The organism is Geobacillus sp. G4 (assembly GCF_040327975.1).
GTDB classification, from domain to species: Bacteria; Bacillota; Bacilli; order Bacillales; family Anoxybacillaceae; genus Geobacillus; species Geobacillus thermoleovorans.
The window spans coordinates 1-115,343 of the sequence record NZ_JBEPJY010000008.1; the positions used below are offsets into that span (position 1 = coordinate 1).

At 53.9% G+C, this 115,343-nt stretch carries 116 protein-coding genes and 1 pseudogene; 23 read left to right on the forward strand and 94 right to left on the reverse strand.

The window, feature by feature from the left end; translation table 11 throughout:
• Positions 1-155: 155 nt before the first annotated feature.
• From ABS784_RS10965 to ABS784_RS11200, 48 genes are all read right to left on the reverse strand, one after another.
• A complete protein-coding gene (locus ABS784_RS10965) occupies positions 156-605 on the reverse strand; it encodes an Lrp/AsnC family transcriptional regulator (protein WP_015376050.1) in 450 nt (149 codons plus the stop codon).
• Between the two features lie 206 nt (positions 606-811).
• Positions 812-1,699, reverse strand: coding sequence for a stage II sporulation protein SpoIIQ (gene spoIIQ / locus ABS784_RS10970; protein WP_021321921.1), 888 nt, complete (start codon positions 1,697-1,699; stop codon positions 812-814).
• A 188-nt stretch (positions 1,700-1,887) separates the two neighbouring features.
• Entirely contained in the window at positions 1,888-2,919 is a 1,032-nt protein-coding gene (gene spoIID / locus ABS784_RS10975; protein ID WP_011232807.1) for a stage II sporulation protein D, read from the reverse strand.
• A gap of 568 nt (positions 2,920-3,487) precedes the next feature.
• Positions 3,488-4,792 carry a UDP-N-acetylglucosamine 1-carboxyvinyltransferase gene (murA, locus tag ABS784_RS10980; RefSeq protein ID WP_014196941.1) on the reverse strand — a complete coding sequence of 435 codons (1,305 nt, stop codon included), beginning with the start codon at positions 4,790-4,792 and terminating at the stop codon, positions 3,488-3,490.
• A gap of 31 nt (positions 4,793-4,823) precedes the next feature.
• Positions 4,824-5,579 carry a YwmB family TATA-box binding protein gene (locus ABS784_RS10985; protein ID WP_011232809.1) on the reverse strand — a complete coding sequence of 252 codons (756 nt, stop codon included), beginning with the start codon at positions 5,577-5,579 and terminating at the stop codon, positions 4,824-4,826.
• 260 nt (positions 5,580-5,839) lie between these two features.
• Positions 5,840-6,079 carry a DUF1146 family protein gene (locus ABS784_RS10990; protein WP_014196942.1) on the reverse strand — a complete coding sequence of 80 codons (240 nt, stop codon included), beginning with the start codon at positions 6,077-6,079 and terminating at the stop codon, positions 5,840-5,842.
• Between the two features lie 378 nt (positions 6,080-6,457).
• Positions 6,458-7,951, reverse strand: a complete 1,494-nt coding sequence (gene nuoN, locus ABS784_RS10995; protein ID WP_014196943.1) for an NADH-quinone oxidoreductase subunit NuoN — start codon at positions 7,949-7,951, stop codon at positions 6,458-6,460.
• 4 nt (positions 7,952-7,955) lie between these two features.
• Positions 7,956-9,533, reverse strand: a complete 1,578-nt coding sequence (locus tag ABS784_RS11000) for an NADH-quinone oxidoreductase subunit M (protein WP_011232813.1) — start codon at positions 9,531-9,533, stop codon at positions 7,956-7,958.
• Positions 9,530-11,383, reverse strand: coding sequence for an NADH-quinone oxidoreductase subunit L (nuoL, locus tag ABS784_RS11005; protein WP_025039089.1), 1,854 nt, complete (start codon positions 11,381-11,383; stop codon positions 9,530-9,532). Before nuoL ends, ABS784_RS11000 begins: the two co-directional genes overlap by 4 nt.
• Positions 11,384-11,400: 17 nt before the next feature.
• A complete protein-coding gene (gene nuoK, locus ABS784_RS11010) occupies positions 11,401-11,706 on the reverse strand; it encodes an NADH-quinone oxidoreductase subunit NuoK (RefSeq protein ID WP_011232815.1) in 306 nt (101 codons plus the stop codon).
• Positions 11,703-12,224, reverse strand: a complete 522-nt coding sequence (locus ABS784_RS11015; protein ID WP_079935635.1) for an NADH-quinone oxidoreductase subunit J — start codon at positions 12,222-12,224, stop codon at positions 11,703-11,705. Before ABS784_RS11015 ends, nuoK begins: the two co-directional genes overlap by 4 nt.
• Positions 12,221-12,640 carry an NADH-quinone oxidoreductase subunit NuoI gene (nuoI, locus tag ABS784_RS11020; RefSeq protein WP_013146600.1) on the reverse strand — a complete coding sequence of 140 codons (420 nt, stop codon included), beginning with the start codon at positions 12,638-12,640 and terminating at the stop codon, positions 12,221-12,223. The genes ABS784_RS11015 and nuoI overlap by 4 nt, the downstream gene beginning before the upstream one ends.
• A 249-nt stretch (positions 12,641-12,889) precedes the next feature.
• Complete coding sequence (nuoH, locus tag ABS784_RS11025; protein ID WP_011232819.1) at positions 12,890-13,891, reverse strand: NADH-quinone oxidoreductase subunit NuoH; 1,002 nt, start codon at positions 13,889-13,891, stop codon at positions 12,890-12,892.
• Positions 13,888-14,988 carry an NADH-quinone oxidoreductase subunit D gene (locus tag ABS784_RS11030; protein WP_014196947.1) on the reverse strand — a complete coding sequence of 367 codons (1,101 nt, stop codon included), beginning with the start codon at positions 14,986-14,988 and terminating at the stop codon, positions 13,888-13,890. Before ABS784_RS11030 ends, nuoH begins: the two co-directional genes overlap by 4 nt.
• A 3-nt stretch (positions 14,989-14,991) precedes the next feature.
• Positions 14,992-16,275, reverse strand: coding sequence for an NADH-quinone oxidoreductase subunit C (locus ABS784_RS11035; protein WP_062899054.1), 1,284 nt, complete (start codon positions 16,273-16,275; stop codon positions 14,992-14,994).
• 3 nt (positions 16,276-16,278) lie between these two features.
• Complete coding sequence (locus tag ABS784_RS11040) at positions 16,279-16,791, reverse strand: NuoB/complex I 20 kDa subunit family protein (RefSeq protein ID WP_011232822.1); 513 nt, start codon at positions 16,789-16,791, stop codon at positions 16,279-16,281.
• Positions 16,782-17,150 (reverse strand): NADH-quinone oxidoreductase subunit A, encoded by a 369-nt coding sequence (locus ABS784_RS11045; RefSeq protein ID WP_011232823.1) that lies wholly within the window; start codon positions 17,148-17,150, stop codon positions 16,782-16,784. Before ABS784_RS11045 ends, ABS784_RS11040 begins: the two co-directional genes overlap by 10 nt.
• 273 nt (positions 17,151-17,423) lie before the next feature.
• Positions 17,424-17,825, reverse strand: coding sequence for a F0F1 ATP synthase subunit epsilon (locus ABS784_RS11050; RefSeq protein ID WP_011232824.1), 402 nt, complete (start codon positions 17,823-17,825; stop codon positions 17,424-17,426).
• 22 nt (positions 17,826-17,847) lie between these two features.
• Complete coding sequence (gene atpD, locus ABS784_RS11055; protein WP_011232825.1) at positions 17,848-19,269, reverse strand: F0F1 ATP synthase subunit beta; 1,422 nt, start codon at positions 19,267-19,269, stop codon at positions 17,848-17,850.
• Between the two features lie 27 nt (positions 19,270-19,296).
• On the reverse strand, positions 19,297-20,154 hold the full coding sequence (atpG, locus tag ABS784_RS11060; RefSeq protein WP_011232826.1) for an ATP synthase F1 subunit gamma: 858 nt from the start codon (positions 20,152-20,154) through the stop codon (positions 19,297-19,299).
• Positions 20,155-20,221: 67 nt separating this feature from the next.
• Positions 20,222-21,730 carry a F0F1 ATP synthase subunit alpha gene (gene atpA, locus ABS784_RS11065; protein ID WP_015376060.1) on the reverse strand — a complete coding sequence of 503 codons (1,509 nt, stop codon included), beginning with the start codon at positions 21,728-21,730 and terminating at the stop codon, positions 20,222-20,224.
• Between the two features lie 24 nt (positions 21,731-21,754).
• On the reverse strand, positions 21,755-22,291 hold the full coding sequence (locus ABS784_RS11070) for a F0F1 ATP synthase subunit delta (RefSeq protein WP_352512504.1): 537 nt from the start codon (positions 22,289-22,291) through the stop codon (positions 21,755-21,757).
• Positions 22,288-22,821: a F0F1 ATP synthase subunit B gene (locus ABS784_RS11075; RefSeq protein ID WP_197072005.1), complete on the reverse strand. Its 534-nt coding sequence runs from the start codon at positions 22,819-22,821 to the stop codon at positions 22,288-22,290. Before ABS784_RS11075 ends, ABS784_RS11070 begins: the two co-directional genes overlap by 4 nt.
• 121 nt (positions 22,822-22,942) lie before the next feature.
• Complete coding sequence (gene atpE / locus ABS784_RS11080) at positions 22,943-23,161, reverse strand: F0F1 ATP synthase subunit C (protein ID WP_011232830.1); 219 nt, start codon at positions 23,159-23,161, stop codon at positions 22,943-22,945.
• A 66-nt stretch (positions 23,162-23,227) separates the two neighbouring features.
• Positions 23,228-23,941: a F0F1 ATP synthase subunit A gene (gene atpB / locus ABS784_RS11085; protein ID WP_044737090.1), complete on the reverse strand. Its 714-nt coding sequence runs from the start codon at positions 23,939-23,941 to the stop codon at positions 23,228-23,230.
• A gap of 17 nt (positions 23,942-23,958) precedes the next feature.
• Positions 23,959-24,342, reverse strand: a complete 384-nt coding sequence (locus ABS784_RS11090) for an ATP synthase subunit I (protein WP_352512506.1) — start codon at positions 24,340-24,342, stop codon at positions 23,959-23,961.
• A gap of 4 nt (positions 24,343-24,346) precedes the next feature.
• Positions 24,347-24,568 (reverse strand): AtpZ/AtpI family protein, encoded by a 222-nt coding sequence (locus tag ABS784_RS11095; RefSeq protein ID WP_011232833.1) that lies wholly within the window; start codon positions 24,566-24,568, stop codon positions 24,347-24,349.
• 365 nt (positions 24,569-24,933) lie between these two features.
• Positions 24,934-25,563 carry a uracil phosphoribosyltransferase gene (upp, locus tag ABS784_RS11100; protein ID WP_352512508.1) on the reverse strand — a complete coding sequence of 210 codons (630 nt, stop codon included), beginning with the start codon at positions 25,561-25,563 and terminating at the stop codon, positions 24,934-24,936.
• A 151-nt stretch (positions 25,564-25,714) separates the two neighbouring features.
• Complete coding sequence (glyA, locus tag ABS784_RS11105) at positions 25,715-26,953, reverse strand: serine hydroxymethyltransferase (RefSeq protein WP_011232836.1); 1,239 nt, start codon at positions 26,951-26,953, stop codon at positions 25,715-25,717.
• 92 nt (positions 26,954-27,045) lie between these two features.
• Complete coding sequence (locus tag ABS784_RS11110; RefSeq protein ID WP_013524809.1) at positions 27,046-27,624, reverse strand: TIGR01440 family protein; 579 nt, start codon at positions 27,622-27,624, stop codon at positions 27,046-27,048.
• A 769-nt stretch (positions 27,625-28,393) separates the two neighbouring features.
• Positions 28,394-28,840 carry a ribose 5-phosphate isomerase B gene (rpiB, locus tag ABS784_RS11115; RefSeq protein WP_011232838.1) on the reverse strand — a complete coding sequence of 149 codons (447 nt, stop codon included), beginning with the start codon at positions 28,838-28,840 and terminating at the stop codon, positions 28,394-28,396.
• 95 nt (positions 28,841-28,935) lie between these two features.
• Positions 28,936-30,225 carry a methyl-accepting chemotaxis protein gene (locus ABS784_RS11120; protein WP_352512511.1) on the reverse strand — a complete coding sequence of 430 codons (1,290 nt, stop codon included), beginning with the start codon at positions 30,223-30,225 and terminating at the stop codon, positions 28,936-28,938.
• Positions 30,226-30,250: 25 nt separating this feature from the next.
• Positions 30,251-30,697, reverse strand: a complete 447-nt coding sequence (locus ABS784_RS11125) for a low molecular weight protein arginine phosphatase (RefSeq protein WP_011232840.1) — start codon at positions 30,695-30,697, stop codon at positions 30,251-30,253.
• A 254-nt stretch (positions 30,698-30,951) separates the two neighbouring features.
• Positions 30,952-31,503 (reverse strand): manganese efflux pump MntP, encoded by a 552-nt coding sequence (locus tag ABS784_RS11130; protein ID WP_011232841.1) that lies wholly within the window; start codon positions 31,501-31,503, stop codon positions 30,952-30,954.
• 412 nt (positions 31,504-31,915) lie between these two features.
• Positions 31,916-32,986, reverse strand: a complete 1,071-nt coding sequence (locus ABS784_RS11135; RefSeq protein ID WP_352512512.1) for an L-threonylcarbamoyladenylate synthase — start codon at positions 32,984-32,986, stop codon at positions 31,916-31,918.
• 130 nt (positions 32,987-33,116) lie between these two features.
• Positions 33,117-33,980, reverse strand: a complete 864-nt coding sequence (spoIIR, locus tag ABS784_RS11140; protein WP_062899123.1) for a stage II sporulation protein R — start codon at positions 33,978-33,980, stop codon at positions 33,117-33,119.
• Between the two features lie 59 nt (positions 33,981-34,039).
• Positions 34,040-34,921, reverse strand: a complete 882-nt coding sequence (prmC, locus tag ABS784_RS11145; RefSeq protein WP_352512514.1) for a peptide chain release factor N(5)-glutamine methyltransferase — start codon at positions 34,919-34,921, stop codon at positions 34,040-34,042.
• Positions 34,911-35,987 carry a peptide chain release factor 1 gene (gene prfA / locus ABS784_RS11150; RefSeq protein WP_011232845.1) on the reverse strand — a complete coding sequence of 359 codons (1,077 nt, stop codon included), beginning with the start codon at positions 35,985-35,987 and terminating at the stop codon, positions 34,911-34,913. The genes prmC and prfA overlap by 11 nt, the downstream gene beginning before the upstream one ends.
• Positions 35,988-36,082: 95 nt before the next feature.
• Positions 36,083-36,523 (reverse strand): hypothetical protein, encoded by a 441-nt coding sequence (locus ABS784_RS11155; protein WP_011232846.1) that lies wholly within the window; start codon positions 36,521-36,523, stop codon positions 36,083-36,085.
• A 135-nt stretch (positions 36,524-36,658) separates the two neighbouring features.
• The gene (locus ABS784_RS11160) at positions 36,659-36,841 is read right to left on the reverse strand and encodes a hypothetical protein (RefSeq protein ID WP_014196961.1); all 183 of its coding nucleotides are present in this window, start codon (positions 36,839-36,841) and stop codon (positions 36,659-36,661) included.
• A gap of 17 nt (positions 36,842-36,858) precedes the next feature.
• Positions 36,859-37,482 (reverse strand): thymidine kinase, encoded by a 624-nt coding sequence (locus ABS784_RS11165; protein WP_011232847.1) that lies wholly within the window; start codon positions 37,480-37,482, stop codon positions 36,859-36,861.
• A gap of 163 nt (positions 37,483-37,645) precedes the next feature.
• Entirely contained in the window at positions 37,646-37,846 is a 201-nt protein-coding gene (gene rpmE, locus ABS784_RS11170; RefSeq protein ID WP_352512517.1) for a 50S ribosomal protein L31, read from the reverse strand.
• A gap of 257 nt (positions 37,847-38,103) precedes the next feature.
• Entirely contained in the window at positions 38,104-39,378 is a 1,275-nt protein-coding gene (gene rho / locus ABS784_RS11175) for a transcription termination factor Rho (protein WP_011232849.1), read from the reverse strand.
• 252 nt (positions 39,379-39,630) lie between these two features.
• Positions 39,631-40,593: a class II fructose-bisphosphatase gene (glpX, locus tag ABS784_RS11180; protein WP_011232850.1), complete on the reverse strand. Its 963-nt coding sequence runs from the start codon at positions 40,591-40,593 to the stop codon at positions 39,631-39,633.
• Between the two features lie 34 nt (positions 40,594-40,627).
• Positions 40,628-41,914 carry a UDP-N-acetylglucosamine 1-carboxyvinyltransferase gene (locus ABS784_RS11185; protein WP_023633292.1) on the reverse strand — a complete coding sequence of 429 codons (1,287 nt, stop codon included), beginning with the start codon at positions 41,912-41,914 and terminating at the stop codon, positions 40,628-40,630.
• A gap of 132 nt (positions 41,915-42,046) precedes the next feature.
• The gene (gene fsa, locus ABS784_RS11190; protein ID WP_011232852.1) at positions 42,047-42,688 is read right to left on the reverse strand and encodes a fructose-6-phosphate aldolase; all 642 of its coding nucleotides are present in this window, start codon (positions 42,686-42,688) and stop codon (positions 42,047-42,049) included.
• Between the two features lie 75 nt (positions 42,689-42,763).
• The gene (locus ABS784_RS11195) at positions 42,764-43,627 is read right to left on the reverse strand and encodes a class II fructose-bisphosphate aldolase (RefSeq protein ID WP_011232853.1); all 864 of its coding nucleotides are present in this window, start codon (positions 43,625-43,627) and stop codon (positions 42,764-42,766) included.
• Between the two features lie 208 nt (positions 43,628-43,835).
• On the reverse strand, positions 43,836-44,198 hold the full coding sequence (locus ABS784_RS11200; protein WP_013146624.1) for a response regulator: 363 nt from the start codon (positions 44,196-44,198) through the stop codon (positions 43,836-43,838).
• A gap of 123 nt (positions 44,199-44,321) precedes the next feature.
• Here ABS784_RS11200 and ABS784_RS11205 point away from each other — a divergent pair, with 123 nt between their 5' ends.
• Complete coding sequence (locus tag ABS784_RS11205) at positions 44,322-44,843, forward strand: DUF2529 domain-containing protein (RefSeq protein ID WP_011232855.1); 522 nt, start codon at positions 44,322-44,324, stop codon at positions 44,841-44,843.
• Positions 44,844-45,024: 181 nt separating this feature from the next.
• Here the strand turns inward: ABS784_RS11205 and ABS784_RS11210 are convergent, their stop codons facing one another.
• The 10 genes from ABS784_RS11210 to ABS784_RS11255 all read right to left on the reverse strand — a co-directional run bounded on the left by ABS784_RS11210 (position 45,025) and on the right by ABS784_RS11255 (position 59,523).
• Entirely contained in the window at positions 45,025-46,620 is a 1,596-nt protein-coding gene (locus ABS784_RS11210; RefSeq protein ID WP_011232856.1) for a CTP synthase, read from the reverse strand.
• Positions 46,621-46,780: 160 nt separating this feature from the next.
• Positions 46,781-47,338: a DNA-directed RNA polymerase subunit delta gene (gene rpoE, locus ABS784_RS11215; protein ID WP_011232857.1), complete on the reverse strand. Its 558-nt coding sequence runs from the start codon at positions 47,336-47,338 to the stop codon at positions 46,781-46,783.
• A 388-nt stretch (positions 47,339-47,726) separates the two neighbouring features.
• Positions 47,727-50,987 carry a fused isobutyryl-CoA mutase/GTPase IcmF gene (gene icmF / locus ABS784_RS11220; protein ID WP_352512522.1) on the reverse strand — a complete coding sequence of 1,087 codons (3,261 nt, stop codon included), beginning with the start codon at positions 50,985-50,987 and terminating at the stop codon, positions 47,727-47,729.
• 17 nt (positions 50,988-51,004) lie between these two features.
• Positions 51,005-51,637, reverse strand: a complete 633-nt coding sequence (locus tag ABS784_RS11225) for a TetR/AcrR family transcriptional regulator (protein WP_352512524.1) — start codon at positions 51,635-51,637, stop codon at positions 51,005-51,007.
• A 246-nt stretch (positions 51,638-51,883) separates the two neighbouring features.
• Positions 51,884-53,026 (reverse strand): acyl-CoA dehydrogenase, encoded by a 1,143-nt coding sequence (locus ABS784_RS11230; protein ID WP_011232860.1) that lies wholly within the window; start codon positions 53,024-53,026, stop codon positions 51,884-51,886.
• A 524-nt stretch (positions 53,027-53,550) separates the two neighbouring features.
• Complete coding sequence (locus tag ABS784_RS11235) at positions 53,551-54,684, reverse strand: acyl-CoA dehydrogenase (protein ID WP_352512526.1); 1,134 nt, start codon at positions 54,682-54,684, stop codon at positions 53,551-53,553.
• A 233-nt stretch (positions 54,685-54,917) separates the two neighbouring features.
• Positions 54,918-55,769 carry a 3-hydroxybutyryl-CoA dehydrogenase gene (locus tag ABS784_RS11240; protein ID WP_011232862.1) on the reverse strand — a complete coding sequence of 284 codons (852 nt, stop codon included), beginning with the start codon at positions 55,767-55,769 and terminating at the stop codon, positions 54,918-54,920.
• Between the two features lie 12 nt (positions 55,770-55,781).
• Entirely contained in the window at positions 55,782-55,973 is a 192-nt protein-coding gene (locus ABS784_RS11245) for a hypothetical protein (protein WP_081601545.1), read from the reverse strand.
• A gap of 118 nt (positions 55,974-56,091) precedes the next feature.
• On the reverse strand, positions 56,092-57,270 hold the full coding sequence (locus ABS784_RS11250; protein WP_015376074.1) for an acetyl-CoA C-acetyltransferase: 1,179 nt from the start codon (positions 57,268-57,270) through the stop codon (positions 56,092-56,094).
• 156 nt (positions 57,271-57,426) lie between these two features.
• Complete coding sequence (locus ABS784_RS11255) at positions 57,427-59,523, reverse strand: heterodisulfide reductase-related iron-sulfur binding cluster (RefSeq protein WP_014196973.1); 2,097 nt, start codon at positions 59,521-59,523, stop codon at positions 57,427-57,429.
• A gap of 336 nt (positions 59,524-59,859) precedes the next feature.
• On the opposite strand from ABS784_RS11255, the gene cls reads away from it, so the two are divergent.
• A complete protein-coding gene (cls, locus tag ABS784_RS11260) occupies positions 59,860-61,050 on the forward strand; it encodes a cardiolipin synthase (RefSeq protein ID WP_015376075.1) in 1,191 nt (396 codons plus the stop codon).
• A gap of 129 nt (positions 61,051-61,179) precedes the next feature.
• Here cls and ABS784_RS11265 read toward each other — a convergent pair whose 3' ends face one another.
• The 6 genes from ABS784_RS11265 to speE form a co-directional block, all read right to left on the reverse strand.
• Positions 61,180-61,347: a XapX domain-containing protein gene (locus ABS784_RS11265; protein WP_013146634.1), complete on the reverse strand. Its 168-nt coding sequence runs from the start codon at positions 61,345-61,347 to the stop codon at positions 61,180-61,182.
• Between the two features lie 74 nt (positions 61,348-61,421).
• Positions 61,422-63,095, reverse strand: a complete 1,674-nt coding sequence (argS, locus tag ABS784_RS11270) for an arginine--tRNA ligase (RefSeq protein ID WP_011232868.1) — start codon at positions 63,093-63,095, stop codon at positions 61,422-61,424.
• Positions 63,096-63,098: 3 nt separating this feature from the next.
• Entirely contained in the window at positions 63,099-63,530 is a 432-nt protein-coding gene (locus ABS784_RS11275) for a YwiB family protein (RefSeq protein ID WP_011232869.1), read from the reverse strand.
• A 254-nt stretch (positions 63,531-63,784) separates the two neighbouring features.
• Positions 63,785-64,162, reverse strand: a complete 378-nt coding sequence (locus ABS784_RS11280; protein ID WP_011232870.1) for a hypothetical protein — start codon at positions 64,160-64,162, stop codon at positions 63,785-63,787.
• Positions 64,163-64,293: 131 nt separating this feature from the next.
• On the reverse strand, positions 64,294-65,169 hold the full coding sequence (gene speB, locus ABS784_RS11285; protein ID WP_014196976.1) for an agmatinase: 876 nt from the start codon (positions 65,167-65,169) through the stop codon (positions 64,294-64,296).
• Between the two features lie 13 nt (positions 65,170-65,182).
• The gene (gene speE / locus ABS784_RS11290) at positions 65,183-66,010 is read right to left on the reverse strand and encodes a polyamine aminopropyltransferase (protein ID WP_014196977.1); all 828 of its coding nucleotides are present in this window, start codon (positions 66,008-66,010) and stop codon (positions 65,183-65,185) included.
• 256 nt (positions 66,011-66,266) lie between these two features.
• Between speE and ABS784_RS11295 the strand changes: the two genes are divergently transcribed.
• Entirely contained in the window at positions 66,267-68,312 is a 2,046-nt protein-coding gene (locus ABS784_RS11295) for a transglycosylase domain-containing protein (RefSeq protein ID WP_015376077.1), read from the forward strand.
• Positions 68,313-68,443: 131 nt separating this feature from the next.
• On the opposite strand, the gene ABS784_RS11300 is transcribed toward ABS784_RS11295, so the two are convergent.
• Both ABS784_RS11300 and ABS784_RS11305 read right to left on the reverse strand, forming a co-directional pair.
• Positions 68,444-68,959: a YwhD family protein gene (locus tag ABS784_RS11300; protein WP_014196979.1), complete on the reverse strand. Its 516-nt coding sequence runs from the start codon at positions 68,957-68,959 to the stop codon at positions 68,444-68,446.
• A gap of 19 nt (positions 68,960-68,978) precedes the next feature.
• Entirely contained in the window at positions 68,979-69,647 is a 669-nt protein-coding gene (locus tag ABS784_RS11305) for a site-2 protease family protein (protein WP_014196980.1), read from the reverse strand.
• A 130-nt stretch (positions 69,648-69,777) separates the two neighbouring features.
• On the opposite strand from ABS784_RS11305, the gene ABS784_RS11310 reads away from it, so the two are divergent.
• Positions 69,778-69,966: a 2-hydroxymuconate tautomerase gene (locus ABS784_RS11310; protein WP_014196981.1), complete on the forward strand. Its 189-nt coding sequence runs from the start codon at positions 69,778-69,780 to the stop codon at positions 69,964-69,966.
• Between the two features lie 103 nt (positions 69,967-70,069).
• The gene (locus ABS784_RS11315) at positions 70,070-71,371 is read left to right on the forward strand and encodes an NCS2 family permease (RefSeq protein ID WP_352512532.1); all 1,302 of its coding nucleotides are present in this window, start codon (positions 70,070-70,072) and stop codon (positions 71,369-71,371) included.
• Positions 71,372-71,554: 183 nt separating this feature from the next.
• Here the strand turns inward: ABS784_RS11315 and ABS784_RS11320 are convergent, their stop codons facing one another.
• The 3 genes from ABS784_RS11320 to ABS784_RS11330 all read right to left on the reverse strand — a co-directional run bounded on the left by ABS784_RS11320 (position 71,555) and on the right by ABS784_RS11330 (position 73,757).
• Entirely contained in the window at positions 71,555-72,073 is a 519-nt protein-coding gene (locus tag ABS784_RS11320; RefSeq protein WP_021321331.1) for a YwgA family protein, read from the reverse strand.
• A 13-nt stretch (positions 72,074-72,086) separates the two neighbouring features.
• The gene (locus ABS784_RS11325; RefSeq protein WP_021321330.1) at positions 72,087-73,385 is read right to left on the reverse strand and encodes an HD domain-containing protein; all 1,299 of its coding nucleotides are present in this window, start codon (positions 73,383-73,385) and stop codon (positions 72,087-72,089) included.
• 144 nt (positions 73,386-73,529) lie between these two features.
• On the reverse strand, positions 73,530-73,757 hold the full coding sequence (locus ABS784_RS11330; RefSeq protein WP_011232879.1) for a YuzB family protein: 228 nt from the start codon (positions 73,755-73,757) through the stop codon (positions 73,530-73,532).
• Between the two features lie 175 nt (positions 73,758-73,932).
• Here ABS784_RS11330 and ABS784_RS11335 point away from each other — a divergent pair, with 175 nt between their 5' ends.
• Positions 73,933-74,586 carry an RsfA family transcriptional regulator gene (locus ABS784_RS11335; RefSeq protein WP_014196985.1) on the forward strand — a complete coding sequence of 218 codons (654 nt, stop codon included), beginning with the start codon at positions 73,933-73,935 and terminating at the stop codon, positions 74,584-74,586.
• 138 nt (positions 74,587-74,724) lie between these two features.
• Here ABS784_RS11335 and lipL read toward each other — a convergent pair whose 3' ends face one another.
• Together lipL and pta are read right to left on the reverse strand one after the other, a co-directional pair.
• Positions 74,725-75,576 (reverse strand): octanoyl-[GcvH]:protein N-octanoyltransferase, encoded by an 852-nt coding sequence (gene lipL, locus ABS784_RS11340; protein ID WP_013146647.1) that lies wholly within the window; start codon positions 75,574-75,576, stop codon positions 74,725-74,727.
• 123 nt (positions 75,577-75,699) lie between these two features.
• Positions 75,700-76,680 carry a phosphate acetyltransferase gene (pta, locus tag ABS784_RS11345; protein ID WP_021321328.1) on the reverse strand — a complete coding sequence of 327 codons (981 nt, stop codon included), beginning with the start codon at positions 76,678-76,680 and terminating at the stop codon, positions 75,700-75,702.
• Positions 76,681-76,935: 255 nt separating this feature from the next.
• Here pta and hemQ point away from each other — a divergent pair, with 255 nt between their 5' ends.
• From hemQ to ABS784_RS11370, 5 genes are all read left to right on the forward strand, one after another.
• On the forward strand, positions 76,936-77,682 hold the full coding sequence (gene hemQ, locus ABS784_RS11350; RefSeq protein WP_021321327.1) for a hydrogen peroxide-dependent heme synthase: 747 nt from the start codon (positions 76,936-76,938) through the stop codon (positions 77,680-77,682).
• A gap of 205 nt (positions 77,683-77,887) precedes the next feature.
• Positions 77,888-78,334: a cell wall hydrolase gene (locus ABS784_RS11355; RefSeq protein ID WP_011232884.1), complete on the forward strand. Its 447-nt coding sequence runs from the start codon at positions 77,888-77,890 to the stop codon at positions 78,332-78,334.
• A gap of 18 nt (positions 78,335-78,352) precedes the next feature.
• Positions 78,353-78,958 (forward strand): spore coat protein GerQ, encoded by a 606-nt coding sequence (gerQ, locus tag ABS784_RS11360; protein ID WP_014196990.1) that lies wholly within the window; start codon positions 78,353-78,355, stop codon positions 78,956-78,958.
• 134 nt (positions 78,959-79,092) lie between these two features.
• Positions 79,093-79,593, forward strand: coding sequence for a hypothetical protein (locus ABS784_RS11365; RefSeq protein WP_014196991.1), 501 nt, complete (start codon positions 79,093-79,095; stop codon positions 79,591-79,593).
• A gap of 19 nt (positions 79,594-79,612) precedes the next feature.
• Positions 79,613-80,515 carry a prenyltransferase gene (locus tag ABS784_RS11370; RefSeq protein WP_131873043.1) on the forward strand — a complete coding sequence of 301 codons (903 nt, stop codon included), beginning with the start codon at positions 79,613-79,615 and terminating at the stop codon, positions 80,513-80,515.
• A 52-nt stretch (positions 80,516-80,567) separates the two neighbouring features.
• On the opposite strand, the gene ABS784_RS11375 is transcribed toward ABS784_RS11370, so the two are convergent.
• From ABS784_RS11375 to ABS784_RS11390, 4 genes are all read right to left on the reverse strand, one after another.
• Entirely contained in the window at positions 80,568-80,939 is a 372-nt protein-coding gene (locus tag ABS784_RS11375; protein ID WP_014196993.1) for a DUF423 domain-containing protein, read from the reverse strand.
• Between the two features lie 266 nt (positions 80,940-81,205).
• Positions 81,206-81,505 carry a YwdI family protein gene (locus ABS784_RS11380; protein ID WP_025039370.1) on the reverse strand — a complete coding sequence of 100 codons (300 nt, stop codon included), beginning with the start codon at positions 81,503-81,505 and terminating at the stop codon, positions 81,206-81,208.
• 13 nt (positions 81,506-81,518) lie between these two features.
• Complete coding sequence (locus tag ABS784_RS11385; RefSeq protein ID WP_352512539.1) at positions 81,519-82,208, reverse strand: uracil-DNA glycosylase; 690 nt, start codon at positions 82,206-82,208, stop codon at positions 81,519-81,521.
• Positions 82,209-82,377: 169 nt separating this feature from the next.
• Positions 82,378-82,761 carry a YkvA family protein gene (locus ABS784_RS11390; protein WP_014196995.1) on the reverse strand — a complete coding sequence of 128 codons (384 nt, stop codon included), beginning with the start codon at positions 82,759-82,761 and terminating at the stop codon, positions 82,378-82,380.
• Between the two features lie 128 nt (positions 82,762-82,889).
• On the opposite strand from ABS784_RS11390, the gene ABS784_RS11395 reads away from it, so the two are divergent.
• Genes ABS784_RS11395 through ABS784_RS11405 form a run of 3 tightly spaced genes read left to right on the forward strand, consistent with a single transcriptional unit; the run spans position 82,890 to position 84,455 of the window.
• Entirely contained in the window at positions 82,890-83,240 is a 351-nt protein-coding gene (locus ABS784_RS11395; protein WP_014196996.1) for an STAS domain-containing protein, read from the forward strand.
• Complete coding sequence (gene rsbW, locus ABS784_RS11400; protein ID WP_014196997.1) at positions 83,237-83,725, forward strand: anti-sigma B factor RsbW; 489 nt, start codon at positions 83,237-83,239, stop codon at positions 83,723-83,725. The genes ABS784_RS11395 and rsbW overlap by 4 nt, the downstream gene beginning before the upstream one ends.
• Positions 83,685-84,455, forward strand: a complete 771-nt coding sequence (locus ABS784_RS11405) for a sigma-70 family RNA polymerase sigma factor (protein WP_014196998.1) — start codon at positions 83,685-83,687, stop codon at positions 84,453-84,455. The genes rsbW and ABS784_RS11405 overlap by 41 nt, the downstream gene beginning before the upstream one ends.
• A gap of 49 nt (positions 84,456-84,504) precedes the next feature.
• Here the strand turns inward: ABS784_RS11405 and ABS784_RS11410 are convergent, their stop codons facing one another.
• The 10 genes and pseudogenes from ABS784_RS11410 to ABS784_RS11455 form a co-directional block, all read right to left on the reverse strand.
• Entirely contained in the window at positions 84,505-86,373 is a 1,869-nt protein-coding gene (locus tag ABS784_RS11410; protein WP_128721753.1) for a SpoIIE family protein phosphatase, read from the reverse strand.
• A gap of 292 nt (positions 86,374-86,665) precedes the next feature.
• A complete protein-coding gene (locus ABS784_RS11415; protein WP_014197001.1) occupies positions 86,666-86,815 on the reverse strand; it encodes a hypothetical protein in 150 nt (49 codons plus the stop codon).
• 208 nt (positions 86,816-87,023) lie between these two features.
• Entirely contained in the window at positions 87,024-88,406 is a 1,383-nt protein-coding gene (locus ABS784_RS11420; protein ID WP_014197003.1) for a glycine--tRNA ligase, read from the reverse strand.
• Between the two features lie 288 nt (positions 88,407-88,694).
• A complete protein-coding gene (locus ABS784_RS11425) occupies positions 88,695-89,525 on the reverse strand; it encodes a glycosyltransferase family 2 protein (protein ID WP_352512543.1) in 831 nt (276 codons plus the stop codon).
• 228 nt (positions 89,526-89,753) lie between these two features.
• Positions 89,754-90,950, reverse strand: coding sequence for an MFS transporter (locus ABS784_RS11430; protein WP_023633297.1), 1,197 nt, complete (start codon positions 90,948-90,950; stop codon positions 89,754-89,756).
• 173 nt (positions 90,951-91,123) lie between these two features.
• The gene (locus ABS784_RS11435) at positions 91,124-92,569 is read right to left on the reverse strand and encodes a glycoside hydrolase family 32 protein (protein WP_131873049.1); all 1,446 of its coding nucleotides are present in this window, start codon (positions 92,567-92,569) and stop codon (positions 91,124-91,126) included.
• An 11-nt stretch (positions 92,570-92,580) separates the two neighbouring features.
• Positions 92,581-93,957 carry a sucrose-specific PTS transporter subunit IIBC gene (locus ABS784_RS11440; protein ID WP_352512545.1) on the reverse strand — a complete coding sequence of 459 codons (1,377 nt, stop codon included), beginning with the start codon at positions 93,955-93,957 and terminating at the stop codon, positions 92,581-92,583.
• Positions 93,958-94,150: 193 nt separating this feature from the next.
• Positions 94,151-94,981, reverse strand: coding sequence for a BglG family transcription antiterminator LicT (gene licT, locus ABS784_RS11445; protein ID WP_131873053.1), 831 nt, complete (start codon positions 94,979-94,981; stop codon positions 94,151-94,153).
• A gap of 18 nt (positions 94,982-94,999) precedes the next feature.
• On the reverse strand, positions 95,000-95,494 hold the full coding sequence (locus tag ABS784_RS11450) for a PTS sugar transporter subunit IIA (RefSeq protein ID WP_011232910.1): 495 nt from the start codon (positions 95,492-95,494) through the stop codon (positions 95,000-95,002).
• 92 nt (positions 95,495-95,586) lie between these two features.
• A pseudogene (locus tag ABS784_RS11455) lies at positions 95,587-95,871 on the reverse strand (isocitrate/isopropylmalate family dehydrogenase); the annotation flags it as partial.
• A gap of 195 nt (positions 95,872-96,066) precedes the next feature.
• Between ABS784_RS11455 and ABS784_RS11460 the strand changes: the two are divergent.
• The 5 genes from ABS784_RS11460 to ABS784_RS11480 all read left to right on the forward strand — a co-directional run bounded on the left by ABS784_RS11460 (position 96,067) and on the right by ABS784_RS11480 (position 101,233).
• A complete protein-coding gene (locus ABS784_RS11460; RefSeq protein ID WP_014197007.1) occupies positions 96,067-97,302 on the forward strand; it encodes a PucR family transcriptional regulator in 1,236 nt (411 codons plus the stop codon).
• 117 nt (positions 97,303-97,419) lie between these two features.
• Positions 97,420-98,553, forward strand: coding sequence for an alanine dehydrogenase (gene ald, locus ABS784_RS11465; RefSeq protein ID WP_062899064.1), 1,134 nt, complete (start codon positions 97,420-97,422; stop codon positions 98,551-98,553).
• 211 nt (positions 98,554-98,764) lie between these two features.
• Complete coding sequence (locus ABS784_RS11470; protein WP_023633302.1) at positions 98,765-99,364, forward strand: Uma2 family endonuclease; 600 nt, start codon at positions 98,765-98,767, stop codon at positions 99,362-99,364.
• Positions 99,365-99,402: 38 nt separating this feature from the next.
• Entirely contained in the window at positions 99,403-100,218 is an 816-nt protein-coding gene (pdxK, locus tag ABS784_RS11475; protein ID WP_023633303.1) for a pyridoxine/pyridoxal/pyridoxamine kinase, read from the forward strand.
• A gap of 154 nt (positions 100,219-100,372) precedes the next feature.
• Entirely contained in the window at positions 100,373-101,233 is an 861-nt protein-coding gene (locus ABS784_RS11480; protein WP_238980444.1) for a carbon-nitrogen hydrolase family protein, read from the forward strand.
• 54 nt (positions 101,234-101,287) lie between these two features.
• On the opposite strand, the gene putP is transcribed toward ABS784_RS11480, so the two are convergent.
• Positions 101,288-102,745 carry a sodium/proline symporter PutP gene (gene putP, locus ABS784_RS11485; protein ID WP_352512549.1) on the reverse strand — a complete coding sequence of 486 codons (1,458 nt, stop codon included), beginning with the start codon at positions 102,743-102,745 and terminating at the stop codon, positions 101,288-101,290.
• Between the two features lie 394 nt (positions 102,746-103,139).
• Between putP and ABS784_RS11490 the strand changes: the two genes are divergently transcribed.
• The 3 genes from ABS784_RS11490 to ABS784_RS11500 all read left to right on the forward strand — a co-directional run bounded on the left by ABS784_RS11490 (position 103,140) and on the right by ABS784_RS11500 (position 105,416).
• Entirely contained in the window at positions 103,140-103,964 is an 825-nt protein-coding gene (locus ABS784_RS11490; protein ID WP_023633305.1) for a basic amino acid ABC transporter substrate-binding protein, read from the forward strand.
• A 76-nt stretch (positions 103,965-104,040) separates the two neighbouring features.
• On the forward strand, positions 104,041-104,697 hold the full coding sequence (locus ABS784_RS11495) for an amino acid ABC transporter permease (protein WP_023633306.1): 657 nt from the start codon (positions 104,041-104,043) through the stop codon (positions 104,695-104,697).
• Entirely contained in the window at positions 104,694-105,416 is a 723-nt protein-coding gene (locus tag ABS784_RS11500; protein WP_131873055.1) for an amino acid ABC transporter ATP-binding protein, read from the forward strand. Before ABS784_RS11495 ends, ABS784_RS11500 begins: the two co-directional genes overlap by 4 nt.
• A 157-nt stretch (positions 105,417-105,573) precedes the next feature.
• Here the strand turns inward: ABS784_RS11500 and ABS784_RS11505 are convergent, their stop codons facing one another.
• The 7 genes from ABS784_RS11505 to ABS784_RS11535 form a co-directional block, all read right to left on the reverse strand.
• Positions 105,574-106,629: an RNA-guided endonuclease TnpB family protein gene (locus ABS784_RS11505; RefSeq protein ID WP_025038937.1), complete on the reverse strand. Its 1,056-nt coding sequence runs from the start codon at positions 106,627-106,629 to the stop codon at positions 105,574-105,576.
• Positions 106,630-106,633: 4 nt separating this feature from the next.
• A complete protein-coding gene (gene tnpA / locus ABS784_RS11510) occupies positions 106,634-107,032 on the reverse strand; it encodes an IS200/IS605 family transposase (RefSeq protein ID WP_013146681.1) in 399 nt (132 codons plus the stop codon).
• 207 nt (positions 107,033-107,239) lie between these two features.
• The gene (gene qoxD, locus ABS784_RS11515) at positions 107,240-107,539 is read right to left on the reverse strand and encodes a cytochrome aa3 quinol oxidase subunit IV (protein WP_013146682.1); all 300 of its coding nucleotides are present in this window, start codon (positions 107,537-107,539) and stop codon (positions 107,240-107,242) included.
• Positions 107,540-107,541: 2 nt separating this feature from the next.
• On the reverse strand, positions 107,542-108,156 hold the full coding sequence (gene qoxC / locus ABS784_RS11520) for a cytochrome aa3 quinol oxidase subunit III (RefSeq protein ID WP_160270581.1): 615 nt from the start codon (positions 108,154-108,156) through the stop codon (positions 107,542-107,544).
• A gap of 3 nt (positions 108,157-108,159) precedes the next feature.
• Positions 108,160-110,106, reverse strand: a complete 1,947-nt coding sequence (gene qoxB, locus ABS784_RS11525) for a cytochrome aa3 quinol oxidase subunit I (protein WP_352512553.1) — start codon at positions 110,104-110,106, stop codon at positions 108,160-108,162.
• Between the two features lie 17 nt (positions 110,107-110,123).
• Positions 110,124-111,035 carry a cytochrome aa3 quinol oxidase subunit II gene (gene qoxA / locus ABS784_RS11530; protein WP_407067058.1) on the reverse strand — a complete coding sequence of 304 codons (912 nt, stop codon included), beginning with the start codon at positions 111,033-111,035 and terminating at the stop codon, positions 110,124-110,126.
• Positions 111,036-111,279: 244 nt separating this feature from the next.
• A complete protein-coding gene (locus ABS784_RS11535; RefSeq protein ID WP_352512557.1) occupies positions 111,280-112,023 on the reverse strand; it encodes a TrmH family RNA methyltransferase in 744 nt (247 codons plus the stop codon).
• Positions 112,024-112,254: 231 nt separating this feature from the next.
• Here ABS784_RS11535 and ABS784_RS11540 point away from each other — a divergent pair, with 231 nt between their 5' ends.
• Positions 112,255-113,643, forward strand: a complete 1,389-nt coding sequence (locus ABS784_RS11540) for an amino acid permease (RefSeq protein ID WP_011232925.1) — start codon at positions 112,255-112,257, stop codon at positions 113,641-113,643.
• A 148-nt stretch (positions 113,644-113,791) separates the two neighbouring features.
• Here ABS784_RS11540 and ABS784_RS11545 read toward each other — a convergent pair whose 3' ends face one another.
• Positions 113,792-115,171 (reverse strand): ATP-binding protein, encoded by a 1,380-nt coding sequence (locus ABS784_RS11545; protein WP_352512559.1) that lies wholly within the window; start codon positions 115,169-115,171, stop codon positions 113,792-113,794.
• Positions 115,172-115,343 lie beyond the last annotated feature (172 nt).

The following is a 115,343-nucleotide window of genomic DNA, read 5'->3' on the forward strand; positions in this document are numbered from 1 at the left end:
TTCGCATTTTTTGTATCCTCTATTTTCCCTATGCATACCTATCTTAAAATCTCAAGTACAACTTGTGGTGAAGAGCCAATTTTTTATTATGAATAAAAAACGCCCCTTTACGGGACGCTTTTTACCGGGCTTCACGGCCCTACCAGAGGCGGCGGCTACAACTTCAACCCCGTCCGGCTCTTGAAGCGGCGCAGCAAAATATGACTCTCCACTCTCGTGATGCCTTCTAACGCATACAGTTCATTGTTGATGAATTTTTCGAGGGCGGCAAAATCTTCAACGAGGACATGCATATGGAGTGTGCTCGGGCCTGTCATTTGGTAGCAGCTCGCTACATTCGGGTTTTCGGCCAGCTTTTGCGCTACTTCGACCAAATACGCTGGTTCACAGTCGACCTCGAAAAACGCTGAAACTTGCTTGCCGAATTTCTCTGAATTGATGACAACGGTGAACTTTTCAATCACACCGTGCTTGACGAGCTGATTGACCCGCTCGCGGACGGCGACGCGCGAAAGGTTCAGCTTTTTGCCGATGTCGACGTACGACATGCGGCCATCTTCAATCAACAGTTCAAGAATTTTGCGGTCGATGTCATCTAGTTTCATCGCCTTGTCACCCGCCTAGCATCCATTTTTCTATCATTATAACGGCTCTAGCATGAGGTTAAAAGCTTTTTCAATCCCCGTCCGCAGCCCCTGCGGTGCAAAAGTCTCGTGAAACGACGATGAAAAAAGACCCGCCCGCTTGTCTTGGCAAACGGACAGGCCTTTTCGTCGCGTTTTTCGTTTCCTCTTGCTCGACGCCTTGTCGATTACGCTCTTGCCATGCCGATCGAGGCGTCTGGCGTTTTGTAGGATGAAGCGTCGTTGTTTTCGTCTTGATTGTTGTCGCTTGGCGTCGTCGAATGGTCGTCAGCCGATGGTTGTTCATTCGCTGGGTTTTCGTCTGTCGGCGCTGTTTCGTCACTTGGCATCAATTCTTTTTCTTTGCTCGTGGCGGCGCGATCGGTTCCCGTTTTGTCTTCCGCTTTGTCAGTCAAAGCCGTCAACGGTTTGTCGACATAGTCGATCGGGTTGACCGCCCGGCCGTCTTTGCGAATTTCAAAGTGGACGTGGATGCCGGCTTCTTTGTTGAATTCGCTTTGCCCTGCCTTGCCGATCACTTCGCCTTGTTTCACCGTGTCGCCGGCTTCGACTTTCACATCAGCGAGCGATTGATAGACGGTCGTGACCCCTTGTTCATGATTGATTTCGACAACATATCCCAAAATCGGGTCTTTTTCCGCTTTCGTCACCGTGCCGCTTAAGGAAGCGGTGACATCAAACGTTTTGCCGTCTTGGCGCACAAGATCGATGCCTTGGTTCGGGTGGTACGTATGATCATAAAAGACGAGGGCTGCTTCCTGTTCTGCTTCCGATGCTTTGTCATCGTAGAATGGCGTTTTCACTTGCACCACATTTGGATCAAGCACCGGCATCGCAATCGTTTCGACCGTTTCATTGACCGGAACAGCCGGATTTTCTTGCTGGGCGGTGCCGTTTTTCGCCACGTTGTCTCTGCCCGTATTCTCCTCTTTGCCCAATTGGAACCAAAGCGCACCAGCGACGATTAATGCGGCAGACGATAAATAGATCGCCGGAAATACCCAACGTTTGCGGAACAGACGCTTCAGCGACGATTGTTTTTGTTCCTCTCTCATGTTCATCACCTCAGCAACCATTTTGAACAGAAAGAGGAAAAGATATACACATAGAAAATAATTTTTTCACTTATTTTTTGACATTCGACTAGATTTTATGCAAAAAAATGAGGGGCGCATGGCGAGGGGCGTCTCCCTGCCGTTTGCCCCGAACATTTGACAGAAAACCGGGGCGGCAGAACCCCGGTTCATCCATTTTTCGCGGTCAATTTGTTTAAAAACGCCGTCGCCGACGAAATATGAACGCCGCGGTAATAATATTTGACGATGTCAGCGTACGTTTTCCCTTCTTTGGCCATAAAGTTGGCTCCGTATTGGCTCATGCCGACGCCATGGCCGTAGCCTTTCGTCGTAATGATGATGTCATCTCCGTTGCGCACCCAGGTGAAATCACTCGACGGCAATCCGAGCCGTTCGCGCACATCGCGGCCCGTAAACGTCTTGCCGCCAATCTTCACTTCGCCGACGCGTCGGCCGGGAGTGCGCGATACAATGACGCCGACTGAGCCGTCAGCGGGCAGTTCGACCCCCAGTCTTCGCTCGAATTCCGCCACTGGCATCGTTTTTCGCTGGTAAAACTTTGGGGATTGTTTGTCCCATGGGCTGGCGACGCTTTTTAAATACGGAAAATCGCTTTGCCAATAGGCTTCCGAATTTTCCGTATAGCCGTTGCTTGTCGAAAAAAACAGCGCCTCGATCGGCTCATTGTTGTATGTCAAAATTTGCCCTTGCGTGTCCATCACCGCTTTTGTCACTTTTTTCATTTTCCAATCGTAGTCGCTGCCCCATAGTTTTCGCAGTTCGTCATCGCTGTAATAGACTTGATGAGCCACCGTGTCGGTCACATTCGCTCCTTTTGGCAGGCGAAACGGCTGGTTGGCGAGCAATTGCTTCACGATGTACGTTCTTGCCGTCAACGCTTGCGCCTTTAATGCCTCGAGTTCAAATTCGGCCGGCATTTCCGCCGCAACGACGCCGATGACGTATTGCTCGAGGGGAATATGTTCGACGCGTTGTTCTTTGCTTCGATAGACCGCCACGTCGATGGACGGTCCTTCGGCTGCCTGCGACCGTTGGACTTGTTCTTGCTTGTGCAGTTGTTCGGCCAATTTGGCCACCTTCCCGTCATAAAATGGAAGAACGAGCGCCGTCGGAATGACGAGGATGGCGACAAACAGCGAGAGAGCGAGCGCCATCACCGGTTTCAGTCGTTTCACCATAGCCGAGCCCCCAATATGCATTTTCCAAGCACAAGCGGACATCGCGAATGAATGCCTGCGTTGGCTTCGGTTCGTTACTATAGTTATGGGCTCGGACAAGTATATATGACAGTTTTCTTTCCAGCCAAAACCTCCATGAGCGCGTTTCGCACTCCGCCTAAAAGGCTGGTGAAAAACAACGGATTCGCCCAGTTTGTGAGAAATCGCAAGGAATGACGCTATGGTGTTGCAAGGTTTTTCCATTTGAGAAACACTGTTGGAGAACAGCATTTCCCCTTAAATCGCCATCCTGCTAAACATGAAGCCGTTGAAAAAAGTCGGTGACTGAATAGGGGGCGATGGAACAAGGGGGTTCTCGAAAGCACATGTTTCACCACCGTCGCGACTTGCTTCGCGCGATGCGATCAAGCTTATGGTGAAATTTCATACAGACGGTCTTTCTCTGAGCTTCAAAACAGACCGTTAGGAACGAACGGTTGTTTTTTTACCGTCCTTCGACGGTCGCCCGTGTTCCAAGAAAAAACGACCATTCCCTGCTCGAAGGCAGTTCACGGTCGTTTTTCGCTCTTTATCCGTTCCATTGGATCGTTTGAATTTGGTCGAATTGTTCTGTTTCTTCGCGGACGCGTTCAATGTCGGCCCCAAGCGCAGCCAACTTTTCGTGGAAGCGGACATACCCGCGGTCGAGATGACGAAGCTCGGTCACGCGCGTGTAGCCGTCCGCCGCGAGTCCAGCCAAAATCAACGCCGCCGCTGCGCGCAAATCGGTGGCCGCCACTTCGGCGCCTTGCAGCTGGCACGGGCCATTGATAATGACGGAACGCCCTTCAATTTTAATATCGGCGTTCATGCGCCGGAATTCCTCCACATGCATAAAGCGATTTTCAAACACCGTCTCGGTGATCATGCTCGTGCCTTCCGCTTTCAACAAGAGAGCCATCATTTGCGACTGCATGTCGGTCGGAAAGCCCGGATATGGCATCGTTTTAATGTCGACGGCTTTCAGCTTTTCCGGACCGATGACACGCAAGCCGCTTTCCTCTTCAATGACGGTCACGCCCATTTCTTCGAGTTTAGCGATCAGCGAGCCTAAATGTTCCGGAACGGCTCCTTGCACGAGGACATTGCCGCCGGTGATTGCCGCCGCCACCATAAACGTGCCGGCTTCGATGCGGTCCGGAATGACCGTATGCGTTGTGCCGACGAGCTCGTCAACTCCCTCGATTCGAATCGTTCCGGTGCCGGCGCCGCGCACTTTGGCGCCCATCGCGTTCAAAAAGTTCGCCAAATCGACGATTTCCGGCTCTTTCGCACAGTTTTCGATCACAGTCGTGCCTTCCGCGAGCACGGCGGCCATCATAATGTTTTCCGTCGCCCCGACGCTTGGAAAGTCCAAATAAATTTTGGCGCCGCGGAGCCGTCCGTTCACTTCCGCATCGATAAAGCCATTGCCGACTTTCACAGACGCGCCCATCGCTTCAAATCCTTTTAAATGTTGATCGATCGGGCGCGAGCCAATGGCACAGCCGCCCGGCAGCGCCACGCGGGCTCGGCCGTTGCGCGCCAACAGCGGCCCCATGACAAGCACCGACGCGCGCATTTTTCGCACATATTCAAACGGCGCTTCCACCGTCAACGGACCGGTGGCATCGACGGTGACCGTCTCGTCGGCAATGTGCACATCGGCGCCTAAATAGCGGAGCACTTCACTGATTGTATATACATCGGAAAGAGCAGGCACATCATGAATCGTACTTGTTCCTTTCGTAGCCAATAAAGTGGCAGCGATGACAGGCAAAACGGCATTTTTTGCGCCTTCCACTTTGACGGTGCCGCTCAACCGGTTTCCGCCACGGACGATGATCTTTTCCAAGGTATTCCCCTCCGCGTCCAATTTCTCTATATTAGTATTCAATGGTAATGATTGGGGTTCCAGCAACGACGCGCGTCTTGCCGCCCAATTTTTCTCTCAAGGCGAGTTGCAGGTTGATCGGCTGATGATTGGCGGCCGGGAGAACGTTCTTCCACTGCCCAGTATATGCAGACAGGGAAACGAGTGACTCTTCCCGCAGCCACTCGACAGGCGTCGCTTGAAAATCGCGAAGCAATTGAGAAGCTTGATCGAACAAACCACCTTCCATATTACCACTGAACTCGCCTTCAATACAAGCGAAAAATGTAGAGTGATTCACAAATAGTCCGTTCGTCGTTTTTTGAATGTGCTGTGCTGCTTCTTTCCACCCAGCTTGGCTCCACGTTGGGCCGGTCGCTTCATAGAGGATATACGTTTGCGGCGTTCCATTTGTGACGGTCATCACGAGCTGGATTTGTTCACGAAAAAAGGAATGTTCATTCGTGCCGATCACTTTTTGCCAATGGCTAGTTTGGTGGAACGTCCAGCGGAAGGAGCGGTATGTTTGTTTGAACTCCGCCATTTTTTTGAAAAAGTCCGCATCATTTTGAATATCGTGGGCATACTCTCTTGTGTACACGACCCAGCGGCCGAGCGAGGCACCGTGTTGCGCCAATGTGTGCGCCATCATTTCCAACGGTTCGGACCATTCGTTCCCCCGCGCGCCTTCCGTCCGGTATTGCCCTGCGGCCAACAACAAGACCGCGGCGGCCAGCGCCATCAGCCAACAGATTGGATTTTTTCTCATCTTCGTTCCCTTCCTCTCCTTACTTGTTATTGTTGCCACCGGGCAAGGGAACATACGTCAAAAAAATCGACAACCGGCGATTTTTGAAATCGCTTTCATAAATAAACATCAAAGCGGAGGGCAAACAGCCGAGAATCCATGGAAGAAGGGGACGGGACGGGGAGCAAAGAGGCGGCGGCAAGAACGGATCGGCCGGACAGAGGGCGGGGCAAGCGGACAGTTGGAGGGGGAGCCGAAGCACCACGGCGCCCCGGGCCTCCCTATTCGCGGAACAAATACGGCAAATCGGTTGACCAAGCCCAATAGTCAAGGAAAAAGTTCGCCACCGTCGAGCCGATGGCAATCGTCAATAAAATGTACAGCAGCCGCCCTTGGACGACGCGGTTCGGCCGAAGCAGCACCTCGAGCCGCACCGCCTGCAGCGTCCACCACGTCACCGCTAGAAACGCCAAATGAACGATAATCGAAATCAACGCTTGTTGGCCGATGACCAGCATCATCAAGTTTCACCTCTTTCTCAAGCATATGTGAAACGGCGCATACGAAGCATTTCCTCTTTTTCGGAACGCGGCGTGCAGCCAAAGCACTTCATGCGTTTCGAAAACAGATTAAGCGTCGCATGACAAGCTCTTCTCCCCCGAAACAGCACCGGCCGCACATCCAAGGTGCTCCTCGTCCCGAAACAAAGCCAGCGGGATGAGCATTCCCCTCTTTCTATGAAAATGCGCAGGCCTTGAAACTTTCATGCTAGGTGGAAAGCAAACATTGCTCGATGGAGCTTTCCTGCGCAAAGCACGCAGCGCATCCCCTCCTTTCCAAACGAAGCCGGCGGCGCAAAAAAAGAGGAGAGGCATTCTCCCTCTCCCTTTATTCTACCGTTACGGCAAAAAATCGCCAAAATGCCCAAACTGGGCAAGCATATCGTAAGCAAGCCCCGGCGCCCAGCCGATCGCCAACGTTCCAAGCGCGCAAAGAACGACGGCGGTCGACAGCCCGGCCGGCAGCCGGCCAAGCGGCGCGGTGAACGTCGGGCGGAAAAAGAGCTGGACGATCAAATTGAAATAATACACGTACGAGATGACGGTCGTGATCGCCATCACGGCGGCGAGCACATAATGGCCCGGCTCTGTGACGACAAGGCCGATGAAAATATGCAGCTTGGCGATAAAGCCAGCTGTTCCTGGGATGCCGGCGAGCGAGAGCAAAAACAGCCCGAACGCCGCAGCCAGAAATGGGCGGTGCCGATATAAGCCGGCGAGCCCATCCAAATCATCGGATCCGGTTTCATTGACAATATGGGCAATAATGGCAAACGCCCCGATGTTCATCAACGTATAGACGAGCAAATACATCCAGAGCGAATCGATCATCGCCCATGACATCGCGGCAAACCCCGCGAGCAAGTAGCCGGCGTGGGCGATGCCTGAGTAGGCGAGCAGCCGCTTTAAACTCCGCTGCCGAAGCGCCACGACGCTGCCGATGATCATCGTCAATCCAGCTAACACGGTGATGATCGGCTGCATCGACAAAAGAAGCGATGATGGGTCACGCCCTTCAGACGGCGCCGCGGCAAAGATCGTCACCAGCAAACGGAGAAGAAGGGCAAAGCCGGCCGTTTTCGACACGACGGCAAAAAACGCGGTCGCTGGAACGGGCGCTCCTTCGTACACGTCCGGCGCCCACATATGAAACGGAACAGTCGCCAGCTTAAACGAAACGCCGATGAGCAAAAGCAGAAACGCCAAAGCAAGCATGTACGGCTCGTTCGTCTCCTGCAAGCGGCGCGCGATGCCGCCGAGATTCGTCGTTCCGGTCAAGCCGAACACATAACTCATGCCAAACAGCATGATGGCGGTGGCGATGCCGCCATTGATGACGTATTTGAGCGCCGCCTCGTTCGATGCCGGCGCCGTTTTGCGCAAACCGGCCAAAATGTAGGACGACACCGAAAGCAGCTCAAGGCTGACAAATAATGTAAGCAAATCGCCGCTAGACGCCATCATCATCGCCCCAAGCAGCGCAAACAACATCATATAGACAAATTCGCCGCGGTGCGGACTGCCTTCTTTCGGCGCCCATTCGGCCACTAAAAGCAGAGCGAGCGCTCCGCCAGCCAGCAAAATGAACTTGAACGCTTTGGCGAACGCATCGAGCCGGAACGTATCATGCAAAATCGATGCCGACCCGGCCGGGATCATCGCCGCTGTCGCGATCATGGCGAGCGCCGCCGCCGCCGCGGCGCCCCAAGCAAGCGGCCGGCGGCTTCGATCACTCGGCAGCGCCAAGTCAATCACCAACAGCGCTATGGCGGCCGCGAGGACGATCCATTCGGGCGCCATCATGCTCCAATCGGATTGCCATACATCGTTCATGTGATCAACCCCCTAGCCCGTTCATCATCGTCTTGACGACGGCCGTAAGCGGCGCGGCCAATAGCTGTGGATAGACGCCGACGGCCACGATCAACGCGACGAGGATGAACGCCGGCACAGCTTCTTTTCCTTGCAAGTCAACGACGCCCCCTTGCGGTTCACCTAGGCTTGCCGCAGATGCTTGCGGCTCACGCCAGCCCATGACCGCTTCCCGCCGGTCGCGGGGGCGGCCGAACGTGATATCAAGGACGGCTTTCAGCGAATAGACAGCGGCGAAGATCAATCCAAGCGCACCCACGGCGGCAAGGGCCGGCTTCGTTTGAAACAGCCCGAGAAACGACGTGAATTCACCGACAAATCCCGCCAGCCCCGGCAGACCGAGCAAGGCGAGCGCCGCTGTGAGCAAATACCCGGAAAAGAGCGGCATCGCTTTCGTCAGTCCACCAAGCCGGTTGATGTCCGTTGTTCCCATTCGATGAGCGAGCACGCCGACAAGCAAAAACGACAAGGCCGAGATGAGTCCGTGAGCCACCGATTGAAAGACCGCTCCTTGAATGCCGGCCTCATTCAACGCACCGAGTCCGATGAGCACGACCCCCATATGCGACACGCTTGAGTAGGCGAGCACGCGCTTCAATTCGCGCTGGCGAAGCGCCAACAGCGCGCCGTACAGCACGTTGATGACGCCAAATAGAGCGAGAACGCCGGCAAACGAGCGGAACTCATCCGGAAACAAGCCGACCCCGAAGCGAATCATCCCATACGCTGCGATTTTCAGCAACACCCCGGCATGAAGCATCACCACCGGCGGCGGCGCTTCGACGTGGACGCGGATGAGCCAGCAGTGGAACGGAACAGCCGGCAGCTTGACGGCAAATGCCAACAACAGCCCGCCGAGCAGCCAGCGACGCCCTTCCTCCGTCAACGGCGCAATCAGTTGCCCTTCCGCCGCTGGATTATGTAACATTTCATGAAGCAAGGCAAAGTTCGCTGTTCCAGTTCGGGCAAGCAGCACCGCGATCACAACAAGCAACAAAGCCGAGCCGAGCCCGTTGTACAACAAGTAGCTGTACGCCGCCCGCTCGCGCTCAAACCCGCCCCACTTGCCGACAAGCAAAAACATAGCGACCAACGTCACTTCTAAGAAGAGGAAAAACCAAACGAAATTGGCGGCGGAAAATACGCCGAGCATGCCAATCTCAAGCGCCAGCAGCCAGAGAAAATACCCTTTTTTCTCCGTTTTGACAAGCATCGACGCCAAAGCGGCCAACGTCGCCAACACCGCGGTCAGAACGATAAAGACAAGCGACAGCCCATCGATGCCGAGCTCATAGCGGATCACATACGCCGCGTCCGTCAAAAATGGCAGGTCAGCAAGCCGCACCCAGTCCCGCGCTTCGTCGAGCCGCTCGAGGCGAAACCCGCGCCCGGACTGAATGAAAGCAAACAACGCCAAAATGAGCGGCGGTACGGTGGCAGCCGTTCCGAGCCATTGAATCATTCGTTCATCCGTTTTGCGGACAAACATCAGCAACACGATGCCTAACAGCGGCGAAAAGACGAGCAGCGATAAAAACATCATAGCCAGTACCCCCCTGTTAAGGCGAAAATGACGACCAAAATCGCCAATCCGGCCACCGTCACCGCCCCATACGTCTGCGCCTGCCCGTTTTGCCCGCGCGACCCAGCCGAGGCGGCCGCGCCGACAATGCCGGCGGCAAGCCGGGCGAGCCCTTCAACAAGGAAGCGGTCGACATACGTCAACAGGCGGCTGATCCATGACACAAGCGACACGACCGTCAAACGGTAAATGTCATCGATGTAGTAATGACGGCGCAGCAGCTCATCAACATACGGAACACGCGCGGACAGCCAATCGCGCGGCATTTTCTGCGCCCCGTACATCAGCCAAGCGAGAAAAATCCCTGCAAACGACACGATCGTCGCCAAAACAGCGATCCATCCCGGCGCCGCTTCATGACGATACGCTCCATCCGTCAACCATTCGCCAAGGAACGAGCCAAACCATGGCGTTTGCATGTATCCGGATGCAATCGACAGCACGCCGAGCACAAGCATTGGCGCCACCATCGAGGCTGGCGCTTCATGAGCATCCTCATGATGCCGCGCTTTGCCGGCAAAGACGAGGAAAAAGAGCCGGAACATATAAAACGACGTCAACAGCGCGGCAGCGACCGCGAGCCAAAAGAGGAGGCGCGGCCCGTTCGTCCAGGCGGCGGCCAAAATTTCGTCCTTGCTGAAAAAGCCGGCGAATAGCGGAACCCCGCTGATCGACAGCGCCCCAATGAGGAATAGCGGCGCGGTCCATGGCAGCCGCCGCCAAAGCCCGCCCATTTCCTCGATGTTTTGCGTACGGACGGCATGAATGACGCTCCCGGCGGCCAAAAAGAGGAGCGCTTTAAAGAACGCATGCGTCGTCAAATGGAAGATGGCCGCGACATAGCTGCCGGCGCCAAGCGCCAACATCATATAACCGAGCTGGCTGATCGTCGAATACGCGAGGACGCGCTTAATGTCCGTCTGCACCAAGCCGATCGTCGCGGCGAAAATCGCCGTCACCCCGCCGATCGTCGCCACAGTCATCATGGCTGCATGGCTTGCCTCATACAGCGGAAACAATGCCGCCACAAGGTACACACCGGCCGCCACCATCGTCGCAGCGTGGATGAGCGCCGACACCGGCGTCGGGCCTTCCATCGCGTCTGGAAGCCATGTATGGAGCGGAAATTGCCCCGATTTGCCGATGGCGCCGATGAAAATCAAGATCGCCGCGAGCGTCGTCATCCCCGGCGACAGCGTCCCGTCGCCGACGGCGCGGAAAATGTCGTCGTAATCAAAGCTGTGCGTTTGCCAAAAGAGCAACATCATGCCGATGAAAAAGCCAACGTCGCCGATGCGCGTCATGATGAACGCTTTTTTCGCCGCCGCTTTTGCTTCTTCCTTATAGAAGTAAAAACCGATCAGCAAAAACGATCCAAGCCCGACGAGCTCCCAAAAGATGTACGCCTGCAGCAAATTCGGCGACAGCACAAGACCGAGCATCGCAAACGTAAACAGGCCCAAATACGCGTAAAAGGTGGAAAACCGTTCATCGCCAGCCATGTACCCTTGCGAATACACATGGACGAGCCAGCTGACGAGTGCGACGACGACGAGCATCCAAGCGTTTAGGGCGGTGGCGGAAATCCCGACCGTCAACGTCACGCCGCCTATCGTCATCCATGTCCAGTTTGCCTCATACGTCGACCCGCCGAGGCGGTCCACAAGCACCGCGAGCGCCAAAAGCAGCGACAAGAACGCCGCGGCGATGCCGACATAGGCGCTTGCCTGTTTCCATCTCCGTCCGAACAGCAGCAACAGAATGAACGAACCAAGCGGGAACAGCGGCACAACCCAAGCTAGGTTCATCATCGTTCCCATCCCCTTCTCTAATGTTTCAACGAATTGGCTTCATCGACTTGAACCGTCTTCCGGCTGCGGTAAAAAGCGATGAGCGCAGCTAAGCCGACGGCTGCTTCCGCCGCCGCCACGGCGATCGCAAACAGCGCGAACACATGCCCGTGAACGCTGGGATGGGCGCCGTATTTGGCAAACGCGACGAAATTGATGTTAACCGCATTTAACATCAGCTCAATGCAGATGAGCACAATGACCGTATTCCTCTTCGTGAGCGCCCCGTACAGCCCGATGCAAAACAAGATCAGCGCCAACGCTAAATAGGCCGATAATGTCATTCGTCTTCCGCCCCCTTGCCGTCTTTTTTCGCCAACACGATCGCGCCAATTAAGGCGACAAGCAAAATGACAGACACGATTTCAAACGGAATCGTATAATACGAGTAAAGCAACTTGCCGATCGCCTTAGCGTTGTCGCCCGCCAGCGCGCTGCCGTCAGCGCTGAAGTCGAGCTGGCGGATGCCGAAGTAGACGGCAAGGCCGAAGGCGATGACGGAGAGGGCGGCAACCGCTTTATGCCAGACGCCGCCGGTGGTTTGGCGCTCCCTTTCGTCTGTGTGATGGCGCGTCAGCATGATCGCAAACAGCATGATGATCGTGATGGCTCCGGAATAGATGAGCACTTGCACAACAGCGACAAATTCGGCGGACAACAGCACGTACAGCCCGGCAATGCCCAAAAATGTCATGACGAGGGCGATGACCATATGGACGACGTTCGTCAGCTGGAGCATCGTCACTCCCCCGGCAATCGCCGTGAGGGCGAGCAAGAAAAAGGCGATGTCCGTTCCGCTCACGGCTTATTCTCCCTTCTTATGTTCGTATCGTTTTCATCAAGCCAGGCCAAATCTTTATACAGAGCGTCGCGGCTGTATTCCGCGAGCTCAAAGTTGTTCGTCATGACAATCGCTTCCGTTGGGCATACTTCCGTGCACAAATCACATAAAATGCAAATTTCAAAGTTGATGTTGTACGTCTCAATCACTTTCCCTTTTTTCGTCGGATCGGGATGTTTTTTCCCGGTCAGCTGGATGCATTCGGTCGGGCAAATGTTGACACACTGGTTGCACACGATGCATTTTTCGGGATAAAATTTCTGGATGCCCCGAAACCGATCCGGGAGCGGGAGCGGTTCGTGCGGGTAATCGTACGTCACTTTTTCGCGCGTCAACTCTTTTAACGTATACGCCAATCCTTTCATCAACCCTATCATCCGTCTACCCCTCTCATGGGAAAAGTGGCGTTCCGACACGACCTCTGCCCGAAGGAGGAGGCCATGCTCATGGGCGGCTGCCCCCTTCCTGGCAAGACAAGTTGCTTTGTTTCTTTAGAGGACTGGCGAAAAACGACCGATTTCGCCGAATCCGTTGCTTTTGGTTGAAAGAGAGACGTTGATTTTACAGGACTTCTCAATTTGAGAAAAGTCCGTTTTTCGCGACTTTTCACTAAATCACCGGCTTTTTTAGAAAAACCACGCTTTAACGACCGCCGTCAGCACAATGTTGACGAGCGAAAGCGGAAGCAGCACTTTCCAGGCGAACTCCATCAGCTGGTCGGCGCGCACGCGCGGAAATGTGGCGCGAAACCAAATGAGGACGAAAACAACCGCACAAAACTTCAGCGCAAACCAGACCGCGCCAGGAATCCAGCCGAGAAAGGCGACCGGATGCCAGCCGCCGAGAAACAAAATCGTCACAAGCGCCGCCATGGCGAACAAATACACATACTCGGCGAGCATAAAGAACGCCCAACGGAATCCGGAATATTCGACATGAAAGCCGGCGACCAACTCGGACTCCGCCTCCGGCAAGTCAAACGGCGTCCGGTTCAACTCGGCCACCGCGGCAATGAGGAAAATCAAAAACGCCAACGGCTGGGCGAAAATGAACCAGACGTCTTTTTGCGCCGCAACGATGTCGACTAAATTCATGCTTCCAGCCAAAAGCACGACGCCAAGCGCTGACATGACGAGCGGAATCTCATAGGAAATCATTTGCGCGGCTGCCCGCATGCCGCCAAGCAGAGCGTATTTGTTGTTTGACGCCCAGCCGCCGGCGACAACGCCGACGGTCGTCAAGCCGGAGACAGCGATATAATACAGAAGGCCGACGCCAATATCGGCGAACCGGAACGCATCGGTAAACGGCAATACCGCCAACACCATAAACGACGGCACAAAGGCGATGATCGGCGCCAGCACGTAGAGCGGACGGTCGGCCGCTTTCGGGATCGTATCCTCTTTCAAAAGCAGCTTCAACACATCGGCAACGGTTTGCAGCAGTCCGAAGCGGCCGCCGACTTGGTTCGGGCCGATGCGCCCTTGCATAAACCCCATCACTTTCCGTTCAGCCAAAATGCCGTATGTGACAAAGGCGAGCACAACCGCCAAAAGCAGCGCCCCAAGCCCGAAAAACAGGGCGATGTTCGACCAGCCAGGCGTGGATTCAAGCCATTGTTCCATCATCCGTCGACCTCCCCAAGCACAATGTCAATCGACCCAAGAATGGCGATGACATTGGCCAAGTTTTCCCCTTTGAGCAGCTTCGGGAGTATTTGCAAGTTGTAAAACGATGGGCGCCGGAATTTGAGGCGGTACGGCTCTTTTTTGCCGTCGCTCGCAATATAGCAGCCGATCTCGCCGCGCGGCGCTTCGATGCGGACAAATGTCTCACCCGGCGGCGCTTTAATGATGCGGGGCACTTTTCCCATGATCGGCCCCTCAGGCGGAAATTGCTCGCACGCCTGCTCGATGATGCGGAGCGACTGTTCGATTTCCGCCATCCGGCATTCATAGCGGGCGAGGCAATCGCCGCCCTCGCGCACCGGCACGTCAAAATCAAAGCGGTCATAGATCGAATACGGTTCATCTTTGCGCAAATCCCATTTGACGCCGGTCGACCGCAAGTTGACGCCGCTCAGCGAATAGCTGATCGCCTCTTCTTTCGTATACCGCCCGACGCCGGTGACGCGCTGGCGGAAAATTTCATTGCCGGTGACAAGCTCATGATAGCCGTGAAGTTTCTCCCGCATGTACGGAACGAACTGCTTCACTTTGTCAATCCAACCGTCCGGCGCATCCCATTTGACCCCGCCGATGCGCATATAGTTGAACGTCAACCGCGCTCCAGACAGCTCATTTAATAGATTAATAATCATTTCGCGTTCGCGGAACGCGTACAAAAACGGGCTCGTCGCGCCAAGGTCAAGCAAGTACGTCCCCCACCAGACAAGGTGGCTGGCGATCCGCCCAAGCTCCATGGCGAGAACGCGCAAATATTCGGCCCGCTCCGGCACTTCAATGCCCATCATCGTTTCGACCGCATGGCAAAGCACATAGTTGTTCGTCATCGCTGATAAATAGTCCATCCGGTCGGTGTACGGGATGATTTGCGTATATTGCAGCCCTTCGGCAATTTTCTCCGTTCCGCGATGCAAATAGCCGATGACCGGTGTCGCTTCTTGAATGATCTCGCCGTCAATTTTTAAAATGAGGCGGAACACCCCGTGCGTGCTCGGGTGTTGAGGGCCGACGTTTAAAATCATTTCTTCTGTGCGCAGCATCATCTACACCTCCGCATCATACGGCTCGTAATCTTTGCGCAACGGATGCCCGACCCATTGTTCGCCGAGGAAGATGCGGATTAAGTTCGGGTGGCCGCGGAAACGGATGCCAAGCAAATCGTACGCTTCGCACTCCGGCCAGTTCGCCCCCGGCCAAAGCGGAACGAGCGAATCGACTTCCGGGTTGTCGCGCTCGATTTTGACTTTCAGCGCCACCGGCTGCCGGTTTGGATAGGAATACAAATGGACGTACACTTCCATATGCGTTTGAAAATCGGTGCCGTGCAGCTCGGATAAATAATCAAACCGAAGCTGTTCATGGCCTTTCAACAACTCGGCGACTTTGTAGTACGCCTCTTTTTTCACGACAAGCGTCGGCACATCTTTCGCCAGCCGGTTGATGTATGCATCCTCGAACACGTCCGAACCGAGATGCTCATGAATGATGCGGACATATTTCTCAAGCAGCGGATCGTTCGGCGACGGAGCGGCATACCGTCCGGTTCCTCCGTCAGTTTCTTCGGCCTTCGCCCGGGCGGCCGCTGCCGCTTTTTGTTTCGCCCCCTCATCGCCAGCGCCGCCTTGTTGCTTCGCCAAGGCCGCCGCCCGCGCTTTTGCCGCGGCCGCAGCTTTCGCTTTCGCCGCGGCGGCCGCTTTTTGCTTGGCTAGCTCGTCATCGTCGCCCGACGCTTCAGCGGCTTTTTGTTTGGCTAATGCAGCAGCTCTCGCCTTCGCGGCCACAGCTGCCTTTTTCTTCGCCAACTCAAGATCATCCTCCGCACCGCTTTCCGCCGCCTCGCGCTGTCTCCGCAGTTCCGCCGCCTTCGCCCGCGCTTCCTCCGCCGCCTTTCTCTTCGCCGCCTCGAGGTCGCCTTCGGTCGCCGCACCAGACGCAGCGGCCTCGCGCTGTCTTCGCAGCTCCGCCGCCCTCGCCCGCGCTTCCTCCGCCGCCTTTCTCTTCGCCGCCTCGAGGTCGCCTTCGGTCGCGCCGCCTGTCGCGGCTGCTTCCCGCTGTCTTCGCAGTTCGGCGGCCCTCGCCCGCGCTTCCTCGGCTGCTCGTTTTTTCGCCAATGCAAGATCGTCGGCCGATGCCGGTTCCGTTGCCTCTCCCTTCGTTGTTTCGAGCTGGCTGCCATTCGAATTCGGGGGCGTTTTCAAACTGCCCGTTTCGGCGGCTGACTTGGCCTGTTCATCTGCCTGCCTAGCCGCGAGCCGTTCGCGCGCCAGCTGTTTTGCCCGCTCAGCGGCTTCTTTTTTTCGCTGGGCCAAATCTTTTTCTTCATCCATCGGTTACAGCACCTTCTTCCCCGTTTTGGCTTCCAGTCGGATTTTTTCTTTTAATTTATGAATACCGTAGATGAGCGCTGCCGGGTTCGGCGGACAGCCTGGTATGTACACGTCCACCGGGACAATTTGGTCGACGCCTTTGACGACGCTGTACGATTTGACGTACGGGCCGCCGGCTGTCGCACACGAACCCATGGCGATGACCCATTTCGGTTCGGGCATTTGGTCATACAACCGGCGCAAGAGCGGCGCCATTTTTTTCGTCACCGTGCCCGAGACAATCATGACGTCCGCCTGCCGCGGCGAGGCGCGGAAAAACGAACCGAACCGGTCGAGGTCGTAATGGGCGCCGCCGACCGCCATCATCTCGATAGCGCAACAGGCAAGGCCGAACGTCAACGGCCAAAGCGAACTGCTTCGGGCCCATCCTTTCAACTGTTCCAACGTCGTCAAAAAGACGTTTCGCTTCACTTCTTCCATTTCGACGCCAGAAAAACCCTCCCATTTCACATCCATCGTAACACCTTCTTTTTCCAAGCATAGATAAGGCCAATGGCAAGCAAAACGATGAAAATGATCATTTCCACCAACGCGAACAAACCGAGTTGGTCATAGACAACAGCCCACGGGTACAAAAACACCGTCTCGATATCGAAAATGACAAACAGCAAGGCAAATAGGTAGTACCGAACTTGGAACTGAACGCGCGAGTCGTGAAAGGGATTGTTACCGCTTTCATACGTTGTCGCCTTTGCATCACTCGGCACGTGCGGCCGCAGCCACCGCCCGGCCGTGAGCGCCCCGATCGGCAGCAACACACCGAGGCAAAGGAAGACGAAGATGATCAAATAACTGTTTGCATAGATGTTGCTCAACCAGCTCGCCCCCTTCCGGTTTACTACATACGTATGGTGTTAATGATGAAATTTTTCAATAATTCCTTCGATTTCATTATAACATTTATATCCAGCCGTGTCAGCAAAACTTCAAGTTAACACTGTCAACACTGTATCCATTCATGTAAGCGCTTCATCTTTGTTGAAACGACGGAATGCGAGGAACGAAAAAAGAGAGAGCGTTTGCCTCTCTCCTTGACGGACGATTCTTCTGTTTTCATCAAAAAAAGCAGGGGAGTTTTCCCCTGCTTTTTACTTCATTTCCGCAACACTCAAACGGTTCATGGCGCGTTTTAACGCCAGTTCAGCCCGCTTGAAGTCGATGTCATCCTGCTGGCTTTGCAGGCGGCGCTCCGCCCGCTCTTTCGCCGCTTTGGCGCGGAGGACGTCAATGTCCTCCGCCCGTTCAGCAGCTTGAGCCAAAATCGTCACTTTGTCCGGGCGGACTTCCAAAAAGCCGCCGCTGACGGCAATGTATTGCGTTTTGCCGCCTTTTTTCAGCCGGGCCGCGCTGATCTCGAGCGGGGCGACAAGCGGAATGTGCCCCGGCAAAATGCCGAGCTCGCCGCTTTTCGCTTTGACGCTGACCATCTCAACATCGTCTTCGTACACCGGGCCATCAGGAGTAACGACGCTCACGTGGATCGTTTTCATTGTCCAATCCCCCTATCCCGGGTCACACTTCGACACCCATCGCTTTCGCTTTTTCAACGACTTCTTCAATGCGGCCCACTAAGCGGAACGCATCTTCCGGAAGATGGTCGTATTTGCCTTCCAAAATTTCTTTAAAGCCGCGCACTGTTTCTTTCACCGGCACGTAGGAGCCCGGTTGGCCCGTGAACTGCTCCGCCACGTGGAAGTTTTGCGACAAGAAGAACTGGATGCGGCGGGCGCGATGAACGACGAGTTTGTCTTCATCCGACAGTTCATCCATCCCCAAGATGGCGATGATGTCTTGCAATTCTTTATAACGTTGCAGCGTTTGCTGCACTTTGCGGGCGACTTGGTAGTGCTCCTCGCCGACGATTTCCGGCGCCAACGCACGCGATGTCGAAGCGAGCGGGTCAACGGCCGGATAAATCCCCATCTCCGCGAGCTTCCGCTCCAAGTTCGTCGTCGCATCCAAGTGCGAGAACGTCGTCGCCGGAGCCGGGTCCGTATAGTCGTCGGCCGGGACGTAAATCGCTTGAATCGAGGTGATCGATCCTTTCGCCGTCGACGTGATCCGCTCTTGCAATTGACCCATCTCCGTCGCCAATGTCGGTTGGTAACCAACGGCCGACGGCATGCGGCCTAACAGCGCCGACACTTCCGAACCGGCCTGCGTGAAACGGAAGATGTTATCGATAAAGAGCAACACGTCTTGGCCTTGTTCATCACGGAAGTATTCGGCCATCGTCAAGCCGGTCAAGGCGACGCGCATCCGCGCCCCCGGCGGCTCATTCATTTGTCCGAACACCATGGCCGTTTTGCTGATGACGCCGGAGTCTTTCATTTCATGGTACAAGTCGTTTCCTTCACGCGTCCGTTCGCCGACGCCAGCAAAGACGGAAATCCCGCCGTGCTCTTGGGCGATGTTGTGGATCAGCTCTTGAATCAAGACCGTTTTTCCTACGCCAGCGCCGCCGAACAAACCGATTTTTCCGCCTTTAATATACGGGGCAAGCAAGTCAACGACTTTAATCCCCGTTTCCAAAATTTCGACTTCCGTCGCCAATTCCTCGAATTTTGGCGCCGGACGGTGAATCGGGTCGCGGCGGGCGTCAGCCGGAATGTCGCCTTCGAGGTCGATCGGCTCGCCCAAGACGTTGAACACGCGGCCAAGCGTGACTTCGCCGACCGGCACCGAAATCGGTGCACCGGTATCGATGACTTCCATGCCGCGGATGAGGCCGTCTGTGGACGCCATCGCGATCGTCCGTACTGTATCATCGCCAAGGTGCAAGGCGACTTCCAATGTCAAGTCGATGTCGACTTCGTTTTCGTTGCGCGCTTTATGTTGAATTTTCAGGGCGTTGTAGATCGCCGGCAAGTGGCCGTTCTCAAACTTGACGTCTACAACCGGACCCATGACTTGGATAACGCGTCCTCTTGTCATCGTTTTCCCTCCTAACTTGCTAGTCCCCTATTGCAAGGCGTTTGCTCCGGCGACAATTTCCGTAATTTCTTGCGTAATCGCCGCTTGGCGAGCGCGGTTGTAGGAAAGCGTCAATGTGCGAATGAGCTCGTTCGCATTGTCCGTTGCGTTCTTCATCGCCGTCATGCGGGCGGCGTGTTCGCTTGCTTTTGCATCGAGCAATGCGCCGTAAATGAGGCTTTCCGCATACTGCGGCAACAAAACGTCCAAAATTTCTTCTTGCGACGGTTCAAATTCGTACACCGTGCGCTGCTTATTCTCCGCCAAGTCAGTGAGCGGCAGAAGCTTCCGTTCCGTCACCTCTTGCTGGATCGCGCTCACGTAATGGTTGTAATACATATACAGCTCGTCAAACGTACCGTCGGCGAATAACCCAACCGTTTTGCGGGCGATTTCTTTAATATCAGCAAACGACGGCTGGTCCGGCAAGCGCGTGATGTCGAGAATGACCGGCATGTTCCGCTTGCGGAAGAAGCTCAACCCGACGCGGCCGATGACGATGATCGCATATTCATCCGGAGAAGCATGGCGCTTTTGGATCGTTTGGTACACGAGGCGCAGCACGTTGCTGTTGTACGCGCCAGCCAGACCGCGGTCCGACGTGATCACGAGATACCCGGTCTTTTTCACCGGGCGCGAAACGAGCATCGGATGCGATGCGCCCCCGGCGCCAAGCGCGACGTTGGCCACGACTTCTTGAATCTTCTCCATGTACGGAACGAACGATTTCGCGTTTTGCTCCGCTCGGTTCAGCTTCGACGTCGAGACCATTTCCATCGCTTTTGTAATTTGGCTTGTCTTCTTCGTCGCATTGATGCGCGTTTTAATATCGCGTAACGATGCCAAAGGTTTCACCACCTTTTTGCTGCACGGGTTCTAACAGGCGTGAGGGGGCGATATGCCCCCGCCGGCCTTATTGTGAAACGACAAACGTTTTCTTGAACGCTTCGATCGCTTGATTGAGATCGTCTTCGTTCGGAAGATCTTTCGTCGTGCGGATGTGCTCAAGCAAGTGTTGGCCGTTTTGGTCGAGCCACAAGTAAAACTCTTTCTCGAAACGGCGCACATCTTCAACCGGAATGTCGTCCAAAAAGCCGCGCGTCAATGCATAGATGATCAACACTTGTTTTTCGACCGGAATCGGCTGATGCAAATCTTGCTTCAGCACTTCGACCGTGCGCGCCCCGCGGGCGAGCTTCGCTTGCGTCGCCTTGTCGAGGTCGGAGCCGAATTGGGCGAACGCCTCCAGCTCACGGTAAGCGGCCAAGTCCAAACGGAGCGTCCCGGCTACTTTTTTCATCGCTTTGATTTGCGCTGCCCCACCGACGCGCGAAACGGACAACCCTGCGTTGATCGCTGGGCGGACGCCGGAGAAGAACAAGTCCGATTGCAAGAAAATTTGCCCGTCCGTAATCGAGATGACGTTCGTCGGAATGTACGCGGAAATATCGCCTGCTTGCGTTTCGACGAACGGAAGCGCGGTCAAGGAACCGCCGCCTTTGGCATCGCTCAATTTCGCTGCGCGCTCAAGCAGGCGGGAGTGCAAGTAGAAAATATCCCCCGGATACGCTTCACGGCCCGGCGGACGGCGAAGCAAGAGCGACAATTCACGGTATGCCGCGGCTTGTTTCGATAAATCGTCATAGACCACTAACACGTGTTGGCCTTTATACATGAAATACTCGCCCATCGCCACACCGGCATACGGCGCCAAGAACAAAAGCGGAGCCGGCTGCGACGCCGAAGCGGTGACGACGATCGTATAGTCGAGCGCGCCGTGTTTGCGGAGCGTTTCGACAACGGTGCGGACCGTCGATTCTTTTTGCCCGATGGCGACATAAATACAAATCATGTTTTGGTCTTTTTGGTTGATGATCGTGTCAATGGCGACGGACGTTTTCCCCGTTTGCCGGTCGCCGATGATGAGTTCGCGCTGGCCGCGGCCGATCGGCACGAGCGCGTCGATCGCTTTAATCCCGGTTTGCAGCGGCTCATGCACCGATCTCCGGTCCATAACGCCCGGCGCACGGCTTTCAATCGGACGCGTCTCCGTCGTTTCCACCGGTCCCAAGCCGTCAACCGGCTGGCCGAGCGGGTTGACGACGCGGCCGATGAGCGCTTCCCCGACCGGCACTTCCATGATCCGGCCCGTGCGGCGCACTTCATCGCCTTCTTTAATGCCGGTGTACGGTCCTAAAATAACGATACCGACGTTGTTTTCTTCCAAGTTCAAAGCCATGCCCATGACGCCGTTGGCAAACTCGACGAGCTCCCCGGACATGACGTTATCGAGCCCATGAGCGCGCGCGATCCCGTCGCCGACTTGGATGACGGTGCCGACGTCGCTCACTTGGATTTGCGATTCATAGTTTTCGATCTGCTGCTTAATGAGCGCGCTGATTTCTTCCGCTCGAATGCTCATGCCTTTCACCCCTGTCTTCAAATGTTAGCCGATCAGCTGCCGCCGGATCCGCTCAAGCTGCCCGCTGACGCTGCCATCGTAAATGCGGTTGCCGATGCGCAGCTTCACGCCGCCGATGAGTTCCGGATCGATGATATTTTCAATCTCAAGCGTCTGTTTGCCGACTTTTTGAGCAAAGACGTCGGAAAGCGCCCGCAGTTCTTCATCCGTCAACGGCCGCGCCGAATAGGCGGCCGCCTTGGCGATGCCGCGCGCATCGTCGACGAGGGCGAGAAATTGTTCTGCCAGCTCAGGCACAAGGCCGAAACGATGGCGCTCCAGAAGAAGGAGAAGCGTGTTTTGCACCGGGGTGGACACATCGGCGAATGCTTCACGGATGAGCGCTTTTTTCTGATCCAAGGAAAGTTTCGGATACGAAAGAAGCGATAAAAACTCGCCGTTTTCCGCCAACGCCTGGCGCACGGCGCGAACATCTTCTTCGATTCGATCAAGCTGTCCTTGTTCGAGCGCGATTTGGAACAAAGCGGACGCGTACCGTTTGGCGATCACTTCTTGGTTCATCGCGCTCCTCCTACCTCTTCAACGTCTTTGATGTACGCTTCGATCAGCTTGCGTTGATCTTGCTCGGTCAGCTCTTTTTCAATCACTTTTGAAGCGATCAAGACAGACAACGAAGCCACTTGTTCGCGGAGCGCGGCCATCGCCTGTTCTTTTTCACGCTCGATTTCTTTTTTCGCCGCTTCTTTCACCCGTTCCGCTTCCGCGCGGGCCGAGGCGACAATTTGTTCTTTCTGCTCTTCAGCAAGCTTGCGCGCGTTTTCAATGAGCGCTTGCGCTTCTTGGCGCGATTGTTTCATCAGTTCGCGCTGTTCTTCAAGAAGTTTCTCTGCTTCTTGCCGGCGTTTTTCCGCTTGGTCAATTTCGTTCGCGATATGTTCTTCACGTTGTTTCATGATATTCATTAACGGCTGCCAAGCGAATTTGCGCAGCAAGGCCAGCAAAATGATGAACATCAGCAATTGGTAAATAATCGTGCCGCCGCTGATGCCATGCGCCGCTTCGCCGAGCACCCATACGTTTGCCTTCCACAACACCGCGTTTCACTCCTTTCGACAGCTGTCGCACTAAGGCGACCTCGCAAAATTGCACATAAAGGAATGGCGAAGGTGATCGTTGACACGAACTTCGCCATCACTTTCCATTATCGATTTCTTATCGACCTAAGTAAATGAACGAGAAGACGACACCGATGATCGGAAGCGCCTCAACCAATGCAACCCCGATGAACATCGTCGTTTGCAAAACCGGACGCAATTCCGGTTGACGGGCAATCCCTTCGATGGTACGGCTAACGATCAACCCGTTGCCGATGCCGGCGCCCAACGCCCCCAAACCTACCGCAATCGCAGCTGCAAGTACACCCAAACTCATGTTGATAGATCCTCCTTCGCAATGTTAAAGTAATGTTTCAAGTCTTACTCTTAATGAAAGGAATGCTCAATGGTCATGACTGACCTTATGAGCCATATAAACCATGGTTAGCATCGTAAAAATGAACGCCTGAATAGAGCCGACAAAAATGCTGAACGCTTGCCACACCATCATCGGGATGGCTGCGCCAACAGCGCCAAGCACACCGTAGTTCGTGCCAAGGCTGGCGAGCAAGCCAAGCAAAATTTCCCCGGCGTAAATGTTCCCGAAAAGACGCAAACCGAGCGTCAGCGTGTTGGCAAACTCTTCGATGATTTTGAGCGGGAACAACCAGGCGACTGGACGGGTGTAATCGCGCAAATATTCGGACGCCCCTTTCATTTTGACGCCATAGTAGTGGGTGAGGGCGACGACCATCACCGCCAGCGTCAACGTAACGGTCGCATCCGCGGTCGGCGATTTCCACCAAAGTTCACCGTTTACATGAACGGAAAACGGCAGTCCAAGCATATTGGCCACAAACACATACATGATGAGCGTGACGCCCAGCGTCAAAAAGCGGCCGCCCGTTTGCCAATCCATCGTGCTGTTGATGATGCCTCTGACAAAGTCAAAGACCCATTCAATAAAGTTTTGCATTCCCGTCGGGCGCAGCTGAAGCGAGCGAGTAGCCGCAACAGCAATGATGAACACGATCAAGCTCGTGATCGTAATCATCAACATATCAGATAAATTAAACGTAAGGCCTAAAAATTTGACAAGCGGCGCTTTATGCTCCATCCTCTCTCACCTCGCTTTCATACGTGCAGCTTGTCGTTTTTCCATTTGTGAAAGAAGAAATCTATTATAATGACAATGTAGGATGTCATTAATCCCAAAACGGTTGGCACGATATCGAAATGTTGCGGATACATTAGAACAATAACAGCGGTCAATGCGGCAAGCGCCAAACGCGACAAGGTGCCTAATGTGCGCACTTTTTTCTGCGCCGCTACCGCTTGTCCGAATTTTTCGATTTTCCAGGTTAAGTTCCAAACCATGAGGAGGCTGATCGATGTGCCGAGAATCAAGCTGAGAAAAACGGTTTTATACGGCGTAAACCCAAAGCCGAGCGTATAGATGGCGAGCAAATACAATATGTACCGAACTTGCCGCAAAAACACCGTTTGAAGACTTCCCATTTTATTACTCCTCAGAGAAATATTGGCGGATCAAGCGCAACATGGCATACACGCCGGCCGCCAGTCCGAGCAAGAGGCCGACGATCAAAAAGATCGGCTCGGTGCCAAATCGATCATCGATCCATCTCCCTCCGAAGACGCCGACTAAAATGGAACCGACAAGTTGGGAGACGATGGCGGACATCAATGCCATGGCTTGAAACGGGTGGCGCTGTTTTGGGGACATGCCAACACACCCTTTAACATAATGAAAACCTTCTCAATCTACCCCTTGTAAAGGATACAATACGGCCTGGTCAATGTCAATGTGTTTCCACGTAAAACCTCATTCACATAGGGCAAATATTAATAATTTGTGACAATTTCTCATTTTCCTCTCACAATGATGATGTATAATGATATATTTTATTTTTAGCCTATTTTCCTTTTCATTATCCTGTATACTTGGTCTTGCAAACGGAACGGTTTCTCAGCGCCATCTTTCTGCCGCGGCCTATTCGATGCAAACGCTTAACTGACGCATGGGCAAGGCACCCTCTCCGCCGCTCGATGGAATGCGAGCCCCGCGCGGAGCGGGGCGTCTTGCAACCGTTATTTTGTGCCAAACAGCCGATCGCCGGCGTCGCCGAGACCAGGGACAATATAGCCGTAGTCGTTCAACCGTTCATCAAGGGCAGCGATGTAAATGTCCACATCCGGGTGAGCCGTCTCCACCGCTTTGACCCCTTCCGGCGCCGCGATCAGGCACATAAATTTAATGCTTTTCGCTCCCCGCTTTTTCAGCGCATCGATCGCCGCCACCGCTGATCCGCCGGTTGCGAGCATCGGGTCGACGATGATAAAATCTCGCTCTTCGACATCGCTCGGCAGCTTGACGTAATATTCGACCGGCTTTAATGTTTGGGGATCGCGGTACAAGCCGATATGGCCGACTTTCGCCGCCGGGATGAGCTTCAGGATGCCGTCAACCATGCCGATGCCGGCGCGCAAAATCGGAATGACGCCCAGTTTTTTGCCGGCGATCACTTTCGCTCTGGCTTTACTGACGGGGGTTTCGATCTCGACTTCCTCAAGCGGCAGATCGCGTGTAATTTCAAACGCCATCAACGTCGCCACTTCGTCGACAAGCTCGCGAAATTCTTTCGTGCCCGTATTCTTGTCGCGAATGTAGGTCAATTTATGCTGGATGAGCGGATGATCAAAGACGTACACTTTTCCCATGGGTCAACTCTCCTCTTCCGTATGTATGCGCTGCACTTCTATACATTCTACTGGAAAACGAGCGCCTATTCAACTGCCGAACGAACGGAAAAAGGCGCACCGCCAAATCCGGAGGCGGTGCACCGTACGGTTTCGGACGAAGCGGCGGCGCTTAGTCTTGATAGAGCGGAAACTTTTCCGTCAAAGCGGCCACGCGTTGGCGCGCTTCCTCAAGCGCTTGTTCGCTGCCGACGTTTTTCAGCACAAGGCCGATGATGGCAGCGATTTCGTCCATCTCTTCCAATCCGAAGCCGCGCGTCGTGACCGCGGCCGTGCCGATGCGGATGCCGCTTGTGACAAACGGGCTTTCCGGATCGTACGGAATCGTGTTTTTGTTGACCGTAATCCCGACCTCATCGAGCACTTTCTCCGCCGTTTTCCCGGTCAGCTGCTGCGGGCGCAAATCGACAAGCAGCAAATGGTTGTCCGTGCCGCCGGAAATGAGAGTGAATCCTTCGTTTTGCAAGGCGGCTGCGAGCCGTTTGGCATTCTCCACGACGCGCTTCGCGTAGACTTTAAAGTCGTCTTGCAACGCTTCGCCGAGCGCGACGGCTTTGGCGGCAATGACATGCATGAGCGGGCCGCCTTGAATGCCAGGGAAAATGGCTTTGTCGATCTGTTTGGCGAACTGCTCCTGGCATAAAATCATCCCGCCGCGCGGACCGCGCAGCGTTTTGTGCGTCGTCGTCGTAACGAAATGGGCGTACGGCACTGGATTCGGATGAACACCTGCCGCAACAAGACCGGCAATATGGGCCATGTCAACCATTAAATAGGCGCCGACTTCATCGGCAATCTCGCGGAACTTGGCGAAGTCGATGATGCGCGGATAGGCGCTCGCGCCGGCGACGATCAACTTCGGCCGGTGAAGGCGCGCTTTTTCGCGCACGTCGTCATAGTCAATGACATGCGTTTCCGGATCGACGCCGTATTCGACAAAATTGTACTGAATGCCGCTGAAATTGACCGGGCTGCCGTGCGTCAAATGGCCGCCGTGCGACAAGTTCATGCCAAGCACCGTGTCGCCGTGCTCAAGAACGGTGAAATAAACGGCCATGTTCGCCTGCGCCCCGGAGTGCGGCTGGACGTTCACATGCTCCGCTCCAAACAACTGCTTCGCTCGCTCGCGCGCCAAATCTTCGACGATGTCGACATATTCACAACCGCCGTAGTAGCGGCGTCCCGGATAGCCTTCCGCATATTTGTTCGTCAGCACCGACCCTTGCGCTTCCATGACCGCGCGGCTGACAAAGTTTTCCGAGGCGATCAGTTCAATTTTCGCATGTTGCCGCTTCCGCTCTTGCTCAATAGCGGCGAACACTTGCGGATCTTGTTGTGGCAAGTAATTCATCAATAGCTCCCCCTTATGCGAAATCAGTGAATATTCGTTTTTATTTTATCAGCTTCAGCTAGGCAAATTCAAAGAAAAAATGAATGAAACCGCTAGAAAGAACAGGAATCATTCGGATTTTCCAACGAGTAGACCGCTCGGGCGCCGCCGATCAGCTTCGGCCGCGTTTTCGCCAGCGTCACGCACGCCGATCCAATGTGCTTCACCGAAACGCGCACGGGAACGGCAACCGGCTTCAAATGCATACCGATGAGCGTATGGCCGATGTCAATGCCGGCATCGGCGCGAATCGCCTCGACAACGACCGGGTCAGCGAACTTTCGATAGGCGTAGGCGGCCATCGCCCCACCCGCTTTCGGCACCGGAACGACCGAAACGATCTCCAGCCCGTGAGTTTTGGCGGTTTCCCGTTCGACAACAAGCGCCCGATTTAAATGTTCACAACATTGAAACGCGAGCGCAATGCCGGTTTCGCGCCGCCACGCGTCAAGCTCGGCAAACAGCATGGCGGCAACGTCCATCGATCCAGCCGTGCCGATCCGCTCGCCAAGCACCTCGCTCGTACTGCAGCCGATCACAACGACATCGCCGCGGCCAAGCGGAGCCTGTTTGCGAAACTCATGCAAGATGGCTTGCCATTGCTGCCGCCATTCGGTCAATCGTGCGTCCATGTCCTCTTCCCCTCCTTCGTTCGTTTTTATCCACGCTGCCGTTGACGAACACTGGCACTTTCGACGGTGATTCGTCAAAACCGGGTCCGGCTCCGGGGATGCCTGCGATACTCACGAATATGGAGTTTTCCTAGAAGGCTGATGAAAAAACAACCGTTTCCCCTGAATCGACAGTTCTCAAGTGAAGAGAACGAAACGCTTGCCGACTACAGCAGAAAAGCTGGGAACAGAGCCTTCTCAACAGGTTTTTATTGATTAATCAACACGCCTGACTTTTTGAACGCTCTCCCACCTACGCTCACGCTTAGAGGTGGGAGATTCTTGGGAACACCCGCCCTGCGGCAGGCTGTCAACCAAGCCATCCCCGTGCGTCCCACGGTTCAGCTGTCTTACCAAAACAGCAAAATTATATAAATGCAATTGAAAGCTTTTACATTCTTCGTTTTTACCGATCATTTCATCCGACTGTCGAGTGACCGAACAACACCGCTTAAAGACCCATGAATGGGTCTGTGAAGCGAGTCGTTGTTCGGTCTTTCGTCACGCCTTAGCGTGACAGAGGCAAGCCTATGGCTTGCCTTCGACAGTCAAAAATGGATGAGCCACTTTTCCGTCAAGAATATGTTAAACGATTTCGTTGCATCTCTATACACTCCCTTGCTGCCGCCATTCTCATGAAGCAAGACGCCCACGGCCGGCATGGGGCTGCACGGCGTCTCCCGCTTATGGCCCACAGGCCGCATCCGCTCCGATGCGGCCCTGGTTCCGCCTACAAATGCTTATTTTCATACTCGGCGATTTTGCCGATTCGCCGCGCATGGCGTCCGCCTTCAAATTCGGTCTCAAGCCATGCCTTGGCGATTTCGCGCGCCAGGCCGGGGCCGATGACGCGCTCCCCCATCGCGAGAATGTTGCTGTCGTTATGCATGCGCGTCAGCTTGGCGCTGTAGACGTCGTGGCAAAGGGCGCAACGCACCCCTTTCACTTTGTTGGCGGCGATCGTCATGCCGATGCCGGTGCCGCAGATCAAAATGCCGCGATCAAATTCGCCGCGCGCCACTTTTTCAGCGACGGGAAGCGCGTAATCCGGGTAATCGACCGATGTTTCACAATCGCAGCCAAAATCGGTGTACTCGATTCCCATTTCATCCAACAGTGCTTTAATTTCCTCACGAATGCGAATTCCACCATGGTCAGAAGCAATAGCGACTTTCATCACGTTCGGGCGGGGAGCCCTAGGCTTCGCAGTGATAGCGAAAGCCAGGGAGGAATCGCCCTTCCTCCTTTCGATGAATCATATTTGCATGTGCATCAACGGGTGCGGAACCGGGCGACAGCCGCCTGCAATTGTTCGGCCTGTTCAACCAACTCGCCAGCCAGTTTATGCACATCGTTGATCGATGCGGCCTGCTCCTCGGTCGCCGCCGCAACTTCGAGCGCGCCGGCGGACGTCTGCTCAGCAATCGCCGCCACTTCTTGCGTCTGCGCCGCGGCCCGCTTCATATGCCCCATTTGACGCTTCGCCAACTCAGCGATGTCATGGACGGCGCGGATCACTTCATCAGCTGAGGCCGCCATGGCCGCAATGGCCTCATTCGTGCGCTCCCCTTTCGCCGCCTCAGCGTTTGCGGCGGCCACCTGCTTGTCCATTTGCGCCACCACACGGGCGACTTCATTTTGAATGTTGCCGACCAGTTCCGCGATTTTCTTGACCGCCTTGGCGCTCTCATCAGCCAGCTTGCGCACTTCCTCAGCGACGACGGCAAACCCCCGGCCGTGCTCGCCGGCGCGGGCTGCCTCAATGGAAGCATTGAGCGCAAGCAAGTTCGTCTGTTCAGCGATGTCCGCGACAAGCAACGTAATGTTGCCGATTTGATTGGCGTGTGCTTCGAGCTGCTTGACAGCCGCCCGCGACAGTTCTTGATCGTCAGCCAGCTGATCGATGCCGCTGACAAGCGAATGGGTGATATCGCGGCTTGCCTTCAGCGTTTCGGCCATCCCATATACCGACTGTTCCGCACGCTCGGCTGTTTCTTTTACTTGTACTGCGATGGCGAGCACATCCTCGGCCGCCGCAGCCGCTTCTTGGATCGCCTCGGCCGAAGACGCCGCCCCTTTGGAAATGTCGTCAATGGTCGCTGCAATATCGCGTGCACGGTTTGACACTGTTTCGGACGCCTGCCTCATTTCCGCCGTCTTTTCAGTCGTGCGCGCTGCGCTCTCTTCCACATTGGCGACGACTGCGCGCAAATGGCCGAGCATCCGGTTGAACGCGACAGCCAGCGAGCGAATTTCGTCATGGGAAGAGGGCAGCGGAACATCCTCATCGATATGCCCTTCCGTCGCCTTTGCCGCCGCTTCCTCGAGCCGTTGCAGCGGCCTTGTAATCCAGCCAGCGGCCAAATAGGCAAGCACTCCGGACCAAAAGATGCCAAGGAGCAACACGATCATCGTGAACACGCTTTTGTTCCATGAGGCGAACCACTGATCATACAAAACGTACAAGAAAAAGGCGCTCGTTGAATACGTGATCAGCGCCAACGCTGTCGTAAAGACGACGAGCTTCAGGCGCAAACCGAACCGATGACTTGTCCCCCCCATTTGTGTTCCCCCTCACTTCTCAACCTCATTGTTCTGTTTGCAACTTTTCCGCCAAGCGGTCAATGAGCGTCTCCAGCTCATCGCGCGCCGCCCGGTACACTTCAATCGGCCCGCCGAACGGATCGGCGATGTCGCCGTCTGTTCCCGAGACGAACTGCTTCAACGTAAACGTTTTGTCCTTCGCTTCTGGGAAACGCTCGACGATCATTTCTTTATGGCCGGATGTCATCGCCAGCACGTGCGTCGCCCAGTCGATATGCTCTTTTTTCAGCTGCGAGGAGCGGTGGGCCGCTTCGATTCCTTTTTCCTTCAACACCGTCTTGGCGTGAACCGACGCCTCGCTCCCTTCCGCCGCAAACACGCCGGCCGATTTCACCTCGACGCCTGGCAGCTGCTTATTCTCCAACAATGCAGCGGCCATCGGGCTTCGGCACGTATTGCCCGTGCAGACGAACAAAATGCGGTATGGCATACAACCACCTCTTCACATCAATGACTTACCATCAATATACCATAGGGAAAAGAGCAAAAAAAGGCTCTTCACCACAACATGTACTTGACAAGCAATGCGGGTTCCTGCGTAAGGATAGGCAAAAAGTGCTGATTTTCCCTCACAAGCGTAAATAGGGTATGTTCAGAAAAAATCAAGTACAACTTTTGGTGAAGAGCCGCAAAAAAAGCAGGCAGTCCGCTTTTTTCCACTGAAGGAAAACCGCCTGCCGCCGTTTATAGAAAAAGCAGCTTGAGCCCGAACGCCAGCAAAATGCTGCCGCCGAGCGCTTCGCTGTAAGAACCGAGCCATTGCTGAAAATGGCGGCCGACAAAAAGCCCAACCCATGTCAGCACCATGCTGAACAGACCAAACAGCAAAATCGTCACCATCGTCCGCGCTCCGAAAATGCCGAGGCTCAGCCCGACGGAAAAGCTGTCTAGGCTGACGCTGAACGCAAAAAAAAGCAACCCCACCCCACGAGGAAACAGCGGTGAGCCATCGTCCCTCCGGAACGAGGCGATGATCATTTGCCCGCCAAGCCATAACAGCAGCGCCCCGCCCGCGTATGTCGCGACACTTCCGAACTCGCGCGACAGCAGGCGGCCGACCGCCATGCCAGCAAGCGGCATGAGAATATGAAACAAGCCGATCGTCAACCCGATATAAAACATTTGCCGCAGCCGGAGGCGCAACAGCCCCATTCCTAAAGCGACTGAAAACGCGTCCATGCCCAGCGCCAGCGCCATCATTGACAGCGCGATGATTTCGCCGATGAATGCGCCCATGTTTCTTCCCTCCCGGACCGGCCTTATTGCTAAACATATGCACGTCCAGGGCAGTTTAGAAGCAGAGCGGGCAGCCAATGGGCGCCGCCTGATTGACGGGCGGACGGAAAAGAAAAAACCGGTCCACAACAGACCGGTTTAGCGCTTGGAAACGGCATCCCCCAAATCCTCTAGTTGCAATTTGAACCTTACCGTTTGCAGAGCCGTTTTCTCGACTGTCGCACGACCGAACAACGCCGCTTCCAAACCCATACATGGATCTGTGAAGCGCGTTTCCGTTCGGTCTTCCGTCACGCCAAGGCGCGACGAAGAAGCCTGCGGCTTGCCTCCGACCGTCAAAAAATAGACAAGCTGCTTTCTCGACCAGGATATGTGAAACTTGTTCACTGCATCTATACAGACGGCCGTCCTTTCATTTCCGCTGTTCGCTGATGGCGCGTCCGCCGGCTGCTTTGCGGAGCCGGTTCATGATCGCCGCGCCGATTCCTTCTTCCGGAAACGCCTCGCTGTAAATGAGATCGACGTTCGTTTCATCAAATCGGCGCAGCGTGTCGTACAGGCGATGGGCGACGGTCGGCAGCTCGCGGCGCGTTCCGCACGCCAGCACGACATCGGCCGCATACCGGTCCTTGTTTTCCTCGGTCGTCAACACGCCGACCGTTTTCCCTTCCGCCCGACTTTCGTCCACGAGCTGCTGCAAAAACGCCGGTGGGCCGGCGACAATCCAAAGCGGCGCTTTCGGGGCATAATGCGTATATTTCATGCCGGGCGCTTTCGGCGCTGCCTGTTCGTCCCCGCCGCCGGCCGCCTCGGCGACATGACCAATCACTTCGCTTAACATTTCTTTTGTCACCCCGCCCGGACGCAAAATCACCGGCACGTCCCCGCTGCAGTCGAGCACGGTCGATTCCACGCCAATGCCCGTCGGACCGCCGTCAATCACCCCGGCGATCCGCCCGTCTAAATCGGCAAGCACGTGCGCCGCCGTCGTCGGACTCGGCCTTCCTGACCGATTCGCGCTCGGGGCGGCCAACGCCAAGCCGCTCGCCTCGATCAACGCCAGCGCCAGCGGGTGATCCGGCATGCGCACCGCCACCGTCGGCAGCCCAGCCGTCACCCGTTCAGACACCGCTTTGGCCCGTTTTGGCAATACTAACGTGAGCGGCCCCGGCCAAAACCGCTCCATTAACGTTTTCGCCATCGGCGGGATCGAGGCCGCTACCGCCTCCGCTTGCGCACGGCTGGCGACGTGGACGATGAGCGGGTTGTCGCTTGGCCGCCCTTTGGCTTCAAAAATTTTCTCCACTGCCGCCGTATTGGCGGCATCCGCTCCTAAACCGTACACCGTTTCGGTCGGAAACGCGACTACTTCCCCCGCCTGCAGCCATTCGGCCGCCTCTCGTATTTGTGGATAAACTTGCTGTTTATCAACAATATTATCCACAATCCAAACACGTGTTTTCAATCGTTTCACCTTCTCCATCGCCGTGATTCATCTTGAAAATGGCGGATTTTTTTACAAGCGTCAGATCGCCCGCCCGATGCCTTTCCACAGTTATACACAAATTGTGAATAAACTTGTTGTTTTTGTGGATAACTTTGTGGATAGATGCTTATGGAATGAGATGGCTGAGCCACTCTTTGAAGAAAAATTTTACTTCCACCGGCTGTTCCGGCTCGGCCATGACGACGAAGGACGATTCTTGATCATCAGTGTGCCCTTTGTCCTTCTCGACATCCGCATGGATGGACGAAGCGGCGCGATCTTCGGTTTCCGCCATCGCACCCCTCTCCTCTTTCGGTTCGTCCCGCTCGATGGCCTGCTCGCCGCTTCGCATCGCCTCAGCTTCCGCTTCGGCCGACTCGCTGTTTTGCTTCGACCCGGCTTCCATTGACCGGACGCTCTCAGCCGACACCGGTTCATTCGTTCCTGCAGGCGATCGGTTCGCCTCCATCATGACGGCATCGCTGTTGGAAAAATCGAGAAAACAAAGCGGCGGGAACAGAACGCACCACCAGTTTGCTCCTTTTCCTTCCCCAAGCGTGATCAGCACGGCATCATAGATGCCAGCCGGATATACGTAGTTGCCGTACACTTTCGTCGGAAAATGAACCGGGCCAAACTCCACTTTGTACGTTTGATCGCTTTGTTCATCGCGCAACACGCGGGCGACCGTCCGCTCGATGTCCGGCAGGTGAGAGCGGATGACGCGCTTTGCTTCCTCAAACGAAGTGAGTTCGGCCACCCAGCCGTTGATTTGCGCATTGACCGCATCACGCACTTTTCGCTTCAATTGTTGGTCTTCATCGGCGTCGCTGTTGGCTAAAATGCGCAGGCGGATTGCCTCATCAGGGATGGCGACCGCCGCGTTCGCCCCGGCGTCCGTCTTGTGGCCGTACAGCTCGACGAGTACGCCTGTCGTTAATAGAATGATATATAAACATATGGCAATGGCATTTCCTTTGATGGTCATCATCGGCACCGTCCTTTCACCTTTCATTGTGGACGGCGCCGCTCGTTTTTAAACCTATCAATCTAACACTTTTTCCCGTTTTTCGGCCGCGTCATGTACACCATCCGGTCTTTGCCGTTGAGGTCAAAATCGACTTCCACTTCGGCTTCTGGAAACGCTGCGGCCAAGAGCGCCGCCACTGCTTCCCCTTGCCCGGCGCCGACTTCAAAAGCGGCAAGCGCCGGCGCGCCGAGCACAAGCGGCAGCTCGCGGGCGAAGCGGCGGTAAAAATCGAGCCCATCGCGGCCGCCAAAGAGCGCCGTGTGCGGCTCATAGTTTTTGACGACCGGGGAAAGCATAGCGGCGTCCGTCTCTGGAATGTACGGCGGATTGGAAACGACGACATCGACCGTCCACCCCATGGCCATGATCGGCTGCAGCAAATCGCCGCACAAAAATGAAACGTTCGCCCCGAGCCGCCGGGCGTTTTCACGGGCGACCGCGAGCGCCGCTTCGGAAATATCGGTTGCGGTCACCGACAACGCTTTGTTCTCCAGCGCCAATGTCACGGCGATCGCCCCGCTGCCAGTGCCGACGTCAACGACATCGATCCGCTTCCGACCAGCAAATAGACGCGGCACCCGCTTTAGGACGCCAAGCACCAGTTCTTCCGTTTCCGGGCGCGGGATTAACACATGGCGATTGACAAGAAACAACCGGCCGTAAAACGATTCATAGCCGATCAAATATTGAATCGGCACATGGTCCACCGCATGGCGGCGCACATCGGCCGCAAATCGTTCATATACCGCTTCGTCGACCGGCTCGCGCCAACGGGCGAACAGCCCGACCCGATCGGTGCGCAAATGGTGGCACAATAGCCACTCCGCCGCCCGCTCCTCTTTTCCGTGGGCGCGCAAAAAAGAAGAAGCCCAGGCGAGGACTTCATGTACGTTACGACGCATCGTTCGCTTGCTCCAATTTTTTCGCTTGGTCGTCCAAAATGAGCGCCTCGATGATTTCATCCAAATGCCCATCGAGCACTTGATCGAGCTTTTGGATCGTCAGTCCGATGCGGTGGTCGGTGACGCGGTTTTGCGGGAAGTTGTACGTGCGAATGCGTTCAGAACGATCGCCGGTGCCGACAGCTTGCTTGCGCGTTTGGTCGTATTCAGCGCGCGCTTCTTGCTGGTATTTGTCGTAAATGCGGGCGCGCAATACTTTCATCGCTTTTTCTTTGTTTTTGATTTGCGATTTTTCGTCTTGGCACGTGACGACAATGCCGGTCGGAATATGGGTGAGGCGCACGGCCGACATCGTCGTGTTGACGCTTTGCCCACCCGGTCCGCTTGAGGCGAACGTGTCGACGCGAATGTCTTTTTCATTGATTTCGACTTCGATTTCTTCCATCTCCGGCAGGCAGGCGACCGTCGCCGTCGACGTATGGATGCGCCCGCCTGACTCCGTTTCCGGGACGCGCTGGACGCGGTGCGCGCCGTTTTCAAACTTCAGCTTTGAATACGCCCCTTTGCCGTTGATCATAAAAATGATTTCTTTATAGCCGCCGAGGCCGGTCGGGCTCGCTTCGATCACTTCCGTCTTCCACCCTTGCGATTCCGCATAGCGCGTATACATCCGGTACAAGTCGCCGGCAAACAGCGCCGCCTCTTCGCCGCCGGCGGCCGCGCGGATTTCCATAATGACGTTTTTCTCATCGTTCGGATCTTTCGGCAAAAGCAACACTTTCAGCTTTTCAACGAGCGCCTCTTCCCGTTCTTCCAGCTCGCCGATTTCCTCTTTCACCATCTCGCGCAGCTCCGGCTCCAGCTTTTCTTCGAGCATCGCTTTCGCTTCGGCCAGCTGCTCGCGAACCGATTTGTATTCGCGGTACGTTTGCACCGTTTCTTCCAAATCCGCCTGCTCTTTCGAATAATCGCGCAGCTTTTTCGGATCGTTGATGACGTCGGGGTCCATCAACAGTTCATTGAGCTTTTCATACCGTTGCTCCACAGCTTCCAACCGATCAAACACATCATTCACCTCTGTTTTTCCCACACAGTCTAATTTTAGATTATAGCATGAAATGAAGCCAAACAAAAACCCCCGCTTTTGGCAAGCGGGAGCTCTCAGTTGACGCGCACGATGATCTCGTATGTCGGGATCGCTTTTGTCAGCAACTTGTCAATGCGTTGCGCCTCGCGCTGCCGCTCCTCGTCAGACAGCTCTTCCGGTGCATCAACGGTCACATACATATTGCCGCCGTGAAACCAGATGGAGTCGGCGTGGTAATCGGTGTACCGCTCGATGAGTTGTGCTGCCTTGCGCGTATCGGCGCGCTGGTTTTCGCTTCCTTCGGTCAAGCTGATAAAATTCGGGTTTTGCCGCACGTTTTCCGGATCGTCGAAGTTGTTGTACAAGTCTCTGTCAGCGTCGATCTTCGGCCGCCCGTCCGTCATCAGCCGCGCGCCGTTTTTGTCCTCGCTTTGCTGGCGGTAGGACGGATGATCCGGAGCGAGCGAACAGGCCGAAAGCAGGAAGATCATTCCTAACAGCCAGATGCGTCTCATCCTTTTTCGCCTCCTTAGCTGTTAGGATGTCCATGATCGCCCGTCAATGATACACGGCAAGCCATAAATCTTTCTGCCATCATTCGTCTATTTTGCGGCGAACGAACAAAAGGGGCAGCCTAGTCAAGCGAACGATCAATGATGAACGAGCCGCATGCCAAACGCTTTTTCCTCCCATAGCGAATGGACGCACGAGACGGGCGAGAATGATGGCGCCGCTTCCGCCCTTCTCGGTCGGCGAAACATACGAATATGCACCGTTTCCATCAACGATGGCTGCGCTTCGCCACTTGGCCGATGAAAGCGGCCAAACAACATCAGTGACCGCCTCACCATCACTCACCCGTATGTCCAGCAAGCGGGTGGTTGTATCGCTTTTTCGGTTTGCCAGGCACTTCATGGTGATGGCGGCAGCGAGGCTCGTACGCCTCGCTGGCGCCGACGAGAATCACCGGATCGTCATAAGAGGCGGGCGCACCGTTAATGAGCCGCTGCGTCCGGCTGGCCGGGGAACCGCATACCGTGCAAACCGCCTGCAGCTTCGTCACCGACTCAGCGATCGCCATCAGCGCCGGCACGGGGCCAAACGGTTCGCCGCGAAAATCTTGGTCGAGCCCCGCGGCGATGACGCGGTAGCCGCAATCAGCGAGCGTTTGCACCACATCGATGATGTCGTCGGAAAAAAACTGTATTTCATCGATGGCGACGACGTCGGTGGCGGCGGAAATGTAGCGGAACATTTCCGCCGGCGTCGCGACCGGAATGGCGATCACCGAATTGCCGTTGTGCGACACGACTGCGTCTTCGCTATAACGATTGTCGATCGTCGGTTTGAACACTTTCACTTCCTGCTTGGCAAACTGAGCGCGGCGGACGCGGCGAATCAATTCTTCTGATTTGCCGGAAAACATGCATCCACAAATGAGCTCAAGCCAGCCGGACTGCGTCATCACGTACATCGGGGCCTCTCCTTTCACACAACACTGTCCTCAAACCATCGGCCGCTCCTTGCCGTCTGCCATCGCAACGATCAGCGGGATCAGCTTGATAAGCAACCGGCCTTCCATCTGCTCTCACGAAAAAGCAGGCAAGTTTCGCTTGCCTGCTTTCGTCACGTCCTTGTTACTTAAGGCCGTATTTTTTATTGAATTTATCCACGCGGCCCGCTGCCGTAACAAATTTTTGTTTGCCCGTGAAGAACGGATGGCATTCCGAGCAAATCTCCACGCGCAGCTCGTCTTTGACCGAACCGCTTTCGAATTGGTTGCCGCATGCGCAACGGACGATGACTTTTTTGTACTCTGGATGGATGCCTTGTTTCATCGTTTTCATCTCCTTCCGCCCTGTATCTTATCGAAACAGAGTGATTCGTAGCATGGAACGCTTCATGCTTATGCGCGCCCGCCCGTTTGGCAAGGCGCGGCGCATGGAACGGCCGAGGCTCCGATAAAGCGAACCCAGCCGGTGCAAATCACGGATCGCACAAACCAAAAGGCGATAGCCAAAACACACATGTTAAGATTATAACAGCTTTTCTGTCAGTTTGCAACGGGCGATTCGCGGCAAATTCCGCCAACTGCCTACAGACGGGGCGGGCCGCCCTGTTTCCACTCCTGATCGAGCAAGGCGAAAAACTCTTCGTTTGACTTCGTCCGGCGCAATTTGTTCAAAAACCGCTCGATAAAGTCGGGCGAATCGGCCATCGTTTTGCGGATCGCCCACAGCTTTTCCAAATGTTCTTTCGGGATGAGCAGCTCCTCTTTGCGTGTTCCCGAGCGGCGAATGTCAATCGCCGGAAAAATGCGGCGCTCGGCGAGCGAGCGGTCAAGATGGAGCTCCATGTTACCGGTGCCTTTAAATTCCTCGTAAATGACGTCATCCATGCGCGACCCGGTGTCAATGAGGGCGGTCGCCAAAATCGTCAAGCTGCCGCCTTCTTCGATGTTGCGCGCCGCGCCGAAAAACCGCTTCGGGCGATGAAACGCCGCTGGGTCGATCCCTCCTGAGAGCGTGCGTCCGCTCGGCGGAATGACCAAGTTGTACGCCCGGGCGAGGCGGGTGATGCTGTCCATTAAAATGACGACGTCACGCTTATGCTCAACTAATCGCATCGCCCGTTCTAAGACAAGCTCGGCCACTTTAATATGGTTTTCCGGCACCTCATCAAACGTCGAGCTGACGACATCGCCTTGCACCGACCGCTCGATGTCGGTCACTTCTTCCGGCCGTTCGTCAATGAGCAAGACGATCAACTCGACATCCGGGTGGTTTGTGGTGATGCTGTTGGCAATTTCCTTCAGCAGCATCGTCTTGCCAGCTTTCGGCGGCGCGACGATCAACCCGCGCTGGCCAAAGCCGACGGGAGCGATCAAGTCGATGATGCGGGTCGACAGCTTGTCCGGCGTTGTCTCCAGCTTCATTTGCCGATTCGGGTAAAGCGGCGTCAACGCTGGAAAGTGAACGCGCTCCTTGGCGACTTCCGGGTCTTCGCCGTTGACCGCTTCGACATGAAGCAAGCCGAAGTAGCGTTCATTTTCTTTCGGCGGCCGCACTTTGCCGGATACTTTATCCCCGTTGCGCAAATCAAAACGGCGGATTTGGGAAGCGGAAATGTAAATGTCTTCCGAGCTCGGGGAATAGTTGATCGGGCGCAAAAAGCCGAATCCTTCCGACGGAATGATTTCGAGGATGCCTTCCATGAAAAAGAGGCCGTCTTGTTCGGCACGCGCTTTCAAAATCGCAAAAATAAGCTCCTTTTTCGTCAACTTGCTGTAGTATGAAATTTTGTATTGCTTGGCGAGCTCATACAGCTCCTTCAATTTCATGTTTTCTAGTGCTGCTAACGTTAATTCCATCTTGACACCACACTTTGCAAATTTTCCTATTCTCCCATCGTTCGTGTTCGGACGTATTGGTCATCAATTCGACAGGCGAAGGGATTCATTTCGAAGATGATGAAGGCTGAAATGAAATAAAGAAGTAGAATGGCAGAGCTTATTTTTGCATAAGCAACACGACTATTTTACCCTTTTTTCTTCTTTTTAATCAATATTTTTTTGTTTTTCCGAGCCAGGCGCGGCTCCGGCGCCCGGCCGGATGGTAGGATATCATTTGATGACTAAGTTCGGTTTTTTCTTCAAACTGTGCCGCCCTTCGATGAAGCGGACCGTGCCGGACTTGGCCCGCATGACGACGGAGTGGGTGAGGCCGTACGCCCCTTTCAGCCGCACGCCGCGCAACAGCTCGCCGTCGGTGACGCCGGTGGCGGCAAAAATCGCGTCGTCTCCTTTCACCAAATCGTCCATGCGCAGCACTTTGTTGACGTCAATGCCCATTTGTTTGCACCGCTCGACTTCATCGTCGTTTTGCGGCAGCAACTTCCCTTGCAGTTCGCCGCCAAGGCATTTCAACGCGACCGCCGCGAGCACTCCTTCCGGCGCGCCGCCCGAGCCGAACAAAATGTCAACGCCGGTATGGTCAAACGCCGTGTTAATGGCGGCGGCGACATCGCCGTCATTGATGAGCTTAATGCGGGCGCCGGCTTCACGCAGCTCATGAATGAGACGCTCATGGCGCGGACGGTTGAGAACAACCGCGACGACGTCTTCAATATCTTTGTTTTTCGCCTTCGCCACCGCCTTTAAATTGTCGATGATCGGCGCCTCAATGTCAATCATCCCGACCGCTTCCGGCCCGACGGCGATTTTCTCCATGTACATGTCCGGCGCGTGAAGCAGATGACCGTGGTCAGCGACAGCGACGACAGCCAAGGCGTTCCATCCCCCGGAAGCGACGATGTTCGTCCCTTCAAGCGGGTCGACAGCGACATCGACGCGTGGGCCATAGCCGTTGCCGAGCTTTTCCCCGATATACAGCATCGGCGCTTCGTCCATTTCCCCTTCGCCGATGACGACGGTGCCTTTCATCGGCACGGTGTCAAACACGTCGCGCATCGCCGACGTCGCGGCGTCATCAGCCTCATTCTTTTTCCCGCGCCCCATCCAGCGGGCGGCGGCAAGCGCCGCCGCTTCGGTGACGCGCACGAGTTCCATCGATAAGCTTCGTTCCATCGTCGTTCTCCCCTTCCCCTTTGTCGACTGGACGTTACGCGTTTTTCACTTGCTCGATTTCTTCATCGGTCATTTTTTCGCGCCAAATGGTGGCGCCGATGTCAGACAGTTTTTCGACGAGGTTGCTGTAGCCGCGGTCGATATGCTCGACGCCGGTGATCTCCGTCACTCCTTCAGCCATCAGCCCGGCAATGACAAGCGCCGCCCCGGCGCGCAAATCGCTCGCCTTCACTTTCGCCCCTTGCAGTTTGACGGGGCCGGTGACGATGGCTGAGCGGCCTTCGACTTTTACATTGGCGTTCATGCGCCGCAATTCATCGACATGCTTGAAGCGGGCGCTGTAAATCGTGTCGGTGACGACGCTTGTGCCGTTGGCTTTTGTCAGCAGCGCGGTAAACGGCTGCTGCAGATCAGTTGGGAAGCCCGGATAGACGAGCGTCTTGACGTCAACCGCTTTCAAAACGTCGGTGCCGCAGACGAGAATTTGATCTTCCCCCGTCTCCACGCGCACCCCCATTTCGCGCAATTTGGCCGTCAGCGATTCAACGTGCTGCGGGATGACGTTGTCGACGACGACTTCGCCATTGGTGGCCGCGGCGGCGATCATGTACGTCCCGGCTTCGATCCGATCCGGGATGATGGCATGGCGGCAGCCCGATAATTTTTCGACGCCGTCAATGCGGATCACATCGGTGCCGGCTCCTTTGATTTTCGCGCCCATGTTGGAGAGCAGCGTCGCCACATCAATGATTTCCGGCTCTTTCGCCGCATTTTCGATAATCGTCCGCCCTTTGGCGCGCACCGCCGCCAGCATGATGTTGATCGTCGCGCCGACGCTGACGACGTCCAAAAAAATGCGGGCTCCGCGCAGTTCCTCCGCGCGCAAGTAAATGGCGCCCTGCTCGTTCGTTACGGTGGCTCCCAGCGCCTCAAACCCTTTGATATGCTGGTCAATCGGGCGCGGACCGAGATGACATCCGCCCGGCAAGCCGACAACCGCTCTTTTGAAGCGGCCAAGCATCGCCCCCATCAAATAGTAGGAGGCGCGCAGCTTTTTCACCTTCCCATTTGGAAGCGGCATGGACACCATATTCGTTGGGTCGATGACCGCCTCTTTGCCGTCAAACGAAAACGAGCCGCCGATTTCTTCGATCAAGCTTCCTAAAATGTGCACGTCGGAAATGTCCGGCAACCCCTCGATCGTCACCGGCGAATCGGCCAAAATCGTTGCAGGAATCAAAGCGACCGCGCTGTTTTTCGCACCGCTCACTTTGATCGTTCCCCGCAGCCGATCTCCGCCGATAATTTTCATTTTATCCATCGTCGTCTCCCTTCTTTGCTCGGAAGTTGGCTTCACCCCTGGGACGAAAAAGCAAAGCCGGGCGGGCTCATCACGTCCGGCCTGAACGCGGCAGAGCGAGCCCGCTTCACCCAAGAGGCAAACGGCTTACTTTCATTTTTGCCGATTCCAGTCGGCGAGAAACTTCTCAATTCCTTGATCGGTCAGCGGATGGTTGAACAATTGCATAAGCACCTTGTACGGAACCGTGGCAATATGCGCCCCGCGCAACGCCGCTTCTGTCACATGGTGCGGATGGCGGATCGAAGCGGCGATGATTTCCGTTTCAATGCCATGAATGTTGAAAATCTCAGCGATGGTGGAAATGAGCTCTAAACCGTTATGGCCGATGTCATCGAGGCGGCCGAGGAACGGAGAGACGTACGTCGCGCCGGCGCGTGCGGCCAAGAGCGCCTGGTTGGCGGTGAACACAAGCGTCACATTCGTTTGAATCCCTTTTTCGCTGAACGCCTTGACTGCTTTTAAGCCTTCCGGCGTCATCGGCACTTTGATCGTAATGTTCGGGGCGATTTTCGCCAGCTCTTCGCCTTCCGCGATCATGCCAGCGGCGTCGGTCGAAATGACTTCAGCGCTCACCGAACCAGAAACGATCGATGTAATTTCGCGCAACCGATCATGGAACGATACGTTCTCCTTCGCCACGAGGCTTGGGTTGGTCGTGACGCCGGCCAAAATGCCGAGTTCATGGGCGTGTTTGATTTCTTCCAAGTTGGCAGTGTCGATAAAAAATTTCATGCTGAACCCTCCTTGTTATTCGTTGCACATGCAAAGGCAGCCGCGCGGCGGCCAAACGCCGCCCGCGAAGCCGATTCATCGCGCTGCTTTTCCGGACGAGCCAAACTCGCGCATTTTGCCGATGACCGTCGCTTTGATGGCGTCGCGGCCCGGGCCGATGATTTTGCGCGGATCATAGACGTTCGGGTCTTTCGCGAGCAGTTCGCGGACGACTTTGGTAAACGCCATTTGGTTTTCGGTATTGACGTTGATTTTCGATGTGCCAAGGGAGATCGCGCGTTGAATTTGTTCGGTCGGAATGCCGGTGCCGCCGTGGAGCACAAGCGGAACGCCGGTTAAATCGCGGATTTGCTCCATTTCGGCAAATCCGAGCTTCGGCTCTCCTTTGTACGGGCCGTGCACAGAACCGAGCGCCGGGGCGAGACAGTCGACGCCTGTCCGTTTGACAAGCTCTTCGCACTCTTTCGGGTCGGCGTAAATGATCCCTTCTCCGACGACGTCGTCTTCCTGCCCGCCGACGATGCCGAGCTCCGCTTCGACCGAAACGCCGCGCGCATGAGCATATTCAACGACTTGCGAGGTGATGCGGACGTTTTCTTCAAATGGATGGTGGGAGGCGTCAATCATAACCGAGGTGAACCCGGCGTCAATCGCCGCTTTGCATTTTTCAAAGCTCGATCCATGGTCGAGATGGATGGCGACCGGAACGGTGATGTTCATGTCTTCCATTAACCCTTTGACCATATTGACGACCGTTTTGAATCCGCTCATATAGCGGGCCGCCCCTTCGGAGACGCCGAGAATGACCGGCGATTTTTCCTCTTCGGCCGCCGCTAAAATGGCTTGTGTCCATTCCAAGTTGTTAATGTTAAATTGACCGACCGCGTATTTGCCGCGCAGCGCCTCGTTGAGCATCTCTTTCATCGATACTAACGGCATGGTTCCATCCTCCTTAGCTGATCGTCGTCTTTGTCGCCCTGGCGGTGACTGGGTCCACAGGCGCAAAATCCATCTACGTTATAAGCATACCAACTTGCCGGCAAAACGGCAACATTTCCACCCTTTATTCTCCTAAAGACGACAGCGTCATCAATGTCCACCGATGCGCTTTCTTTGCCAAAGGAAAGCCGCTCGTCGATGGCGCTGTCTAGGCGGTAATGTATTTTTTGACGGCAACGCGCAAATCGTCAATATCAAACGGCTTGGCAAAATGCATCAGCGCCCCGAGCTCTTTCGTTTCTTGAATCATATCGAGCTCCCCGTAGGCGGTCATGATGATCACCTTAATATCCGGATCAATCTCTTTCAACCGTTTTAAAATTTCAATGCCGTCCATGCCAGGAATTTTCATATCAAGAAGCACAAGATCGGGGTGATGTTTGCGGGCGATTTCGAGCGCCTGCATGCCGTTGGCGGCCTGATACGTTACATACCCCTCCCGCTGAAACACTTCGTTGAGCAAAATGCGGATGCCATACTGGTCGTCGACAATCAAAATTTTGTTTCCCACAGTTATGCACCTCTATTCCCTGTTTTCTCCCTATTAATGTTTCGCATTTGGCAAACCCATTTCCTGCTTGCTTTTCTTGTTGTTTGCCGATTTTGTATAATAGCGGCGAAGGGAGGCCGAACCGTGAAAATTTTAACGACGCAAACGATCGGATTGTTGCAAAAAATCGCCGCGGATGAAGAGCTGGCGCTCGAAGACGGGGCGCGTCTGCTCGCTCAGGCCGCCATCGGTGATGGACGCATTTGGCTGTATGGCATAGGTGAACTCGATGCGGTCGTCACCGCCGCGCTTCTTGGCCCCGATCCGCTGCCGAAAGCCAAACGGCTTGAGCCGACAGCAACCGATGACTGGCAGGAAACGGACCGAGCGCTTCTATTTGCCCGCTTTTCCGCCGATCCTGAGGCCATTCGCCTCGTCGAACAGCTGCAGGCGCACGGCGTTGATGCAGTGGCCGTCGCGGCGCTCGTCAAGGATGAACCCGGACTGGCCGATATGGCCACCGTCTTTATCGACAGCAAACTTTCCCGCCCGCTCGTGCCGACCGAAGACGGCCGCCGCATCGGCATGCCGACGATCATCACCGCTTCATTCATCTACTACGGACTGCGCGTTTTGCTCGATGAAATTTTGGCGGAATATGAATAACAGCCGCCATGAAAGCGAGCGCTCTCCGACCGGCCAAAGGCAAAGAGGTATAGAAACCGCCCAAAAAACGGCGCCTGATCAATGGGCATCGTGCTTGACAAGATGAAAAATATCCAAAAAAGAAAGGGGGCTGAACCCAAAAGGCCGTTCTACGGCTTTTTTTGGGACAGCCCCTTTTTCGTCACTCTTTCAGCGACGCTCTGACAAACTCGCGGAACAGCGGCTGCGGCCGCGTCGGGCGCGAGGTGAATTCCGGATGGAATTGCGCGGCGACGAACCACGGATGATCCTTGAGTTCGATCACTTCAACCAACCGTCCGTCCGGACTCGTGCCGGAAAAGACGAAGCCGTGCTCTTCCATGATCGGCCGGTATTGGTTGTTGAATTCGTACCGATGGCGATGGCGCTCGTAAATGACTTCATCGCCGTAGGCGGCGTAGGCAAGCGTCCCTTCCTGCAGCTTGCACGGATACAAGCCGAGGCGGAGCGTGCCGCCTAAATCTTCGACATCCTTCTGCTCCGGAAGCAAGTCGATGATCGGATGCGGCGTGTTCGGGTCAAACTCGGACGAATGGGCGCCGGACAACCCGACAACATGGCGAGCAAATTCAATCGAGGCGAGCTGCATTCCTAAGCAAATGCCCAAAAACGGCACGCGCTGCTCGCGGGCGTAGCGGATCGCCTCAATCTTCCCTTCGACCCCGCGGTCGCCGAACCCGCCCGGAACCAAAATGCCGTCCGCATCTTTCAACAGGTCGGCTACATTGTCACGCGTCACATGCTCAGCATTGATCCACTGAATATCAATGTCGGTGTCAAACGCATACCCCGCATGACGGAGCGCCTCAACAACAGAAATATAGGCGTCCGGAAGCTCGACGTATTTGCCAACCAAAGCGATTTTCGTCGTTTTCGATAAGTTGCGCACTTTCTCGACGAGCGCCTTCCATTCGGTCATATCCGCTTCGCGGCAGTTGAGGCGCAAATGTTCGCACACGATTTGGTCCAGTTTTTGTTCTTGAAGCATAAGCGGGACCGCATACAGCGTGTCGGCATCGCGCGCCTCGATGACCGCTTTCGGATCGATGTCGCAAAAGAGGGCGATTTTCTCTTTCATTTCCTGCGGCATCGGCATTTCCGTGCGCACGACGATGACGTTCGGCTGAATGCCGAGGCTGCGCAATTCTTTCACGCTGTGCTGCGTCGGCTTCGTTTTCATTTCCCCAGCCGCCTTGATGTACGGCACGAGCGTGCAGTGGATGTACATGACGTTTTCGCGTCCAACATCGCTTTTGATTTGGCGGATCGCTTCTAAAAACGGAAGCGATTCAATATCGCCGACCGTGCCGCCGATCTCCGTAATGACGACATCGGCGTTCGTCTCTCTTCCGGCCCGGAAGACGCGCTCTTTAATTTCGTTGGTAATGTGCGGAATGACTTGCACCGTGCCGCCTAGGTAATCGCCGCGGCGCTCTTTGCGGATGACGGCGGAATAAATTTTTCCTGTCGTCACGTTGCTGTATTTGTTTAAATTAATATCGATGAACCGTTCATAATGCCCTAAATCCAAATCCGTCTCTGCACCGTCGTCAGTGACGAACACCTCGCCGTGCTGATACGGGCTCATCGTCCCTGGGTCGACGTTAATGTACGGGTCAAACTTTTGGATCGTCACGTTCAACCCGCGGTTTTTCAACAAACGTCCAAGCGAAGCCGCCGTAATCCCTTTCCCGAGTGAGGAAACAACGCCGCCCGTCACAAAAATGTATTTCGTCATTTTGTCTTCCCCCTTGCCGAAATTGCGGTAACAGTTTCAGTGTTTGCGAAAGGCGCAAATAAAAAACGCTCCGCTTACCGTACGTAAGGGAGCGATCGATTTGTTCGTTTTCAAGAGCCCAACACACATTGTACCGGGTTCCCCTGGCAAAGTCAAGCGGTTATTCGTCTTCGTCCGGCTCTTCGAGATCAAGCTCTTCATCAAGCGGCGCATCGTCCAGCTCAAACTCTTCATCGCCGAGAATGTCATCGTCAAACGCGACGTCTTCGTCCAGATCGAATTCTTCATCTTCCAAGAGCTCGTCTTCATCAAGCTCGAGCTCTTCCCCATCATATTCATCCAAATCGTCGTAATCGAGATCTTCATCTTCAAGCAACTCATCGTATTCATCGTATTCATCGTCAAGCGCTTTTTTCTTCTTCTTCGGCTTGACGATCGTCACCGTTTCGTCTTCTGTCTGGTCAAACGGATACCATGCGCGCAATCCCCAGACGTTTTCCCCAACGCAAATAAACCGGCCGTCGATGTTTAAATCGGTGTAATATTGGGCCAGCCGCGCCTCCATCTCTTCTTCCGATATGCCGGCCAGCGCTGCTGCTTCACGAACGAGTTGATCAAACGGCAGCGCCTCCCGCTTGTCAAGCAAAATGAGGTTCGCCAGCTCGACGAACGACATCTCCTGCAATTCCTCCGGCGAGTATTGCTGCTGCAGGCTCAAGTTCAGCACTCCCCTTCTATATTAATGAAACAAATGAATGCAAGTGGAATACATACCATTCATTATAAACAAATTGTCGGGGTTTATGCTACCCATTTGCCGAAAAAAGCAAAGGAGGGCAGCCCTGCGGCGAGGGCGGCCCTCCTTCCGATTCCGACATATCCGTTGTCACAATCACCTTTGTTCACACCGCTCCACTTTTTCCTTACGAAGCCCATTCGTCTTGCTCTTTTGGCCCAATCCGCGTTCCGTTCGTTTCACCTCCGGCGGGCCAGTACGCCAACAGCCGCTGCCCATCATTCTACCGATCTGCTAAAGTTCAACGGGCCGTTGTCCATTGTGATCAAGGGCGCCCATCGAAAGCAGAAAACAACGAAACTCCCTCGAATTACATATTCCGCCGGTATTGTCCGCCGACTTCGTACAAGGCGCGGGTGATTTGTCCAAGGCTGGCGACTTTCACCGTTTCCATCAATTCTTCGAAAATGTTGCCGCCGCTTGTCGCCACTTGCTTCAGCCGTTCGAGCGCCGGGCCGGCTTTGTCTTTGTTCCGCTCTTGGAATTCGCGCAAGTTGCGGATTTGCGTCTCTTTTTCTTCGTACGTCGCCCGGGCGAGCTGGATGTTGTTCAGTTCGTCCTCTGACGGCGGATTCGGGTTCAAGAACGTGTTGACGCCGATGATCGGCAGTTCGCCGGTATGTTTTTTCGTTTCATAGTAAAGTGATTCGTCTTGAATTTTGCCGCGCTGGTATTGCATCTCCATTGCCCCGAGCACGCCGCCGCGGTCGTTGAGCCGTTCAAACTCTTGCAACACCGCTTCTTCAACCAAATCGGTCAGCTCTTCAATGATGAACGACCCTTGGAGCGGGTTTTCGTTTTTGGTCAGGCCAAACTCTTTCGTGATAATGAGTTGGATCGCCATCGCCCGACGGACCGACTCTTCGGTCGGTGTCGTGATCGCTTCGTCATAGGCATTCGTATGCAGCGAGTTGCAGTTGTCATAAATCGCCAGAAGCGCCTGCAGCGTCGTGCGGATGTCGTTGAAATCGATCTCCTGCGCGTGCAATGAACGGCCGGACGTTTGGATATGGTATTTCAGTTTCTGGCTCCGTTCGTTGGCGCCGTATTTTTCGCGCATGACGATCGCCCAAATGCGACGGGCGACGCGGCCGATGACCGAATACTCCGGATCGAGGCCGTTGCTGAAGAAAAACGACAAGTTCGGCGCAAAATCGTCAATGTGCATGCCGCGACTCAAGTAATACTCGACATACGTAAAGCCGTTCGCAAGCGTAAACGCCAGCTGCGTGATCGGGTTCGCCCCCGCCTCGGCGATATGGTAGCCGGAGATCGACACCGAGTAGTAGTTGCGGACGCGGTGCTTGATGAAATACTCTTGAATGTCGCCCATCATTTTTAAGGCGAAATCGGTCGAGAAAATGCACGTGTTTTGCCCTTGGTCTTCCTTCAAAATATCGGCTTGAACCGTGCCGCGCACCGTTTGCAGCGTCCATTCCTTCACTTGTTCGTACTCTTCCAGCGTGAGCGGGCGGCCAAGCTCGGCTTCCTTTTTCTCGACTTGCTGGTCAATCGCCGTATTCATAAACATCGCCAGCAAAATCGGAGCCGGACCGTTGATCGTCATCGACACGGATGTGAGCGGGTCGCACAAGTCAAACCCTTTGTACAGCTTTTTCATATCATCAAGTGTACAGACGCTGACACCGCTTTCCCCGACTTTGCCGAAAATGTCCGGCCGGTAGTCCGGGTCTTCGCCATAGAGCGTCACGGAGTCGAACGCGGTGCTGAGCCGCTTCGCCTTGTCTTCTTTGCACAAGTAATGGAAGCGGCGGTTCGTGCGCTCCGGCGTCCCTTCGCCGGCAAACTGCCGTTTCGGGTCTTCGCCTTGGCGCTTGAACGGAAAGACGCCGGCCGTATACGGGAACGAGCCAGGGACATTTTCTTTATACACCCAGCGCAAAATCTCTCCGTAGTCTTTGAATTTCGGCAAGACGACTTTCGGAATGTCCAAACCGGACAACGTTTTCGTCGTCAGTTCGGTGACAATTTCTTTGTCTCGCACTTTCGTGACAAATTGTTTTGCCGCATATTTCGCTTTCGTTTCTTCCCATGTCGCCAAAATGCGCTTCGATTCCGGCGTCAATTTCGCCTCATAATCCGCTTTGAGCGTCTCGAGCGCGCGGATCACGTCTTCCGCTTCGCCCCGTTCCTTCGCCGCTTCGATGGCCCCTTCAATTTGGAACAGGCGTCTTGCCACTTCGACTTGCTGCTCGGCGCGGCGGTGGTACGAGCGGACCGTTTCCGCGATTTCACGCAAATAGTAGCGGCGCTCGTTCGGGATGATGACATTATGCTTTTCGACATTGGCGACCGTTTTTAAGCTTGTTTTCCAATTCGTTCCTGCTTTTTTATTGATCGTATCCACAAGCGCGACAAAGAGCGTATTCGTGCCTGGGTCGTTAAACTGGCTGGCGATCGTGCCGTACACCGGCATTTCCGAAACATCGCGGTCAAACAGCTGGTGGCTGCGCTGATATTGTTTTTGCACTTGCCGTTTTGCGTCTTCTGACCCTTTGCGCTCGAATTTATTAATGACAATCAAATCGGCATAATCGATCATGTCGATTTTCTCAAGCTGCGTCGGCGCGCCGAACTCGCTTGTCATGACGTACATCGACACGTCGCACACTTCGGTAATGGCGGCGTCGCCTTGGCCGATCCCGCTCGTTTCAATGATGACAAGATCAAATCCGGCCGCTTTGACAACCGAAATGGCGTCGCGAATCGCCGGCGACAGTTCCGTGCGGGAATGGCGCGTCGCCAAGCTTCTCATGTAAACGCGCGGCGAGTTGATCGAGTTCATCCGGATGCGGTCGCCCAACAGCGCCCCGCCCGTTTTTTGCTTCGTCGGGTCGACTGACAAGATCGCGATTTTGATATCAGGAATTTCGTTTAAAAAGCGGCGGACGAGCTCATCGGTGAGCGAGCTTTTCCCAGCTCCGCCTGTGCCGGTGATGCCGAGCACCGGCACGCGCTTCTCGAGCGCCTTCACTTGTTCAATGGCGGCTTCCGCCGCCGCGGCCGCCTCTCTGTTTTCCCCCTCGGCGCGATATTCGCACAGCGTGATGAGCCGGGCGATCGCCTGCACATCGCCGGACGGAAGCCGCTCCAGTTCATCGGTCACCACCGTCACGGTCGGAAAATCGCACTCTTCAAGCATGACGTTGATCATCCCTTGCAAGCCGAGGCGTCGGCCGTCTTCCGGCGAGAAAATGCGGGCGATGCCATATTCGTGCAGCTCTTTGATTTCCCGCGGGATGATGACGCCGCCCCCGCCGCCGTAAATGCGGATATGGGACGCCCCCCGCTCTTGGAGCAGGTCGTACATATATTTAAAAAATTCCATATGCCCGCCTTGATACGAGGAGACGGCAATGCCTTGCACATCTTCCTGAATGGCGGCATTGACGATTTCCTCCACCGATCGGTTATGGCCTAAATGGATGACCTCGGCGCCGCTCGCCTGCAAAATGCGGCGCATAATGTTGATTGAGGCGTCATGGCCGTCAAACAAGCTCGATGCAGTCACAAAGCGGACGTGATGCTTCGGACGGTAAATGTGCGCCATCGTTTCTTCTCCCCCTTTTAGACTCGCTGTTTCTCCATAATCCCCTTTAATAAAAACTCGGTTTGCAGTTCGATATATTCATCGAGTGTATACATTTTCCGCAGCACCCAACGGCGGAACGCCCACATTTGCCCAAGAACGACGATGTTGTGGGCGAACAGGCGGATTTCGCTTTCAGAAAGCTGCAACGCCCCGCTCTCAACGCATGCGCGCAAAATATGTTCGAAAATCGCCGCCATATCGAGTTCTTTATTCAACACATACGGCAGCGATTCTTTGCTTAGCGCTTTCACTTCTTGATACATGACGAGCACTTCATCATCGAGTTCATCAACAACGCGGAAATAGTGGGCAATGGCGCGCCTTAACCCTTCGATCGTGCCATGGTGGGCACCGAGGTCTTGTTCCGTCCGCTCCCGCACTTCGTCGTAAATGCGGCCGCACACGAGATAGAGGACGTCTTCTTTCTTGCGGATGTACTCGTACAACGTGCCGATGCTGAAGCCGGACGCTTTGGCGATCTCCCTTGTCGTCGTTTGGTGGAAACCTTTTTGTTTAAACAAGGAAATCGCGCCTTTGATCATCTCATTGCGCCGTTTTTTCACGAGCTTTTCGTCTTTGACCGATGCAATCACTTCCCGTTTTTTCATGTTCGTTGTCTCTCCCCCATTCCCATTTGACGGCGGGGCGCCGCCCCGCCCCATGCCTATCCGTGCGCCCTTCCCCAAAGCGCCAAGCCGCCGTTCAGATCCAAAACCATTGAAATGACGCACAATGTTTCAATCGCGCGCCAACACGAATGAGTGGACGCGCAGTGTTTAATTGTGTGTCAACACGAATGAGTGGACGCGCAGTGTTTAATTGTGTGTCAACACGAATGAGTGGACACGCAATGTTTAATTGCGTGTCAACATGCGCGAAATGACAAGGCGTTGGATTTCTTGCGTTCCTTCGTAAATTTGCGTAATCTTCGCGTCGCGCATAAACCGCTCGACCGGGTAGTCCTTCGTGTAGCCGTTGCCGCCGAAAATTTGCACCGCCTCGACCGTCACTTTCATCGCCGTGTCGCCGGCAAACAGTTTCGCCATGGCGGATGCTTTGCCGTACGGCAAGCCATTCGACTCCAACCATGCCGCTTGATAGGTCAAGAGCCGCGCCGCTTCAATGGCCGTCGCCATGTCAGCGAGCTTGAAAGCGACCCCTTGCTGCTCGATGATCGGTTTGCCGAACTGGACGCGCTGTTTCGCATAGTCCACCGCCGCATCCAGCGCGCCCTGGGCAATGCCGACCGCTTGGGCGGCGATGCCGTTGCGGCCGCCATCGAGCGTCATCATGGCGATTTTAAACCCTTCTCCTTCTTGACCGAGCAAGTTTTCTTTCGGAATGCGGCAGTCTTCAAAAATGAGCTCCGTCGTCGGCGACGAACGAATGCCGAGTTTCTTTTCCTTTTTGCCGAACGAAAAGCCCGGCGTTCCTTTTTCCACGATAAAGGCGCTGATCCCTTTATGCCGCTTTTCCGGATCGGTGACGGCAAATACGACGTAAATTTCCGCTTCGCCGCCGTTGGTGATCCATACTTTCGAGCCGTTTAAAATGTAGTGGTCCCCGTCTTTTACCGCACGCGTTTTCATCGAGGCGACATCCGACCCCGCCCCCGGCTCGGACAGAGCGTATGCCCCCAGTTTTTCCCCAGTCGCTAAGGCGCGCAAATACTTTTGCTTTTGTTCTTCGTTGCCGAACTTGTAAATCGGCCAGCTGGCGAGCGATATATGCGCGGAAAGCGTCACCCCGGTCGAGGCGCAGACGCGCGACAGCTCCTCAACGGCAATGACATAGGCCAAATAATCGCTGCCAATGCCGCCGTATTCTTCCGGCCACGGAATGCCTGTTAAACCGAGTTCAGCCATTTTGTTGAAAATGCCGCGGTCAAACCGCTCTTCTTCGTCGCGCTCAGCGGCAGTCGGCGCTACCTCATTTTCGGCAAATTCGCGCACCATTTTTCGCAGCATTTCATGTTCTTCGCTCAATCGAAAGTTCATCGTTTCATTCCCCCGTTTTCCTATATATCCGAAATCCTCGTCCCCCGTGCCAGCGTGATCACCGTTTTCCAAAAACAGACAACGAATCGTTGTGCCGCGACGTTGCCATCCAGTTCGCCGCCCATTCCGGGTTTTCCAAAGACAGACAACGAATCGTTGTTGGGAAAAGAGAATAGGATCGCTCCGGCTGCACAACAAAACGCAGCAAATGACAGAGCCCCGTGTTTATGCCTCCATCCCTGAAAGCGGCGTTGTTCAGCCTTCCGAAGACCCGACGGTTTGCGGCTCATTCCACCATTTCATTCGGTTGCCAATCATGAGCTGACTGAACACAAGCTTTTCTGCCTCTTCCCTCGAACAAGAACGCCGACGGGCAAATGCCATTTGCCCGCAAAACGTTCATTGTTCGAGGAGGGCATGCTGTCGCATGCCCAGTCGGCAAGCGAACGGCTTGCCGACTACGGCAGAAAAGCTAGGAACAGAGCCTTCTCATCTGGTTTGGATTGGTTCATCAACATGCCTGGTTACAAATGTTTGCTGATGACGATGCGCTGAATTTCGCTCGTTCCTTCGTAAATTTGCGTAATTTTCGCGTCACGGAACAGCCGCTCGACCGGGTAGTCTTTCGTGTAGCCGTTGCCGCCGAAAATTTGCACCGCCTCGATGGCATTGTCCATCGCTGTTTGTGAAGCGAAGAGCTTCGCCATCGACGCCTCTTTTCCGCACGGCAGCCCTTGCGCGCGCAGCCAAGCGGCGCGATAGACGAGCCATTTCGCCGCTTCCGCCGCCGTCGCCATATCGGCAAGCTTGAAAGCGACGCCTTGCTGCTCAATGATCGGTTTGCCAAACTGCACCCGCTCTTTCGCGTAGGCGACGGCATGTTCGACTGCCGCCTCCGCGATGCCGAGCGCTTGGGCGGCGATGCCAATCCGACCGACGTCAAGGTTGGCCATCGCGATTTTAAATCCTGCCCCTTCCTGACCGAGCAAGTTTTCCGCCGGCACTTCGGCGTCTTCAAACGTAATGGTCACCGTCCGCGACCCGTGCAGCCCCATCTTCTTCTCATCTTTGCCAATCGACATCCCTGGCGTCCCTTTTTCCACAATGAACGCGGAAATGCCGCGGCTTCCGGCTTCTTCCGGATTCGTGCGGGCGAAGACGATGTACGTATCTGCCTCCCCGCCGTTGGTGATGAATATTTTTGAGCCGTTTAGCACATAACGATCTCCACGGCGCACCGCTTTCGTCTTCAAGCTTTTCGCATCCGAGCCGGCGCTCGGTTCAGTAAGGCAAAACGCCCCCAAGTACTCACCTCGGGCGAGCTTTGTCACGTATTTTTGTTTCTGTTCTTCGGTGCCGAAATACAAGATCGGATTCGTGCCGACCGACGTGTGCACTGATAAGATGACACCGACGGTCGGGCTCACTTTAGAAATTTCATGAATGGCGATGATGTACGAAACAAAGTCCATACCCGCGCCGCCATATTGCTCCGGGACAGTGATGCCCATTAGGCCGAGTTCGGCCATTTTCGCTAAAATCGGGCGCGGAAACTCCCCTTGTTCCATGCGCTCGACAAATGGGGCGATCTCCGCCGCGGCGAACTCGCGCACCATTTGCCGCATCATTTCCTGCTCTTCGGTGAAGCGAAATTCCATGAAATGGCCTCCTTCCGATGTCGCTGACACAATGGTGTTTTCAGGCGCTCCTCCGCTCCATGGGGCAGCCAGCAGGCAACTGAACGATTCTATAGATTTGCCTTATAGGCTGTAAAACAGCGTTCCCGCATGCACCTAACGTGCGGCGTTACGGTCGGCAGACAGCATAGCGGGCGCCGCCCCACGCACATTGCGGCACGCTTCGGCGTTGTCCTGGAGCGACGCCAAGCGGTTTATTCATACGTGTAAAATCCGCGGCCCGTCTTGCGGCCGAGCCATCCGGCTTTCACATATTTGCGCAAGAGCGGGCATGGGCGGTATTTGTCATCGCCGAACCCCTCATGAAGCGTTTCCATAATGTATAAGCACGTATCGAGCCCGATAAAATCAGCGAGCGTCAGCGGACCCATCGGATGGTTCATGCCGAGCTTCATCACTTCATCGATGGCTTCTTTGGTCGCCACCCCTTCGTACAAGGCGTAAATCGCTTCGTTGATCATCGGCATGAGAACGCGGTTCGAAATAAAGCCCGGAAAGTCGTTCACTTCGACCGGCACTTTGCCGAGCTTGCGGGCAACGGCTTCGATCGTTTCATACACGTCATCAGCCGTCGCCAATCCGCGGATAATTTCGACGAGCTTCATCACCGGCACCGGGTTCATAAAGTGCATGCCGATCACTTTCTCTGGCCGTTTCGTCGCGGCGGCAATTTCCGTAATCGGCAGCGACGACGTGTTCGACGCTAAAATCGTCTCCGGGCGGGCGAGCGCATCGAGCTCGGCGAACAGCTTTGTTTTCACGTCCATGTTTTCGACGACCGCTTCAATGACAAGATCCGCTTCAGCGGCGGCATGCAAGTCGGTCGAGCGGGCAAGCCGCGCGAGCGCTGCGTCTTTGTCCACCGCTGTCATTTTCCCTTTTTCCACTTGGCGGGCGAGCCCTTTTTCGATGTTGGCGATTCCTTTGTCCAACTGCGCTTCGCTAATGTCGTACAAAAACACTTGATAGCCAGCGACGGCGCACACTTGAGCGATTCCTGACCCCATCTGTCCGGCGCCGACGACCATGATTGTTTTCACATCCATCTTCTGTTCCCCCTATCGTCCGCTTTGCGTTTCCTTCTCCGCGCCTAAACTCATATGTCTCACTGCCGCCAGCAACCAACGGCAAACGGTCTTTGCATCGTCATCACAACAACCCCTGCTGTCAACCGTTGATGCCGCGGCTGTTGCGGCAATGAGCAACGTGCCGCACGCTGCGGCAGAGACAGCGACGGCATGCCGCACCATATGGCGCGATGCCTCATGACGCAACGCTTGGGGCAGACGGTCACACGCCGCATCCTATGCCTTGGCGCAACACTGGAAGGCGACGGCGGCATGCCGCTTGCCCGCCGCGCCCCGCTCGTTATACCTCGACCAAGATGGCGTCGCCTTGGCCGCCGCCGCTGCAGATGGCGGCGATGCCGAGGCCGCCGCCGCGGCGTTTCAGCTCATAAATGAGCGTGAGGATGATGCGTGCGCCGCTCGCGCCGATCGGGTGGCCGAGGGCGACAGCGCCGCCGTTGACGTTCACTTTTTCCGGGTCAAGGCCGGCGATTTGGATCGCAGCAAGAGCAACAGCGGCAAACGCTTCGTTTATTTCGAACAAGGCAATGTCGTCGACCGTTTTTCCCGTTTTGCGGAGCAGCTCGTTGATGACAAGTCCCGGCGTTTTTGGGAAATCTTTCGCCTCAACGGCGATGGCGGTGTGGGCGACAACAGTCGCGAGCGGCTCAAGCCCCTCGCGGGCGGCGCGCTCCTCGCTCATCAAGACGAGCGCCGCGGCGCCGTCGTTGACGCCCGGGGCGTTGCCGGCAGTGATCGTTCCTTCCGGGTCAAACACCGGCGGCAGTTTCGCCAACGCTTCAAGCGACGTGTCTTTGCGCGGCGCCTCGTCGTGTTCGACGACAAGCGGCTCTCCTTTGCGCTGCGGAATCGTCACCGGAACGATCTCTTCCGCGAGCCGACCGGCTTCGATGGCGGCAATGGCTCGCATATGGCTGCGGTACGCCCACTCATCCTGCGCCTCGCGTGTAATGCCAAGTTCACGCGCTGTATTCCCGCCATAAACGCCCATATGGACGCCGGTAAAACTGCATGTCAAGCCATCATACACCATTAAATCCTTCACCGTGCTGTCGCCCATTCGCAACCCCCAGCGCGCTTTCGGCAGCACGTACGGGGCGTTGCTCATCGATTCCATCCCGCCCGCGACAACGACATCGGCGTCGCCTAAGCGGATGAGCTGATCCGCGAGCGTCACGGCGCGCATGCCCGATGCGCATACTTTATTGACCGTCTCGGTGCGAACATGCCACGGAATGCCGGCATGGCGCATCGCCTGCCGCGATGGGAGCTGTCCTTGTCCGCCTTGCAAGACGGTGCCTAAAATGACATGATCGACTTGTTCCGCGCTCACATCCGCGCGGGCAAGCGCTTCTTTCACGGCAATGCCGCCGAGTTCTGACGCTGACAGCGCTTGCAAAGAACCGCCGAGTTTTCCGAACGGGGTGCGCGCCCCGCTGACAATCACTGTTTTTCCCATATTCCTCTCCCCTTTTCATCGGATAAGAAAGCGATTACAAAACACAGACTGAACGCTCGCTCGGTCGTGGTGCGAAAGAGAAGGTGTACGATCATACACCTTCTCTTTCATTATACTTATTATTTTAAAAAATAGAAATTGTCTTCGCAACTATTTTTACGACGCCGCTTCTTCTTTTTCTTCACCAAATACTGATTTTGCCAAAATCTCGGCGACATCGTACGTAAAGACGCGGTCTTCCACTTCCTTGGCCTTCGTGCCGTCTGACAACATGGTCAGACAGTACGGACAGCCGGAGCTGATGACCGTCGGATTGACAGCGAGCGCTTGCTCAGTGCGGGCGACGTTGATCCGGTTGCCGGTCGTCTCCTCCATCCACATGAGGCCGCCGCCGGCGCCGCAACACATGGCGCGTTCGCGGTTGCGCTCCATTTCGACAAGCTCGACGCCCGGGATAGCGCGCAAAATTTTCCGCGGCGCGTCATAGACGTCATTGTAGCGTCCTAAATAGCACGAGTCATGGAACGTAATGCGTTCATTCACTGGATGTTTCGGCACGAGCCGCCCTTCTTCGATGAGCTTGGCGAGCAGCTCGGTATGATGATACACTTCGGCCTCGAACCCAAAATCCGGGTATTCATTTTTGAACGTATTGTAAGCGTGCGGGTCGATCGTCACGATTTTCTTGACGCCCGCTTTTTCAAATTCCGCGATGTTGTTCGTCGCTAATTCTTGGAACAAAAACTCATTTCCTAACCGGCGCGGCGTATCGCCCGAGTTTTTCTCCTTGTTGCCTAAAATCGCAAACTTGACGCCCGCTTCGTTCAGCAGTTTGGCAAACGCAAGGGCGATTTTTTGGCTCCGGCTGTCATACGACCCCATCGAGCCGACCCAGAACAAGTACTCGATTTCCTCTCCCGCTTTCGCTGCCTCTTTGACGGTCGGCACATGCACATCATCGCGCAGCTCGCGCCAGTTCTCCCGCTCTTTTCGGTTCAAGCCCCACGGATTGCCTTGGCGTTCGATGTTCGTCATCGCCCGCTGCGCGTCCGGGTTCATCCGTCCTTCCGTCAGGACAAGATAGCGGCGCAAGTCGATGATTTTATCGACATGCTCATTCATGACCGGGCATTGGTCCTCACAGTTGCGGCACGTCGTACAGGCCCAAATCTCTTCTTCGGTGATGACATCGCCGATTAAGCTTGGCATTTCGATCGTCGCCGCCTGCTCCGACGCCGCGGCGAACGCGAGCTGATTGCCCCTTGTATGTTTGAAAGCGAACGCGGGCACCCACGGCGTGCGTGACGTGACGACCGCCCCTTTCTCCGTCAAATGGTCGCGCAATTTTAAAATCAAATCCATTGGCGACAACATTTTCCCCGTGCCGGTCGCCGGACACATGCTTGTGCAGCGGCCGCATTCGACACAGGCATACAAGTCGATCAATTGCTTTTGCGTGAAATCCTCAATTTTGCCGACGCCAAACGATTCTTGGCTTTCGTCTTCAAAATGGATCGGCGCAAGCTTCGGCCGCGTCAGCCGGCTGAAAAAGACGTTGATCGGCGCAGCGATCAAATGGGCGTGCTTTGATTGCGGCACGTACACGAGGAACGTGAGCAAAATCAACAGATGCACCCACCAGGCGATAAAGAAGAGCACCGCAGCCCCCGTTTCGCCGACCCAGGAAAACGCGGCAGCAATAAGCGAGGCGACCGGCTCGCTCCATGTCGCTTCTTCGCCGTGCCAAATGATGCTCATCCCGTTGCCGAACAACACCGACAGCATGAGCCCGGCGATGAAGATGAGGACAAGCCCAGCTTTCAAGTCGCGCTTTAAACGGACGAGCTTTTCAATGTAACGGCGGTAAAAGGCGGCGAGCACCGCGATCAAAATAAGCAAGGTAACGATTTCTTGGAAAAACGTAAATCCCGCATACAGCGGCCCAAGCGGCAAATGCGCCCCCGGCGCAAGCCCTTTGATGATGAAATCAATCGCGCCAAATTGGACGAGAATAAAGCCATAGAAAAAGACGACGTGGATCAGTCCGCTTTTTTTGTCCTTGAGCAGCTTTTTCTGGCCGAACACGTTGACCCAGATGTTTCGCAGCCGCTCTTTTACTTTGTGGTCAAACTCGAATTTTTTGCCGAGTTTGATGTACATCGCCCGCGTTTTTACGACATATGCAAACAAGTAAATTGCGTAAGCGGTTACAAGCAAAAACGCGAGCCAGTTCACCACCAACAAGGCATTCATCTTCTCTCCCCTTCCCCCGTTTTTCGAGCGAATGTGTTGCCATAACAAAAGAAATTTTCAGAATTCGCTTTATGTCTATTGTACAAATGAATGAGCATTCAGTCAATAGCCTTTTTTTCATCCCAGCCGCGAAAACTTTCCCTTTGCAACGGAGCGATCGCGGGGGAATCATCGATTTGTTCAGCCCTCTATAGACTCCCATGACGAAAAAAATTCATCAATATGGAAATTTTATTCATTTGGGGTTTGGGTATGTTCACGGTAGATGCAATTTGAAACGTTTTGCGCGTTCTCGGGCACATTAATAAATACCGAATCGACATAGGAGGAGAAGATATGGTCGTCATTTCCGTCATTGCCATCGTATTGCTGCTTGTTTATCTTGATGACAAGCTTGGACAGTTCATCTTCCGCAATGGGCGCAAAAAAGTCGTCTACCCGGAGCGGAGAAGCGATATTTCCCTCTATATCAACGGCAGGCATTTATTTTCTGATTACTTCGCTGAACTAGGCCGCGCCCGCGATCATATTCACGTCTTGTTTTACATTATAAAAAATGACGAAACGAGCGCGCCATTTTTCCAGATTTTAAAGGAAAAAGCAGCTGCCGGCGTGAAAGTGCGAGTGTTGACCGATTGGATCGGCAGCTTTGGACTGCCGAAAGCGCTCATCCGTTCGCTCGAGGAAAGCGGGGTGGAGTTCGCCTATGCCCGAAAGCCGCGCTTTCCGTTTTTCATTTACCGCCTCAACCGCCGCAACCATCGGAAAATTACGGTCATCGACGGGCGGGTCGGCTACATCGGCGGTTTTAACATCGGCCGTGAATACAACGGAAAAGACGCCAACTTCGGCGAATGGCGCGATTACCACTTAAAAGTGAACGGCGAAGGGGTTCACGACTTGCAAGAACAGTTTTTGCACGACTGGGAAGAAGCAACGGGTCGGACGGTGCCTGACAAACATCGCTACTTCCCGCCGCTTCCGGCCGGCGCCATTCGCCATCAGCTCGTCGCCACCAACGGCGCTGCCCTTGAAGAACAGTTTATCGAGGTCATCCGCCAGGCGAAAAAAGAAATTATGATCGGCAGCCCATACTTCATCCCAAGCCGGCCGCTGTTTAACGAGCTGATGCAAGCGCTTCGGCGCGGGGTGCGTGTGACCGTCCTTGTGCCGCTGAAGGCGGACCATTTATTTGTCAAAGAGGCTGCCTATCCGTACTTTTATCGACTCTTGAAAGCCGGCGCGCGCATTTACCGCTTTTACCAAGGATTTTACCATGCAAAAACGCTCGTCATCGATGAGGAGTGGTGCGACGTCGGCACAGCAAATTTCGATCGGCGCAGCTTGTTTTTAAACAGCGAAATCAACTGCTATGTGTTTGACCGCGCGTTTACCCGCCTCGTCAAACGGGCGATCGAGCGCGATTTGTTGCGCGCCGAGCCGCTGACGGTCGACTTTTGGCAAAAACGTTCGCTTCTTGACCGCGGCAAACAGTCGATTTCCCAGCTCATCTCCGCCTGGCTTTGACCGGTCTGAAGTTCCATTTCCCTCCCAAGCAACAGAAGAAGCAAAAAAACCCGGCCGGCGCTTCCGGCGGCTTGATGCTGCCAAAATTGCGCCAACCGGGTTTTGTTCCCCGTTTGATCATGCAAGTGCTTACTTCCAAAACACCGTGAACCATTGAAACAACCGCATGCCGAGATACACCCCGACGATGCCGGCGATGCCGGCCAACGCCGGGGGAGCGGGAATCGGCAACCGAAGCAAGGTGAACAAAAAGCCGACAACGATGCCGGTGATGAGCGATAGTACAACTTCTTTCATTTGTTGATCCTCCACCACTGTTTTTCTTTAGAATGCCCAAACAAAAGAGGGAGCAGTCGCTCCCCCTCGTTCGTTTACATTTGTTCCGGCGCTGAAACGCCAATGAGCGCTAACGCATTTTGCAGCGTAATTTGCACCGCCTTGACAAGCGCGAGGCGGGCTTTTGTTTTTTCGATGTTGTCCAGATCAAGCACTTTTTCCGCGTTATAAAAGCTATGGAGCGCGGAAGCCAAATCGAATGCATAGGCGGTGACGCGATGCGGCATCCGCTTGAGCGCCGCCTCGGCGACGACATCGGGGAAATCGCCGAGCACTTTGAGCAGCTCGATTTCCTTTTCCGTTTCCACAAGATGGTGAAGCGCTAAGTCGCCGTCATAGGAAATGTGTTGTTCCTCCGCTTGGCGAAGAATGCTCGAAACGCGGGCGTGCGCGTATTGGACGTAGTAAACCGGGTTTTCATTCGACTGCGACACGGCCAAGTCCATGTCAAAATCCAAATGCGTATCGCCCGAGCGCATCGCAAAGAAATAGCGGACGGCATCGACGCCGACTTCTTCCATGAGCTCGCGCATCGTCACCGCCTTGCCGGTGCGCTTGCTCATTTTGACGCGCTCACCGTTTTGGTATAGGTTCACCATTTGAATGATTTCCACTTCAAGCGCCTCCGGATCATAACCGAGCGCAGCGATCGCCGCCTTCATGCGCGGAATGTAGCCGTGGTGGTCCGCCCCCCAAATGTTGATGAGCTTTTTGAACCCGCGCCGCAGCTTGTCTTGATGGTAGGCGATGTCCGGAAGCAAGTACGTATATGTGCCGTCCTGCTTAATTAAGACGCGGTCTTTGTCGTCCCCAAACGCCGTCGAACGGAACCATGTCGCCCCGTCCTGCTCGTAAATATAGCCGCGCTCGCGCAAAGTGGAAAGCGCTTCGTCGATTTTTCCGCTTTCATAGAGCGATGTTTCCGAATACCAGACGTCAAACGGCACACGGAAGTCGGCCAAGTCTTTTTTGATTTTTTCAAGCTCATAGCGGAGCCCATAGTCGCGGAAAAAGGCAAGCCTTTCTTCTTCCTCCATTTCGACAAACCGGTCGCCGTACTCTTCGGCAAGCTTTTTGCCGATTTCGACGATATCGTCGCCGTAATAGCCGTCCTCCGGCAACGGCATATCGACACCGAGCGCCTGAAAATAACGGGCTTCGACCGATTTCGCTAAATTGTAAATTTGCTTGCCGGCGTCATTAATATAGTATTCACGCGTCACGTCAAACCCGGCTTTCGCCAAAATGTTGCAAAGCGAATCGCCGACCGCCGCGCCGCGGGCATGACCTAAATGCAGGTCTCCGGTTGGATTGGCCGAGACGAACTCGACTTGCACTTTTTCCCCGTTGCCGACGTTCGATTCGCCATACGCTTGTCCCGCCTGCAAAATCGCCGGCACGACCGCCGTCAAATAGCGGTTGTCCATGTAAAAGTTAATAAACCCTGGCCCGGCGATCTCGATGCGGGCGACCGACATGCGTTCGCGGTCAAGCTGCCCGACGATGGCTTCGGCGATCGCCCGCGGCGGTTTTTTCGCGATGCGGGCGAGCTGCATGGCGATGTTCGTCGAGTAGTCGCCATGCGCCTTGTCGCGCGGCACCTCAAGCAGCACATCCGGCAGCTCGTCGGCCGAAGCCAGCCCTGCTCTTACCGCCGCCTGGCGGATTTCTTCTTTCATCTTTTCCTTGATTTGTCCGACAATGTTCACCGCTTATACCCCCTTAAATGTCAACGTCAACGTATGGCGCCCGCTTCGCTCATCGCCTAGCATCAGTTCATAGGAAAGAAAAAGCCGCCCCTTTTTCCGCTGCTCATCATAGTGAAACTCCATGGAGCTCGTTTTGGCCGCCAGCGCCCATCGTCCGAACGCTGTCCCATAATGGCCCGATGTTTCTTGGCGGCGGCGGAACGTTTGCCGCATCTCGACCGCTCCGGAACGAAGGACGGTCACCTCGTCAGGCGCGATTTTCACAATGTTGTTCACCCGCCCGAGTTCGTTTTCTTCGGCAAACTGCAAATAAACGGTTTCCCCTTTTATGTAATACGTGCCATCCGCCTCAAGCACAACCGTCTCTTGGCGCGGACCGTCGCGAATGACAGCCACTTGGCGGAGGCGCGCCGGGATGCCGTTTGTTTCCTTCATATCGATGAACACACCTTTGCGAACAAACAGTCATAATTCATAGTATAATGAACTGTTTCGCTCCATTCAAGAGGGGACAAACCCGATGGCAGATTTCCGCTCCAGTGGGCAAAAAAAGGGGCTGACCCAAAAGGTTGTTTTTCCTTAAACAAAACACAACATATCGTTTCTTAATGATTGTTTTATGCCTACATACGGTAATAAGAAAAGGTGTCCCGATCCTTTTGGGACACCCTCTTTGTTCCATCGGTATTTTATGATGACGCCCGAACATTTTTTAACACGTTAATAGCAAAAAGAATGACACCTATCACGACGAGCACCCCGCCAATCGCTGTCACCGGCACGAACGCTTCGTTGCCGTAAACGACGAAAATGAGACCGATCATCATGACCGGCAGGCCGATATTGTGCAGCCAGAAATGCACTTTCGCCCATTTCGTCGCCGCCGCTTGTGGAAATAAATGATAGATGATGCCAGCAAGCGTCAAGGCCGTCCAGCCAAGCAAGTTGATATGGACATGGACCGGGGTCAGCGCAAACGAATGGGTCATCGACATGCCAAGCCCCATACAGACGCCAATGACAAAGTACACAACGGAAATTTTGATCAGCTTCACGCCCATCTTCATTCCCCCTCTCCTTTTTCTGTAAATACATTACATATTATTACGCTCCGTACGCTCATATTCCTGCATCTTTTGTCCCACCAAAGAAAAAAGCGCCCTCGCAAACTTGCGATTTAGGCGCTTTTTCTCATTTTTCACTTCGCCACCCAGCCAAGCAGCATTTCTCTCACAAGCTTGCTCGCCGTATTGGCCGTTTGTTCGGAATGGTCGTAAATCGGTGCGACTTCCACCAAATCGGCGCCAACGACTCGCACGTCGGAGCGGGCGATCTCGTGAATGGCCGAAAGCAGCTCTTTTGACGTAATGCCGCCGGCATCGACCGTCCCAGTGCCTGGGGCATGAGCGGGATCAAGCACATCGATGTCAATCGTCACATACACCGGACGGCCAGCGAGCTTCGGCAACACGGAGCGGAGCGGTTCAAGCACCTCAAACTTGGCGATGTACATGCCGTTTTCTTTCGCCCATTCGAACTCTTCCTTCATGCCGGAGCGGATGCCGAACGAAAAGACATTCGTCGGGCCGATCAGGTCAGCGACCTTGCGGATTGGCGTCGCATGCGACAGCGGCTCGCCTTCGTAATGTTCGCGCAAGTCCGTGTGCGCATCCATATGAATGACGGCCAAATCCGGGTAGTATTCATACACCGCTTTCATGACCGGCCAGGAGACAAGATGCTCGCCGCCAAGGCCGAGCGGAAATTTGCCGGCGTCAAGCACCTTTTTCACGAACTGTTCAATCAGCTCCAAACTGCGGGCCGCATTGCCAAATGGCAGCGGAATGTCCCCAGCGTCAAAGTAGCGGATGTCTTTGAGTTCGCGGTCCAAATATGGGCTGTACTCCTCAAGCCCGATCGACACTTCGCGGATGCGGGCCGGGCCAAACCGTGAGCCAGGCCGGTAGCTGACCGTCCAGTCCATCGGCATCCCGTAAATGACGGCTTCGCTTTCTTCAAAATTCGGATGGCTGCCGATAAACACGTTGCCCGAATAGGCTTCATCAAATCGCATTGCCTGCGCCCCCTTACTTCGTTAAATCCGCGACAAATTTCGGCAAGACAAAACACGCTTTATGCAGCTCTTTCGTGTAATATTTCGTCTCAATGTCATGGAATCGGTCGTCGCTCACAGCGAGCGGGTCGTATTTTTTCGAGCCGAGCGTAAACGTCCAGAGCCCGCTCGGATACGTCGGAATGTTCGCCGTATACAAACGGGTGATCGGGAAAATTTCTTTCACATCGCGGTATACGTTGCGAATCAAATCGGCCTTAAACCACGGATTGTCCGTTTGGGCGACGAAAATGCCGTCTTCCTTCAACGCGTTGGCGATGCCGGCGTAAAACCCTTTTGTGAACAAGTTGACCGCTGGGCCGACCGGTTCGGTTGAGTCAACCATAATGACGTCATACTCGTTTTCGCTTTTGGCGATATGCATAAACCCGTCATCGACTTTCACTTCGACGCGCGGATCATCGAGTTTGCCGGCAATCTCCGGCAAGTAGGTTTTCGAGCACTCGATCACTTTGCCGTCAATTTCGACAAGCGTCGCTTTTTTGACGCTTGGGTGCTTCAGCACTTCACGAATGACGCCGCCGTCGCCGCCGCCGACGACAAGCACGTTTTCCGGATTGGGGTGGGTGAACAGCGGCACATGGGCGACCATTTCATGATAGACGAACTCGTCTTTTTGTGTTGTCATGACCATGCCGTCTAGAATGAGCATGTTGCCAAACTCCGCCGTTTCGACCATATCGAGCTTTTGGAACGGCGTCTGTTCTGTATGTAAAGTGCGGATGATGCGTGCGGTGATGCCAAAATGCTCCGTTTGCTTTTCGGTAAACCAAAGTTCCATCGGTAACATCCTTTCTCCGAGCGTTGCTTACTATACAAGTTTTCCTTAGCCAACGAAAAACTAAACATGAAAAAGTATAGAGCAATCTAGCAAAAATGCAAGAGGAACAAGTTTAAAATAAAAAATTTTTTTTCATACTGGTAAGAAAAAGCGGAAAACCTCGCTGGCGAAGCCTTGACAAAAGCAAGGCGGCGCATTCAGCCGGGCGTCCGCCCGCATGTCTAAAACAACGCCAAAACCGTTGAGGTGATGCGCAATGGAACCGATCCCGGGCAGCCGTTTTCGCGGCACGTGGAAATATGTGCGCGCCGCCGTCTTTATCGGCTTTTTTCTCGTCATCTTTGCCTTCGCCGCTCTCGGGAGCTTTGTGTTGTTCGCGAAAATCGAAGGCGCCCCGCCGGTCGCCGTGCCGCAGACGACGATTTTTTATGCCGCTGACGGCAGCAAAATCGGGGAAAGCGACCATGGTCAAAAACGCTATTGGGTTCGGCTCAAAGACATGTCCCCGCACATCATCGAAGCGACGATCGCCGTTGAAGACCGGAAGTTTTACGAACATCACGGGTTTGATTTGAAGCGAATCGCCGCCGCCATCATTGCGAATGTCGAGGCGATGGCAAAAGTCGAAGGGGCGAGCACGATCACCCAGCAGTATGCGCGCAACTTGTTTTTGACGCATGAAAAAACGTGGTCGCGAAAAATCCAGGAAGCGTTGTACACCATCCGGCTTGAAGCCAACTACAGCAAAGATCAAATTTTGGAAGGCTATTTGAATACGATTTACTACGGCCATGGCGCCTACGGGATTGAGGCGGCAGCCCGCTACTATTTCGGCAAGCACGCGAGCGAGCTGACGCTCAGCGAGGCAGCCATGCTCGCCGGCATTCCGAAAGGGCCGTATTACTACTCGCCGTTTGTCAATGAACAGCGTGCGAAAGCGCGGCAAAAAATCGTGCTCACCTCCATGGTGGAAGCCGGCTACATCAGCCGCCAAGAAGCGGAGCAGGCGTACCGCGACAAACTCGTCTACGCCCGGCACCGGGAACAAGAGCAGCCGATCGCTCCGTATTTTCAAGATGTCGTCAAACAGCAGTTGCGCACGAAACTCGGCCTGGATGAGCGGACGATCGAGCTTGGGGGGCTGCGCGTCTATACGACGCTGGATCCGCGTCTGCAACGGATTGCCGAAGAGCAAATCCGTCGCATCATCGATCCGCACTCTGCCATTCAAGCGGCGCTTGTGGCGATGGATCCACACACCGGGGAAGTAAAGGCGCTCGTCGGCGGACGCAACTACGAAGAGAGCCCATTCAACCGGGCCGTGCAGGCGGAACGCCAGCCAGGGTCGACATTTAAGCCGTTTTTGTATTACGCGGCGATCGAGCAAGGATTCACCCCATCGACCCAACTGCGCAGCGAGCTGACGACATTTACGTTTAACGGCGGCCGATCGTCGTACACCCCCCATAATTACAATGACTACTATGCCAACGGCCCGATCACGCTCGCCGAGGCGCTCGCCGTATCCGACAACGTCTTTGCGGTGAAAACGCTCCAGTTCATCGGCGCCGACAAACTCGTCGACACAGCGAAAGCGCTCGGCATCACAAGCAGATTGAAAGCAGTGCCGTCGTTGGCGCTCGGCACCTCGCCCGTGAAAGTGATCGACATGGTGGCCGCGTACAGCACGCTGGCCAACTACGGCAAACAAACCGAACCGGTGTTTATTCAAAAAGTCGTGGATGCAAACGGAAACGTGCTATATGAACATAAGCCGGAGAGCCGGCAAGTGCTCGACCGCGACGCGGCGTTTGTGACGACCCATTTAATGACCGGGATGTTCGACCCGAAGTTAAACGGCTATACAACCGTCACCGGGCAGTCAATCATCGATGACATCACGCGTCCGTACGCCGGCAAGTCGGGAACGACGAAAACGGACAGTTGGATGATCGGGTTCGCCCCGCAACTAGTCGCCGGCGTCTGGACCGGCTACGATCGCGGAGAAACGATGGATCGTCCTGCGGAAAGGCAATATGCCAAACAAATATGGGTTCACTTTATGGAACAAAGCCTCGCTGGCGAACCGAAAAAATCGTTCAAACCGACCAAAGGCGTCATCGGCGTCTACATCGACCCGCAAAACGGCAAGCTGGCCACCGACTCCTGTCCGGTGAAACGAAAAACGTACTATCTCATCGGTACAGAACCGACCGACTATTGCACCGACCATTTGGAAAAGAAAAAGAAGAAAAAAGAAGACAATCAAAGCTGGTTCGAGAAATGGTTCCCATGGTTTTAAACAAGAAAATCCCCTGCGTATGCACGCAGGGGATTTTCTTGTCCTAGTTTTCCTGTGTTATACATGTAGATTTAGTTTATCCTTTTTTTCACACAAGAACAAGCCCTTGCCCATATCTTTTCACAAAACCGTCACATTTCCACTTCCAAATCTTGTTTCAGCTTGTCGCTCGAACGGTTCCACATCCCAATGTCGTGCCCTTTCAAAAAGTCGGCGAGCACCCGTTTTGATTTCGCGTCCATATGATCGACAATAATGTGCCGCTTTAGCGATTTATCGAGCCGGTTCACATGTTCCGGCAATAACTTATAGCCGCGGCGCGCCTCACGGTCGATCGTCATTTCGCACGCCGTCACCCCGGCGTAATACGGGCCGTCCTCGCGTCGTTCAATCGTCACCCAGACGATCCAATACGGCTTGCCGTTTGGCACGGCGGAACGGTCGGGCAAAAACTTGATGCCGCGCTCGACGGCGCTGCGCGCATGCATCGCCCCCATATCGACGAACGCTTCGCCCGCTTCGACGTCAATGATGACCGGCGAAACGTTTTCTAAGCTCAACGCCCCGGCGCCAAAGCCGCGGTGCCCGTCGGTCGGATCGTCTTTGATGATATTAAAGCCGATGTTTTTTTTCTTTTTTTGCTCCATTCCGCTTGTTCCTCCTTCCTTACATAAACAAATTGGCGACCAACGACTGCAAGTTTTCCAATACAAACGGCAGCGCCACTTGAAACACCGGCTCAATCGTATAGCGGTCAAGCGGCGTGAGCACAAGGATGAGAAAAATGAGCGCCCCGTAGCTTTCCCATTGCGTCATTTTCGCCCGCAGCCCATCCGGGGCCAAGTCTTCAATAATACGATACCCATCAAGCGGCGGAAACGGCAATAAATTAAACAAAAACAAGACAGCGTTCAAGCTGATAAAAATTTGGAAAAACAGATCAAACCCGGCCGCAAACCAATCCGGCAGCGCCCGCATGAGGCCGAAATCGATCATCGCGTACCAAATGACAAATCCAAGCGCGGCAAGCACGAGGTTGCTCAGCGGTCCGGCAACCGACACGAGAATGCCGGCAAGGCGCGGATTTTTGAAATAAAAGCGATTGACTGGCACCGGGCGCGCCCAGCCAAACCCTGCGAGAAAGATAAGCAGGGTGCCAAGCAAATCCAAATGGGCAAACGGTGATAACGTCAGCCGCCCTTGATTTTTCGCCGTCGGATCGCCGAACTTGTAAGCAACGTAGGCATGGGCGAACTCATGCACGGAAAATGCTAACGCCAGCGTCAAGAGCACGTACGGAATTTCACTTAACGAATACGGCAAAATTCGATCCACTTCATAAACTCCTTTTCCCTATATTCACTATCTTTAGTATACATGATTAGCAGAAAAAAGTGGACTGAACTTCCTCATCCCGTGGTATAATAAGCGCGACAGCACTCGACAATGAAATGGGGGGACAACCGTGCCGTACGTAACGATCAAAATGCTCGCCGGCCGCACGGATGAACAGAAGAAAGCGCTTGTTGAAAAAGTGACGGACGCCGTCGTCGAGACGACAGGGGCGAAACGGGAGAGCGTTGTCGTATTCATTGAAGAAATGACGAAAGACCATTATGCGATCGCCGGAAAACGGCTGAGCGACACAGAGTGACACAAGAGCGGGGGCGCATGAAGCGCTCCCGTTGCATTTTTAGGGAAAAACGAATATTATTTATAATGGTTTCTGACATTGTTCGTTTTTTAGGAGGTGGCCCATGATTCGTTTCGCAGAGAAACAGACTGACCGCAAAACGGAATTTCTCGCTGGCCTGACGACTTTTTTCACCATGGTGTACATCATCGTCGTCAATCCGGTCATCTTATCAGATGCCGGCGTCCCGTTTGAACAGGCGTTCACCGCCACCGTCATCGCGACCGTCGTCGGCACGCTATGGATGGCCATCTTTGCCAACTATCCGATCGCCATCGCGCCCGGCATGGGGCTGAACGCCTATTTCGCCTATTCCGTCGTCGGCTCGCACGGCGGCATTTCGTACGAAACCGCGTTTTCCGCCGTGTTTGTGGCAGGAATGTTGTTTTTGCTGCTGTCGCTCACCCCGCTCCGCAGCAAGCTGATCGAAGTGATCCCTGACAGCTTAAAACACGGCATCACCGCCGGCATCGGGCTGTTTATCGCCTTTATCGGCCTGCGGCTGACCGGAATCATCCAAGCCCATCCGCAAAATTTGGTCGCGCTTGGCAACTTGCATGCCCCGTCGGCCGTGTTGACGCTCATCGGCCTGGCGGTGACGCTCATTCTGATGATGCGCGGCGTCAACGGCGCCCTGTTTTACGGCATGGTCGTCACCGGCATCATCGCCTATGCGACCGGGCAACTTCACTTTGACAAAGGCATCGTCTCGCTGCCGTCGCTGCCAGAAGGGCTGATCATTACCAATCCATTCGCGGCCATCGGGGACGTCATCGGCCATAGTTTGTACGCGGTCGTCTTCTCCTTTTTGCTCGTCACACTCTTTGATACGACCGGCACAATGATCGGCGTCGCCCAGCAAGCCGGACTGATGAAAGGGAACACGCTGCCGCGCGCCCGCGAGGCGCTGTTGGCAGACTCGGTCGCGACGACTATCGGCGCCATGTTTGGCACAAGCCCGACATCAGCGTACATCGAGTCATCAACCGGCGTCGCCGCTGGCGGACGCACCGGCTGGACGGCGCTCACCGTCGCTGTCCTGTTTGTCATCGCGGCCTTTTTCAGCCCGCTGGTCGGCGCGGTCGCCGGGTTATCGGCCATCACCGCCCCGGCGCTCATCATCGTCGGGAGCTTGATGATCAGCAATATCGCCCATATTTCGTGGCATCAGCTCGACGAGGCGTTCCCGGCCTTTCTCATCATCTTAAGCATGCCGCTCACCTCCAGCATCGCGACCGGCATCGCGCTCGGCTTCATCTCGTACCCGCTCTTAAAAATCGCCCGCGGCCGCTGGCGCGATGTGCCGTTGCTGCTGTACGTGCTGGCGGTGCTGTTCTTTTTGCAGCTGGCGTTTTTGCCGCATTAACCAAAAAGAAGAAGGAGGTGTCCCAAAAGGATCGGGACACCCTCTTTCGTCTCTATATATACGCACTAACCGCTTCTTTCGCACTATATTTTGTGTCTATCCTGAAGACAGACGGCTTTTTGGGTCAGCCCCTTTTCGTCTATGGCCAACTGATGATACGTTGAAGCAGCTTTTTCCGCCCGCCTACACGCGAGTTTTGTTGTGGCATCGGCTGCGCAGCGCCTCAATGTACGCGTACGCCTCATCGATTTCTTCTTCCGTATAGCGCTGCTTGCTTTTTAACACCGCAATTTTCTCTTTCACTTCGTCTTTCGGCAAATGTTCAAAATAAAGTACGGTGGACACAAGTTCCAAAAAACGGGCATTTTGTTCGTTCATCGCTTGCATGCATTCGGCAAGACCCGGCATGTCCCAGTCATAATGGCGCAAAAACTGTTCGCCCGCTTCGGTCAATGTATAGCGATATTGCATATAACCGCTCTTTTTCTCTTTCACTTCATGCAAAAAGCCGAGCGCGCACAACTCTTCGATGCGGCATGTCAGCTCTTCCGAATACGGGCCGTAAAAGTGGAAATCGAATTTCTCGTAAAACGGAAAGTCGAGCTTTTTCGCGATGTAGATCATTTTTTGCAGCTTTTTGCGGCCGGCAATTTCCCCGGCGGCCGCCAACGCCTTCATTACTTTCGCATGCTCTGTGAGCACTCTCCGTCATCTCCTAACCCTTTAAAATTTCCATAATCTTTTTCTTCACTGTCCGCTTCGTCGACAAGTCTTCCAGGAAATCAGCTGGGAAATACAGCTTATGGTCGGTGCGCCGTTTCCCGGAAATGGCGTCAACGAGCACCGATTCGCGCGACAGCTCGCGAAGCTCCCCGTTTGGCATCAACAAATAAATCGGCAGGCGCTCTCCTTCCTCGCCCGGCCGGTAAAAGTCATACGGCAAATCGGACGACGAATCGACGACCAAGTAGTAGTCCGGGTCAATCCCTGCTTTTTGAAACAAACCGGTCAGCTCAATGAGCTTCGCCATTTGCTCGTTCGTCGGATGGAACTCCGTATATTTGAACAGGCGGCGGCGGACAAACCGCTGGCACAGATCGCTTAAAATCGGATCCCGTTCGTATTGCCATTGCTGGAAGTAAAACAAGATGACTGCCTCATCCAGCGCCAAGTAATCGCCAAGCGGCGCGTTTCCCGCAAAAAACGACAAAAAGTGAACCGGCTTCGTCTGAAAACGATACCCCTCTTCATACAGCTTTTTCGCCCGATGCAAAATTTTCGTCAAAATGACTTCCGCACTGCGCGTCACGGGATGAAAGTACACTTGCCAGTACATTTGGTAGCGGCTCATGATGTAATCCTCGACCGCATGCATGCCGCTCCGCTTAATGACGACTTGGTCTTCGCGCGGACGCATGACGCGCAAAATGCGCTCCATGTCAAAATAGCCGTAGCTGACGCCGGTGTAGTAGGCATCGCGCAACAAATAATCCATCCGGTCGGCGTCAATTTGGCTCGAAATGAGGCTCACAACAAGCTTGTTCGGGTACGTTTTGGCGATCACTTCAGCGACCCTTCGCGGAAAATCGTCATCCACTTGGCGAAGTGCGGCGTTCACTTCTGTATCGCCTAAAATGATGGCCTGTGTAAAATCTTCGTGGTCGAGGCGAAACACCTTCTCAAATGAATGGGAAAACGGGCCGTGCCCTAAATCGTGCAAGAGCGCCGCGCATAGGCAAAGAAGGCGCTCGCTATGATCCCAATGATCGCGGCCGACAAACACGTCGTCAATGATGCGGCGGATGATTTCGTAAACGCCGAGCGAATGGTTAAACCGGCTGTGCTCGGCGCCGTGAAACGTCAAATATGTCGTGCCGAGCTGCTTGATGCGGCGCAGGCGCTGAAATTCTTTTGTGCCGATCAAATCCCAAATCACTTTGTCGCGAACATGTATGTATCGGTGCACCGGATCTTTAAACACTTTTTCTTCGTCAAGCTGCCCGCCGGAATACATCGCATCCTCCTCTTCCGTCTCCAACATACATCTATTATACGCCGTTTCTTTTGGCAAAGAAATAGTTGACTTTTTTCTCCGTCTTTCTCCATTATTGACGGAAAAAACAAAAAATCACCTTCTTTCGGCAAAGAAGGTGATCGGTTATCGCTTTTTCAACCTTTCAGCAATTTTATCAATCAGTTCGTCTTCCGTCAGCGCCGCCACCGGACGGTTGTTGACGAAAGCAAACGTCTTTTTCCGCCCTGGGCCGCAATACGACTGGCAGCCGATTTTGATGACCGCATCCGGATCAAGCTTTTTGAGGCGCGGAATCAATGTTTTTAAATTCGGCGCCTTGCAGTCGTCGCAAACGCGAAACTCATTCGCCATCACTCGTCATCCCTTTCCGCAGCGTTTGCTTTGTGTATTCTACCGCTTTCGTGAGAAAATTGCAAGTTGGCATGCTTTCACCCTTGTAATTTGCCAATCCCATAAACTTGCAACGTATAATTTTTTTCCTTTTGGTCCACCCTTTTACTAGCATGGGAAAAAGGAGTGGAGAACAATGAAACAACGGCAAGACGCTTGGACGGAAGAAGACGATTTATTGTTGGCAGAGACCGTATTGCGCCATGTGCGTGAAGGGAGCACCCAGCTGAACGCGTTTGAAGAAGTCGGCGACAAGCTAAATCGGACATCGGCCGCCTGTGGCTTTCGCTGGAATGCCGTCGTCCGCCATCAGTACGAAGAAGCGCTGCAGCTGGCGAAAAAGCAGCGAAAAGAGCGGCTGCGGCTGCTGGCCAAACAAGGCGGCGCGAAAAAGCGGCGCCTGTATGAACCACCGATGCCGTCATTGGAGGAGTTGGGCGATGTGATGCAGCTGCCAGCTGTCGTCCCATCCTCTCCGCCGCAACAAGTGACGCTTGATCAAGTGATCGCTTTTTTAAAAACGTTCCAATCCCATGAGCGGAAACGGGAGGCGCTGATCAAAGAAAACGAGCGGCTGCGCCGCGAAATTGACGAACTAAAGCAAAAAAATAAAGAACTTGAAGAAAAGGTTGCTAAATTAGAAGAAAATTCGTCGACCGTCCAAGAAGATTTTGAGACGCTCGTGAAAATCATCAACCGAGCGCGCAAAATGGTGTTAAAAGAGGAAGAAGAGCGGGGGCTGACCTTCCGCATGGACCCGAACGGCAACTTGGAAAAAATCGCGGAGTAAATAAAATAAGGATGCCCTGTCCATGGCTGCGCCTTGATCGCACTCTCTCCGGTGCGGCCGAGACACGGAGCATCCTTTTTGTCCGCCGGCGGCGTCAGGCGATGAACGCAGGCTCTTGCTGCTGGGCGGACCGCCCCCTTATTCTCCTGCTAGGAGCTCGCCCTTGAGCGCCGTTTCATTCCGCTCGACGATGCGCGCCCAATACTGCTCATACCAATTCCATTCGCCGTTCTCGAGGGCAGACGAATATAGCTCGCCGCCAAACGACTGCAGCGTGCGCCAAAGGGCGACAAGCAGCTCATCGATCGACAACTCGCAGCCGAGAAGCTCAGACAGCGACGCCATGACAGCTGGGACAACATCGGGGTAGGCGAATTTCGTTTTCTCTCCTTGGCGGCCGAGCTCATAAAAGCGGCGAATCAGCTCAGCCCGCGCGGCTCCGCTCCCGTTGACGCAAAGGTAGATTTGCACGGCAACGCCGCCGCGCACCCGACGTTGCGAAATGCCGGCAAATTTTTTGCCGCCAATGCTCAAGTCATAGCTCCCCGGGCAATACGAACCGACGATTTCCCCCGCCTCAACGCGGGCGCCGTATGAGGCAAGCATGGCGGCCATGAGCGCGTACATCGCCTCATACCCTTGCTCGATGGCAATCGTGTTTTTCGTTTCCGGAAAAATGAGCGAAATATTCAACACCCCGCTGTCAAGGACAACGGCCAACCCGCCGGAATTGCGGACGACGACGCGATACCCTTCCTGGCGCAAAAACGAAATGGCCTCATCGATGTACGGAAGCTTCGTATCAGCGGCGCCTAAGACGACGGTATTCTCATGCACCCACGTGCGGACGACCGCATCCGACTGTCCCGCACCAACCGCGGTGCATAATGCATCATCGATGGCAAACGATTGTTTCGCATCAAACAGCGGACCGAAATGCGACTGGTCGATGACCCGCCATTTCGGCTGCCGCAGCAATTCATGGCCCATCGCGAGCAACCCCTTGCATAGATCATTCCAACTCTATTCATTATAACATAATCGCCATTAGCAAATGGCGCAAAAAGGACAAGGGGCGCATGCCTCCCTCGTTTTTATCGAGCGGCAGCCCCGTCACTCCCCAAGCGACTGGGCAGCGGTGATGAGCGCGAGCTTGTAGGCGTCTTCGGCGCTGCAGCCGCGCGATAGGTCGTTCACCGGTTTGTTCAGCCCTTGCAAAATCGGGCCGACCGCTTCAAAACCGCCGAGGCGCTGGGCGATTTTGTAGCCGATGTTGCCTGCCTCAAGGCTCGGGAAAATAAAGACATTTGCGTCCCCTTGAATGACCGAGTCCGGCGCTTTCTTTTTCGCCACCTCTGGCACAAACGCGGCGTCAAATTGAAACTCACCGTCTAGGATCAGATCCGGCGCCATTTCCTTCGCCAACCGCACCGCCTCAACGACTTTTTCCGTCTCCGGCGACGAGGCCGACCCTTTCGTGGAAAAGCTTAACAGCGCCACGCGCGGCTTAAGGCCGAACATTTTCGCCGTCTGCGCGCTCTCGACCGCAATTTCAGCCAAATCTTGGCTGTTAGGAGCAATGTTGATGGCGCAATCGGCAAACACATATTTTTCGTCGCCGCGCACCATGATGAACACGCCGGACGTTTTGCGAACGCCTGGCTTCGTTTTAATGATTTGCAAGGCTGGTCGGACCGTATCCGCCGTCGAATGTGCCGCCCCGCTGACGAGGCCGTCGGCCGCTCCCGTATAAACGAGCATCGTACCGAAATAGTTTTCATCGAAAAGCAACTCGCGCGCCGTTTCTTCTGTCACTTTCCCTTTGCGCCGCTCCACAAACGCCGAAACCAGCTCATCAAACCCGCCATAGCGGCGCGGGGTGACAATCTCCACCCCTTCAAGCGGCAAGCCAAGCGCCGCGGCTTTCACCCGCACAGCTTGCTCATCGCCAAGGACGATCGGCTGCAGCACTTGCTCCGTCGCCAAACGGCTCGCCGCCGTTAAGATGCGGTCATCGGTTCCCTCGGGAAACACGATTTTTCGACCCGTACCGGTTACTTTCGCTTTTAATGCCGTAAATAAATCGGTTGTCACGATCCAATCCTCCTTATGCTAGGCCAGCCTGCCCCGGTTAAAGCGCACCCGGCTCATTTCGGCATCCACAAGCCATTTCCACTATTAAGCATACCGCTTCTCGCCAGAAACGCAACGCAGGTAAGCCTTTACAACAAATAATTCACCTTTTGCCACAATTCAGTCTACTTCCACTTTGATACGCTGATAGCCGCTTTTTTGGGCAAACTGTGATATAGTGATTACTGTACAATTTGTTGATAAGGAGTGACGATGATGAGCGAAGCGGCCCAAACGTTGGACGGTTGGTATTGTTTGCACGATTTCCGCACGATCGACTGGAGCGCGTGGAAAACACTGCCGAACGAAGAGCGCGAGGCAGCGATCAGTGAGTTTTTAGCGCTTGTCGACCAATGGGAGACGACTGAAAGCGAGAAGCAAGGAAGCCATGCCGTCTACACGATCGTCGGGCAAAAAGCCGATATTTTGTTCATGATTTTGCGGCCGACGCTGGATGAGCTGCATGAAATCGAAACAGCGCTTAACAAAACGAAACTCGCCGACTATTTATTACCTGCGTATTCGTACGTTTCGGTCGTGGAGTTGAGCAACTACTTGGCGTCCGGCAGCGAAGATCCGTACCAAATTCCAGAGGTGCGCCGCCGTTTGTATCCGATTTTGCCGAAAACGAACTACATTTGCTTCTACCCGATGGACAAGCGGCGCCAAGGCAACGACAACTGGTACATGTTATCGATGGAACAGCGACGCGAACTCATGCGCGCCCACGGCATGACCGGCCGAAAGTACGCCGGCAAAGTGACGCAAATCATCACCGGCTCCGTCGGCTTGGATGATTTTGAATGGGGCGTCACCTTGTTTTCGGATGATGCACTCCAGTTCAAAAAGCTCGTATATGAAATGCGCTTTGACGAAGTGAGCGCCCGCTTTGGCGAATTTGGCTCATTTTTCGTCGGCACCCGGCTGCCGGTGGAAAAGGTGCCTTCTTTCCTCCATGTATGAAGCAAAGCCCCGAACGATACGGGGCTTTGCTTCGTTTTCGCTGCTTTTTGGACAATCATCCCGCTTTTCTGTCATATGCGGCCTGACCGCTCCATACACATAAAAACAGAAAATCTCTTCAGAAACATTCTATTCGTGTGTCACCATTTTCTTGTTCCACCAATAGCCTATTACTGTCGAAATTCACAACGACTGAGGTGACGATATGGGTCAGATCGCTCCCTCCATTGTAGCCCACACAGAAGAGGAAGTAAAGTTGTTGGCTCGGCTCATGCGAGCTGAAGCGGAAGGAGACGGGCGGCTTGGGATGCTCATGGTCGGCAACGTCGGCGTCAACCGCGTCATCGCCGACTGCCTTGACTTCCGCGGCATCCGCTCTATCCGGCAAATGGTGTTTCAAAGCCCGGGCGGTTTTGAGGCGGTGCAAAAAGGGTACTTTTACCAACGGGCGCGCGAAGTGGACATCGGCCTAGCCCGCCAAGTGCTCCGCGGTTGGCGCTACCACCCAGCGACAAACGCCCTTTGGTTTTTTAAACCACCTGAAGGCCAACCGTGCCCACCGCAATGGTTTGGCCAGTGGAACGTCGGCCGCTACAAATCGCATTGCTTTTTTGCACCGACTCCATCCGACTGCCCACGCGTCTATTCTTAATATTGAGGAGGGTTCTTTATGCCGAACAATCCAGAAAATCAATTTTATCCACCTGATGAGGAGCAACAATCATTTTATTATTCGCCGTTCGGTCAAGAACGGCAACAACCGTATGCATCCTATCCATACGGCTATCCGTATCCGCAGCCGTACTATCCGGCGGCGTACCCGTATTATTACTATCCGCAAGCGGCTGCCGCTCCAACCGTGACGCCGGCGACAGCCGCCGCTCCGACGTTCGGTTTGCAGGCGCCGACGTTCACGGCCCCGACACCGACGCCGACCACCGCCGCTGCGCCTGCGGCGGCAGGAGCGGCGATCCCGGGGATGCTGCCGCTCGAAGAGTCGTACATTGAAAACATTTTGCGGTTAAACAAAGGGAAAGTCGCTACCATCTATGCGACGTTTGAAAACAACCGTGAGTGGAATGCCAAGGTGTTTCGCGGCGTCATTGAAGCGGCTGGACGTGACCATGTCATTTTAAGCGACCCACAAACAGGCACACGCTATTTGATCCCGATGATTTACCTCGATTATGTCACGTTTGAAGGAGAAATCGCCTACGAATATCCGTTTGCCGGCGCTACAGCCGCAACACCGCTTGCTACGTATTCTCCACGCTAAACGGAAAAACTGTCTTTTGACAAGAAGGTTGCCGATGGCAACCTTCTTTTTTTGGTTGACGTGATGGCCATCACAAGCTGCTACTACACGGCCTTATATAATGGTGGTAAATGACACAAAAGAGGTGTCTACTGATGGTTTGGACGTCGCGTGATTTCCTGCTGGGGGTACATCTTATCGCGGCGATCATGTGGGTGGGGGGCGTGGCATTCATCGGCTGGGCAGTGTATCCAGCCTCCCAATTCATGCCGCCTCTTGAGCGCCGGCAATTTTTCCGCTCGCTCATGCAGTGGTCGCATCGGCCGCTCGCCGCGGCAAGTGCCGTCGTCATCGCCACTGGCATATGGCTTGGCACAGCCGCCGGACCGATCAACCGTTGGGCAGATGTATGGCAGACCGCCTATGGCCGTGTATGGCTGACCGCCCTTCTCACAGGCATCGCAACGCTCGCTTGGGGGATGTTCGTCGGCTACCGCAAGGCGATGACGGTGTTTTCCAATGAAGACCTTTGGCGCCAAGCCAATGGCGGTGACGATGCGCCGTTAAAAAAAGCGATGACCTCGATCATTGCCGTTCAGTCGGTCGAAGCGGCCGGATTTGTCGTGCTCATCGTATGCATGCTTTTACTCTCCTAACGGAAACGAGGGGTTCGCATTGCGATATGAACATCGTGAAGAAGATCGGCATTGGGTTTACCGTTTTTCATGGCTTCACTTAATGCGCCCGCCGACATGGAGCGGAACGATCAGCCCTGTGCTGGCCGCCACCGCGCTGGCGGCGAAAAAGGGCGCCGTTCGGATCGAGGTGCTGCTGGCGATGTTAGCCGCCTCTGTGCTGATTCAGTCAGCCGTCAACATGCTGAATGACTATTTTGATCGGTTGCGCGGCCAAGACGATAACAAATGGACGAACGGGCATGGCCATGGACCTGCCCATCGCTCGATCCCTGCCGTTGCTGGCGCCATGCTGGCCGTCGCGGTTGCGTTAGGCGCGTACTTGGCGTGGCAAAGCGATCCAGCCATCGCGTGGATCGGCGCCGCAGCGATCATCTGCGGGATCGCCTACTCAGCCGGGCCGCGTCCGCTCGCCTCGCTCGGTTTAGGTGAGTTGACCGCCGCCGTTTGCATGGGGCCGGTCGTGACCGCACTCGCTTATGCCGTACAAGGGCATGTTCCAGACACCGCTCTGTTTGCCTTGTCCATCCCGTTCGCCTTGCTGATCGCCTCGATGATTTTGACAAACAACATCCGCGACATCGAAAAAGACCGGCCGTTTCGCCGCACATTAGCCATCCGGCTCGGACGGAACAACGCCGTGCGCCTTCTCGGGCTTCTTCTCGTCTCCGCCTACTTGTCCATTGCTGCTTTGATCGTTTGGCATATCGTTCCTTTGCTTGCCGCGGTCACAGGGCTCGCGATGCCGCTTGCCATCCGGCTTCGTCTCTGTTTCCGCCCCGGCGCTAGTCGAACCGAGGAAAGAAGCGGCATGAAATGGGCCGCCCGCCATCATTGGGCCGTTGGACTGTTGTTGACGTTGAGTCTATGGCTTTCGCTATAGAGCGGAGAGGGACGGCGGCAAAAAAACGGAGCGCTCCGCTCCTGCGCTCCGTTTACAACCATTTTAATGCCGCATATCCGATCATCACCCAAGCGATTAAAAAGGCGACGCCGCCAAACGGGGTGATGGCGCCAAGCGGCTTGATTTGCGTAACACTTAATACGTACAAACTGCCGGAAAACAGCACAATCCCCGCCAGCATCACCCAGCCCGCCGCACCGATCAGCCCGACATTCGGCGCCTTGCCAGCGAGCAATCCGACAACAAGTAGCCCTAATGCGTGGAACATCTGGTATTGGACCGCTGTTTTCCAAATCTCCAAATAACGATCCGGAATCTTCCCTTCCAGCCCGTGCGCGCCAAACGCTCCCAATGCGACGGCTAAAAACGCATTGAGCGCGCCGAGAAGGATGAATGTTTTCATAGCTGTTCCGCCTTTCTAATGAAAGATTGTTTTCCCTCATTCATTAATATAATGGGAATGTTCCCCGACAACAAATTACTAATGTATGTCAGCCACTTCACTCGACAGAACCGGTCAATGGGGAGCGCCACCGACAAGACCCGCATCCAAGCCGGAGAACTGCTTCTTGTTTTTTGGCGCAAACAAGGACAAGCGGTTTAAAGGAGTTCTGTTGATCAAGAATCCCTGTGGAGAAGGCCGTTCCACGGGGATTCGCTGTCCCACTCTCAGAAATCCAGCAACGACTCTCCGTTCGCCTCATCGTCAATGTCAGGGGAGCGTCCCCCGACAGAAACGGCTCCAAGCGAAAGCCCGCCAGCAACCGAAATCGGCCCGCCGACGACAAGCGGCCCGGCTGCGGCAGACGAAGCGGACGGCTGCGGATGGCTTGTTGCCTCCAACATCAAATCGCATAAAACGCGAATGGCGGCGACGTGTTCACGCACCCGCTGCAGGTCGTTCGTGGACCTCGCTTTCCGCAGCTCATCTTCCATCTTGGCGATAACGGCCGCAAACGAGATGGACATCATTCTCTCCTCCTTATTCAGCACGGACGCCGATGTTTTCGATTTGCCAGTCGATCGGTTCGCGTCCGCATTTCATCAAAAACGCGTTCGTCCGCGAAAACGGGCGATGGCCGAAAAAGCCGCGCGCGGCGGAAAACGGGCTCGGGTGCGGCGCTTCAATAATCAGATGGCGCGGATTCGTAATCCGTTCTTTTTTCTCCTGAGCGTTCCGGCCCCAAAGCAAAAAGACGACCGGATCGTCTTTTTGATTGACGAGTTCAATGACGCGGTCGGTGAATTGTTCCCACCCTTTGCCGCGGTGGGAGTTCGCCTGGCCGCGGCGGACGGTCAGCACCGTGTTTAACAATAACACCCCTTGCTCGGCCCATTTCACGAGATAGCCGTTATCTGGTATGTAGCAGCCAAGGTCATCATGCAGCTCTTTGAAGATGTTGACTAATGACGGCGGCACCGGTACGCCGGGCTTGACGGAAAAACTCAACCCGTGCGCCTGCCCCGGGCCGTGGTACGGATCTTGCCCGAGCAGCACGACTTTGACGTTTGCATACGGTGTATAATGAAGGGCGTTGAAAATATCGTGCATATCCGGATAAATCGTCCGCGTTCGGTACTCCACTTTTAAAAATTCGCGCAGCTTCAAGTAGTATGGTTTTTGAAACTCCTCTTCAAGCAGCGGAGCCCAGTCGTTTTTGAGAATCGGCATTGCGAGCAACTCCTTTGCCATCGGCTTTTTCCTTTTATCATTGTAACCAAAAAGACCCCAGCGTCAAAGCGAAGTGAATGTTCAGATTGAGGCAACCACAGCGAAACCTGTTTCCCCAACAGGAAATGCGCCAATCCCCTGCCGCAGCCATCAAAAATTGAGGGAAAGATCAAAATATCCACGAAATCAACCAGCGGAGCAGCCAGACGCCAAGCAACACGTATAAAAAAATGATCAGCGCCCCAGCGGCCCAATTCGTCGGTTTGCCTTGCTTGGCGAGCTCTTCCGCCCGCGCCCGGTGTTCGGCGACGATGTCTTTCGGCAGCCATTTCAGCGCCAAGTAAATGCCTAGCGGCACAAGCAACAAATCATCGATATACCCAAGAACCGGAACGAAATCGGGAATCAAATCGATCGGGCTGAACGCATACGCCGCAACGCCAAGCATAAAGAGCCGCAGCCAGACAGAGATGCGCCGATCGCGGCTGGCCGAATACAAGACAAAAATTTCCCGTTTCAGCGCCCTTGCCCATTCTTTCCACTTTGTGAACATCGCGTTCCCCTGCCCTTTCCTGTTTCATATAGTATAAAATATGGGTATAGGAGTGTAAACATTGCAAGGTGGACAACCTTCCCGCACCATCATCCAGCTAACTCATTGATTATGTGAGGTGAACGGCTATGGACAGGAAACGATTTCATATCGTGCATGATGAACAGCCGGATCGGCATGTTGTATACATAAAAGGGGAGCTTGATCTAGCGACGGCCGAACAGTTTCAACGCGCCGTCGAGCCGCTCGCTGGCGATGCGTCGAAGCCGCTCGTCATCCGCCTTGAAGAGTTGTCGTATATCGACAGCACCGGCATCGGGATGTTTGTCGCACTGCTGAAAACACGCAAAAAACAAGAAGCGCCGTTTATGATTGAGAACGTGCCGCCGAAAGTCCAACGCTTGTTTGATTTAACCGGCGTATCCTACTTGTTTTCGACAATGAATGACACGACAGAAAGGATCGAGGGGCAATCATGAAAGAGCATGAAACCGTCGTACAGCTGTCGATTCCTGCTGATGCGCAGTTTATCGATGTCGCTCGTTTGACGCTATACGGGCTGGCCGCCAAGATGGGATTTTCCTATGAAGAGATTGAAGATATGAAAGTGGCCATCTCAGAAGCGTGCAACAACGCTGTTTTGCATGCGTACAACGGAAGGGGCGGCGTCATTCATCTTCGCTTTGAGATGCGCGCCGATGCACTTTCAATCATCATTAAAGACGAGGGCAAAGGGTTTGATTACAAACGGGTGGCCAAGCAAGCAGCGCCCCTGTCCGCGAAGCCGCTTGAAGACGTCAAAGCTGGCGGCCTCGGCCTGTTTTTGATGGAAGCGCTCATGGACGATGTCACCGTCACCACAAAGGGCGGAACGGAAGTCCGCCTGACGAAATTCCGCCATCGCGGCGAAGGAGAGCATGCCCATGACTGTATATCCCCCTCCTCTGTCCAAGAGCAAGCTTGACGCCCTCATTTCCGCCTATCAACAAACAAAAACGGAAGAAGCGGCGACCGCCTTGCTCGTGCGCTTCGAGCCGCTCATTGCGGCCGCAGCGAAAAAAATGGCGCGCAGCCGCCCTGACTTTTACGAAGACTTGTTTCAGATCGGACGGCTGTCGTTTTTGCGCCTCCTCGATCATTATGACCCGAGCCAAGGTGCAAGCTTTGAGTCATACGCCATGAAAAGCTTGATCGGCTATATGAAAAACTATTTGCGCGACAAAGCATGGTACATCCAAGTACCGCGCAAGGTGAAAGAAAAAGGAAGCAAAGTGCAGCAGGCGATCGATGAGCTGACCGTCAAGCTCGAGCGTTCGCCGACGCTCGATGAGATCGCCGGCCACTTAGGCTTATCGGTCGAAGAAACGATCGAAATTTTGGCCGGACGGGACCATTACCAAGCCGTTTCGCTCGATGCCCCGGTGCAAGATGGGGAAAAGGATGCGACGACGATCGGTGAATTCGTCGCTGATGAAGCGAACGAAATCGAGTCACTGATCGAGCGAATGGATTTAGAGCAGGCGATCGGCAAACTGAGCGAGCAAGAACAAATCGTCATCGACGCCATCTTCCGGCGCGGGGAAACGCAGCGCTCGTTAGCCGAGAGGCTCGGCGTCTCGCAAATGACAATCAGCCGCATTCAAAAGCGGGCCATCGCGAAATTGAAGCGGCAGCTCGCCGCCTATTCGCCATAACGGTCAAACATCGCGCCGCCTTACGCATCAAGCGGTCGAACTGCCCATGCTAGCGGCGGCGCAGCAGCAACAACGTCTGGTCATCTTTTTGTTCGTATTGATGATACGCTTGAATATGCTCGTACAACTCGCGCACGATCTCCGGCGCCGGCTGATCAAGGTTGACGCGGGCGACCATCGCGGCGAGAACGGAAAAGTCATCGTCCGCCTCTTCGGTACGCTTTTCCGTCACCCCGTCGGTGTACAGCAGCACAAAATCGCCTGGTTCGAGCACAACCGATTTGGTCTCAAATGAAAATTGCGGAAACAAGCCGAGCGCGCAGCCTTTGGCGCCTAGCGGCACGCATTGCTTCGTTTTCGCCCGATACCAAAGCGCCGGTTCGTGTCCAGCGCACGCGTACGAGAACGTATGTGTTTTTTCGTTGTAATTGCCGACAAACATCGTGACAAACATCGACGGCTCCGTGTAGTCGTAGGCGAATCGGTTCAGCAGGTCAAGATATACGTGCGGCTGTGTTCCGTAATGGACGGTCCGGTCCAGAATAAATTTCATCAGCGTCATGAGCATCGCCGCTGGAATGCCTTTTCCCGATACATCGGCAATGCCGACGGACACCGATGTTTGATGGACAGCAAAGTGATAAAAATCGCCGCTCAACACTCGGGCAGGGACGCTGAGGACACCGATGTCGATGTACGAAGGCAAGTTCACTTTCGAAGATGTCTGCAAAAGCGACCGCTGCATATTTGCGGCAAGCGACAGTTCAAAGTCGAGTTGTTCGCGTTCACGCTCAAGCCGCTCTTTCTCTTTTTTCTCCGTCATGTCGCGCAAGACGGCGACAAGCCCCGCCAGCGCACCGTTTTCCAACACCGGCGCCAGCGTATAACCGACTGGCAGGCAGACGCCGTCGCGGCGGCGAAACGGCTCCTCCTCGACGCGAATCACCTCGCCGCTTTTCAGCCGTTTGACGACGCGGCGCAGCTGCTTCCAATCCCACTTGTCGCCGTCTGGCCCCGCGAGCGAGACAAACGAAAACAGTGGCTTGCCTTTCGCCTCTTCCAAAGTGGCGCCGATCAACCGGCTCGCCTCCGGATTCATCCAAACGATTTGCCCGTCGCGATTCACCATCAGCAATCCTTCTCCAAGGGCATTCGCCATCATCTCGAGCTGTTGTTCACGGTGCTTCAGCTCCACGTACGGCTTTTCCACCGTTTCCATATACATGGCACGCACGACATACAAAAATCCAGCCATTTCATAAAGCTGCCCCCATAGCCCGTACCCGCTGCCAAGCATGAGCAACCATTGACCGAGGGCAAATAATAGAAGCGCCATAGACCAGTATAGGGAAGCGGGAGCCCTCCCTTGCCGAAAACGCCGCCATGCGAACACGGCCGCCGCTGCATCAAGCAAACCGACCGCTCCTTCCCCTGCGCGCCACCAAAACGGCCAGCGGCTCGTCCCATGCGCCGGCCAAAACGGGGACGTGATGTGGATGAACAAACTAACAGCCGCCGTATACAAAAACGCGGCCAAAAACGCCTGCCAGCGTTGCCCGCTTTGCCGTTCCATCACCTCATCGGGCCGTGAAAAGAGAAAGAGCAGCCCCCAAGCAAGCGTAAAGCGGGCAGCGAGCGAAAATAGCGCCGCCAAAACGTCATCCTCTGTGAAGGAAAGGACAAAATGAACAGAAAAGAGCGCCCCCGCAGAAAAAAACAACGCCCCCATCATGAGCCGCTCGGTTGACAGCGTATGCGGAAATACAGCCCATCCTTGCAAGGCGACAAGCCAACAGACGACGACAGCGGCAAACCCTAAAGAAAGATGAATAGGATGATAGAATTCGGGTAAAAGCAGCAGCTGACCGCCAGCGAACAGAAGCACGCCAAACAGCCCGGCCGCCAGCGTTGCCGCCATGCCGTGCCAACGCGCTGGCTGATATCGTTGATCCTTGTTCACAAATGGTGAACCTCCACTCCTCACGGCTATATGGCTTATTATACCATACGTTGGACATCAATCGCATACGAACGTCGCCGCCTCCTCATTTTCGCTTCCGCCGCCGGAACAACAAAAAGAACGCTCTCTAAACAGAGAGCGTCCTCAACCGCGGTCATTTCCCATGCAATTTTGAAATCGACATCATGAGGCCGGCCGCGCCGGCGGAGACGGTGAAAATTGCCCTTGAGGCAATTGGCGTGCGGATCGGTTATTCGCTTTGTTCAACAGCAAACGGATTGCCGCTAATTTGTTTTCTTATTTCATCCGTCAACGTAAACGGTTCGTTTTTCGCGGCGTTTTCGCCGGCGTCACTAGGCTGATGGCCACTGCCATCGTAATAGATCGGTTTTCCTTCCATGATGGCTAACCCCCTTGATTCGTGCAGGATGCAGGAACTAGTCTATGCTTCTATTTTACCATTTATGCGGCGGAAATTCGATGGTTTTTTGAAATTTTAACTATAAAAGCGGTTCCGTTTCCAGACTTTTTTCAATCGCCTGCTTCCTTGTTTGGCAAAAAAGCCGATAAAAAACCGGGGCCTCACGAATGCCCCGGCGTTCCCGTCATCAAAAAGCGATTTTTTCATCCAAAAAGGCTTTGAGCTCCCCAATCGGCAACCGCACTTGTTCCATCGTGTCGCGGTCGCGCACGGTCACTTGGCCGTCTTGTTCAGACTCGAAATCGTATGTGATGCAAAACGGCGTGCCGATTTCATCTTGGCGGCGATACCGCTTGCCGATCGAGCCGGTTTCATCATAGTCGACCATGAAATGTTTCGCCAGCTCTTCGTAAATGCGGCGCGCCCCATCAGCGAGCTTTTTCGACAACGGCAAGACAGCCGCTTTGTACGGTGCAAGCGCCGGATGCAAATGCATCACCGTCCGGGTCGTGCCGTCTTCCAGCTCTTCTTCGTCATAGGCGTCGATCATAAACGCCAACGTGACGCGGTCAGCGCCAAGCGACGGCTCAATGCAGTACGGGATGTAGCGTTCATTCGTTTCTTGGTCGAGATAATGGAAGTCCTCGCCCGAGTATTCCATATGCCGCTTTAAGTCGTAATCCGTGCGCGACGCGATGCCCCACAGCTCGCCCCAGCCGAACGGGAAATGGTACTCGATGTCAGTCGTGGCGTTGCTGTAGTGGGACAATTCTTCCTTCGCATGGTCGCGCAGGCGGATGTTGTCCTCCTTCATGCCAAGCGACAGCAGCCACTCCTTGCAAAACTGCTTCCAATACTCAAGCCATTGCAGCTCTTCGCCCGGTTTGCAGAAAAACTCGAGCTCCATCTGTTCAAATTCGCGCGTGCGGAACGTAAAGTTGCCCGGCGTAATTTCATTGCGAAAACTTTTGCCGATTTGCGCGATGCCAAACGGCAATTTTTTGCGCATCGTGCGCTGGACGTTTTTGAAGTTGACGAAAATGCCTTGCGCTGTCTCTGGGCGCAAATAAATTTCGTTGGCGCTCGACTCGGTGACGCCTTGGTACGTTTTGAACATTAAGTTGAACTGGCGAACGTTCGTGAAATCGCGGCTGCCGCATTCCGGACAGGCGATGTCGTATTCCTTGATGAGTTCATCCATCTTGGCAAGCGGCAAACCGTCGACGATCATCTCGATCCCTTTTTCCTCGAGCGCCTTCTCAATCAACTTATCGGCGCGATGACGCGCTTTGCACTGTTTGCAGTCGACCATCGGATCGTTGAAGTTGCCTAAGTGGCCGGACGCTTCCCACGTTCTCGGGTTCATTAAAATGGCGGCGTCGAGCCCGACGTTGTACGGCGACTCTTGAACGAATTTTTTCCACCACGCCCGTTTAATGTTGTTTTTCAGCTCAACGCCAAGCGGGCCGTAATCCCATGTGTTCGCCAGCCCTCCGTAAATTTCCGACCCCGGAAAAACGAAGCCGCGATGCTTGGCATGTGCGACGATTTCTTCCATTGTGACAGCCATCGTGTTCATCCTCCTTCAATGTGATGTCCACCAATCAAAAACGCCCTCGCCCCTAGGCCTGACGCCTAGGGACGAGAGCGTAGCTCCCGCGGTTCCACCCTAGTTGATGCGCAAATCACGCATCCCCTTTTTGCCATTTCCGCTCCGGACTGCCGTTTCATTAACCATCTTCGCCGGGCTTCCACCGTCCCCGGCTCGCTTGGGAAGAGAGGGTTAACTACTATTGATCCGTCATCGCGATCCATATATGATTTTGTCCACTATCATAACAAACCCCAAAACCTTTTGTCAACGCCATCCTGCCTTTTTTTGCATCCAAAACCGCGACACGATCGGCTGACCGTTCCAAATGACTTCGGTGTCCGCCCGGCGCTTCGCGACTTCCGGCTCGTCAAGCAAGAGCCAAAAGTTTTTCACCGGCAAGTCGCCGAGCCCATGCTTCTCGCAAAGCCGCCGCAAATATTGGCGCCGCTTGCCGCCTGCCTGTCGCGACACGTTGTCGCCGTCCGGGCTGAATGCATACAAGACCGTCGCCGCCGCGACACGGGCGACGCGACAGACGACCGCCGCGCGCAAAAAGAAGTCCCAATCCCAATAATGGTGGACAGACGGGTCAAAGCAGCCGATCTCGTCATGGAGCGATTTTCGATACACGCTTCCAGACGGGACGTACGTCGAAAACGTCCGCATCGCTTCCAAATCATACTCATAGGCAAATAAAAAACGGGCGGATGGGACGCGCTGATCGTTTTCCACCCGATACTGGACAATTTCCGCATCGGCATAGGCGAAGTCCGCATGCTCGAGCGCTGCGACCATCCGCTCGAGATGGCACGGCAACACTAAGTCATCGTCGTCGCAAAGCATGATGAATTCGCCGCGCGCCGCTTGGACGCCTGCGTTGCGGGCCGCGACATGTCCTTCGTTGTCGCGGCGGTCGATGAGACGGATGTCAAGCTCCGGGTACAAGACGACGACATCATGAACCGGAACGCCGCCGTCATTGACAATGATGACCTCAAACGGCTTGTACGTCTGCCGGCTTAACGACTCGAGCAGCTCGGCAAGCGGATACGGGCGATTGTACGTCGGAATAACGACAGACACGGACGGACGCAAGATTGATTCACCGCCTCTCGCACTGGCTTTCCCCCTTGGCGTCCGCGGGCGTCGATGCGCACACCCACCAAAAGCTTGGCCAATCAAAAAAGGGGCTTACCCTTAAGGTACCGCCCCTGCCGTTTGTTTGTCAATTTCGGCGTGCCTCCCCTAACGAGCGCCACGAACCAAAGCCCGCAACTCTCATGAGAGATCTGTCTTAGAGAATGTCCCTTACAACGATTTTCCTCATGCAAGCTCCTGCTGCTTCGTCTCGCTGCCCAACACCGCGACCGCCAAAACGGCGACAAGGACCGATAGACAAAACAGCGTGAAAATGGCCGTCACCGACACCCCTTGGGCGACAAGCGAGCCGACCAACAGTGGGCCAAAAATGCCGCCGATGCGGCCAAACGCCGCCGCCATGCCGGCGCCGGTCGCACGAATCGACGTCGGATACTGCTCCGGCGTATACGCATACAGCGCTCCCCAAGCGCCGAGGTTGAAAAACGACAAGAAAATGCCGGATGCCATCAGCCCGACGAGCGACTCGGCCGTGCCGAAAAAGTAAGCGCTCAATGCTGTGCCAAGCAAGTACGTGACCAAGACAAATTTCCGCCCCGCCCGCTCGATCAGCCATGCGGCGCTGAAATAGCCGGGCAATTGCGCCAGCGTCATGATGAGCACATATTCAAAGCTTTTAATTAAACTAAACCCTTTCATCACCATAACGCTCGGCAGCCATAAAAACATGCCGTAATACGAAAAGACGACGCAAAACCAAAGCAACCAAAGCATAACCGTCTCTTTCCGATGGGGAGCGGACCATACTTTGACGATATTGCTCCACACCGTCTCCTCTTTTTGCGCGGCCGCAAACCGCGGCGAATCGGGCAGGCGGAGGCGCAAATAGATCGCATACAGCGCTGGAATCGCCGCCAGCCATAACGCCGTTCGCCATCCGTAAGCTGGTATGACGAAATACGAGATGAGCGCTGCCAATAGCCAACCGCCAGCCCAAAAGCTCTCAAGCAGCACGACAACCCGGCCGCGGTCGGCAGCCGGCACCGCCTCCGAAACGAGCGTTGACGCGACCGGCAGCTCGCCGCCAAGCCCCATGCCGATCAAAAAGCGGAGCGCCAAAAACGCCGCCAACGTCGTCGTCAGCGCCGACAACCCGCTGCCAAGCGAGAACAGCAACAATGTGAAAATAAAAACGTTTTTCCGGCCGATCCGGTCGGCGAGCAGCCCGAACACGAGCGCTCCAACCGCCATGCCGATCGAGTTGACGCTGCCGATCCAGCCGACTTGGCCGGCCGTCAAATTCCAGTCTTTTTGCAAGGCCGCCATCAAAAACGACAACATGCCGACATCCATCGCGTCAAACAGCCAACCGAGACCGGCAATGCTTAACAGCTTGCGCTGGGAAATCGTCGGTTCGTTCATGTGTATCCTCCTGTCATTATCGATGTAAAGACATCATCTACTGTTCATTATAGAGGGGGACGGAAGTAAATTCAATCCCGTATTGCTCATTTTCTCACAAAATGAACCGCAACAGTCATAAAAAGCCGCCGAAAAGCGATTGCTCTCGGCAGCTTTGCTCGTGCCAACCCATCTTATAATTCCCATTTCTCGATGTCCATATGAAGATGTCCATGAGTTCCAAATAAAATCGTTCGGTCGTCCGGATGCGGAAAAAACCGCGCAGTGAACGTCTCTTCGCCGTCATTGACGAACAGTTCGATCGATGACGTATCAAGGAAAACATGAAGCGAACGAAGACGTGGCAATCGACATTGCCGCTTCTCCGTCAGCCCATTCACAAAACTTTTTCGTTCAAGCGTCAATACCCCTTCATCGCTATTGTAAACAAGGCGGGCCGCATGGCGAAAGTAAATTTCCATCATGCTTCCGAACAGTTCAATATTGTCGAGGCGAAGTTCGATCGCATCTCCCTCGAGTCCCGCCCATGACCTCAGCTCATTCACCACACTGGCGCTTGGATATGCTACTTTTTGTTTGCGCAACTGTTTCAGCTCTTCCACTGGCGTCTGTCTCAGCTTGCCGCCAGTGAGGCGAAGTTCGCGCGGCAAGGTGAGCGCGTGCACCCAGCGGTGGCTCACTGTCGGCTGACGGTCTTCATCCTGGTCCGGCACGCCCATCCAACCGATTAAAATTCTTCGTCCGCGTCGGTCAAGCATCGTTTGCGGAGCGTAAAATTCAAAGCCGCGGTCAAGCTCCTCAAACGTCCCGTGAAGGAATTCGGCCCGTTCGTAGTCGAAGCGGCCGACAAAATAACCTGACTGGTAGACGTTTTGGTAGCGCATGCCGTCCGGTTTTAATCCTTGCGGGCAGACAATGAGCACGTCTTGCCCATCTAATGGAAACAAGTCTGGGCATTCCCACATATAGCCAAACGGACCAAGCCCGTTCATGTTGCCGCCAGCAATTGGGCCAAGATGCTCCCAATGACAAAGATCAGCGGAACGAAACAGCACCGCTTTTCCATCGCCGCTTTCGCTTTGCGCCCCCAAGATCATATACCAATGGCCCTGATACCGCCATACTTTCGGATCGCGGAAATGGGCCGTATATCCGTCCGGAAGTGTAATGACGACGCCTTTTTTTGTAAAATGAATGCCATCTTCCGATACGGCCATGCATTGGTACGTTTGGCGGTTTCCTTGTTCATCTTTCACATTGCCAGTGTAAAACAGCACGAGCTTTCCATCGCAACTAATCGCACTGCCGGAATAGCAGCCATCTTTGTCATACCATTCGCTTGGCGCTAACGCAATCGGCGCTGCTTGCCAATGAACCAAGTCTGGGGATGTATAATGCCCCCAGAACTTGGCGCCATGGCCGGTGCGAAACGGCATCCATTGGTAGAAGACGTGATACGTTCCGTTCCAGTCGATCAGCCCGTTTGGGTCGTTCATCAACCCGACAGGAGGCATGAGATGGTAGCGAAGCCGATACCGGTCACGATTGACAAGAGTCTCATATTTTTCGACTTCAGCGTATGCTTGTTCAATAAGTTTCTGTTCGCGTTCGGATTTCATCCACACGCCCCTCACTCTTCCTCTTCGCGAAACTTCAAGAGCCATGTCGCCACAAACGCTGAAACGACGGCAATGGCAAAACCGATTAAGTAGTGCATTAAGTTCGTGAGCCCTTCCGGCGCAACGATGGCGATCATCGGGATGCCGGTCAACCCGTAGGCATTAGCCACTACATTCGTAAATACGACGTACGCTCCGCCGAGCGCGCCGCCAATGGCCGCAGCGATAAACGGCTTCCGGTATTTTAAGTTCACCCCGAAAATGACTGGCTCGGTAATGCCTAAAAAAGCTGACAAGGCCGCCGGCAACGCAATCTCTTTTGTTTTTGTCCGCTTCGATTTGACAAATACAGCCAAACCGGCGCCGCCTTGGGCGACGTTGGCCATCGACCAAATTGGCAGTAAATAGTTGACCCCAAGTTTCGCCAACAAGTTCGCTTCAATGGCATGAAAGCTATGATGCACACCGGTAATGACGATCATCGAGTACAATCCGCCGAAGATAAGGCCGGCTAACGCACCGCCATAATGGTAAACAAAGTTCAACACCGTCGTAATCCCATCGCCAAGCAAATTGCCGAGCGGACCAATGGCCAAAATCGTAATAAATCCCGTCAAAATGACGGTCACAAAAGGAACAACAAGCAAACTGACCGCATGGGGAACAACTCTGCGCAATCCACGCTCCACCTTGCTCATCACATACGTCGCCAGCAAAATCGGCACGACCGTCCCTTGATACCCGACCATAGCGATATCAAAGCCAAGAAAATGCATATAGTTTGGCTTGGCCTCGGCCAATCCCCACGGGTTTAATAGCGCCGGGTGAGTCATAATACCGCCGATGACCGCCCCTAAAAACGGCGTGCCGCCAAATTCTTTCGCCGCGCTAAAGCCGATTAAAATCGGCAAAATAATAAACGCCGCACTCGAAAACATATCAAGCAAAATATACAGTGGGCTGTCTGCCGCCACCCATTTGAACGCCTTCATCATCCCAAGCAAACCCATTAACAAACCGCTCGCGACAATGGCTGGGATGATTGGGACAAAAATGTTTGACAACGTCTTCGCAAAGCGGGCGAGCGGATTCATTTTTTGCTTGATGGCTTCTTGATGGGCATCAGCATCACCTTGCTGTATCCCTGCTTCCCGGGCAAACGCTTCATACACTTTATTCACCACGCCGGTGCCAAAAATAATTTGAAACTGTCCGGAGCTGGAAAACGCCCCTTTAACCCCTTCAATGTTTTCAATGGTTTTTGCATCAACCTTTTTCTCGTCCTTTAAAACAAGCCGAAGCCTTGTTGCGCAATGGGTCGCGCTAATGACGTTTTCCTTCCCGCCAAGGAGCGGGATGAGTTGTTTAGCAATGTGTTCATAATTCATCGGTGAACTCCTCTCCTTCTGAATGATGGTGAGATGAAAAACAAAAAAGACCTAAAACATACAAAGGGTGATCTAGCGGCATGACTCACTTGCCGTTCCCTTCATACGTTTTAGGTCTTGCCTGCTCGAAGCAGTTACAATCCCGCAATATTTCGTTGTCTGTTTTGCATTATACGGCAACTTGCTGTTTTTGTCAACGCTTTCGCAACCGTTGGATATGGAGGACGATATAGGCGAGTTCCTCCTCCGGAAAACGGATGCCATATTCCTTCTCTGCATAGCTTGCCGCTTTTTGTGTACACGCCCATTCCCTTGCATATTTTGTCTGAATGAGCGCAAGCATCTCCTCATCCATCGAATGAATCGGCTCCCCGTTTTCGATGCGGCTTAAGGCAAAGCGCAAATGAGTGAGCAGCCGCTGGTATGAAATGCTTTCCTTATCGATCGATATGCCGAGCTCCGTTTGGATAAGGTCAACGAGTTCATGAATGAGCGTCGTCTCGCGCATCGTTTTGTTCATGCTGGCGGCATCGAGTTTCGCCGTATGAATATGAAGGGCGATATGAGCCGCCTCGTCATCGGGAATCTCGATGCCAAGCCGCTCTTTGATCAACTGTTTCGCCCATAGCCCAATTTCATACTCCGCCTTATATAGCACTTTAATTTCATTGAGCAATTTGTTTTGAATGCGGTAACCTTGCTTCAACCGCTCGATGGCAAACGACAAATGGTCAGTCAGCGCAATATGAATATGGTCGCTGAGCGGCGCTTGCAGTTTGCCTTCCGCATAGCTGATAATTTCTTCGGCAATATCGATATGTTCTTCTGGCAACGTGCGAAGCAATTGCTGGAACTTCTCATTTTCTTCTTCCATGACGAAAATTTTCTCAATGCGGCCCGGGGGGATGAGATCGTTTTTCCGCTTTTGAAACGCAATCCCCGGGCCCATGACAATTTTCTCTTTGCCTTCGTCGAGCACGACAACGGCGTTGTTGTTTAAAATCTTATGGATGCGAAACGCCATATGTCCTCCCTGCCGCCCTTATTTCATGTTGACATGAAATAAGACCGTCTCGCCTTTTTTGGCTGATGCCTCGGCCTCTCTCTCGAGGCTTTCGAGGGCGTCGCCGTTCGTGATGATGATCGGCGTCACCGCGCTTTTCGCTTTCTCGCGCACAAGCGGCAAGTCGACAGAAAGAAGCCGATCACCCCGTTTCACTCGGTCGCCGGCTCTGACATAGGCAGTGAATCCTTCCCCGTTCATTGACACGGTGTCGATGCCGACATGGATGAGCAGCTCCACACCCGCTTCCGAACGCAAGCCGATGGCGTGTTTCGTCGGAAAGAGCTGGATGATTTCACCATCGACCGGAGCGACGACATCCCCATCCGCCGGATCGATGGCGATGCCATCGCCCATCATTTTTTGCGCAAACACCGGATCCGGCACGTCTTCAAGCCGCATGATCGTCCCGTCAAGCGGCGCGGTGATCGTCTCTTCCTTCGGCTGTTGCTTGCCAAACCATTTTTTGAACAATGGGCGTCATCCTTTCTGTTCAGTTCGTCTGACAACAAGTATACCTGAACAGAAGGAAACTGCAAACGGTGCCGCTTGCCCTTTTGAACAGGTCAGGCTTGCTCACGCAGACGCCGGCAAATTTCTTCCACCACTTCCTTCGTCGTCGCCGTGCCGCCAAGATCCGGCGTTTTGATGCCGTCAGAGGTGACATCCTCGATCTCTTGCAACAAGAGGGCGCCGAGCTCTTCTTCAACGAAATGGTCAGACATCAACTTCGCCGTCTAAATTTGCCCGATCGGATCGGCGATACCTTTGCCGTAAATATCCGGCGCCGAACCGTGCACCGGTTCAAACATCGACGGATATTTGCCGTTGACGTTCGTGTTCGCCACGGGAACGGCTTTCTTGCCAATTCCGTCGCTGGGAATGACGGCAATGTCCCATTTTTTCATTCTTGGGAGAATTCCTTCTTTCCTTCCTTGGACAGAAAGCGCAGCCATTCCTTTCTTTCATCATACAATAACGGTGGTGGATTCACATTTATGATAAAATGAAACTACAAATCATATGGACGATGCGAGGGAGTCAATATGTCTTATGATACCGACCCGTTCCGCGGCGAATTTGACAGCCTTGAAGAGTTTGCCGACCGCGTCAGCGACGTGCTGAAATGCCCGGTGACGATCGAAGACGCGAGCCATCGGCTCATCGCCTACAGCGCCCATGATGATTACACCGACCCGGCGCGGACGGCGACGATCATCAGCCGGCGCGTTCCGGAAAAAGTGATCAACAGCTTATGGAAACAAGGCGCCATCCCGGCGCTGCTCAAAAGCCGCGAACCGGTGCGCGTGCCGCCGATTCCAGACGTGGGCCTCGGCAGCCGCGTCGCTGTCTCGATCTGGAAAAACGATGAGGTGATCGGCTTCATCTGGGTGCTCGAAACAAACCGGACGCTTTCGCCCGAGGAGATGGAATGGCTGAAGCTGGCGGCAAAAGCGGCGAAAAACAAAGTGCTGCAGCTGTATATGCGCAAAAACAAAAAAGAAGAGCGGGTGCAAGAGCTGTTTTGGAAGCTGCTCACCGGCCACATTGCGCGTGAAGATGACATCCGCGCTCATCTCGCCGCGATGCAAATCCCGACCGCACCGCAGTTTGCCATTGTCGTTTTCCGCTTTGCCGCCGATTTGACCGCCGAAATGGAGCGGCAAATTTCCTACTTATTGCAAACAACCCAGCAACTCCCGCTCCTTCTTTATACGACCGACGGCCGCGATGTGATTTTGCTGGCGGCGCCCAAAACCGACCAGCCGCTCAAAGAGCTGAATGCATTCATCGAGTCGTTCGCCGCCAAAATGAAAGAACGATTTCACATCCACGATGTGCAGTGCGGGTTTGGCGGCGTGTACGGCGCCTATCGCCTCATTGAAAAAAGCTACCGCGAAGCGCTCGCCGTCCTGGCGCTGAAAGAAAAGCTCGGCGATGAAATCAAGTCGGTTTACGGCTATGCCCAGCTTGGCATTTACCAATTTTTTGATTTTTTGCTTGAACAAAAGCGGCAAGGGGAATGGACCAACCCAGCGTTAACGAAGCTGCAATCGTACGACCAGAAACACCACAGCGACTTGGTCAAAACGTTTGAAACGTTTTTTGACCATAACGAAAACGCGCAAGAAACCGCCGACGTCCTCAACGTTCACCCGAACACGCTTGCTTATCGGCTCAAGCGGATTGCCGACATTGCTGAGCTTGATCTCAATGACATGAATCAAAAAATCAAATTATACATTGATATTAAATTAGCGAAATACGAAGCGCGCGGTTGAATTTGTGGAAATCCACAAAAACCGGGCGCTTCTTTCTCTTTTTTGAACAATGCCCGGCCCGTTCCGTCTCTTTTATACTATAAGTAAGGCCACTTCTGACGAGGAGGAACGATATCCATGATTATTGGAGTGCCAAAGGAAATCAAAAATAACGAAAACCGTGTCGCTATTACGCCGGCTGGCGTTTTGTCATTCGTTCAGGCAGGACATACGGTTCTGATTGAGAAAGAGGCAGGGGTTGGAAGCGGTTTCAGCGACAGCGATTACGCCCGTGCCGGAGCACAAATCATCGAGCGGGCGGAAGATGTTTGGGCGCAAGCCGATATGGTGATGAAAGTGAAAGAGCCGCTGCCAAGCGAATACGGCTATTTCCGCCCAGGTCTCATTTTGTTCACCTATTTGCATTTGGCCGCCGACCCGGAGTTGACACGCGCCTTAAAAGAAAGCGGCGTCATCGCCATTGCCTATGAGACGGTGCAAGTCGGCCGCACGCTGCCGCTGTTGACACCGATGAGCGAAGTCGCCGGACGGATGGCGGCGCAAATTGGAGCGCAATTTTTAGAAAAACCGTACGGCGGCAAAGGCATTTTGCTTGGCGGCGTCCCAGGCGTCGCCCGCGGCAAAGTGACGATCATCGGCGGCGGAGTCGTCGGCACGAACGCAGCGAAAGTCGCCGTCGGCCTCGGGGCAGATGTCACGATTATCGACTTGAACGCGGATCGCCTGCGCGAGCTTGACGACATTTTCGGCAACCAAATTACGACGCTCATGTCCAACCCGATGAACATTGCCGAGGCGGTCGCAGAGGCCGACCTTGTCATCGGCGCTGTCCTCATCCCAGGGGCGCGGGCGCCGAAGCTCGTCACCGAGGATATGGTGAAAGCGATGAAACCGGGTTCGGTCATCGTCGATGTCGCCATCGACCAAGGGGGCATTGTCGAGACGAGCGACCACGTCACAACACATGACAACCCGACGTACGTCAAACACGGCGTCGTCCATTATGCGGTCGCCAACATGCCTGGAGCCGTTCCGCGCACCTCGACGATCGCCTTGACGAACGTCACCATGCCATACGCCTTGCAAATTGCCAATAAAGGCGTCATCCAAGCCATTACAGACAACCCGGCGCTTGAGCTTGGCGTCAACGTCGCCAACGGCGAAATTACGTACGAAGCGGTCGCCCGCGACCTCGGTTACCGCTACGTCCCTGTCCGCGAAGCGCTCGGCAAAACGCTGGCTGCCAACTAACCGTGATGGACGCAGGCGGCAACGCGCGCTGTCGGCCGCCTGTTCATCACTTCCCATTCTTATCATAGATCGCCCGCTCATAGCGGGCGGCTTTTTTTATCGTCCTAACCCGACAAGGCCGCCATTTCTGCAAGTGAGCGTAGGCGGCTGGAGTATGTCACCCGTTGCGTTATGCCAAATCATTTTCGTTCGGCAAAGCGGCCAGTGTATAATGAAAATAGAAAGCTGGAAAGAAGGTGATTTCGTGAACGTTCCGGGAAAACAGGCGGTATCGCTTGAAGAATTTTATCGCATGCGGGAAACAACCGACCGCGTTTTAGAATACATTGATGGCGCTGTGTTGATGTCTCCCTCCCCTTCGACCCAGCACCAACGCATATCGGGACGGCTGCACGTCCAACTGTTCCATTTTTTAGAAGGAAAGCCGTATGAAGTGTTTCATGCCCCGTTTGATATCGAACTAAAGAACGAACGAATCGAAGGCAAGAAAATTGTCGTCCCTGATTTAACCGTGATCTGTGATCCAAGTGGATTAACGGATACAAAATTTGTCGGCGTCCCAACGCTGATCATCGAGATTTTAAGCCCTTCCAACCAGGCGTACGATCTCGTGTTCAAATTGAATTTGTATATGCAATACGGAGTCTATGAATACTGGATCGTGAACCCCATGCATCGTGTTGTGCAAATCTACTCGCTCAATGACAATGGACAATATGAACAAGCCGGCGTCTGGAAAGAAACCGGCACCGCATGTTCACGTGCACTTGACGGCTTTTCCGTCGATGTAGAGCAACTGTTTCAATCTTAAGGTGAATTCATGATATTAACAAAAGGAGAGTGGGTGCGATGACAATGCCAAAAGCATTAACGATCGCCGGGTCGGACAGCAGCGGCGGCGCCGGGCTGCAGGCGGACTTAAAAACGTTCCAAGAGCTTGGCGTTTACGGCATGACGGCGATCACGACCATCGTCGCCATGGACCCGCACAACCGGTGGGCGCACCAAGTGTTCCCCGTTGACCTAGCAACGATCGAAGCCCAGCTTGAGACGATCATCGTCGGCGTCGGGATTGATGCCTTAAAAACAGGCATGCTTCCGACAACTGATATCATTGAATTAGCGGCGCGGACGATTGAAAAGCATGGTTTGAAAAATGCGGTCGTCGATCCGGTTATGGTGTGCAAAGGGACGGATGAGCCGCTCCACCCGGAAAATACGGTGTGCTACCGGGAAACGCTCGTGCCAAAAGCGATGGTCGTGACGCCAAACTTGTTCGAAGCAGCGCAGCTTTCCGGCTTGCCGCGCATTGAAACGATCGAGGACATGAAGGAAGCGGCCGGGCGCATTCATGAACTCGGGGCCCAATATGTCATCGTCAAAGGCGGGCGGAAAATTCCGCATGACTATGCGGTTGACGTCCTTTACGACGGCAAAACGTTTGAACTCCTCGAATCGGAGCGGATTGACACGACGTATACGCACGGAGCAGGCTGCACGTTCTCGGCGGCCATCGCCGCCGAACTGGCGAAAGGCCGGCCGGTGAAAGACGCCATTGCGACGGCAAAAGCGTTCATCACCACCGCCATCCGCCACTCGTTCCCGCTCAACGAATACGTCGGGCCCACACATCACGGTGCGTACCGCCGCTACGGCGAACAATAATAGACAAGACCTCGTCCTTGTCTTTTTCCGCAACTCCCCTCCTTGAAATAGGAAGGGAGCGGGGCCTGCGCATATTGAAAAATCAAATGCCTCCAAACGGTTTGCATGGTGCTAAAATAGATGCCATATGGAAATAGAAAGGAAGGTGCCGCCATTGCGCGTCTCGGCTGTCCAATATCATCTTCACACCATCCGTTCGTTTGACGAGTTTGCCGCGCAAGTGACGCATTACGTCAAAACGGCGCAAGAGTTTGACGCCGAGTTCGTCTTGTTCCCAGAATTTTTCACGACCCAATTGCTTTCCATTCCACTTGATGACGGACGGCAAGCAACGATTGATGACTTGCCGAATTATACCGAAAAATACACTGAGCTGTTTGTGTCGCTCGCCAAAGACACCGGCATGTATTTGATCGGCGGCACGCATGTCATCCGCCAAAACGGCAAGCTGTACAATGTCGCTCATTTATTCACGCCGGATGGGCACATCCATCAGCAGGCGAAATTGCACATCACCCCGACGGAAGTGAACGAGTGGAATATCGCTCCAGGCGACGGCGTGCATGTGTTTGAAACGGACAAAGCGACGATCGCCATTTTGACGTGCTATGACATCGAGTTTCCGGAAATCGTTCGTATGGCGCGCGCCAAAGGGGCAGATGTCATCTTCTGTCCGTCGTGCACCGATGACCGGCACGGGTTTTACCGTGTACGGTATTGCTGCCACGCGCGGGCCATCGAAAACGAAGTGTATGTCGTCACGACCGGCACGATCGGGTCGCTTCCGACGGTCGACTTTATGCGCGCCAATTTCGGCCAAGCGGCCGTCATCACGCCCAACGACATCCCGTTCCCACCCGGCGGCGTGCTTGCGGCCGGCGAGATCAACGACGACATGGTCATTACGGCTGACCTCGACTTATCGCTTCTTCGCAAAGTGCGGGAAAAAGGATCGGTCGCGACATGGCGCGACCGGCGCATCGACTTGTACCCGGATTGGAATCAAGTGAAATAGTCCTAAACGACAAAAAGGGTGCCCCTGCGCAAGGGGACACCCTTTTGCCTATTTTTAGGACAGCAACTGCTTGAATCGATCAAATTGTTCAGCTACTTTCCCTTCTGGCTCCTTCGTCAGCAAGCTGACGATCACAATCGCTGCCAAGCTGGCGGCAAAACCGGGGATCATTTCATACAACAGCCCTTTTAAGTAGGCGGATTGCGTCCAAAGAATGACCGTCAATGCCCCAGCGACCATGCCGGCGAGCGCCCCCCATTTCGTCATCCGCCGCCAGCATAAGCTCAACAGAATAACTGGGCCAAACGATGCGCCAAATCCAGCCCACGCATAGCCGACCAAGTTTAAAATCGTGTCGTTTTTCGTATACGCCAGCGCTGTCGCGACAATGGCGACAAGGAGCACCGACAAACGCCCGACGAAGACAAGCTCCTTATCCGAAGCCGCGCGGCGGAACACGACTTTATACAAGTCTTCGGTCAGCGAGCTCGAGGTTACGAGCAGCTGGGATGAAATGGTGCTCATAATCGCGGCTAAAATCGCCGCCAGCAAAAACCCGGTAATAATCGGATGGAACAAAATTTGACCGAGCTGAATAAACACGGTTTCCGGGTCGTCGAGCTTCATGCCGCGTTGCGAAAAGTAAGCGATTCCAAAAAGACCCGTCAACATCGCTCCGACAACCGAGAAAATCATCCAACCCATGCCGATGCGCCGGGCGCTTTTCATTTCTTTGACCGACTTGATCGCCATAAAGCGGACGATAATGTGCGGCTGGCCAAAATAGCCGAGCCCCCAGGCGAATAACGAAATGATGCCAAGAACACTCGTTCCTTTCCATAAGTTCAACAAGTTGGGATCGATGTCGCGGATCGTCTCAATCGTATCTACTGGCCCGCCTGTATGGAACAGCGTCACCACCGGCACCAGAATCAACGCAATGAACATAATCGTCCCTTGCACAAAGTCCGTCCAGCTGACGGCCAAAAAGCCGCCAAACAGCGTGTAAGCGACGACAACGCCGCCAACGATCCACAAGCCCGTATGGTAGCTGACACCAAACGAGTTTTCAAACAGAACGCCCCCTGAAACAAGGCCGGACGATACATAAAACGTAAAAAAGACCATAATGACAATGCCAGACACCATGCGCAACAATTTCGTGGCATCCCCGAATCGGTTTTCTAAAAACTCTGGAATCGTAATCGAATCGTTCGCCACTTCTGTATAGACGCGCAAGCGCGGCGCAACGAACAGCCAGTTTGCATAAGCGCCAAGCGTCAAGCCGATGACGATCCATGCGGCGCTCACTCCATCGATATACATCGCCCCCGGCAGCCCCATGAGCAACCAACCGCTCATGTCGGAAGCCCCGGCGCTAAGCGCGGTCACCGCCGGCCCGAGCGTCCGGCCGCCAAGCATATAATCGGACAAATTCGACGTCCGTTTATACGCCCAATAGCCGATCCACAGCATGCCAACTAAGTAGACAATGACTGAAAATAAAACCATGTCGTGCTCCCCTTCCTTTGTTGTCTTGTCACCCACACTCTTATCATAATGGAACAAATAATATTTATACAATAGTATTTATTTTTTTCCAAATTCGATAAAATAAATGAATTTAAAATAAAGATGTACAAAACTCTTTCTTTCTGATATAATATTTAGTAAATTCAGAATCATCCATAACCGCAACTCCCTTTCATAAACATTATTTCATAAAAATTCAATCCACTTGTATTGATCACGGTAAAACCATTGATAAAATACATATTTTCTTATTAAGGAGTGGATACCAAAATGTTCAAACAATTATTTTTATAAAACCTATTGCATAACCAAAAAAATATTGATAGTATGATAATCGTTCATCGACAATGATTTCAAAGGGGGATTTTATAACATGCTTAAAATGAAGAAAGGTTTATTCGTGGCTGTTGTTGCCGCGTTGCTGATGGCGCTCGCTGCCTGCGGCGGCAAGTCAACGGAAACAAGCTCGTCATCGGGCGGCGGGGAAGCAAAGAAAAAAATCGTCGTCGGGACAGATGCGGCGTTTGCTCCGTTCGAATATATGGATAAAGGAAAAATTGTCGGCTTCGACGTCGATCTTCTCGATGCTATTATGAAAGAAGCCGGTCTTGACTACGAATTGCGAAACATCGGCTGGGATCCGCTGTTTGCCGCATTGCAAAGCAAAGAAATCGACATGGGCATCTCAGGCATTACGATTAATGATGAACGCAAGCAAACATACGACTTTTCCATTCCTTATTTTGAATCCACTCATATGATCATGGTTAAAGAAGGAAGCCCGATTCAAAACGCGCTTGACCTAAAAGGAAAAACAGTGGGTGTACAAAACGGCACCACAGGGCAAGAAGCTGTAGAGAAATTGCTTGGCAAAGAGAATAAAAATATCAAAAAGTTTGAAAACACGGTCGTCGCCATTATGGATTTGCTCAACGGCGGTGTTGATGCAGTTGTCACAGACAACGCGGTAGCCAATGAATACGTGAAAAACAACCCAGACAAAAAGATCAAAGCGATTGCTGACCCGAAAAACTTCCAATCTGAGTTTTACGGTCTCATGTTCCCGAAAGGAAGCGATTTGAAACCAAAAATCGATGAGGCATTGAAAAAAGTGATCGACAGCGGCAAATACGCGGAAATTTACAAAAAATGGTTTGGTACTGAACCGAATATCGAAAGCTTGAAACAAGCCCAATAACAATGAAAATACACGAGATTGAAAAAGGCGTAACTGGCCATAAGTTACGCCTTTTTCATAAGAAAGGTGAGAACCGATGGATTTCCGTTTCGATATCATTATAGAATATGCCCCGTTTTTCCTGCGTGGGTTGTTGCTGACCATTGGTGTTTCGATCGCCGCCATTATTGCGGGTTTAATTCTCGGCTTGATCATCGGCCTTGGCAAAATGTCAACCAACCGCCTCATCCGGTTGCCGTTTGCATGGTACATTAACTTTTTCCGCGGCACGCCGCTTGTCGTGCAAATTTTACTCGTTCACTTCGGTGTCATGCCAATCTTTTTCGCCCAGCCAAGCGCAACCGTTTCACTGATCGTATCGCTTTCGCTCAATTCGGCAGCCTATGTGGCGGAAATTTTCCGCGCCGGCATCCAGTCCATCGACAAAGGGCAAATGGAAGCAGCCCGTTCGCTTGGCATGACGCACGCGCAGGCCATGCGCTACATTATTTTGCCGCAGGCGTTGAAACGGATGATTCCGCCGTTTGCAAATGAATTTATTGTCCTGATCAAGGATTCTTCGCTTGGACTGGTCATCGCTGCCCCGGAGCTGATGTATTGGGGAAGAGCGGCACAGGGGCAATATTACCGCGTCTGGGAACCGTATTTGACGGTCGCGTTTATTTATTTGTTGCTGACCCTCTCCCTCAGCAAACTCTTACACTATCTTGAAAGGAAGTATTCGACCCAATGATCGACGTACGCCAGTTGAAAAAATCGTTTGGATCGCTTGAAGTGCTGAAAGGGATCAATGTCCATATTCGCGAAGGGGAAGTGGTCGTTGTCATCGGGCCGTCCGGCTCGGGGAAATCGACGTTTTTGCGCTGCTTAAACTTGCTTGAAGATTTCGATGAAGGAGAAATTATCATTGACGGCATCAACTTAAAAGCGAAAGACACGAACTTAAACAAAGTGCGTGAAGAAGTGGGCATGGTGTTCCAGCGCTTTAACTTGTTTCCGCATATGACGGTGCTGAACAATATCATGCTGGCACCGATGAAAGTGCGCAAATGGCCGCGTGAAAAAGCGGAAGCGAAGGCGATGGAGCTGCTCGCCAAAGTCGGGCTGAAAGACAAAGCGCATGCCTACCCGGACTCCCTCTCCGGCGGACAGGCGCAACGCGTTGCCATCGCCCGGGCGCTCGCCATGGAACCAAAAATCATGCTGTTTGACGAGCCGACATCAGCGCTCGACCCGGAAATGGTCGGGGAAGTGCTCTCGGTCATGAAGCAGCTGGCCAATGAAGGGATGACGATGGTTGTCGTCACCCATGAAATGGGCTTTGCCCGCGAAGTTGGCGACCGCGTCCTGTTTATGGACGGCGGCTACATTATCGAAGAAGGCAAGCCGGAAGATTTATTCGACCGCCCGCAGCACGAGCGGACGAAAGCGTTTTTGTCAAAAGTATTTTGACACTCCACACGGCTAAAACCGTGGGATTCTTGGGTCGTTGGCGTCCTCATCCATTTCTGGTTCGGACAACGCCCAAGTTCAGGGGTGTGCCATCACCCCGTCCCATCGGGTTAAGATGTACCCCGATGGGCGACGCACCTTTGACCAATGCGCTAGGTTAGGGGGCAAGGCCCGAAATCGCTTTGGCGATGTTGATCGCGCCATTCAAGTCGGCGTGGAGGGTGTATCCGCATTTTTGACATCGGAAGCGGGTGCCGTTTCGGTTCGCTTTCTCTCGATGACCACACTTGCACGTTTGGCTCGTATAGGTCGGATTCACCCACTCCACCCGAATGCCTGCCTTTTCGGCTTTGTAGGCAATCATCGTTTGCAGTTGGTGAAAGGCCCAAGAATGAAGGCTTCGTCCTGCTTCTTTTACCGAAGCGGCTCGTTTCCGAATCCCCGTCAACTCTTCCATGCGAATCACGCCAACACCGTTGGCGAAGGCAAAATTGGCAATTTCACGACTGATTTTATGGTTCATCTCCTTCATCCAGCGGGACTCTTTGTTTCCGATTTTTCGCACTGCATGGAGTTTCTTATTTCTTTGCAATGTGCGCCGAAGGGCGGCATACCGCCGGCGAATAAAGGCGCATTGGTTCCCTTTGAAAAACAACGATTTCGTGCCTACGCTGGCAACGGCGATATAGCGAAGTCCCAAATCAACGCCCATCACCTTTGTTTCGTGTCGCGGCTCCACTTCAAAGGTGATGGCGATCGCCAAATACCATTTCTTTCTCTTTTTGTAGAGCTTGGCGGCCCCTTGTTTGGCGGTTCCATTGATAAGCCGATTCAGCCACGTTTCCTGATAGGAACGCGCGACGACCGGTACGCCAATTCGTTTCTCCAGTGTGGGGAATGAAACCGTGTAGAACTCTCCTTTCTTTTCCACCTTTACGTTTTGGTTGTTAAAGCAACACCATAATGTTCGGAACTTCTTTGTTTTCTGGTTTTTCTTTTGAGACTTCACTTCTCGAATCGTTTGATTCACGACGGCGGAAGGAAACCGCTGCAGCGAAAACTCCTTAAAAATTTTGCTCGTCGCTTGATTCAGCTCGGGATGATTCAACAGCCAATTCGCAAACGCGGTATTCACTTCTGTCATCCGTTCATACATGTCTTGTTTGACTTTCGTTGGGTTGTGCAGTTCCAGCCTGAGTGTGATCGTGGGCATGGCTTCACCCCCTTTTCTTTTGAGATTCCACATAGCGTTTTATTGTTTCACTTGATACATTCCCTGCTGTACTAACGAAGAAAGAGCGTGTCCAAAGACTAGGCAAATGAGACAAGTGTTGAAATTCTTGTCTTAATCGTCTGGAAGTCACTCCTTTCACTCTTGCCATAATATTTGATGGAGAATCAGAAGGGAGACAATTCAAGAACAAATGGCAATGATCAGGCATCACTTCCATAGCAAGGATGACCCAATCATTCTCTTGGCAAATTTCTTCTACTAACTGCTTGAATCGCTCTTCCACTCTGCCTACTAACACTTTTCTTCGATAACGCGGACAGAAAACAAAATGATAGTTAATTAAAGATACAGTTGTTTTCGTTCTTCGATATTCTTGTTCCATATTATTAATTGTATCAGTTTAATGGTTATACTGCAACATCTAAAGATAAAAATGGTTGCTCTAAGCAATCCCATTAAGGATTACTGAGCAACGCCGTCTTTCATCCCACGATTGAAACCGCGGGCTTTCAGAAGCCTTTTTGATGGCGGAAATGCCGCTGGCCTTCAGAGACGGAAAAAAGCCGGCCGAATCCCCGGCCAGCCCGCTTTACAACACAAACTGCATCACCCAAATCGAACCGGCGACAACGACAATGGCGATAAAGAAGCTGTACGCCATGTTGAATGTTTGAATGCGGCCGCTGTCGCTTTCGTTGACATGCATGAACATAAACAGCTGCAAACTTGCTTGAATCACCGCAAACACAACAATGATGACAATGACCGCTTTGAGCGGCAGTCCGGATGAGAGCGCCACCCAAAGGGCGGCAAACGTCAAGACGAGCGACAACAAAAACCCAATGATATGTTTCCACGGAAATGATTCGTGATGGCCGTTCGTGCCCATGGTTAGATCACCATCCCTAACAAATAGACGAGCGTGAAGATGAAAATCCAAACGACGTCTAAAAAGTGCCAATACAAACTGACGATAAACACTTTGCGCGCCGTTTTCGGCGTAAAGCCGCGCTGGAGGAGCTGGATGATGATCAAAATCATCCAGCCAATTCCTACACTGACGTGGGCGCCGTGCGTGCCGACGAGCACGAAAAAGCTTGATAAAAATGCGCTCGTCTGCATCGTCGCTCCTTCATGGACGTAATGGATGAACTCGCGAATTTCAACCGTAATAAACCCCACCCCAAGCAGAAGCGTCACGAGCAGCCAGGCAATCAGCCCGCTCATGCGGCCGCGGCGCATTTCAAAAATGGCCAACCCGCACGTAAAACTGCTCGTTAAAAGCAACAGCGTTTCAATCAGAACGTCTTTTACCTCAAACAGCTCCCCTGCCGTCGGCCCCGAGCCGGTCCGTTGGAACAAGACGAGATACGTCGCAAACAGCGTCGCAAACAGCGCGACTTCCGCCCCGAGGAAAATCCAGAAACCCAATATGTTCAACCGACTTTCTTGCGTCCGATACTCCAGCGGCACCGTTTCCTCATAGCGATGTGCAGCTTCTCCCATTCGTCACGCCCCCTTCCGCGCCGCTCGTTCCATCCGTTTGATTTCGTCAACCGGAATATGGTAGCCATCATCGTCTTCAAATGAGCGGAGAATCAATCCAAGCACAATGAACAACGCACCAACGATAGCCAACGCAAACCACTTGAACACAAGGCCGAACCCGGCGACGAAAAACGCCACCGACATCCAAAACGGGCGTCCTGAGTTGCTTGGCATATGGATCGGCTTCAAGTCTTCTTCTTTCACTTGGAAGCCGCCATATTTTTTCTTCATCACCCAATATGCATCCACATCTTCGACAACCGGCGTCACCGGGAAGTTGTAATGCACCGGCGGCGACGCGGTCGCCCACTCGAGCGTCCGCCCGTTCCACGGGTCGCCGGTCATGTCGCGCTCGCCGTAGCGCGCGCTGTAATAAATGTTATAGCAAAGCACAATGAACCCGATGCCCATCAAAACCGCCCCAACCGTCGCGACGACGTTGAGCGGCGTCCAGCCGAGACCAGCCGAGTACGTGTACATGCGGCGCGTCATCCCCATCAACCCGAGGAAATACATCGGGAAGAAGCAGACGTTAAACCCGATCATAAACAGCCAAAACGTCCATTTGCCGAGCCGCTCGTTTAAAATATGGCCAAACATTTTCGGATACCAGTAATGCAAGCCGGCAAAGCAGGCGAACACCGTACCCGCGATCAACACGTAATGGAAGTGGGCGATGAGAAAATAGCTGTTATGGTATTGATAATCGGCCGCGGCCATTGCCAGCATCACGCCTGTCACGCCGCCGATGACAAAGTTCGGAATAAACGCCAGCGACCAAAGCATCGCGGTTGTAAAACGAATTTTCCCTTTTCGGATCGTAAACAGCCAGTTGAAAATTTTCACCCCGGTCGGGATCGCGATCGCCATCGTCGTGATCGAGAAGGCAGAGTTCACTGCCGGCCCTGCGCCCATCGTAAAGAAGTGGTGCACCCAAACGATAAAGCTCAGGAACGCAATGCCGACGATCGAACCGACCATGGCCTTATAACCAAACAAGCGTTTTTGGGCAAACGTGCTGACGACCTCCGAGAAAATGCCGAACGAAGGCAAAATGACGATATACACTTCCGGGTGACCCCAAATCCAGAACAAGTTCGCCCACAACATCGACATGCCGCCGTTGGCCATCGTGAAAAATTGCGTGCCAAATACGCGGTCGAACGTCATTAATGCCAAGGCGACGGTCAATACCGGGAAGGCGAAAATAATGAGCACGCATGTGATGAGAATCGTCCACGTAAACATCGGCATGCGCATCAATGTCATGCCCGGCGCGCGCATTTTTAAAATCGTGACAAGGAAGTTGATCCCGGTCATCAATGTTCCGATCCCGGAAATTTGTAAAGCGACAGCGTAATAGTTGTTGCCGACGCCATGGCTGAATTCGTTGCCGGCAAGCGGGAAGTACGCCGTCCAACCGGCATCCGGCGATCCGCCGATGACGAATGAAATGTTAAACAGCAACGCACCGAAGAAAAAGAGCCAAAAGCTTAACGCATTCAAATATGGAAACGCGACGTCGCGCGCCCCGATTTGCAGCGGAACGACAATGTTCATCAAACCGATGATGAACGGCATCGCCATAAACAAGATCATAATCGTCCCGTGCGTCGTAAAAATTTCATTGTAGTGCTGGGCATCAAGAAATTTCATATTCGGAGCCGTCAGCTGCGCCCTCATCAAAAGCGCATCGACGCCGCCGCGGAAGAGCATCAAAACTGCGCAAATAATGTACATGACGCCAATCTTTTTATGATCCACCGTCGTGAGCCATTCGTTCCACAGCCATTTCCATTTTTTAAAATATGTCAACACAAACACAATGCCGACCATCGTCAAGACGATGGCGACATCGGCGGCATAAATGAGCGGCTCACCCGTGACAAAAAACTCGCTCCACTTCATCCTTCGTTCCCCCTTTCCTACTCCCCATGATGGTGACCGTTTGTCATCGCTTCATCGCTTTGATCGTCGTTTTTCATTGGCTTTCCATCTGCATGATGGCTGTTTTGTTTCGCATGGTCAATCCATTGTAAGTGGGTGTTCGAAAACGTCATTCGCCCAACAAGCCCCGGTTTTAAAATTTGTGTATATTTTTTCTCATCGAGCTTCGGGGCGGTTTGTTTCACTTCATTCACCCATTTGCGGAAGTCCGTTCCCGTTTGTGCGACGACCTCAAACTCCATATGGGCGAACTTTTCCCCGGAAAAGTTGGCGCTCCGCCCCATGTAGGAACCGGGCTTATCGGCTTGCAAAATCAGCTCTGTCTCCATGCCGTCCATCGCATATTTTTGCCCACCTAATTCCGGCACCCAAAACGAGTTCATCGGCCCGACCGAAGTCAGCTTAAACTTGACCGGCACACCGGCTGGAATATGGACGTAGTTGACCGTTTCAATGTTTTCTTCCGGATAGCTGAAAATCCATTTCCAGTTCGCCGCCGTCACATGGATCGTGATCGGTTTCACGTTCTCGGTCGGCGGCTTTTCCAACGCAAACGTCGCCTTCACTGTTGGAACAGCGAGCGCAGCGACAATCAAAATTGGAATGGCCGTCCAGACGACTTCAAGCAACGTGTTCCCTTCCTCATCCGGCGGCTCATAGCCGGCATTTTCCGGCTTCTCGCGATAACGAATGAGAAAAACGGCAAATAACGTAAATACAACAACAATAATGAACAACATAAAGCCGACAGACCACATGATCAAATCATACTGCATGCGCGCCACCGGCCCTTGCGGATTGAGCACGGCCGTGCGCTCCACGCAGCCCCCAAGCAAAAACAAAAACGGCAAAACCAGCACCGCGCGCCATCTCGCCCGTTTCATCGCTATCGGTCCTCCCTCTTCCGCCCCAACCATTTCGGGGCCTTCCATGCATTTTCTTCTGTCTCTACCATATCAAAATTGAAAATGTTTGAAACGAACGAGCGAAAAAGTTCATAAATCGGCAAAACATTTGTCACAAACTGTTCAATCATTGTTCAACAAATCGCCACTTGTTTTCCTCGTTTAAGGAAATATTGATGGGAAAGGGGAGTTGCGGAAAAATACGCCATAACAAAAACAGCCGGATTCTTTATTGAAAGGAACCCGGCTGTCCTCCGTTGTTTTGTATTGTATATCCTTGTTGTTCCAATTGTTTGCGGATTCGTGGATTTAACGTTTGCCACATCCACTGTTCATACAACACCTTTTTCTCCCCGGACGATAAATAGTAGCGCTCCCCTGCCTGGCGGCGCGCCCGCTCGGTGACATCATAGAGCGCTAACGCAGCGGCGACGGAAATGTTAAAGCTTTGCACAAAGCCGTACATCGGAATGACAAACGTTCCGTCCGCCAAGCGGAGCGCCTCTTCCGACACGCCGCTATGCTCGTTGCCAAACAACAGCGCTGTCGGTTGGGACAGATCGATGTCGGAAACCGGAATCGTCTCCTCACCAAGATAGCTTGCATACACTTGATACCCTTGACTTTTCAAATCGGCAATGGCCGTTTTGATATCTGGCTTATGGTGGAGCGTCAGCCACTGATCGGCATAGCGCGTCACAAGCCGGTTCGGCGAAAACGGCGCCTTTCCCGTCACGATATGAACGTCTTGAACGCCAAACGCTTCAGCCGTCCGCAGCACCGCCGCTTGGTTATGCGGGTCATCGACCGCTTCGATCAAGACGGTAATATAGCGGGTGCGCTCATTCAAAACCTCATACATCCGCCGAAGCCGCCTTGGCAAAATCATTTCCCAAACCGGACGCGTCGATTCGGTGATCAGCCCTTCTTGCCGCAGCTGTTCCAAAAATGATGTCGCTTCCCGTTCTTCCACAACGCATCCCCCTTTCCAAGCCTAGCGTATTCTGTGTTTCCCATTGTACAAAATGACAGGATGCCAAGGCAATTCATGTATTTTTAAATACTATTCAGATTATTAAATATATAATAACTTGAAAACATTGCTCATTTACAACATCTTTATCCATCGGTTAGTATTATAATGTAAGCGCTTCAAAAATACTTTTTCAAAAAATATTATTTATTATCAAAAGGAGGAGAAACAATGGAGCAAAAACAGCCGCAATTGCATCGAGGCTTAGAAGAACGGCATATCTCGCTCATGTCGCTGGGTGCGGCGATCGGCGTCGGCTTATTCCTCGGTTCGGCGTCCGCGATTGAAATGGCTGGGCCGGCGATTTTGCTCGGCTATGCAGTCAGCGGCGCCATTATGTTTTTCATCATGCGCGCGCTGGGGGAAATGGCCGTCGAACACCCGGTCGCTGGTTCGTTCAGCCGCTATGCTTATCAATATTTAGGTCCGCTCGCTGGCTACTTGACAGGCTGGAATTATTGGTTTTTATGGGTGGTCACATGCATCGCTGAAATTACGGCTGTCGGCATTTACATGCAGTTTTGGTTCCCGGACACGCCTCGCTGGGCGTGGGCGCTTGCCGCCCTGGTGCTCATGACGTTCATCAACTTTCTCGCGGTGAAAGCGTACGGGGAGTTTGAATTTTGGTTTGCGTTAATCAAAATCGTGACGATCGTCGCCATGATCATCATCGGCCTTGGCATGATCCTCTTTGGCATCGGCAACGGCGGCGTCGCCACCGGCATCAGCAATCTTTGGAAGCACGGCGGCTTCTTCCCGCACGGGATCAGCGGCGTTTTGATGTCGCTGCAAATGGTCATGTTTGCGTATTTAGGCATCGAAATGATTGGCGTAACGGCTGGGGAAGTGAAAAACCCGCAAAAATCGTTGACAAAAGCGATTAACAGCGTCTTTTGGCGCATTTTGATCTTCTACGTCGGCGCACTGTTTGTCATCATGTCCATTTATCCTTGGAACGAAATTGGCGAAAAGGGAAGCCCGTTCGTGCTGACGTTTGAAAAAATCGGGATTCACGCCGCGGCTGGCATCATCAACTTTGTCGTCTTGACCGCCGCCTTGTCGTCGTGCAACAGCGGCATTTTCAGCACCAGCCGGATGCTGTTTAACCTTGCTGAACAGCAAGAAGCGCCGAGCGCATTCGGTCGGCTGACAAAGCGCGGCATTCCGGGCGCGGCCTTGATCGCCACTGCGCTTGTCATGCTTGTCGGCGTATATTTGAACTACGTATCGGAAAAAGTGTTCCAATGGGTGACAAGCATCGCCACATTCGGCGCCATTTGGACGTGGGCGGTAATTTTGCTGTCCCAGCTGAAATTCCGCAAACAGTTGAGCGCGGAACAAGCACAACGTCTCACGTTCAAACTTCCGCTTTATCCGTACAGCTCATACGTGTCGCTTGCCTTTTTGATCGGCGTTGCCGCCCTAATGGCGTATTTCCCGGATACGCGCATCGCTTTGATCATCGGCCCAGCCTGGCTGCTGCTTTTGACGGCAGTATACTTCGCCAAAGGAATGCATCGTCGCCAGCATGGCCAAGCCGAAGAAAAGCAAGCTGGATGACAAGTCCGATCAAAAGAGAGGGTGTCCCCATCCTTGCGGGACACCCTCTTTCTAAAACAAAAAGCAGGAAATGTGCAATCGCAGACCCCATCCTTCCGATCGGTCTATTTCCGTTTGGATCATGACTCGCTTTCACCCTCCAATCCTTTCATTCATCAACCGCTATGTAGGCTTGGCGCGGATGATTCGGCTGATCCGGGTATTTTAAGCGGATTTTCCCTTCCTCCAACAGCTTTCCTAAATAATTGTTGCGCAATCCATCCGGCGTCCGTTCGAGCAGCTCTGCCAGCTCTTTCAGACGCAGCGGCCGCTCGCGGCATAACCGAACGATCAATTGTTCCATGACCGCTGGAGCCAACCGTTTTTTTCGCCGTGCCAATTCTGCCATCTTCCATAGCCGTTCGTCGATCGTTTCCCCTTTTTCGTTGCTGTCATGCATACTGATGTCGTTGTTTACGGAGCTAAGCAAGCTATTTACGAACTTCAACTCTTTATTTATAGAGCTCGACGTTCTATTTACGGAGTCAGACTCATTTTTTATGGAGTTCGACCCGGTGTTTACGGAGTTTTTGGTTATATTTAAGGAGTTTTCTTCGTTGTTAACGGAGTTGGTGTCTATACTTACGAAGTTTAGTTCGTTAGTTATGAAGCTCTCGGTTTCCTGTCCGCTGTCCGGATCCAGCCATTCGGGTTCCGACTGTTCCAGCTGTCCAGCCGGTTCTGTTTCCATTGTTGCGCTAATTTCAGCTGGAAATTGCAGCGGACACAACACAACGATTGTACGGTCTGGATTCGTTTGCTGCGAGATATCGATCGGGCAAGCAAGCGCCTGTTCCTGCATATCGCACATTCGCTTGAGGCCCGATCCCGCGCGTTTGCATACGTCGATCAGCAAAAACATTTTAAAAATATTCGGGTTGCGCAAATTGCTCGTATGCCCCGCCATTGCCGCTTCAATCGGGATGCGAAACCGTCCCGGGTTGGCAAAGCGAAATGAACGATCCTCTTTTTCGACGGTGATGCCGCCTTCCTCCCCATAATCGGCATGAACGAGCGCATTGACGAGCGCCTCGCCAAGCAGAGCGCGCCCTTCATCCGACCAAACGTGACGCTCCAGCTCAGCCAACACGCGAAAATAAAAATCGTAAATGTTGCCCGACCATGTGCCGTCTTGTGATGTGAACCGCTTCGTCCATCCTGCCGCTTCACCGTCAGTGTGCTCTCGATATTCCAAAAAGTATTGCGGCAGCACCTCGGTGATGATCCGCTCCTCACTGAACATCAACAATCCCGCGAGCGTCAGCCCTTCTTTGCTGCTGTCGCGCAGCTTGCCCCACGCGCCGATTTTGTATAAAAATTCTTTTGTCTCGAGCCCGTTCCACGGATGGCCCGGTTTCACCCGAGCAAACCGCTCGCGGTAATGGCTGACGGTCTCGAAATTGAGCTCACTTAAGCTGTAATGCTCTAAAATCAGGCTGTCTGCCAGCGCATGGGGGCGTTCATGAAACGAATTTGTATATTTATTCACTCCCGATCTTCCTTTGACGTTATTTTTGCAAAACAGTTTGATTCTCTTTTTCTATTGTACCATCTTTCCTTCTCCTTGCGGATAGTTGCCAAAAAAAGAAAACGGTTGTGGATATGTGGAATAGTTCGCCCGATAAAAGGAAAACTACAGAAGACAACATTGACATGCAAGG

Coding starts and splice junctions, on each gene's coding strand:
- ABS784_RS11185 (WP_023633292.1), bottom strand. CDS start 41,914: ATGGATAAAATGAAAATTATCGGCGGAGATCGGCTGCGGGGAACGATC.
- ABS784_RS11410 (WP_128721753.1), bottom strand. CDS start 86,373: ATGGCGGCAACGCTGGCGGCCGGGCTGTTTGGCGTGCTTCTGTTCGCT.
- ABS784_RS11070 (WP_352512504.1), bottom strand. CDS start 22,291: ATGAACCAAGAAGTGATCGCCAAACGGTACGCGTCCGCTTTGTTCCAA.
- ABS784_RS11330 (WP_011232879.1), bottom strand. CDS start 73,757: ATGGCGAATGAGTTTCGCGTTTGCGACGACTGCAAGGCGCCGAATTTA.
- ABS784_RS11540 (WP_011232925.1), top strand. CDS start 112,255: ATGGAGCAAAAACAGCCGCAATTGCATCGAGGCTTAGAAGAACGGCAT.
- ABS784_RS11110 (WP_013524809.1), bottom strand. CDS start 27,624: ATGGACGCACGATTGACCGAATGGCGGCAGCAATGGCAAGCCATCTTG.
- ABS784_RS10965 (WP_015376050.1), bottom strand. CDS start 605: ATGAAACTAGATGACATCGACCGCAAAATTCTTGAACTGTTGATTGAA.
- ABS784_RS11275 (WP_011232869.1), bottom strand. CDS start 63,530: ATGAAGGAAACAAACGGCATCCCGGCGCGCCTCCGCCAAGTGGCTGTC.
- ABS784_RS11415 (WP_014197001.1), bottom strand. CDS start 86,815: ATGGAAGGAAAACCGATCTATTACGATGGCAGTGGCCATCAGCCTAGT.
- rsbW (WP_014196997.1), top strand. CDS start 83,237: ATGAAAGAGCATGAAACCGTCGTACAGCTGTCGATTCCTGCTGATGCG.
- ABS784_RS11325 (WP_021321330.1), bottom strand. CDS start 73,385: ATGTATTCCGGCGGGCAGCTTGACGAAGAAAAAGTGTTTAAAGATCCG.
- rpiB (WP_011232838.1), bottom strand. CDS start 28,840: ATGAAAGTCGCTATTGCTTCTGACCATGGTGGAATTCGCATTCGTGAG.
- spoIIR (WP_062899123.1), bottom strand. CDS start 33,980: ATGATGACCATCAAAGGAAATGCCATTGCCATATGTTTATATATCATT.
- putP (WP_352512549.1), bottom strand. CDS start 102,745: ATGGTTTTATTTTCAGTCATTGTCTACTTAGTTGGCATGCTGTGGATC.
- ABS784_RS11225 (WP_352512524.1), bottom strand. CDS start 51,637: ATGAAAAAACGGGAAGTGATTGCATCGGTCAAAGACGAAAAGCTCGTG.
- ABS784_RS11300 (WP_014196979.1), bottom strand. CDS start 68,959: ATGGAGCAAAAAAAGAAAAAAAACATCGGCTTTAATATCATCAAAGAC.
- ABS784_RS11435 (WP_131873049.1), bottom strand. CDS start 92,569: ATGAAATCCGAACGCGAACAGAAACTTATTGAACAAGCATACGCTGAA.
- ABS784_RS11165 (WP_011232847.1), bottom strand. CDS start 37,482: ATGTACGTGATGACGCAGTCCGGCTGGCTTGAGCTCATTTGTGGATGC.
- ABS784_RS11240 (WP_011232862.1), bottom strand. CDS start 55,769: ATGGATGTGAAAACAATCATGGTCGTCGGCGCCGGACAGATGGGGTCA.
- ABS784_RS10990 (WP_014196942.1), bottom strand. CDS start 6,079: ATGATGCTGGTCATCGGCCAACAAGCGTTGATTTCGATTATCGTTCAT.
- ABS784_RS11365 (WP_014196991.1), top strand. CDS start 79,093: ATGGTTTGGACGTCGCGTGATTTCCTGCTGGGGGTACATCTTATCGCG.
- ABS784_RS11380 (WP_025039370.1), bottom strand. CDS start 81,505: ATGTCCATCTCGTTTGCGGCCGTTATCGCCAAGATGGAAGATGAGCTG.
- ABS784_RS11235 (WP_352512526.1), bottom strand. CDS start 54,684: ATGGAATTTCGCTTCACCGAAGAGCAGGAAATGATGCGGCAAATGGTG.
- ABS784_RS11050 (WP_011232824.1), bottom strand. CDS start 17,825: ATGAAAACGATCCACGTGAGCGTCGTTACTCCTGATGGCCCGGTGTAC.
- atpE (WP_011232830.1), bottom strand. CDS start 23,161: ATGAGTTTGGGTGTACTTGCAGCTGCGATTGCGGTAGGTTTGGGGGCG.
- ABS784_RS11035 (WP_062899054.1), bottom strand. CDS start 16,275: ATGGATGAAGAAAAAGATTTGGCCCAGCGAAAAAAAGAAGCCGCTGAG.
- ABS784_RS11040 (WP_011232822.1), bottom strand. CDS start 16,791: ATGGATGTGAAATGGGAGGGTTTTTCTGGCGTCGAAATGGAAGAAGTG.
- spoIIQ (WP_021321921.1), bottom strand. CDS start 1,699: ATGAGAGAGGAACAAAAACAATCGTCGCTGAAGCGTCTGTTCCGCAAA.
- upp (WP_352512508.1), bottom strand. CDS start 25,563: ATGGGAAAAGTGTACGTCTTTGATCATCCGCTCATCCAGCATAAATTG.
- qoxD (WP_013146682.1), bottom strand. CDS start 107,539: ATGGGCACGAACGGCCATCACGAATCATTTCCGTGGAAACATATCATT.
- ABS784_RS11230 (WP_011232860.1), bottom strand. CDS start 53,026: ATGAACTTTCGATTGAGCGAAGAACATGAAATGCTGCGAAAAATGGTG.
- ABS784_RS10985 (WP_011232809.1), bottom strand. CDS start 5,579: ATGAGAAAAAATCCAATCTGTTGGCTGATGGCGCTGGCCGCCGCGGTC.
- ABS784_RS11255 (WP_014196973.1), bottom strand. CDS start 59,523: ATGAATGCCTTGTTGGTGGTGAACTGGCTCGCGTTTTTGCTTGTAACC.
- ABS784_RS11395 (WP_014196996.1), top strand. CDS start 82,890: ATGGACAGGAAACGATTTCATATCGTGCATGATGAACAGCCGGATCGG.
- qoxC (WP_160270581.1), bottom strand. CDS start 108,156: ATGGGAGAAGCTGCACATCGCTATGAGGAAACGGTGCCGCTGGAGTAT.
- ABS784_RS11030 (WP_014196947.1), bottom strand. CDS start 14,988: ATGCTGCGCACAGAAGAAATGATTTTAAACGTCGGCCCTCAACACCCG.
- rpmE (WP_352512517.1), bottom strand. CDS start 37,846: ATGAAACAAGGCATCCATCCAGAGTACAAAAAAGTCATCGTCCGTTGC.
- ABS784_RS11375 (WP_014196993.1), bottom strand. CDS start 80,939: ATGAAAACATTCATCCTTCTCGGCGCGCTCAATGCGTTTTTAGCCGTC.
- ABS784_RS11490 (WP_023633305.1), top strand. CDS start 103,140: ATGCTTAAAATGAAGAAAGGTTTATTCGTGGCTGTTGTTGCCGCGTTG.
- ABS784_RS11355 (WP_011232884.1), top strand. CDS start 77,888: ATGGGTCAGATCGCTCCCTCCATTGTAGCCCACACAGAAGAGGAAGTA.
- ABS784_RS11295 (WP_015376077.1), top strand. CDS start 66,267: ATGGAACCGATCCCGGGCAGCCGTTTTCGCGGCACGTGGAAATATGTG.
- nuoL (WP_025039089.1), bottom strand. CDS start 11,383: ATGATGAACCTAGCTTGGGTTGTGCCGCTGTTCCCGCTTGGTTCGTTC.
- ABS784_RS11245 (WP_081601545.1), bottom strand. CDS start 55,973: ATGGTGCGGCATGCCGTCGCTGTCTCTGCCGCAGCGTGCGGCACGTTG.
- icmF (WP_352512522.1), bottom strand. CDS start 50,987: ATGGCGCACATTTACCGTCCGAAGCATCACGTCCGCTTTGTGACTGCA.
- ABS784_RS11390 (WP_014196995.1), bottom strand. CDS start 82,761: ATGTTCACAAAGTGGAAAGAATGGGCAAGGGCGCTGAAACGGGAAATT.
- licT (WP_131873053.1), bottom strand. CDS start 94,981: ATGGCGTTTCGCATCCATAAGATTTTAAACAACAACGCCGTTGTCGTG.
- ABS784_RS11315 (WP_352512532.1), top strand. CDS start 70,070: ATGATTCGTTTCGCAGAGAAACAGACTGACCGCAAAACGGAATTTCTC.
- ABS784_RS11120 (WP_352512511.1), bottom strand. CDS start 30,225: ATGGGGGGGACAAGTCATCGGTTCGGTTTGCGCCTGAAGCTCGTCGTC.
- ABS784_RS11500 (WP_131873055.1), top strand. CDS start 104,694: ATGATCGACGTACGCCAGTTGAAAAAATCGTTTGGATCGCTTGAAGTG.
- gerQ (WP_014196990.1), top strand. CDS start 78,353: ATGCCGAACAATCCAGAAAATCAATTTTATCCACCTGATGAGGAGCAA.
- nuoI (WP_013146600.1), bottom strand. CDS start 12,640: ATGATAGGGTTGATGAAAGGATTGGCGTATACGTTAAAAGAGTTGACG.
- ABS784_RS11135 (WP_352512512.1), bottom strand. CDS start 32,986: ATGGAGAAGGTGAAACGATTGAAAACACGTGTTTGGATTGTGGATAAT.
- spoIID (WP_011232807.1), bottom strand. CDS start 2,919: ATGGTGAAACGACTGAAACCGGTGATGGCGCTCGCTCTCTCGCTGTTT.
- atpA (WP_015376060.1), bottom strand. CDS start 21,730: ATGAGCATTCGAGCGGAAGAAATCAGCGCGCTCATTAAGCAGCAGATC.
- ABS784_RS11405 (WP_014196998.1), top strand. CDS start 83,685: ATGACTGTATATCCCCCTCCTCTGTCCAAGAGCAAGCTTGACGCCCTC.
- ABS784_RS11460 (WP_014197007.1), top strand. CDS start 96,067: ATGTCTTATGATACCGACCCGTTCCGCGGCGAATTTGACAGCCTTGAA.
- pdxK (WP_023633303.1), top strand. CDS start 99,403: ATGACAATGCCAAAAGCATTAACGATCGCCGGGTCGGACAGCAGCGGC.
- fsa (WP_011232852.1), bottom strand. CDS start 42,688: ATGAAATTTTTTATCGACACTGCCAACTTGGAAGAAATCAAACACGCC.
- ABS784_RS11430 (WP_023633297.1), bottom strand. CDS start 90,950: ATGAACGAACCGACGATTTCCCAGCGCAAGCTGTTAAGCATTGCCGGT.
- ABS784_RS11000 (WP_011232813.1), bottom strand. CDS start 9,533: ATGATGTTTTTATCGCTGCTCGTCTTTTCGCCGCTGTTAGGCATCGTG.
- atpB (WP_044737090.1), bottom strand. CDS start 23,941: ATGGAGCATAAAGCGCCGCTTGTCAAATTTTTAGGCCTTACGTTTAAT.
- ABS784_RS11210 (WP_011232856.1), bottom strand. CDS start 46,620: ATGACGAAATACATTTTTGTGACGGGCGGCGTTGTTTCCTCACTCGGG.
- ABS784_RS11505 (WP_025038937.1), bottom strand. CDS start 106,629: ATGCCCACGATCACACTCAGGCTGGAACTGCACAACCCAACGAAAGTC.
- qoxB (WP_352512553.1), bottom strand. CDS start 110,106: ATGAAGTGGAGCGAGTTTTTTGTCACGGGTGAGCCGCTCATTTATGCC.
- ABS784_RS11195 (WP_011232853.1), bottom strand. CDS start 43,627: ATGCCGTTAGTATCGATGAAAGAGATGCTCAACGAGGCGCTGCGCGGC.
- nuoN (WP_014196943.1), bottom strand. CDS start 7,951: ATGAACGATGTATGGCAATCCGATTGGAGCATGATGGCGCCCGAATGG.
- speE (WP_014196977.1), bottom strand. CDS start 66,010: ATGGAACTTTGGTTTACCGAAAAGCAAACGGAGCATTTTGGCATCACC.
- cls (WP_015376075.1), top strand. CDS start 59,860: ATGGTCGTCATTTCCGTCATTGCCATCGTATTGCTGCTTGTTTATCTT.
- ABS784_RS11335 (WP_014196985.1), top strand. CDS start 73,933: ATGAAACAACGGCAAGACGCTTGGACGGAAGAAGACGATTTATTGTTG.
- rho (WP_011232849.1), bottom strand. CDS start 39,378: ATGGAATTAACGTTAGCAGCACTAGAAAACATGAAATTGAAGGAGCTG.
- ABS784_RS11250 (WP_015376074.1), bottom strand. CDS start 57,270: ATGGGAAAAACAGTGATTGTCAGCGGGGCGCGCACCCCGTTCGGAAAA.
- ABS784_RS11160 (WP_014196961.1), bottom strand. CDS start 36,841: ATGTTGTTTGGCCGCTTTCATCGGCCAAGTGGCGAAGCGCAGCCATCG.
- speB (WP_014196976.1), bottom strand. CDS start 65,169: ATGCGATTTGATGAAGCCTATTCGGGCAACGTGTTTATCGGCAGCCAT.
- ald (WP_062899064.1), top strand. CDS start 97,420: ATGATTATTGGAGTGCCAAAGGAAATCAAAAATAACGAAAACCGTGTC.
- ABS784_RS11125 (WP_011232840.1), bottom strand. CDS start 30,697: ATGCCATACCGCATTTTGTTCGTCTGCACGGGCAATACGTGCCGAAGC.
- ABS784_RS11385 (WP_352512539.1), bottom strand. CDS start 82,208: ATGCCGATTCTCAAAAACGACTGGGCTCCGCTGCTTGAAGAGGAGTTT.
- ABS784_RS11470 (WP_023633302.1), top strand. CDS start 98,765: ATGAAAATAGAAAGCTGGAAAGAAGGTGATTTCGTGAACGTTCCGGGA.
- ABS784_RS11440 (WP_352512545.1), bottom strand. CDS start 93,957: ATGAATTATGAACACATTGCTAAACAACTCATCCCGCTCCTTGGCGGG.
- tnpA (WP_013146681.1), bottom strand. CDS start 107,032: ATGGAACAAGAATATCGAAGAACGAAAACAACTGTATCTTTAATTAAC.
- ABS784_RS11265 (WP_013146634.1), bottom strand. CDS start 61,347: ATGAAAGAAGTTGTACTATCGCTCATCACCGGCATCGTTGTCGGCTTT.
- ABS784_RS11090 (WP_352512506.1), bottom strand. CDS start 24,342: ATGGGAAGTCTTCAAACGGTGTTTTTGCGGCAAGTTCGGTACATATTG.
- nuoH (WP_011232819.1), bottom strand. CDS start 13,891: ATGATGGAACAATGGCTTGAATCCACGCCTGGCTGGTCGAACATCGCC.
- atpD (WP_011232825.1), bottom strand. CDS start 19,269: ATGACAAGAGGACGCGTTATCCAAGTCATGGGTCCGGTTGTAGACGTC.
- ABS784_RS11155 (WP_011232846.1), bottom strand. CDS start 36,523: ATGAGACGCATCTGGCTGTTAGGAATGATCTTCCTGCTTTCGGCCTGT.
- ABS784_RS11130 (WP_011232841.1), bottom strand. CDS start 31,503: ATGGGCGCATTCATCGGCGAAATCATCGCGCTGTCAATGATGGCGCTG.
- ABS784_RS11420 (WP_014197003.1), bottom strand. CDS start 88,406: ATGGCTGTCACAATGGAAGAAATCGTCGCACATGCCAAGCATCGCGGC.
- ABS784_RS11095 (WP_011232833.1), bottom strand. CDS start 24,568: ATGTCCCCAAAACAGCGCCACCCGTTTCAAGCCATGGCATTGATGTCC.
- glpX (WP_011232850.1), bottom strand. CDS start 40,593: ATGGAACGAAGCTTATCGATGGAACTCGTGCGCGTCACCGAAGCGGCG.
- glyA (WP_011232836.1), bottom strand. CDS start 26,953: ATGAATTACTTGCCACAACAAGATCCGCAAGTGTTCGCCGCTATTGAG.
- nuoK (WP_011232815.1), bottom strand. CDS start 11,706: ATGACATTATCGGCCTATTTAGCGTTGGCGCTGATCTTGTTTTGCATC.
- lipL (WP_013146647.1), bottom strand. CDS start 75,576: ATGGGCCATGAATTGCTGCGGCAGCCGAAATGGCGGGTCATCGACCAG.
- ABS784_RS11495 (WP_023633306.1), top strand. CDS start 104,041: ATGGATTTCCGTTTCGATATCATTATAGAATATGCCCCGTTTTTCCTG.
- hemQ (WP_021321327.1), top strand. CDS start 76,936: ATGAGCGAAGCGGCCCAAACGTTGGACGGTTGGTATTGTTTGCACGAT.
- prmC (WP_352512514.1), bottom strand. CDS start 34,921: ATGCGTCGTAACGTACATGAAGTCCTCGCCTGGGCTTCTTCTTTTTTG.
- ABS784_RS11280 (WP_011232870.1), bottom strand. CDS start 64,162: ATGAAGATGGGCGTGAAGCTGATCAAAATTTCCGTTGTGTACTTTGTC.